Genomic DNA, 115,343 nt, shown 5'->3' on the forward strand with positions numbered 1-115,343 from the left:
TGGCAGACCGACTATACACCAGAGCATTGTATTCGAGCAGGATGGAGATATCCTCGTCAGGCACGACAATCAGGTTGAAATCGTAGTTGGTTTGCTCGGCAAGTGCCACATTGGCAATAGAGAAGCCATTTTGTGCTCTTGTCTCACCAGAACCGCCCACCTGCTTCATCTGTTGCCCGATCGGGTAGTTTTCAAAGACCATAATGTGATGAATCAGGTCTTGTTTTTGTTCAGTCAGTGCCTGAATGTCATACAACGGGAACGTGTCATAGACACCAGAAGCCAAAGCCTGCTCCTGTGTGCGCTGCAATACTTCAGCAAATGTAGCATCCGGTGCACTACAAATGCGTACCGGAATCGTGTTGATAAACAATCCGATCATGTTCTCCACGCCTGGAATGTCTGCCGGACGACCGGATACTACACCACCAAACACAACATCCTGATGATTATTGTATTGCTGTAAAATAACGCCCCACACGCTTTGCAGCAATGTGTTAATCGTGACATGTTGTTGCTTGGCCATTTGGTTCAATGCCGCGGTCCGTTCTTTACCCAACATAAATGGCAGCTTTTCCGAAACATAGCCGGAATGGGACCCCGCACCGCTTTCGTCTGGTTCTTCATCCCGTGCAACTACAGAAGCTTGCGCGTTCTCACCAGGCAACAAGGTTTGCTGCTCAAAGTCCGCCAAATAGTCGCTCCAATAACGGGTTGCTTCCTGTGTATCCTGATCTTCCAACCATTCGATATAGTCACTATACGGCTTGACAGGTGCGAGCTCTGGCTGCTTGTGCTCCAGCAGGGCAACATAGGCACCAAACACTTCGTCCGTCACCAGCGACAGGCACCAGCCGTCCATCACCATATGATGGAAGCTCCATACAAAACGGTAGGAGCTATCACCCGTGCGGAAGACGGTTACGCGCATGAGCGCATCCTTGCCTAAATCAAAGTTTCGGACTTTGTCCTGGGCCACAAATTCAGCTACAGCGTGCTCACGCCCTCGGACATCCTCATAACGGAAGCTCGGATTTTTATGACGATAGACAATCTGCAATGGCTGACCATGCCAGCCGCTGTAGAAATTCGTCCGTAATATCGCATGTCGGCTAACTAGCAGCTTCAAGCTTTCCTCGAATAGGGAAGACTCAAAGTGGCCCTCCAGATCAAAGGTCGCCTGTTCAAAATACACGCCTGTTTCTGCATTCATCAGACTATGGAACAGCATTCCCTTTTGCATGGGCGTTAACGGATACACATTTTCCAGTTCCCCAACCGTCTTGGTCTGCTCCTTAATCGTATCTAATTGCTCCAGGGTCAGACCTTTTAGCAATACATCACTTGGAGTCAATTCGGTCCGCTCCTGTGTGACACAATGCTCGATCATTTCAAGCAGATTGGATTTTAACAGATTAGCCAGCATGTGGACTGTGTCCTTACGGAAGGCTTTGCCGTTATACCGAATGTCCAGTTCCAGGACGCCGTTCGTTACGATTCCGCTCACATCCAGAGCATATTTCATCTTCGTCCGGTCACTAACGACCGATCCAATCGAGTAAGGAGACCTACGCATATCGCTGTTTTGCAAGTCCTGATCAAACTGACCGAGGTAATTGAAGCTCACTTGTGGCTCGGCAAAAGCTTGATGACCAACCGTTTGGCCGGATTCACTCAAATATCTCCAGATTCCGTAGCCCATTCCTTTATTCGGAATATGACGCAGGCTTTCTTTGACCTGTTTAATTTGTTTTGACAAGGCGTGATCACGACCGATGTCCAGCAATACCGGATATTGACTCGTAAACCAGCCTACCGTACGAGAAATGTCCGTATCCGGCAAAATGTCCTCACGTCCGTGTCCCTCCAGATTGATCAGGCTGCGTTCATGGCCGGTCCATGTGTACAGCATCATGCCCAAAGCAGTCAGAAGCAGATCGTTCACTTCCGTGTTATATGCACGGTGCGCTTGCTTCAACAGCCGTTCGGTCTCTTCTTCCGTAAGCTGGACGACCACTGTATCCGTGTCAGCCAAGGTAAAGGGCTCAGCCTGCGCTTGATCCTCAGGCAAACGTACTTGGTCAGCCCAAGCGGCTGTGTTCCATTGCTCCCAATAGGCGTGTTCACTTTCCATGGCTGGGCTATTCGCATAGGAGGAAAGTTGCCCAGCCCAGGAACGGAAGGAATCCGTTTTGTCCGGCAGCTGAAGCACTTCCTGATGAACGGCCTGTTCATAGGCAGTAGCCAAATCCTCAAACAAAATACGCCAGGATACCCCGTCCACCACCAAATGGTGAATTGCCATCAGGAGATGATCCCCATCGGCACAGTGGAACAAACCAGCCTTTAACAGTGGTCCTTCTTGCAGTTGGATACTACTTTGAATTTCACTAGATTTCGCCTCAATTGCCGCGCTGAGCATGGCTTCATCCGTCAAGTCCCTAAAGTCCAGCACGTCCAGGTGATACAGCTCGCCTTCCTGTATTCCGCGGTTCCATGCTTTATAGCCTTGCTCGGTCTTGCTGAACACCATCCGCAGAGCATCATGATGCTCTGTTAATTTGCCAAGCGCCTGACGCAAAGCAGCTTCGTCAAACCCCTGCTCCCGGTGCAGCATAACGGCCTGATTAAAGTGATGCGCATCCACTTGCTCCTGTGCAAAGAACCCGTGCTGGATCGGAAGCAACGCCGTTTCTCCGCTCACTTCTCCCTGATCTACCATACGACTTGCCTCGTGCATATGCGGTGCCAGGGTTGCAACGATGGGATAGCGGAACAAATCCTTCATGTCCAGCTTGTAGCCTGCCTGGAACGCACGGGACACGATTTGAATCGCCTTGATCGAATCGCCACCCAGGTCAAAGAAATTGTCCAACATTCCGACGGTTGGCACGCCCAGGACGGATTGCCAGACCGCTACGAGTGCCCGTTCCGGTGCAGTGCGCGGCTCTACATAATCCGCTCCGCTTTGCAGGCTGCCTTCCGGTGCCGGCAGGGACTTGCGGTCGATTTTACCGTTTGGTGTCAGCGGCATCTGCTCCAACTGAATGAAATACGACGGCATCATATAGCTTGGCAGCTCCCGCCCCAGCTCATGTCTCAGTTCACCGGCTCCAAGTTCTTGACTCGCGACGTAGTACGCCACTAGCTGTGTTTGGCCCGTTTCGTCCCCACGGGCCATGATGACCGCTTCTTGTACCGACTCCACCTGCAACAACTGCGATTCGATCTCGCCCAGTTCGATCCGGTAGCCCCGAATTTTCACCTGATGGTCCATCCGCCCCAAATATTCAATGTTGCCGTCCGGCGTCCATCTCGCCAAATCGCCTGTATGGTACATCCGCTCATGGCCTGCCTTGCCGCCAGCAAACGGATTATTTACAAATTTCTCGGCCGTCAGTTCTTCACGTTTCCAATACCCACGGGCTAATCCTTCCCCTGCAATACATAACTCGCCCGGCACACCGACTGGCTGCAACTCTCCACTCGCATTCATGATATAGATTTGGGTATTCGCGATAGGACGTCCGATATTAATGTCTTGAGCATGGGTCAGTTCCTGTACGGCCGACCACACCGTCGTTTCTGTAGGTCCGTACATGTTATAAATGCGGGGACCGTTTATTTCTTGCAGTGCTGTGAGCAGCTTGGACGGAAGGGCTTCACCCCCGACCATAATGACCTTCACGTTTCGCAGCGCGCGGGAACCTGCTTCATGACCCAGCAGCATTTGCAACCGGGATGGGGTCATTTGCAACATCTCAATAGAATGTTGAGTAATCAACTCACCCAGCGCCTGCGGATTCACCTGATGCTGGCGGTCACCAAGCACAACAGACATTCCACCCAGCAGGGGCAGGATGGTTTCCAAGACGAAAATATCGAATGAAATGGTCGTGAGTGACAAAATGGTTTGGCTCGCTTCAAAGTCAATGGCTTCGCGCATCCCGGTAATAAAATTGAGTACTGAGCGATGCTGGAGCATAACTCCTTTCGGATTCCCAGTCGAACCCGAGGTATAGATGACGTAAGCCAAATGCTCTGAGCGGGCAATCGTCTCCAGGTTGCTGCTTTCTCCCTGATACAATGCGGCATCCTCAAGAAACAGGGTATTGGCATGGCAATGGTGCTCTTCTGCCAGCTCACGACGGGTCAGAAGCACTGCGGCCTCGCTGTCTTCCAGCATGTATTCAATACGAGAGGACGGAAATTCCGGATCGATTGGCACATAAGCACCACCTGCTTTTAGAACGGCCAGCAGACCTACGATCATTTCCACGGAGCGCTGCACCATCAGACCCACCCGTTTGTCAGGTCCTACTCCCTGGGCTTGAAGCATTCGGGCCAATGAATTTGCCCGTTCATTCAGCTCCCGATAAGTCAGACTCTGATCTCCAAACACCAATGCCACCTGATCTGGCGTACACTCCACCTGATCCTCGAACAGCTGATGGATCGTCTGTTTGGACGGAAATGCACAAGCAGTGTCATTAAATGCCGCTGTAATCTGTTGCTTTTCCGCTGCTGTGACCAATTCCAACTCTTCAACCCGAACATTTGGGTTGAGCGAAATTTGCTCCAAGAGACGGGTAAAATGTCCATACAGACGCTCAATGCCTTTCCGATCAAAGCAGAGCGTATTATACATAAACCGAATCTTAATACCTTCTCCCGGCATAACAGCTACGTTCAGATCGTAGTTGGTTTGCTCTGTAGCCACCACATTCGAAATCGTGAATGGTTCCTGTCCTTTACCTCCCAGCTGCTCTACCTGTTGCTCCACCGGATAATTTTCAAATATCATAATATGATTGATTAAATCCTGCTTCTGCTCGGTGAGTGCTTGAATTTCATACAGCGGGAAGGCATCATAGGCATTGGAAGCCAGTGCTTGCTGCTGTGTTCGTTTCATCAGCTCGTTAAAGGCTTCGCCCTCTTCTGACTGCACGCGCACTGGAATCGTATTAATGAATAGCCCGATCATGTGCTCCACACCTGGAATATCCCCTGGACGACCAGACACAACGCTGCCGAACACGACATCCGAACTGTTATTATATTTTTGCAACAAAACGCCCCATACTGTCTGAATCAGCGTATTGACCGTCACCTGATTTTGCTTCGCCACTCGTTCGATCTGAGCCACCAGCTCTGGCTGGAAGTCACATTCCATATCTTCAGCGACATATTCCCCGGCTTGTATGGATTTAGGCTGTGTTTTTTGCTGTGGAAGCGTAATTTGCTGCTCATAATCAGCCAGATACCTGTTCCAGTATTGCAGGGACGCCTCACGATCCTGACGCTCCAACCATTCAATAAAACGACTGAACGGCGTAACAGGCTCCAGTACCGGCTCCTCACCCGCACGAATTGCCAGATAGCTGCCGAATACCTCCTGTGTCATAAAAGACAAGCACCAGCCATCCATCAAAATGTGATGGAAGCTCCAAACAAAGTGGTACGTTTCAACCCCCGTTTGCAAAATGGAGACACGAATGAGTGCATCCTCTGCGAGATTGAATCCTTTGGCTTTATCTGCAAGGGTAAAAGCTTCAACACGAGCTTTACGTTCTTCTTTTTCTAGTCCGCGCAGGTCTTCATAATACAATTGTCCGCTACGGTTGCGGAAGACGACCTGTACAGGCTCATCCTTCCATGAACTGATAAAGTTCGTCCGCAATGCCTCATGACGTTGTACGAGCAGGTCAAAGCTTTTGCCGAAAGCAACCACATCAAAGCGACCGTTCAACTCAAAGGTGGCCTGCTCAAAATAAGCTGCCGAATTCTCATCCATTAGACTGTAGAAAAGCATGCCCTTTTGCATCGGTGTCAAGGCATACACATTTTCCAGCTCGCCCAGATCTCGCGTATCTTCCACCAATTGCTCCAGCTCGTCTAGCGTTACATGGTTTAACAGGACATCACTTGGGGTCAACACCGTTCTCTCTTGGGCGACACAATGATGAATCACCTCACGCAAGCCGGATGCTAGCAGCTCTCCAAGCCGTGCAATCGTTTCATGACGGAATTGTGTGGTGCCGTAGCGAATAGTGAAAACCAGCTCACCGTCCTCGATTACTCCGTTAATATCCAATGCAAAATCCATAGACGCGTTCGTGCTAACAGGCACCCCGATAGAATAGGAGGAAGGCTCCAGATCGTTGCCTTTATAATCCTGATCGAATTGACCCAGATAGTTAAAACTGATCTCAGGCTGCGCCTTTAACTGCACGTTTGCTTTCTCCAGAACATTTGTATCCGACAGGTATCGTAAAATACCATAGCCGATGCCTTTCTGCGGAATATGACGCAGCCCTTCCTTGACCCGTTTGATCAGACGAGCGGTATTTCCTCCCTGTCCCAGACTTCCATCCAGAACAACCGGGAACTGGCTCGTAAACCAGCCGACTGTCCGCGTAATATCTACATCCGGTACAATGGCTTCCCGTCCATGGCCTTCCAGGTTGACCAGCACTCGTTCGGAACCAGACCAGTCATAGACGGCTTTTCCGAGCGCAGCCAGCAACAGATCATTCATTTCCGTGTTGTATGCGCGATGAGCTTGTTTGAGCAGCTGCTCGGTTTCCTGCTTCGTCCAGCGGACCGTCACAACCTCGCTGTCTCCGAGCAGTGCATTGTCATTCGCAAAATCCTTCGGCAAAGGCTTCGCTAGGCTGGCTTCTGCTTGTTCGATATGCTGCCAGTATGCGAGCTCCCGCCCTATCGTCGCACGATTCGCGTAGGCTGACAGCTGTTTAGCCCATTCCTGGAACGAATCTGTTTTATGCGGCAGTCGAATAGCTTTACCCGTTTTACCTGCAACGGCCTGCTCATAACCCGATGCCAAATCCTCCAGTAAAATACGCCACGATACACCGTCCACGACCAAATGATGAATGACGATTAGCAAATGATCGCCCTCAGCACAATGGAACAGACCGAGCTTCACAAGTGGACCCTCGCTCAAGTGAATGCTTGCTTGAATTTCACTCGCCTTGGCTTCTATAGCGGTGGATTCGTCTTCAACTCTGCTAAAATCTACGATGTCCAGCGTATATAGCTCGCCTTCCACCACACTGCGGTTCCAAGCGGCATAGCCTTGCTCCGTCTCACGGAATACAGTGCGCAATGCGTCATGATGCTGGACAATACGTTCCATCGTACGGCGCAGCGCGTCGACATCAAAGCGCCCAGCTCGATACAGCATCATCGCCTGGTTGCTGTGGTGCAGATCAACCGGCTGCTGCTCGAAGAACCACCGTTGAATGGGTGTCAGATCTACCTTACCTACTGCCTCTTCCTGGCTGGCAATCTTGCCATCTGTACGAAGCAAAGGACTGAGTGACGCTACCGTCGGATTGCTAAACAAATCCTTCATGTCCAGTCGATACCCTGCTTGCAGCAATCGGGATGATACTTGCAATGCTTTGATCGAATCGCCGCCCAGTTCAAAGAAGTTATCCTGCGTGCCTACCGTTTCGGCACCCAGCACCCCGGCCCATACTGAAGCTAAAACCTGTTCCACCGTGGTACGCGGTGCCACATAGGCTGCGCCGGTATGGATGCTTCCTTCCGGTTCCGGCAAGGCCTTGCGGTCGATTTTTCCATTGTTAGTCAGCGGGATCGTCTCCAGTCGCATCAAGCGTGCAGGTACCATATGTGCTGGCAGCCCTGCTTCCAGCTCGGTCTGTACCTCCTCGATCCGCAGCTCGGATTCTCCTGTGATGTACCCGCACAAGTACTTGTGTCCACGCTCATCCGTCCGGTCGATGACTACCGCTTGACGCACACCCGGCACCCGCTGGATTGCCGTTTCAATCTCGCCCAGCTCGATCCGGTAGCCCCGGATTTTCACTTGATAGTCCATCCGGCCGATAAAGTCCACATTGCCGTCTGGCATCCACCGCGCGAGGTCACCTGTGCGATACAATCGTTCACCGGCTACATACGGGTTCGCTACGAACTTCTCGGCCGTCAGGTCCGCACGGTTCAGGTAGCCTCGTGCTACCCCGGCTCCGCCAATGCACAGCTCGCCCAGCACGCCGATCGGCACCGGATTCAGCTGACTGTCCACAATGTAGAAGCGTGCGTTCAGCCACGCCTGACCAATCGGCACACTGCCGCTGCTTGGCAACTTCGACAGTTCTTCGTCGTAGAAACTAGAGTCGATTGCCGCTTCCGTGACGCCATAACTGTTCATAATACGAATATCCGCGCCAAATCGTTCTTGCAGGACCCGGTAATCCGTCACGCTACAGCTATCTGAGCTGGTAATCAGCAATTCCAGACTGCTCATGTCCAGCCCGTGTTCATGCACATGCTGCATAAACGGTACAATCAAGGCCGGGGTTGATTCGAACACCGTAATCTGATAATCGTGAATCCAGCCGTATAGACGGCTTGGGTCAATGCGATCATCTTTCGGACAAATGACCATCGTGCCACCGTTATAGAGCGTCCGCGCAATATCGCCGACGAACACGTCGAAGGAGAAGCTTGCCAGTTGTAGCAGCCGTACCGGGAACTGGTTCAGACGGTAATCCCGACGATAGGCCGCAGCCGTATTCACCAAGCTGCGATGCTCAATCATGACCCCTTTTGGACGTCCCGTTGTACCGGACGTGTAGATCACATACGCCAGATCCTGCGGTTCGTTGATGTGCTCCACATCCGTGGCATCCCCGGTGTACAGCGACTCATCGTCCAGCGCCAGTACGGTGTGCAGACGCAAGTGCGCTGCGGATTCGGATGCTACTTCGCTATCAGACTCCGAATCTGATTTCAAGCTTAATCCCTCATTAAGGCTGTCTCTTTCCATCGTCTCAGCGCCAGCTGCTGTCTCCAACTCGCCCTCAGACTGCCCTCCGGCCAAGGCCTGTCGGCTTTCCTCCAGCCATGTTTGGGCACGCTCCTGCAAACCTGTTTGAGTCAGTAGCACCGTAGCGCCGCTGTCCTCCAGCATAAAGCGGATACGGTCAGACGGATAATCCGCATCTAAAGGTACATATGCACCTCCGGCTTTCCATACCGCCAATACGCCGACCAGCATGTCCACCGAGCGCTCGCTCAAAATACCAACAATGGATTCGCGCCCAATGCCTTCATTCCGCAATCGGCGGGCAAGCTGGTTCGCACGCTCGTTCAGCTCACGGTATGTAAGCTGCCGCTCCTCATATACAACTGCCACGTGATCCGGCACAAGCTGCGCTTGTTCTTCCACATAGGCGTGGAACACCCCTTCTGATTGCTTTTCATCACTCCATGCAGATACGCCCACTGATCCAAAACCGTCGATGATTTTTGCTTTTTCCGAAGCAGTCACCAACTCAAGCTCATCTACCAGCTCATCTGGTCTGTTAATCGCTTCTTCAATAATATGCAGCAAATGCTCGCGGATTTGCTCTACAGCTGTGCGTTCCAATACTCGCGCGTTGTACTCCAAATGGACATGAATTTCATCACCTGGCACAACCGTAATGTTGAAATCATAGTTCGTTTGCTCCGATACGGAAGCATTTGCAATCGTAAAACCATTCTCACCACGGCTACCCATTTGCTCCATACGCTGTTCCACTGGGTAGTTTTCAAACACCATAATATGGTTCACCAGGTCCTGCTTTTGCTCTGTCAGGGCCTGAATTTCATACAACGGATAGGTTTCATAAGCACGGGAAGCCAGTGCCTGCTCCTGTATCTGCTTCATTAACGCAGCAAACGTGATATCTTTCTCACTGTGAATCCGTACAGGAACCGTATTAATGAACAAACCAATCATTTTGTCTATGCCCGGAATATCCGCTGATCTGCCGGATACGACACTGCCAAATACAACATCCCGACTGTTGTTATACCGTTGCAGCACAACGCCCCATGCTGCTTGCAGAAGGGTGTTGACCGTCACTTGCTTTTGCTTAACCAGCTTGTTTATCCGTTCCGTCACTTCGCGGCCCAGTGTAAACGAAAGCTTGTCCGCTTCATATTCTTTCGCGTGACCGTCCAGCTGTTTTGCCTGCGGCAATACCGTCTGCTGCTCGAAACCAGCAAAGTAATCACTCCAGAACCGTTCAGCCTCCGCGTTGTCCTGTCGCTCCAGCCATTCAATATATTCGCTGTATGGCGTTATCGGGACAAGCTCCGGCTTGCGATCTTCGAGGATGGCAAAGTACGTATTAAATGCTTCCCCCACAACCAGGAACAAGCACCATCCGTCCATCAAAATATGGTGGAAGCTCCATACAAAACGGTACGACTCCTCGCCTGTACGCAAAACAGACACCCGCATCAGCTCGCCTGAGCTGAAATTAAAACCTTCGACTTTGTCACGCTCAGCAAAATCAGCAATGTATGCGTCCTGCTCTCCTTGTCCCATTGAACGCACATCTTCAAAACGGAACCCGGCATGTTTGTGGCGGTACACCACCTGTAAAGGCTGCTCATTCCAGCCGCTATAAAAATTCGTTCTGAATATTTGATGTCGATCCACCAGTTGATTTAAACTTTCGGCAAAAGCCTCCACTTGAAAGCTGCCTTGCAGATCAAATGTCGCCTGCTCAAAGTACGCCCCGGATTTCGGCTCCATTAAGCCGTGGAACAGGATGCCTTTTTGCATGGGTGTTAGCGAATAAATGTTTTCCAGTTCTCCCGCAGCAGCCGTCTGTTCTACAATATGATCCAGCTCTACAGCCGTCAGTCCTTGGAAGGACAAATCGCTTGGCGTCAGCTCTGGCAACTCTTTTTCCACACAGTGAGCCAATACCTCACGCAAGCTCTCCTGAAGCAGATCAGCCAGCTTTTTGATTGACTTTTTCATGAACATTTTGTTGCTGTAGCTGATCGTCAACTCCAGTGCACCGTCCGTGATCATGCCGTTGATATCCAGAGCATACCGCTTGGTTAACGTGTCACTAATGGAAGCTCCGATGGAATAAGGAGACATGCGAAAGGCATTATTCTTTAAATCCTGATCGAATTGTCCGAGATAGTTAAAGCTGATTTCCGGCTCGCTGATAAAAGGTGCTTCCCCTTCCCTGTCAGCAAGATATCTCAAAATCCCATATCCAATCCCTTTATGCGGTAAACGGCGCAGTCCTTCTTTGACGTTTTTGACACGCCGTCCCACATTCTGTTCCTCGCCCATATCGAGTACAACCGGGAATTGGCTGGTAAACCAACCGATCGTCCGCGTAATATCCACATCCGGCAAAATGGCTTCCCGTCCGTGCCCCTCCAGATTTACAAGCACCTGACGGATGCCTGCCCACTCCTGAATTGCAGTGCCCAAAGCTGTCAGCAACAGGTCGTTTGCTTCCGTATTGTAGGCACGATGAGCTTGTTTCAAGAATTGTTCCGTTTCTTCTACCGTCCACGCTACTGTCAGTGTCCGATCATCGCGAAGCTGTGGCTTAGCCTGAGATTTACGAGTGTAATCTTTAGGCAAGGATGCCTGACTCTTCCCTGCTTGTTCAATCTGCTCCCAATACGCACGCTCATTCTCCAACGCTCCACTGTTCGCATAAGCGGATAGCTGATCTGCCCACAGACGGAAGGAATCCGTTTTGTTGGGTAAACGGACAGACTCGCCCTGTAAAGCCTGCTCATAACCGGATGCCAAATCCTCTAGCAAAATACGCCAAGACACGCCGTCGACCACAAAATGGTGGATCGCTACCAACAAATGGTCTCCATCGGTGCAACGGAACAGACCCAGCTTCACCAAAGGGCCTTCATCTAGACGGATACTGCTTTGAATTTCGCTGGCTTTGTTCTCCAGCAAATGAGCAAAGTCAGACTCATTTGTAAAATCAACTACTTCGAGGCTGTACAATTCTCCTTCTTGCACGCCACGGTTCCATGCTTCATACCCACCGTCCGCATTTTGGCGGAATACGATGCGCAAAGCATCATGGTGCTCGACAATGCGTTGCAGTGCCTGACGAAGCGCCGTTTCATCCAATCGATCCTCACGATGCAGCATCAGAGCCTGGTTATAGTGTTCAGGATTGGATGGCTGCTGTTCAATGAACCAGTGTTGAATCGGTGTCAATGCCACGTTTCCACTGACTTCTCCTTGATCGGAAACACGGCTCACCCGCTGCACTCGTCCATTCAGCTCTGCAATCGTCGGATACTGGAATAACTCCCTCATTTCCAGCTTGTAACCATTTTGCAGCAGTCTTGAAGACACCTGGATGGCCTTAATCGAGTCGCCCCCCAGATGGAAAAAGTTATCCAGCACACCAATATGCTCAATACCAAGTACAGATTGCCACACGGACACTAGCGTACGTTCTACCTCATTACGTGCCGCTACGTAATCCTCACCGGAATCCACGCTTCCTTCTGGTTGCGGCAATGCCCGACGATCCACTTTGCCATTTGGTGTCAACGGCAATTGCTCCAGCTGCACAAAATATGACGGTACCATGTAACCCGGCAATTCTTGGCTCATGGCGCTTCGCAGCTCACTAGCCGCGATATCCGCAAGGGTGACTACATATGCACAGAGCTGCTTTTGCCCCTGCTCATCCTCACGTGCAATGACGACGGCTTCTTGCACCGCCTCCAGCTTCAGCAGCTGTGCTTCCACCTCGCCCAACTCAATCCGGTAGCCACGGATTTTCACCTGTGCGTCAATCCGTCCTTTGTATTCCAACGTCCCGTCCTCATTCCAGCGCACCAAATCGCCTGTGCGGTAGCAGCGCTCTCCGCTGCGGAACGGGCTGTCTACAAACTTTTCAGCCGTTAAATCCGGACGGTTCCGGTAGCCACGTGCCACCCCGTCGCCGCCGACGATCAACTCCCCCCATGCCCCAACAGGCTGAAGCTGCATGGAACGGTCTACGACATACGCTGTGGAGTTGTGAATCGGACGCCCAATCGGCACCGCTTCCAATTGCACCCTGGCAATCGCATGAGTTGTAGAAAAAGTTGTATTTTCTGTCGGCCCATAGCCGTTAATGATCCGCAGGGACGGATGAGCCTCCAGCACCCGGTTAATGTGCGGTACGGACAGCACATCACCACCGACCAGCAGTTCTTGTACCCCCTCAAACAGCTCCAAGTCCTGCTGAGATAACTGGTTAAAGAGCGGCGCAGTCAGCCACATTGTCGTGATACCATGGTTGCGCACGGCTTCCTTGAGCTTTGGAGCGTCCAAAATGACATCCTGACTTACCAGCACGAGCTGTCCACCATTCAATAGCGCACCCCAAATTTCGAAGGTAGACGCGTCAAAGACAACGGCGCCAGTTTGCAAAATGCGTGTATCAGCATCTAATTGCGCATAGTTTGTACTTTTCACCAAACGCACGACATTGCGATGTTCTACCATAACCCCTTTGGGCTGTCCGGTCGTGCCCGAAGTGTACATCAAATAAGCTAGTCGGTTTCCAAATTTACGTTCTTGTTCTCCAGCAGTGCTGTCTATGACAGACGAGGATGATTCATTTAAAATCTCATTTTTCAGATTAGTATAATCGGCATAATCCGCATGATAAGCCTCGTTTTGCTCCCAATGTACGGTATTCAAGCCTTGGTCATTCTCTGCCCCGTACACCTTAGCATCGCTCAGATCCAGTACGATTCCGGTGTATTCCTCCAGTTGCTGTTCTGTATGCTGCACCAGCAGCAACTTCGCCCCCGAATCTTCCAGCAGGTAACGTACACGTTCAGCCGGATAATCTGGGTCAATCGGCACATATGCGCCGCCCGCTTTGAGAATCGCCAACATGCCGACAATCATATCCGTGGAACGCTCAGCAACGATACCTACAGTTTGCTCGGCGGTAACACCGTGTCCGCGCAACGTGTGAGCCAGTCGATTTGCTTTTATATTCAGTTCGCCATAAGTTAAACGGGCATTTCCGAACACAACTGCTGTCTGATTCGGTGTACGTTCAGCCTGTTCCTCAAACAACTCATGAATGCCTGCTTCGTGTGGATATTCCACCGCAGTAGCATTGAATACGTCGACGATTTGCGCCCGTTCTTCCTCACTGATCAGCGACAATTCCTGTATCCGCTTGTGTGGGCCCTGCACCATATGCTCCGCTACACTCAAAAATTGTCGAATAATTCGAGCAATTTCCTGTTCACTAAACAGCTCGGTACGATAATCCAGATACAGCACGAGTCTATCGTCATCCAGCATTTCAACCATGTGAATATCGAAGTCGTTCACCGTATCTCCGCAGAAATCGTTATCTACCTGTTGAATGGCTTCATCAAACCGGGAGAAACTCAATGTACGGTACTGAATAGAAGCACCAAACAGACGCTGAATGTCCAGACTGCTTTGCTGTTCACGCAAATCCTGAATAATTTTGTTGTATGGGTAACGCTGATGCCGCAAAATGGACGCCTGCTCCTTCCCTACACCCTGCAGGAAGGTCAGCAGTTCGGATTCTGGTTCGACCAACAGACGCGTAGCCACGGTGCTGACGAACATACCGATAGTATCCTTTTCCTTCTTAGACGTACGATTGGCATAGAGTGTCCCCACGGTTAAGTCCTGCTCTCCCGTCACTTTATGCAAATAAATATACAGAGCTGCCAGGAAGAACGTAAAAATACTAATTTTATGTTCCTCGCAAAAAGCCGTAACACCACGATACAACTCATGTTCCAGTATAAAGCTCTCCCGGCGTGCAGCTGTGCTCAGTGTTAGTGGGTTATATGATTTCAAACCTGTAGTCTCTGGCAAATCGGCAAACTTTTCTGTCCAGTACGTTTTGTCCTTTTGATAACGGTCTGATTGCTCATAGCTTTGCTCTACCTGGATAAAATCCAGATAGGGATTGCCTTTGGTCGGTGCATCTTGACCTGTACCATGCACAATATCCATATAATGTCCGGTGATTTCATTAATGGCCTGATTCATGGACACACCGTCTGAAATAATATGATGCATTTTAAAATTAAACCATGTTTCTTCTGCTCCGAGCTGCAAGATAACAAATCGGTACAACTGCGAATCCAACAATGAGAATGGCTGTGGATTATAGCGCTTTAACCATTCCTTTGCTTCTTCCGGGGTAACTTGGAGCGTTTCTATACTTTCCGCCGTAAACGGCTCTACATATTGATATGGAATCCCATCCTGAGCAGTGATCTTGATACGGAAAGAATCATTTTGGGCAATCACCCGGTTCATTGCTTGTTGCAAGGCATCTATGCGAACAGTTCCCCTGATTTTTACTGTTGCAATAATTGTTGATGTGTTCCGATTAGGATACAGAAGCTCCGTATACCAAATCCGTTGCTGTGGCTGGCTTAGCGAAAACAATTGAACATCTTGCTGTGTCATCCGTCTCTCTCCTCGCAAAATAGATGTTGGTAAAAAGGAAATTCGCATATTTATGCGGTTTGTTCCTCGGGATGCTTTCGAAATTGAAGCTCATACAGCTCTGCATAATGACCGCCCTCGGCAAGGAGCTGATCATGGGTACCCTGCTCTTTCAGTTCGCCATCGGCAAGGACGCAGATCATATCAGCCCGTTCAATGGTAGACAATCGATGGGCAATAACTAATGTCGTACGATCCTTCATCAACTCATTTAAGCCCTGCTGGACTTCATATTCCGATTCTGCATCTAAAGCCGAGGTCGCTTCATCCAATAGCAAAATTGGTGCATTTTTGAGCAAAGCACGGGCAATTGCGATCCGCTGTCTTTGACCGCCGGACAAATTGGCTCCGCGTTCACCGACAATCGTGTCGTACCCCTCTGGCAGTTCGGCTATGAAGCCGCTGGCATAGGCTGTTTTGGCTGCAGCCTCTACTTCCTCATCCGTAGCAACCGGTGAGCCAAAGCGGATATTATCCGCTACTGTACCGTGGAACAGCGTAGCCTCCTGTGGTACATAGGCCATCAAATCCCTGACCTCATCCAACGGAAACTCTTCTGCCAAGCGACCACGAACCCGCAGCACACCTTCGTCCGGTGGGTAAAATCCCAGCAACAGCTTCATGACTGTGCTTTTGCCACCACCACTCGGGCCGACAAGCGCGGTTACCTGCCCTTCCGGCACGACCAAGTTTAACCTTTGCAGCGTTGGATGGTCAGGCTGATAGCCAAATGTGATGTCGTGCAGCTCCAGCGCAGCCGGAGTCTGTTCAATGGCGTGGTCTGAATGCAAAGTCTCAACATCGCCATAGAATTCCCCAGATTCACGGACTGATAAAGCTGCCGTCTCGGGATCGATAAGCCTAGTCAGCGGTCCCTTCTTTTTAGCCGCGGGGAACTGCTCCTCTTCCTTCGACTCATCCAGAATTTCGCGAATACGCGCCAAGCCTGCCAAGGAGTTTTGTAACAGTGTTACAGCCGCCCCTAGCTCCAAAAACACCGTTGAAATACCAGTTTGCAGCTGCACAATCTGTCCCAATACTCCCAGTTCCATTTGCTTCTGCGATACCAGAATCAATCCGGCGACAAGCACACCGCCCAGCGTGATGAACTCTATGACAAAATTGCACATATCCTGCAAGCCCATATGCCGTCCCTGCCGAATGCTGATGCGGTTTATGTCCTCGCTTGCATCGTTACAAAGTCCACCTACCTTTGTCCTCAACCCAAACAACTTCACCGTCTGCAAACCTGAAAGCAAATCACTCAATCGTTCCGTGAACCTGCTCATCCGTCCCTGTAACTCTTCACTCGTCTTTCGCATTTTCTTCGCGAAATGAGCATTTATCCAGGCTGAAGCCAGCCCAAGTAAAACCGCCATAATCCCAAATCGCCAATCCAGAACCATCAAAATGACCAACGAGCCCAAGAAAAGCGAAATTTCTAGTATAATCGAGCGGATATGAACGGTGTAAGCCTGCTCCAGCGCCTGTACATCGTTCGTCATACGGGATACAAGATCACCCGAATGGTGTTTTTCGGCTTTTTCGTACGATAGCTTGACAATGTGGCCAAATAGTTTCATTCGTACATCGGCAATCGCCAGCTTTACACACCGTTTATACATATAGCTGCACAGGGGGGAAATAAGACTTAATGCCAAAAATGTACCACTGACCAAATAGACCGCTCGGTATAGCTCCTGTACATCGCCATTAACCGCGAAATTCAGCAAATAATGCACCACGAAAGAAAGTAAAATCGTGATGCTGGCATTGGTCAGACTATTGCCAACCAGCCCGGTAAAATACCATTTTCGGTGCGGCTTCATCAGGGACGTCAACTGCTTAAATTCATAAAACCCCTGCTTGAAGGTCACGACGCTCACTCCTTTCCTCAGGCAACGAATTACCGTTTTCCGCCGTATGCTGTTCTTCTTCAAAATTTTTCAAATACAGCTTTCGGTACACACCATCACGACCTAGTAATTCCTCATGAGAACCCGATTCCACAATGCTCCCCTGATCGAGTACAATAATACGGTTCGCCTGACGTACGGTTGACAGTCGATGAGCAATGACCAGTACCGTCCGGTTTTGCATTACCGCATTCATCGTATTCTGCACCTGAGCCTCCGACTGACTATCGAGTGCTGAAGTCGGCTCGTCCAATAGAAGCAGCGGAGCATTTTTCAGTAATGCTCTTGCTATAGAAATACGCTGTTTTTGACCGCCAGACAATCCGCCTCCCCGCTCGCTCAACAGGGTTTCATAGCCCTCGGGAAGTTGAACAATAAAATCATGCGCATGTGCCGCTTTCGCCGCCTCGACAATTTCTTCCCGAGTCGCCTCCAGACGTCCATATCCGATATTTTCTGCAATAGTGGCCGGAAAAAGCGACGACTCCTGAGATACCATCGAAATATGACTGCGCAGGCTTGTTAAATTCCAATCTGTCAAACTCTTTCCAAATAGTTGAATGGTTCCGGCATGCTCTCCAGGTTCATTAAATCCGCAAAGTAGCTTGAAAATCGTGCTTTTACCGCCACCGCTGGCACCGACAATCGCCACCATATCCCCTTGCCCTGCCTGGAAGCTGATATCCTTCAGCACTGTGTTCCCTTCATCGTAGCCAAAGGTCAAATGCTCAAAGCTGACTACAGCAACACCATCAACGTCATCATCGCTTTCTGCTCTGCCTTCACTCATTCGGTTGGCTTCCCCATCTGCATCGTCTTCCAAATGAGGCGCCCTATTCTCTCGCCTCTGATCTACCAAGATCATTTCGCCGTCCTGACGTTCATTCTGCCAATCCAGCACCTCAAATAAATGCTTTGCGGCTCCGCCCGCTTCCTTCATTTGCGAAATGATTGTCGGCAGCATGGCAATCGGCTGCAATATGAACGAAATCAGGTATAAAAAAAGTACAATGCCTCCAGCATTCAGCTCTCCTTGTTGTATCAGGTATCCTCCGTATACAATGACCAAAATAATCGGTGTTGCCAGCATCATCACACCTACCGGAGTAATGGCCGCATAGCGCTTTTCTAGCCTTAAGCCTCGCTTAACGACCTCCTCCATAATCGCCATATACTTCTTCAACAGCACAGCTTGCATATTGAATGCCTTGACGATAGGAATTCCTCCGATTGCATCTTGCCCCACAGCGTTCAAATGAGCAATTTTCTCCTGAAGATCCGCGGAATATTTTTCAATCGGCTTACTCATTAGTGATGTTATGATCATTCCTATTGGCATGAGCGCAAGACTTGCTAATATCAGTTTCCAGCTTGTCAGTAAAAGCAATATGAGTGATGCCGTAAACACAAGCGGTAAATAAAACAGATTGGAAAACTGCTGGATAAAAAAGTTCTGTAATACTGCCGTATTATTGGTTAGACGGGATACCAAATCTCCGGTAAATTTCCTTTCCACGCTGGAAACCGGTAAATCGCAAAACTTATGTACGAGATCGCCTCTCAAGTCGCGCAGAGCACTAACACTAAATCGCGCTGAAGCGTACCTCATCACAAACTTACAGGGCATTCCAATTAGCGTCATACCAACAACCAGATAGATCATGTTCTGGGTAGAGGAGAATGTCCCCTGTGCCATTTGCTCAATGGCCTTACCCAAAATAATGTCAATAGCTGCCAAACACAAGGAGGCGATCACCGTTATGAAAACCCATAGATTATACGGCCTTACATAACGTGCGAGTCTCCGAAAAGCAGAATTTGATCGAAACAAGGGCATCCCTCTTTTCGCTGCCTACACTTTTCAGTGCGAACTTTTTATATTGGCTGTGGACGTCGTTGAGATAAACTCTGGGTTTGGATGCATAAGTATCCGTACAGAATAAAATGCGATTTTGAACTATGCTGGAATTTGCATCTTGGTTGTGGTTTGGTTGTCGATTGTTGCTGAGATGGTAATAACGAAGTGTATCGTGATGTGTGGGACATTCAACTCTGTCTGAATCGTGGTTGTAGGGTGCTTGTGTTGCAAGCTGTATGAGCTGCCGCCGCGTGGGCCATCGGCGAGGATGCGGAAAGAATGTTCTCGACTGCGCTCATAACCTCTTGTTCTTGTTCATGGATGAAAAAGTGATTACCTTCAAACATCCGAACATCCATAGGTGATGTCGTATGCTGTTGCCAGGCATGGAGTGAATCTGTGCTAACCTCAAAATCCTTCATTCCGCCTAAAACGGTCATCGGACATACCAGTGGATTTCCCGGCTGATAAACATAAGTTTCACATACCTTAAAATCTGCACGCAGACGAGGCATAATAATTTGCATCAATTCTGCATTTTGCAGCACCGCTTCAGGTGTTCCCTGCATTAAACGAAGCTCTTCGGTGAAAGAATCGTCTGCTAAATCATGGAGTCGTTTTTTGGAGTATGGAAGATGTGGTGCGGATTTACCAGATATGATGATGTGCACAGGTAGCTTTCCAGTTTTGCTGTACAATTGCCGTGCTGTTTCAAATGCAATCAGTGCCCCCATACTGTGCCCAAAAAAAGCGAACGGCTTATGCATGTATGGAGCCATTGCGGGAACCAACGATTGAACGATGTCTTGAAGAGTATCCATTGGAGCTTCTGTTGAACGGCTTTCACGTCCTGGAAGTTGTATAGGCAACACGGTAATGTCAGGTGCAAACCTAGACTTCCAAGAGTTAAATATGTAAGCACCACCACCGGCGTAGGGGAAGCAAAATAGTTGGAGCTTCGCAGTCGGTTGGACCTCGGTTTTCGCAAACCAAGATTGTGATCGAGTCGTCATATGAATTCCTCCATCCTCTATGCAGTTCATAATTTTACAGTAAATCCTTATATCTCTTTTTTTCTTCCAACACTTTCTAACTGTTTTTAAATATACAAACTTTAAAACCGCTTGGCATGGGACAAAAGGGCTAAATTGATAGAGCTCATAAAAATAAAACAAAATCCATATTCTGTTATTTGTTTCCAAACTTCAAAAGCAACAATTTCACTTTTTGTATTAGTTATCTGTCAATTATGATCTGTTAATTTAGTTTAAAACGAATTTTTAGGTTTTCACGAATGTTGTAAAACTAGACTCATTATGATTTACATTGAAGCTCCAACCCCTTATCCTACAACAATTTTATCTTTACATGCCATTAACATAAATGTAACAAATTCAACCTGATATCATCCGACAAATTCCGCCTTTTTCCGCAGCTCTCTTTAATTCCCTAAATAATGGATCGAATTTGTATCAAGCTCACATAAGCCAAAATTAATAATTCTTTAATTTTGTAATAAATTTTGTTATTTCATAGTCCTAAAGGACCATGTTTTACATATTTTTTTCTGACTCTTCGTCTAAAAAAATCAGTTCGGATTGAGTTTTTCTCTTCCAAAGCTATGAATTTTCTTTTCAAACTCTACTAGAAACGTTTCTATCTCGCTTCAAAAGTGCCTGTTCTCTAGAAATTTATAGCCTTACTTTTAATCTTTGACCCCCCAAAAAACAGTAACGGCAAGCAGCAAGTCTCCCTGTTGTTGGAGACTTGCTGCTTTATAAATTCATTATGTTTGACTTCACTATCGGTCGATATGCGGAGTGTTGTAAGCTTTATTGTAGTTATGTTCCAATCTTATTATTTTAGTGGAATGGAGTATAGGTATGGGTTTCTTGTATATTTTCCAAAACGCAAAAGCCTTATGGTATACAAAAAGAGCACAGCCCGTTAAGGCTGTGCTCTTTTATCGTGCTTGGCAACGTCCTACTCTCCCAGGACCCTGCGGTCCAAGTACCATCGGCGCTGGAGGGCTTAACGGTCGTGTTCGGGATGGGTACGTGTGGAACCCCTCCGCTATCGCCACCAAACATGAATTTGCTGTGCAAATTCTACCGTACGGTTATTCGGTTCATCACTCATCGTGTGAATGAATAGCCATGCGCTTGTCGTATGTCACTTGTACATACCTTCAAGGTTACACCCTGAAAACTGGATCCGAAACTCATTGCGTTTTATTCTTAGGATAAGCCCTCGACCGATTAGTATTGGTCAGCTTCATGCATTACTGCACTTCCACCCCCAACCTATCTACCTCGTCGTCTTCAAGGGGTCTTACATACTGGGAAATCTCATCTTGAGGGGGGCTTCACGCTTAGATGCTTTCAGCGCTTATCCCTTCCGTACATAGCTACCCAGCGGTGCTCCTGGCGGAACAACTGGTACACCAGCGGTACGTCCATCCCGGTCCTCTCGTACTAAGGACAGCTCCTCTCAAATTTCCTACGCCCACGACAGATAGGGACCGAACTGTCTCACGACGTTCTGAACCCAGCTCGCGTACCGCTTTAATGGGCGAACAGCCCAACCCTTGGGACCTACTTCAGCCCCAGGATGCGATGAGCCGACATCGAGGTGCCAAACCTCCCCGTCGATGTGGACTCTTGGGGGAGATAAGCCTGTTATCCCCAGGGTAGCTTTTATCCGTTGAGCGATGGCCCTTCCATGCGGTACCACCGGATCACTAAGCCCGACTTTCGTCCCTGCTCGACTTGTAGGTCTCGCAGTCAAGCTCCCTTCTGCCTTTGCACTCTTCGAATGATTTCCAACCATTCTGAGGGAACCTTGGGGCGCCTCCGTTACTCTTTAGGAGGCGACCGCCCCAGTCAAACTGCCCACCTGACACTGTCCTCGCACCGGATTACGGTACCAAGTTAGAACCTAGATACGATCAGGGTGGTATCCCAAGGATGCCTCCTCTCAAGCTGGCGCTCAAGATTCAACGGCTCCCACCTATCCTGTACAGATCGTACCCAAATTCAATATCAAGCTGCAGTAAAGCTCCATGGGGTCTTTCCGTCTTGTCGCGGGTAACCTGCATCTTCACAGGTATTAAAATTTCACCGGATCTCTCGTTGAGACAGCGCCCAAGTCGTTACGCCATTCGTGCGGGTCAGAATTTACCTGACAAGGAATTTCGCTACCTTAGGACCGTTATAGTTACGGCCGCCGTTTACTGGGGCTTCGGTTCATAGCTTCGCCCGAAGGGCTTACCACTCCCCTTAACCTTCCAGCACCGGGCAGGCGTCAGCCCGTATACTTCGCCTTGCGGCTTCGCACAGACCTGTGTTTTTGCTAAACAGTCGCTTGGGCCTTTTCACTGCGGCCCCCTCGGGCTATTCACCCTACCGAGGCACCCCTTCTCCCGAAGTTACGGGGTCATTTTGCCGAGTTCCTTAACGAGAGTTCTTCCGCGCGCCTTAGAATTCTCTTCTCGCCTACCTGTGTCGGTTTGCGGTACGGGCACCTTCTCCTGGCTAGAGGCTTTTCTTGGCAGTCTGAGATCATGACCTTCGCTACTACAATTTTCGCTCCCCATCACAGCCCAGCCTTACGATGTGCGGATTTGCCTACACACCAGCCTCACTGCTTAGACGGACATCCATCAGTCCGCGTCACTACCCTACTGCGTCACCCCATCGCTCATAACGGATTACGGTGGTACAGGAATTTCGACCTGTTGTCCTTCGACTACGCCTATCGGCCTCGCCTTAGGTCCCGACTTACCCTGAGCGGACGAACCTTCCTCAGGAACCCTTAGGCTTTCGGCGGATCTGATTCTCACAGATCTTTTCGTTACTCATACCGGCATTCTCACTTGAATGCAGTCCAGCGCTCCTTACGGTACACCTTCAACCCGCATTCAACGCTCCCCTACCCCTGATGCAAGCATCAAGCCATAGCTTCGGTGGTGTGTTTAGCCCCGTTACATTTTCGGCGCAGAGTCACTCGACCAGTGAGCTATTACGCACTCTTTCAATGGTGGCTGCTTCTAAGCCAACATCCTGGTTGTCTGTGCAACTCCACATCCTTTCCCACTTAACACACACTTGGGGACCTTAGCTGATGGTCTGGGCTGTTTCCCTTTCGACAATGGATCTTAGCACTCACTGTCTGACTCCCGGAACTAAATCTATGGCATTCGGAGTTTGACTGAGCTTGGTAACCCTTGCGGGCCCCGCACCCAATCAGTGCTCTACCTCCACGATTCTTTTTTCCGAGGCTAGCCCTAAAGCTATTTCGGGGAGAACCAGCTATCTCCGGGTTCGATTGGAATTTCTCCGCTACCCCCACCTCATCCCCGCATTTTTCAACATGCGTGGGTTCGGGCCTCCAGTGCGTGTTACCGCACCTTCACCCTGGACAGGGGTAGATCACCCGGTTTCGGGTCTACGTCCACGTACTCAAGTCGCCCTATTCAGACTCGCTTTCGCTGCGGCTTCAGCTCTTCACCTTAACCTTGCACGGGAACGTAACTCGCCGGTTCATTCTACAAAAGGCACGCCATCACCCATAGATCGGGCTCTGACTTCTTGTAAGCACACGGTTTCAGGATCTATTTCACTCCCCTTCCGGGGTGCTTTTCACCTTTCCCTCACGGTACTGCTTCACTATCGGTCGCCAGGGAGTATTTAGCCTTGGCAGATGGTCCTGCCGGATTCATACGGGGTTTCACGTGCCCCGCACTACTCGGGATCCGTCTCGGAGAGAACAAGTTTTGAACTACAGGGCTTTTACCATCTCTGGCGGGCCTTTCCAGACCTCTTCATCTAACCGGTTCCTTTGTAACTCCATGTGAGACGTCCCACAACCCCAAGGAGCAAGCTCCTTGGTTTGGGCTAATCCGCGTTCGCTCGCCGCTACTGACGGAATCACTATTGTTTTCTCTTCCTCAGGGTACTTAGATGTTTCAGTTCCCCTGGTCTGCCTCTACTCTGCCTATGTATTCAGCAGAAAGTGACTGTCGATGAAGACAGCCGGGTTTCCCCATTCGGACATCCCCGGATCAAAGCTTGCTTACAGCTCCCCGAGGCCTTATCGTTGTTCGCCACGTCCTTCGTCGGCTCCTGGCGCCTAGGCATCCTCCGTGTGCTCTTTGTAGCTTAACCTAGTATTTACATCGTAAATACGATTTGCTTTGAATTTCGGTTCAACACTTACGTGTGAATGAAATTCAAGGCAGCTACCTTTATTTCACTTGTTTACACAAGATCAGCTTAAAGGAATATTCTAAAACGCAATTTCGTTTCGGTATCCAGTTTTCAAGGTGCAATATTCTCTCCGGCTTTAACCCCGGAAAAACATCATATCAAATTCCTCAATACTTGAATACAAGTATATTTTGGAAATCCTAAGTGAGAGTTTGAGCTCTCAAAACTGAGCAACGAGTGAGTAAGTTAAGGATATTCATTTCATTCACACGAACGTGATGAACCGAATTGAATATCCGGTCGCAGGTACATGTACCTGCTTATTTGAATGTTTCCGTTGCAGGAAACGATTCTCCATAGAAAGGAGGTGATCCAGCCGCACCTTCCGATACGGCTACCTTGTTACGACTTCACCCCAATCATCTACCCCACCTTCGGCGGCTGGCTCCCTTGCGGGTTACCCCACCGACTTCGGGTGTTGTAAACTCTCGTGGTGTGACGGGCGGTGTGTACAAGACCCGGGAACGTATTCACCGCGGCATGCTGATCCGCGATTACTAGCAATTCCGACTTCATGTAGGCGAGTTGCAGCCTACAATCCGAACTGAGACCGGCTTTTCTAGGATTGGCTCCACCTCGCGATTTCGCTTCCCGTTGTACCGGCCATTGTAGTACGTGTGTAGCCCAGGTCATAAGGGGCATGATGATTTGACGTCATCCCCACCTTCCTCCGGTTTGTCACCGGCAGTCTGCTTAGAGTGCCCAGCTTGACCTGCTGGCAACTAAGCATAAGGGTTGCGCTCGTTGCGGGACTTAACCCAACATCTCACGACACGAGCTGACGACAACCATGCACCACCTGTCTCCTCTGTCCCGAAGGAAAGGTCTATCTCTAGACCGGTCAGAGGGATGTCAAGACCTGGTAAGGTTCTTCGCGTTGCTTCGAATTAAACCACATACTCCACTGCTTGTGCGGGTCCCCGTCAATTCCTTTGAGTTTCAGTCTTGCGACCGTACTCCCCAGGCGGAATGCTTAATGTGTTAACTTCGGCACCAAGGGTATCGAAACCCCTAACACCTAGCATTCATCGTTTACGGCGTGGACTACCAGGGTATCTAATCCTGTTTGCTCCCCACGCTTTCGCGCCTCAGCGTCAGTTACAGCCCAGAGAGTCGCCTTCGCCACTGGTGTTCCTCCACATATCTACGCATTTCACCGCTACACGTGGAATTCCACTCTCCTCTTCTGCACTCAAGCTCCCCAGTTTCCAGTGCGACCCGAAGTTGAGCCTCGGGATTAAACACCAGACTTAAAGAGCCGCCTGCGCGCGCTTTACGCCCAATAATTCCGGACAACGCTTGCCCCCTACGTATTACCGCGGCTGCTGGCACGTAGTTAGCCGGGGCTTTCTTCTCAGGTACCGTCACTCTTGTAGCAGTTACTCTACAAGACGTTCTTCCCTGGCAACAGAGCTTTACGATCCGAAAACCTTCATCACTCACGCGGCGTTGCTCCGTCAGGCTTTCGCCCATTGCGGAAGATTCCCTACTGCTGCCTCCCGTAGGAGTCTGGGCCGTGTCTCAGTCCCAGTGTGGCCGATCACCCTCTCAGGTCGGCTACGCATCGTCGCCTTGGTAGGCCTTTACCCCACCAACTAGCTAATGCGCCGCAGGCCCATCCACAAGTAACAGATTGCTCCGTCTTTCCTCCTTCTCCCATGCAGGAAAAGGATGTATCGGGTATTAGCTACCGTTTCCGGTAGTTATCCCTGTCTTGTGGGCAGGTTGCCTACGTGTTACTCACCCGTCCGCCGCTAGGTTAATTAGAAGCAAGCTTCTAATTAACCCCGCTCGACTTGCATGTATTAGGCACGCCGCCAGCGTTCGTCCTGAGCCAGGATCAAACTCTCCATTAAAGACCAACCGAAGTTGGTTTATAGAAAGAGCGAAAAGCTCATTTTGAAACTGACGAGATAAAAATATCTCTTGTTCGCTTCCATTTCATACAGCCTGACGGCATGTACCAAAATTTCAGCGTTGGATTTTGTAAACAAAATCCGTACTCACTCGTTGTTCAGTTTTCAAAGATCAAATTTTCATGCGGCTTTTTGAGCCAGAACAATAATATAACATTTTCATCTAATTTAATCAACCTGTAAATAATTCCAGGTGAGTTATCCAAACCTTATTAATTAACAATCACTTTCGGGCTGGAATAATAATATATCAATTTAAACCGATCAAGTCTACCTGTAAAAATTCCCAGCTTGTTCGAACTTATTAAAAATCTTTGATCTCGTTCTATCGGCTGGACTAGTAATCTAACATGTATACCAAATTAAATCAACTTGGAATTAATTCCTTTTGATAGACAACTATAGATAATACATCAAAGTGATTCATACTCCCATGGGTGGAAATATTACTTAAATCTGTTTTATTCTAATTTTACATAAGGATTGGCTTTGTCAATTAGTTCTTGGCTGATTTCGAAGGTTGATCCTTCTTGTATTTCATTTGATGTTGATGCTAGTAATACTATTTATATTCTTTTTGGATGTATTTTTCTCAGAAGAAGTTGATAATTATGAAGAAATTTATTATGAATTTAATCCTTACATTTTTCACTGGCCTCTTCGCTATTTATTTACTTACTCGAAAGGTAGAAATAAATAGTTTAAGAGTTTGCTTTATAAGCACAGGAGTAGTAGCACTAGGTTATCTGACTGTGTGTTTAATAAAAAAAGTACGTAAATGAAAACCACATTTCTATACGGACGCGTATTCCATGGAATTGATAACTTCATCTGTTCCATGAAAGTTAGATTGACCCCGTAATATGAAAAAAACAGCGGTATCCTTGGATGAATCCTAGATACCGCTGTTTTTTTTGAACTATGTTCCTTGTTTGTTAAACGATAAACTTAATCTCCGCATTGTGTTTACAGCATACGAAACTTCTGCTTTGAATTCACCTCTGGACGATGCAAGGTGAAGAAGAACCTTTCGCTACTGTGGGAACAGATTTAGGAAGCCATGACTTCAATGTTCAAGAGGATGCCGCTACCGCAAGCGTACCGGAAGAATCTGCTGTATGATGAATACTCCGCACGAAGCGAATCGTTTTTGTTTCTGAGTGCATTACAACTGAATGAGTTTCCGCCCTGTGACCGGGAAGAGAACGAACCCCCTGCAACCACTCTCCAGGTGTCACACCTGTAGCCACAAACATCACGCCTTGGCGTCCGACCATATCATCCATGGAAAGCAACGCACCGGGATCAGTAATGCCCATACGCTTGCAACGCTCAATCTCTTCTTCACCATGAGGCAGCAGGCGACCCTGGATTTCTCCGCCCATGCATTTCAGCGCTGCAGCGGCCAATACACCCTCAGGAGCGCCACCAGAACCGATATGCAAATCTACACCGCTATCCAGGCATGTTTCAATCGCGCCCATCACATCCCCATGGCCAAGCAGTTTGATTCGAACGCCGCTTTCCCGCAGAAGCTTGATGATCCCGGCGTGCCGTGTACGATCAAGAATGGACACAGTAAGATCAGACAAGGATTTACCGAGTACTCGTGCAGCTTTTGACAATGTAGTTGGAATTGGGTCCTCAAGTGACAGCTTTCCAGCCAATGCCGGGCCAACGGCCATTTTTTGCATGTACATATCCGGAGCGTGGAGTAGACTACCACGAGGTGCAGCAGCAACGACCGACAGAGCGTTATTCAAACCATTTGCTACCGTTTCGGTTCCCTCTAGTGGATCGACAGCGATATCCATAGCCGGTCCTCTGCGATTGCCTACTCTTTCCCCGATATACAGCATGGGAGCCTCATCCATTTCGCCTTCGCCAATGACGACCGTGCCGTCCATGGATACCGCATTAAAATGAGTGCGGATGGCTACCGTAGCCGCCTCGTCTGCGCTATTCTTATCTCCACGCCCTGTCCATTGTGCTGATTGCAGTGCCGCTGCCTCTGTTACCCGAACGAATTCCAATGCCATTTGACTCTCCATACCTATCCCTCCACCTCTCCTAAAAATTAATTGTTACCCTTAAGCAAATGAATTATTTAGGGCAGCTTTGCTGCAATCTTTCTATTTATCTATTAAACTCCTGTATCCTACGATTTTAATTTTTAGTTATATGAGCAGCTACTAGGCTCTATAACATTCTGATAATTAAACCTGCCGTCTCTTCAATCGCCTTATCTGTAACATCAATAACCGGACAATTCAGCTCTTTAAACAAAGACTGCGCATACGCTATTTCCTCTTCTACCCTCATCGCTGTAGCATACTGCACATTATTAGGAAGCCCCATAACCTTTAGTCGCTCACTGCGTATTTTCAACAGTAACTCTGGCTCGATCGTTAATCCGAATACTCGACCACGCTGAACATCCTTCAACTGAACAGGCGGTGTCAGCTCCGGTACAATCGGTATGTTGACCGTTTTATAACCTTTATGCGCGAGAAACATGGATAAAGGGGTTTTGGAAATACGGGATACTCCAAGCAATACAATATCCGCTTTGAGAATGGCGCTCACATCTTTGCCATCATCATATTGAACCGCAAAATCTAAGGCCTCTACACGGCGAAAATAGTTATCGTCCAGTCGGTGCAGCAGACCAGGCTTCTCTTTGGGATCGTTATGGAACGTATCGGCAAACGCCTGCATCATCGGTCCCATAATGTCGACAGCCCGCACATTCAGCCGGACAGCCTCCTCTTTCATCGCTTCTCTCAATTCTGGCTGTACCAGCGTATAAGCTACGAAGCCTTTACGCTCGGCAACTTCCTCCATCACCCGACTCAGTTCGTCTTCATCCCTTACGTTCATAAATCTTTTGATCTCTGTGTCCGGTAACTCAAATTGGCGCATGGTCGCCTGTACGACAGCTTCTGCCGTCTCGCCAATCGAGTCTGAACAGATCGCTATAAAATGACTGCTCACCTGAACCATTCGATTCCTCCCATTAATCCTCTGCTACCATATCGAGCAACATTTTAATAATATTCGTTTTTGTAATGCGTCCCACGACTTTCCAGTGCTCCCCTGGCTTGTCGGAGTCGGAAGGGACGACAACAGGCAGGCTGTCGATTTGACGGGCAATAATTTTGCGCGCTGCCTCTAATACCGTATCCTCTGGGGAAACGGTGACAACATTCGCCTGTCGGGTCATCACAAGGCTGACAGGAATGGTTGCTGCATTGGGATTCCCTAACGTTACCTTAAGCAAATCCTTGCGGGAAGCTACCCCTGCCAAATCTCCGTCTTCATCGGTGACGATCAAATTGCTCACATTTTCCAAAAAGAGAGCTACCACAGCTTCCTGAATCGTTGTTGTTTCTCGTACGATGACTGGAACCCCATGAAGATCGCCGACCTTCATTTGCAACAGCCGGAATTTTTCCTCCCGGTTCGGCGTGCCCCGCTTTCCAACAAAATATCCGACCTTAGGCTTTGCATCTATGTAATTCAGAATGCCCAATTTGGATAGGTCGGTCCGAATGGTCGCCTTGCTGAGATTAAGCATTTCCGCAATCTGATCCCCGGTAATCGGGGCATGCTTTTGTACGATGTTTAAAATTTCTACTTGTCTTGCCGTAAGGTCGATGATGAACGTCCCTCCTTTTTTCTTCCGATCTAATATTGAATATAATACGTCATATATATCAATAAATCAACCTTAAAAAGCATATAAAACATCACATATATAAAATTAAGGCGGTTATTCATGTCTTTTTATCATTTAAAACACTTATTTAACACAAAAAACGGGTACTTTGCACCCTGCTCTTTCGAGTAAGGCGAAGTACCCGCTCCCTTATTCGTATCTTAAAGCATCAATTGGACGCAGCTTCGACGCCTTTCGCGCCGGATATACTCCGAACAACACTCCAACCCCCATACAGCATAGAAAAGAGTAAAGCACGGGCTCTATCGAATACACAATCGGCATTTGGACGAATTTCTCGAGCAGCTTTGCACCTCCGAGACCCACCATTACACCAACCAGCCCACCCATCAGACTGAGAAAAACAGCCTCAGCCACAAACTGCAGCATAATATCACTGCGTTGCGCACCAATCGCTTTGCGAATCCCGATCTCCCTCGTACGTTCCGTGACGGACACTAGCATAATATTCATAATGCCGACACCTCCGACACCAAGCGCAATTGCAGCTACACCGACCAGCAACATATTCATAATTCGATCAACCCCGGACACTGTTTTTAAGATTTCCGTCTGGGTCATGATCTGAAAGTCATCGCCCTCTGATGGCTTTAGCTCATGTCTGGCACGTAGTACCTGCCGAATTTCAGCACTTGCCTGATTAATCTTCTCCTCTGTTGTTGCAGAGGCGTTCACCTGCTGAATACTCATATTGCCTAGCCGTTCCATCCCCGTTGTAATCGGTACATATACCTGCTGACCACTGTTACTCATATTGGAATTGGAATTTGCCAGCACACCAACCACCTTAAAAGGAAGCTGTTTAATCATGATCGTCTCACCGACCGCTCTGGAGGCATCCGGACCAAAAATATTACGGGCCGCATCACTCCCAAGCACGGCCACATTCATTTGTTTATCTACTTCATAGTGGGTAAACGACCTGCCTTGAGCTAGTGACAGCTTTCTCACATGAACGAATGCCAGCGAAGTCCCCTCAATTTGCGCGCTGACCTTATTGCGACTCCACGTAATATCTGCATTGGTCATGGCACTTGGTGCTACCTCTGCTACTGCTTTTTGCTGCTCTAGCGCATCGATATCTTCCAGAGATATTCCTTTCGTCTGACTGAACGACATGGAGCTGGAGCCATCATATGGAGCATAAGGATAGATCATCAGCAGATTATTTCCCATACTGTTGATCTGAGATGTAATCGTAGCCGTTGATCCTTTACCGATGGCTACAATCATAATCACAGCGGCCACTCCGATAATAATGCCCACCATGGTCAGCAAAGATCGCAGCATATTGGTTCGCAAACTGTTGAGCGATACACGGATAATTTCCTTGAACTTCATGCCTTCACTTCCTCTGCCGCCATTCTTCGTTTCCCAACAGGCTGATCCTCTTCAATCCGCCCATCCCGAAAATGAATCAGACGCTTGGCGTATTCCGCAACCTCCTGATCATGAGTAACCAATACAACCGTTTTCCCCTGATCATTCAGACGCTGAAAAATCCCCATTATTTCAACACTTGTTTTGGAGTCCAATGCGCCTGTCGGTTCATCCGCCAAGAGAATGACCGGATTGTTCACAAGTGCGCGCGCAATTGACACCCGCTGCTGCTGACCGCCTGACAATTCGTTTGGCCTATTGTTCATCCGATCGCCTAGACCTACGCTAGTGAGAGCCTCCATTGCCCGCAAACGACGCTCCTTGGCAGGAATACCCGCATAGATCATAGGCAGTTCCACATTCTCCAAAGCCGTTGCTCGCGGGAGCAAATGGAACTTTTGAAATACAAATCCGATTTTCTGATTACGTATAATAGCCAGTTCATCCTCGCGGGCATCTAATATCGAATAGCCATCCAAATAAAATTGTCCCGATGTAGGTAAATCCAGACAGCCGATGACATTCATCATCGTGGACTTGCCTGATCCAGACGGTCCCATGATCGCAACAAAATCACCGTCAGCAATATCAAGTTGTACCTCACGCAGGGCATGAATTTCCTGATCTCCGACCTGATACACTTTTTTCAAATCCTCAATCTGAATGACGTATCTCATACCCGTTTAAAAGCCTCCCTGCATGCCGCCCATAGCGGAAGGGTCCGGCGGAGGTTCAGGAGCAGGCACAATAAGCGTGTCACCCTCCTTTACACCTGACTTGAGCTCGACTCGATCTGGCGTGTAAAATCCGAGTTCTACGGGCTTGAATGTGCGCGCCCCTGGATTCGCAGCGTTATTAGCGGCAACATACACGCCATCCTGTCCCCCTTCCGATCTCAGCGCAGTAGCAGGTACGAACAGTACATTTTTGTGTACTCCCAAAATAACGGCCACATTCATAATCATGCCCGTTTTGAGCTTGCCTTTCGGGTCATGAACAGACAATTCCATCAGATATGTCGTCATCCCTTCATCCGTAGAGGCTTCCGGTGAGACGAATTGCACCTTCCCTGGAAATGATTCACCAGGATATGCATTGGTAGTCAACACGGCTGAAAGCCCCTTCTTTACCTTGACAATGTCGGTCTGACTTACCTTCACAACTACCTTAAGATCGTTGGAATCCGAGTTATTCATGACAATGAATGGAGCCGTCGGACTAGTCCCTACATCCCCGTTCACCTTCAAGATTACCCCGTCCCAAGGTGCTGTGACCTGAAGTTTGTTCAATTCATTTTTCTTCTGCTCCAGTTCCGTCGCCTGTCTTCGAACCTCTATCCGTGAGGCTTGAATATTGGATGCATCAGCCGGAACCTGAATTTTGCGAAGCTCTGCCATTGCCGTACGATATCCGATTTCAGCTTCTGAAATGGTGCGACGTTTTTGCGACATAATTTTGCGGAACTGCAGATCCAGACCATCATAGTCCGTCTGTGCTTTATCAAGTGCTTGCTCTGCCTGCTCCAATTCACTGTTGGACACCGCACCGGCATCATGTAAAAACTTTTGGTCCTCATATGCCTTTCGCGCCTGTTCCAACTGCTTTTGGGAAGTTTTCTTCTGACTTTCGGCTTCTTCCAGCTCAAATGATTCTTGCGCTGTATCGATAGCCATTTTGGCCCGAAGTACATTTGTTTTCTGAATTTCAATGTCCTCTGCCTTCGGACCTTTCTCCAATTCAGCCAGCTTGGATTTGGATATTTCCAAAGTATCAGACGCAGTCTGAATTTGCATTTTAATTTCCGAACTGTCCAGAAGAGCCAGCACCTGTCCTTTTTTCACCTTGTCCCCAGCTTTCACATTTACCACTGCCAGCTTGTTATCACCTGCACTCGTGAAGTTTAACTTCACTTCCTTGGACGCTTGCACGGTACCGGACGTGTCCAGCTTCTCACTCACATCGCCGCGCTCTACTTTAAGCGTCTCATCCTGAACCAAAAGTGCCGCCTGCTCCTTGGGCAGATTCAGATATACTGCCGCTCCGCCTCCACCTACAACTAGTAGAACAATTGCAGTCCATATCCACTTTTTTCTCCGTTTTTTCCGTAACTTGATTAAAGCATCATTTAAAACCGTTTCTGCCAACGCCTTTTCCTCCCTATGTGCTCCATGGCTTGTTCAACGTATACTCATTTTGATCCAACTCGATCGCCAGCTCTTCCATTTGCCGTTCAATCTGGTTCACTTTCAACTGATTATTTTTCAATTCCATCTCGATAATTAGACCTCTGGCCCACTTTTTGCGTGATAACTCCAAGGCCTCTTTTGCCGTACGCAAGCTTTCTTCCAATTGTACGTATTTTTTTTGGTTTTCCTTAACCGTGGCATACAAATTGCGGAGTGATTCGGCAAAATCCTTTTGACCTTTGTCGAGCTCCTCTTTAGCCGTATCGACATCCATTTTAGCTAGATCGTAAGCACCTGCACCGTTATTAAAATCGAAGTATCTCACATTAAGTTCCGAAGTTTTGATGCTATCCTCGAGCTTCCATAAGTTCGGATTCATGTCTGTCAGCTGTTGTATATGTATTTCGATATCCAGCTTCTTCGGTTCCTTGTACACGGGCCGGTCAACCAATTCATAGGCTGTTCCATTAGGCTGTCCCATGAGGAAGTTCAGAGCATCCCTGGATTTTTGAAATGCAATTTTCCCCTGCTCTACTGTTTGCTGAGCCTGGCTTCTGGCCTGTGTACTCTCGTTTTTTGCATACTCAGACAGCTTGCCGCGCGCAAATTTGGCAAGTGCAATCTTTTCCTCTGCTTGGGCAATTTCAAGCGCTTCTAGATCATTTTTCACTTGATTCTCTGCCACGAACACACTTTGATAGCTTTTCATCACATTAAAATAAATCTGGTCTTTGGCAAACTGCGCCTGCTTTTTGCTGGCTAGATAAGATAGCGTCGAAGAGTTATAACTTCTCCAAGAGGTATTATCATCAACATATTCACCGTCTATAAAATCAACAAATGCATTTCCCAGATCCTTTTCTGCATTTTTCAGTTCCATTCTGCGACGCTCTACGTCCCGTTCGGCGGTACGCGTATTGTAACTGTTCGTCTGTGCCCATTCCACGGCCTGTTTGAGTGTTAATGTAGGTAAAGCCTGACCCGTTACGGATGGTGTCTTCGATGTAGCCGCATTAGATGGACTAACCGATGTACTTGATGCTACATTCCCTGATAAACTCTCAGCCTGTACAGTAGAGGCCAAGCCTGATGATAAGGACAATACAAGCAGCACGACAGCCGCTTTTTGCTTCATAGATGAATCTCTCCCCTTTCGGTTCATTCCCCGAATATTTCCCTTTTTTTTCGACATAAACTTCCACGAACTCTCTGCATTCTAATTGTACTTTCAGGTTTATGTTGGTACAAGGTGTCAAAACAATACATTTTTGTAACCTTTACTTCCTGATTACTCGCTTTATACTACTTTTCATCCAATGAGATATTGATTCAACCTATTTTTACCTGAACTTTACCTAATTTTCAGCTAATTTTAAGGAAACCAACAGCATCTATTAAGGTTTGGAACATATACTAGAGAAAGAATAACAGCCGCTCACTGGGAGGGTTAATAGATGATAAAAGAATCTCGCATGACAACCACTAACGAACCGTCTGATTTGTGGATGACCCGCTTTTTACGTGAATCAGAACAAAAAAAGAAACAACTAATCCGGGAAGCCCGGAAAAATAATGATATACCGCTGATGAACAGCATTTCTTTTCACCTTGCCCAACGGGATCAGCAGCATCTTATCGGCTAAAATGACAAGTGAATCTTATGCTATAAATAACAGATTACCTCTAGTTATCTGCTTCGTATGCTAGATGAAAAAAATCCGGGACAAATCGATAATTGATTTGTCCCGGATTTTTGTGATCATCAAATCTAATATAAAACCGCATAGCTTGTTCCGTTCCTATTCTTCCATCTCCGCCTGCGGATCATAGAGATATTGATCGAGTGGAATACGCCCGCTTTCATTAAAACGTATGCCTTCCTCCTCCAAATACAGACGCTGCAGGGATGCGGACTCATCCTCCTGCAAAGCAATCTCCCCCAAACGGTTGACTACTCTATGCCAAGGAAGTCGGTGTTTTTGGCTCAATGTATGCAAAATTCGCACCACCTGCCTGGCACCTCTTGGGCTTCCGGCCTCTGCCGCAATTTGACCGTAAGTCATTACTTTTCCCTCAGGGATCAACAGTATAATTTGAAGCACACGGGCAGTGAAAGGCTGCATGTTCTAATTCCTCCGTATTACTATTGCTTTTTCAATAATTATAGCACCCTGAACAAAGGCTAAAAACCCCTGCGCCTACCGATGTAAGAAGCAGGGAAAAACCCAGCGTTTAAATTTAGAATCCGCTCAGACCCTGCCTTTTTAAATCCTGTGCTACTAATCGGGCCAGTTCCCTTGCACCTTCATAGTTTGGATGGAGTGTATCGCCGTTCATATACAAGGCCAGTGTAGCGTCTTTACCAATAGAAGTGAAATAAGCTGAGCTAAGAACATTCAGGTCGACTAAAGGTGTTTGTTCCTCTTGAGCCAGTGCCAAAATAGCGCTTCTATACCATCTATTTTCTGCGGTGTGTACATTGTTAGCATTAAAGTCAGTGGCTCGTCCTTGCGGAGTTGACAGGATTACCGTCGCCCCTTTAGCCTTAACCTGCCGAATCATATCCCTCATCCAGTCCTTAAACTCGGCTTCGCTTTCGTTATGCTTTGGATTGGTGTCATTGATGCCCAATTGGAGAATAAAATAATCCCCCGGCTTAATATATTGGACGATGGCCTCCAACTGACCGTCCTGGTGGAAGCCTCTAGCAATTTGGCCTCCAGACGCCATATTGCGAATTTGAAAAGTATTCGTGTTCACAAACTCTGGCAGCAGTTGGCCCCATCCCGCCTGCACGCTGCTATCTAGCGGATAATAGTTACAAACCGTAGAATCTCCACCGATATAAATCGTTCGATTCGTAACCGGATTGCTAGATAATTGCCTGATTTCCAATGCACTGAGTGTGAAGACTGCGCCCTCTTTGCCTTCAGTAACTAGCAGATTTAGCTGCCCATCTGTCACTGGAATTTGAAAGCGATCCTTGGCCCCATTCCCTGTCATATTAATGACCTGATACACCCCTTCAGCCGCAATACTCGAACGAGAGGTATCTCCTAAAGTAACCGACACCTCATACAAACCAGGAGGAAGATCAACGTCAAAAGTATTCTCGCTTTTCGTACCTGTAGCCAGGAACCGTACCGCATCACTTGCCACTCCAGTCCCCGAAGCGCTGACATTACGCATATTCTCAGGGGTACGAAAGCCATATCCACGTGCTGAGTCATAGGACAGCGAAGCACTCACACCGGTATAACCCGTTTCGACCGTACCTCCGCCAAAATCAAACTTGTACTCGCCAGCGGATGCATGTGCCGGCGTAGCTATGCCCATACCTGGTGCACCACATAAAAAAGCCGCTAAAAGCATACCAGTCAATCCTTTTTTCCATTTCATTCTTCATTCCTCCTTCAGATTTTTAATTGTACGAAGCAAAGAATATTTTATTTTTGTAAGCGCATACATAAAATTCTATCAATTGTTGCAGGGTTATGCCTATGTGATTATTATGCAAAAGAAAAGTAGTTTATTCGTTAAGCTAAAACTTGTACTTGTACACAAAAAAGCCTCGCAGTTACAACTGCGAAGCTTTATGAAGCAATATTTCTTCAAATCAAAATCACTACATTAATCCGCAACCAAAATTCCGTCAAAGCTCTCTGGACCTACACGTATTGTACCCAGCAGGTTAGCAGAAACAAAAGCAGTGTACACCAGTTGTGGCGTAATCGGCGGATTGAAATCATCTGCTGAGAACGCAATAACCTGTGGAGCTAATAAACTCAAACTAAAAGTGGATGTAGCCGAATAAACAACAGGGTCAGTTACCACAGTACCTCTTACAATAGTGATAGTAATTCCTACTAAAGCAAGCGGAAGTTGAAGCGATATGGTTCCTTTAAGCAGAACCCGTGGCGTACCTGTAGCTCCCTGTGTGTTTAATCCGATCTGCCCAAACAATTGAGGTGTATTCAAAACCGTGATCGGAATGGCAATAGAGTTGGCTGTCGAAGCATTTTGGGATGTTCTTCCATCAATAAATGTCCCCATGGTTTCCCCTCCTCTCTCTACCAGATACTCATAGACTATGAAAAAGTTTGTTTTGTGCTTGGACTGAATAACTTGTAAAACACACAACTTCTGATGAATAGGCTAATGTGCAGCCCTTTCTCTGGCCCTGTGAATACACTAAACCAACACTGGGAAAGGAGGGATGTCATGTCTAATAAGTTTAGAGCCATCTTAAGAGGGGCTAATGAAGTGCCTCCTGTTAGAACAAATGCGACAGGAACAGCCGAATTTCGTTACCGTCAAGCGAGCCAACAATTAAGCTTTGAACTGACTGTACGCAATATCTCGCGGGTAACCGAAGCGCATATTCATCTGGGACGAAGAGGTGAAAATGGTCCTGTTGTTGCTACACTGTTTGGTCCTTCAAAGTTTGGCATAACCGTTAGAAGAGGCGTCGTTAGCGGCGTGCTCCGTGCATGTGATCTTACCGGTCCACTCAGAGGCAGAACCATTTATGATTTGGTGTGCCAAATCAGAGAGGGCAATGCCTACGTCAATGTCCACACGATCCGTCATCCGAACGGTGCCATTCGTGGACAAATTAGACGCGCACCTATCAAACGCTGCAAATAACGAATGATCATGAGTATAAAAAAAGAACTTCCATGCCACTTATTTTGAGGCTATGGAAGTTCTTTTTAATTCAGGATTTTGCAAAATTCGACTCCAGTCGCTCCGAAGTGCAATATATAGACGAACTAAACCATTTCGATCTATATCTTGTTCATTGAAAGTCGCTTATGGGATTTTCGAAAAATCCTCAATTCTTAACAAAAGTTAAGAAGTTCATAAGCGTTTCTTAAGCCGTTCCCTTTAGGGTTGTTAAGAACTTTATCTTTTAATAGAAAGGGTTCAACAAGATACAGTTCACTCCTGAAAGGAAATGAAGCTTATGAAGCCTAAGACCAAACAAAAAATTCCCGAATTGCAGTTGGTCAGAGCCATGGCGATTTTAGCCGTCTTGATGGTACATGCCACTTCTTATGCGACGGTTCAGCTTACAAATTCCAGTCTTTATGTTGTATACAATGCGCTCAATGTGTTGATGAAGTATGGAACCCCCGTATTTATCGCGCTTAGCAGCATGGTGCTGTTCTACAACTACAAGGATCGTCCGATGGGACGACAGCTCTTAAGCCGCTTTTATAAGCAGAGATTGCTGTACATCCTCTTACCTTATGTCATGTTCTCTCTGTTTTATTTCTTCCTGTCCCTTACGGCTGGTAGCTCCGAACCATGGAATATAGCTACACTTGCGAAGAGCTTTGCTCTGAAATTGGTCACAGGCAAAGCTTATACTCATTTATATTATATTTTTATCATGATGCAATTCTATCTTGCATTTCCATTCGTACTGTGGCTGTTCCAGCGTTGTCGGCAACTTCCACAATGGTCTATTGTCCTTGGGCTGTTGGTACAGTGGTCATTTGTTATTGGAAATAAATTTCTATTTCAGGTTCAAAATAAGGGCAGTTGGGCACTGTCTTATATAGCCTGCTACATGCTGGGTGCTGCTCTCGGTTACTACTACCCACAGCTGAGAACGTGGTTTCTGATGCGTAAGGGGGAACGAAGTGTTGCCGGAGTGCTGACATGGATCGCAATTTGGGCTTTATGGCTAATTTCAGCCACCATGCATGTCTATATGTGGTACGAAAATAGAATGTACGGAATCTCGTACAATTCGCTAGTTTTTGAACTTATGTATAATATGTACAGCTTGTCTAGCACGCTGGTAATACTACAGATTTCCTTTTTAATGTACAGACGACAACATTCCTTTATCACTCGCAAACTGGAACGTCTGGGCACACTGTCCTTTGGTGTGTATCTGATTCATCCGTTCTTCCTGCTCCTGTATCGGCAGTTTTCACCACATATCGGTTCTCCGCAGCTTATTCATGTGTGGTATGCCGGAGGTTTTTGCTTTGCACTTCTTTGCTCTTGGCTCGTCGTGTCGATCATCTCCCGTTTCCTGCCATTTGCTTGGATCTTTTTCGGTCAACTACCAGGAATAGAAAAAAGACAATTCAAGCAAGAAAACCGTATTTCTTCAACTGAAACAGCACTATCCAAAGGCTGACGACCCCAAGCAAGCGAACTGAGATGAGTGTCCATAGCCTCCATTTTTAAAAAGGTATATAATACGCCCATATTGTATACTGCTGGAAAGAACAGAAAGGGTGCACAACCATGCATAACGGAACCATTTTATTAGTAGACGATGAACCTGAAATTATTAAGCTGATGCAAATTTATTTGGAAAATGAAGGATACCGACTGCTTATGGCACGAGACGGACTGGAAGCGCTGGAGCAAGTCAGTCGGGAATCGATAGATGTGATGGTGCTTGATGTGATGATGCCCAATATGGACGGGGTTGAAGCTTGCATGAAGATCAGGGAAACCGAGCATTTTCCGATTATTATGTTGTCTGCGAAAGGACAAGATATGGACAAAATCACAGGACTCAGCGTTGGGGCCGATGATTATGTCACTAAGCCGTTCAGCCCCTTGGAGCTGGTGGCACGCATCAAATCCCAGCTGCGCAGAGTACGGAAATACATCCACTCCTCCCCTGCATTGGAGCATGAAATGATACTGGATGAACTCTCCATTAATTCTGCTACGCATGAGGTCACTCTCGCCGGAGAATCCATTAAGCTGACCCCGCGTGAATTTGCCATTGTCGAGCTGTTGGCACGTAATCGTGGTCAAGTGCTGAGCATGGAGCAGATCTATGAAAAAGTGTGGAAGGAGCAATATCTGGAATCCAACAACACGCTGATGGTTCATGTGCGTAAAATTCGTGAGAAAATTGAGGCTGATCCGAGAAAACCCAAATACCTGAAAACGGTGTGGGGCATCGGCTACAAAATGGAAAAATTCGATTAATGGAGGATTCACGTCTTGAAGGCAAAACGATATGACACATTGGGTTGGAAGCTGGCAGCCCTTAGCCTTGCCGCTTTCGCTCTAACCGGACTGATTTTGATGCTGTTTTATTATGGAGCATCTTTGCTACTATGGCTGAACCCTTCCCGTTCATTTTTTGGCACCCGTCTGGTTCGCTGGATCGTAAATCACATTGGGTCCCCACTGATCATGCTGGTGGGCGGGCTACCTACATATATCTATTTCTTTTTCCTTTTTACCAAAAATACGATTGGCTACCTTCGCGAAGTTACGACGGGGATGCAGGAGTTTGCTGATGGAGATCTGTCCTATACGATCCCTGTTTCTTCAGCGGACGAGCTGGGTACCTTGGCGAAAAATATGAACACCATGGCGGACAAGCTCCGTCTCTCACTGGAAGAAGAACGGGCTTCCGCCAAAGCCAAAAACGACCTGATCACTGGCGTATCTCATGATCTTCGTACCCCGCTAACATCCGTGATCGGTTTTTTGGAATATATTGAAACCGACCGTTATCGGGATGAAATTGAGCTGCGCTATTATGTGAACATTGCTTATGAAAAGTCATTGACGCTTAAAAAGCTGATCGACGAGCTGTTTGAATACACGCGTGTGAGCGGTGGCAGTCTACCACTGGAGCTGGAGCCTGTAGATCTCGGCAAATTGCTCACTCAGCTTGCTGAGGAATTTGTACCCTCGCTGGAACAGGCGGACATGTCCTACCGTGTCCGAATCGTCGAGCCTGTTCGGATTCTAGCCGATACCGACGAGCTTGTACGCCTGTATGAAAATTTGTTTTCCAACGCTATTCGATACGGAAAAGACGGCAAACGCCTCGATATCACCATAGGACGCGAAGACGACGAGGCGGTGGTAATCTGCACCAACTACGGCACCCCAATTCCTGCGGAAGATGTCCCGCACTTGTTTGAACGGTTTTACCGGGTGGACAAATCACGTTCCAAGGAAACTGGAGGCACCGGACTGGGCCTTGCGATTACAAAAAGTATTACCGAGCTGCATGATGGCCGCATTTCGGTTAGGAGCAATCGCAGACAAACAGATTTTGAAACCCGTTTTCCCCTCTGCTCCTACACATAAACAAACGAACCAGCCAAAGATTGTATCTCTGGCCGGTTCGTTTCTGACTTTTATTTAATACAGAACTATTTTCCTTTATTTTGTTCAAACAATACTTCACCATTGGATTCAATAATCTTTTGGTACCAGTAGAAGCTGTTCTTTTTTCTTCTTTCCAGCGTACCCGTACCATCGTTGTTTTTGTCTACATAGATAAAGCCGTACCTTTTTTTCATTTCTCCTGTTCCCGCACTGACAATGTCGATTGGACCCCACCAGGTATAGCCGAGCACTTCGCAGCCATCCTCAATAGCTTCATGCAGCTGGATCAGATGCTTGTTCAGATAGTCTACCCGCTCGGGATCATGAATTGAACCGTCTTCCAAAATTTCATCATGACTGCCGTAGCCGTTCTCTACAACAAACAGAGGTTTCTGATATCGGTCGTACATCTCATTACAAACATAGCGGAAGCCCTTTGGGTCAATTGGCCATCCCCACGGCGTTTTTTCCAAATAGGGATTGTCGAGTCCCATAATTCCCCCTGTGTTGCCCAAGATGGGCATACCTGCTTTATGTGTCGTACTTCGATAATAGCTAAATCCTAAATAATCAGCTGTATGCTCTCGCAGTAATTGTTCATCTCCGGGCTCCATTTGGACCATAATGTTATGCTCTTTCCAGATCCGTTTGGCATAGCTTGGATAATAGCCTCTAAGGATCACATCCGAATAAAATAAAGATCTTCTTCTCAGCTCATAGGCTTCAAACACATCGTCCGGATTACAGGTATTCGGATAGATCGGACTCAGGGATAACATAGCGCCCATCATTGCTCCTGGGATAATTTCATGACACAGTTTAGTAGCCAGGGCGCTGGCAACGAAAACATGGTGACTAGCCTGATAAATGGTCGGCAGCTTGTGCTCATCGTCTTGAACAACAATGCCTCCTGCCGCCAAAGGGATGGTATGAAAATGGTTGATTTCGTTGAAGTTCATCCAATATTTCACTTTGTTTTTATAACGTTTGAAGACAACTTCCGCATACTTTACGTAGAATCCAATCAGCTCGCGGCTTTTCCAGCCTTCGTATTTGCGAATCAGATTCAGAGGCAGCTCAAAGTGAGAAATGGTGATGACCGGCTCAATTCCATACTTCAGTAGCTCATCAAACAGATCATCGTAAAATTGCAGCCCTTTTTCATTTGGCTCGGCATCATCCCCATTCGGAAAGATTCGGGACCATGCAATGGAAGTCCGAAAGCATTTCATGCCCATTTCGGCGAACAGGGCGATATCTTCTTTATAACGATGGTAAAAATCAATCGCTTCATGGCTGGCGTAGTACTTGTTTTCATCAATCGTATCATCAAACGTCCCGCCTACTATTCCTCCCCGAAATGCATCGCTGATTGCTGGCCCTTTACCATCCTCGTTCCATGCCCCTTCAGCTTGATTCGCTGCTATAGCACCACCCCATAGAAAATTTTCAGGAAAACTTTTGGCTATTTGTGCTGTCATAACTCATTTCCTCCTTTATTTAATGTACAGTGAGCAAAATACTTTGCAAATCTACGGATTTTTGCTGTGTCTGGGTAACCTTTTGGTAATCAGTGCTGTTGGTAACAATAATTGGAGTGGTCAGGTCATAACCGGCTGCCTGGATTTTCGGAATATCAAATTCAAGCAGCAAATCGCCTCGTTCAATCCGTTGCCCTTGTTCTACATGCTTCGTGAAATAGTTGCCTTTCAGCTTAACCGTATCTAGTCCCACATGAATTAACAGATCCAGATGGTTATCTGAGGTGATGGCTATCGCATGGCCGGTTCGAAATACGAGCGAGACAACCCCTGAAACCGGTGAATATACCTTTCCTTCACTCGGTAGAATGGCTATTCCTTGACCCATCGCTTCTGTAGAGAACGCAGGATCAGGCACCTCATGAAGCGGAACAATTTGGCCATGGATAGGCGCATAGACATTCTCGGTGACTTCAGTATGTCCAGGTTCAGTTTGTAAGGCAGGCTCGGATTTTTCTGCTTCCGTCTTTCCTGTCTCCGCATCCGTTGCCCCTTTTCCTTCATTAAAGCCCAGAATATAAGTCAATACGGTAGTAACCACAAATGAAATGATGATACTAATCAAATAAAAAGCAATTGTATTCGTAAAGAATGCCGGAATAGTTGTTATTGCCGGGAACACATAAGCAAGCACGGTCGTCTGGAAATGTCCGGCAATGGCCCCTCCGATCATTCCACCGATGACGGCGGCAATCATTGGTCTTTTCAGCTTCACGGACAGTCCGTAAACGATAGGTTCTGTAATACCAGCGAACAATGAAGGGAAAATAGATGACAGTGCGTAAGCTTTCAGCTTTTTATCTTTGGCTTTCAGAAAGACCCCAAGAGCGACACCGGATTGGGCGAAGGTCGCAGAAGCCATCATAGGTCGGATCGTATCAAACCCTTTGAGGGAAAGATTGTTGATCATCGCAGGTGCAATCCCCCAGTGTAAACCAAACATCACCAGGAAGGTCCAGCCGCCTCCCAAAATGGCCCCAGTCAAGAGACCGCTTTGCGTACTCAAAAATTCAATACCATCCGCAATACCTTTACCGGTGTACACTCCCAGTGGACCGATCACAATGGCAGTAAGCGGAACCATAATTAATAAGGAAACAAGCGGGACCATAAATAATTCAATGCTTTTCGGAACCACCCGCTTCAGAAACCGTTCCAGATATGAATACAGCCAAATGGCTAAAATTGCTGGAATAATGGATGTCGTATAACTCATCAGGACAACGGGAATGTGGATAAAGGAAGCAATATCCCCCGTGTTTTCCATCAGCTTGGTGAAGTTAGGCTCCAGCAGAGCGGCCATAATAGCAGCAGATACGATAGGCTGGGTCTTGAATGTTCTCGAAGCTGAAAACGCTAACATCAGTGGCAGGAAGAAAAATACGCCGTTGCCTGCGGCAGCAAGGATAGCATAGGTACTGGAGGCACTGTCCAACCACTCTAACTGTGTAAGAATAACCAGGATAGCTTTCAGCATCCCTGCACCAGCCAAAGCAGGTACAATCGGCTGGAAGATAGAGCTCATGACGGTAAAAGCACGACTGATGAAATTACCTTCCTTTGCATTATCCTCTTTTTTGTCGTTACCGCTTTTTACCTGAAGGTTATAGTTCTTCGCAATCGTATCATAAACCTCGTTGACATGATTGCCGATCACCACCTGGTACTGCCCTCCGCTTTCTATCACGGAAATGACACTGTCTGAATTTTCCAAAACCTGTTTATTGGCTTTTTGCTTGTCCTTAAGTGTAAATCTCAGACGGGTCATACAATGGTACAGATCACGTATATTTTCTTCTCCGCCTACATTAGTTACAATGAATTTCGCTAATTCATCATGTTTGCTCATAATGCCTGCCTCCAATGCTCTCTGGTTGATATAAAAAAACCTGAGTAATCACCGATACCAAAATGCAATTTAGTATCGAAATCACTCAGGTAATGCCCACAAATGGTAACACCCTGTTAGTTTTCAGTTCTGTTGACCAATCTGGAAATGTGAATCATAAGATACATCATTTCATCATTGGTTAATTTCTGCTCAAACTGCTTATTCACATACACCCCTATTTTTTGTACACATCTGTGCTCTTCTGGAAATTTGGTTTTCAGGTCTTCGAACAAATTCATGTACTGCGGGTCTGCCGATTCGTGGGCAAAAAGCCGCTGGGCAAAAAATTTAAGATGGGTTACAAAACGGTTGTAATTCCATGAATCTTCATCAATCTCGACATTGAAGTGGTATTTTACAATATCCATAATATCCTTGATGACTTTTGACGTTTTTAGCGTCAGATCAAGCTTCTGGTTATCCAGGCGGGCGTTGACGAAATGCAGGGCAATAAACCCGGCTTCATTCTCATCGAACGTGATGTTGATCCTGTTACGAATCATCTCCAGCGCGTGTTTTCCGATCGCGAATTCTTCGCGATAAAACCGCTTGATCTCCCATAGAAACCGGTTTTCAATCGGTGTTCCCCGTTCATGCCTTTGGATGGCGAATGAAATGTGGTCGATCAGAGCTAGGTAAATATAGTCACTAATGTCTCCAGCCAATCTCGGTCTGGCATACTCCACGATTTCATCCGCGATTTCAATACATTCCATCTTCACATCTTTCAGCAAATCCGCCAGCTTCGCGGATAAATCCTGAGTTTTGACTACAAACAGCTTCGTGATTTTTCGCTCATCGATGGTATCCCCCGGTTTCAGGTTGAATGCGATTCCATTTCCTGTCGCAATGACCTCTTGGGCGTCCTCTTCCTCTGCTAAAACGACATTGTTGTTAAGCGCTTTCTTCAAAATCATGCGACCACCTGCTTTTATTTACTGGAAGGCCATTTTTTAAAGAGACTCTGTTAAAAAATGTGCATACACTAAAAAACCTGAACAGAATACCGCTTCATAGACGTTATCGCCCATTTACCGGAACTCCATTCAGGTTATGCCTAAAATAGTAACACCCTGAAAATTATGAGATTCATTTTTGTAATCGTTTTCTTGGCTTCATTATAATAGAGTTTCTTTTTTTCTGTCAACCCTTTATTAAAAAAAGCCTTCCATCCGCTTACTGCGGCTTCGGAGTCCCTGAACGATTCACAATCCAGATGCCCGCCAGTACTAAGAAAATGCCAAGCAAGGTAGCCGCTTTGAATGCCTCGTGAAGAAAGATCCAGCCGGACACAACACCGATGATAGGAACCAGCAACAGCGTAACAGAAGCTTTACTTGCTTCCATTCTAGTGAGAATATGAGTCCACAGCAGGAATGCAAGAGCAGACGCCACAATACCGGAAAATAAGATATAAAAGATCGACGCAGTGCTAAAGTTTGGCTCCCATCGCTCAAACAACAGGGAATACAATAACAATCCGAGCGCACCGAACGCCATCTGCCAGGTCGTGAACTGGGTTTTATCGCATTGCTGGAGCCTGAGCTTGATAATCAGGTTCGAAAGTGCCCAAGCAATCGCTGAACTCACCCCAAGCAACATGGCCCACAAATTGCCGCCCAAATGAATGTCCATAGCAAATAATAGCCCCATGACCCCTGTAGCAATTCCAATCGTTTTGCGTGTGTTCAGCCGCTCACCAGGAATCATAAAATGAGCCATTATGGATAAAAACAGCGGCATGCTGTACGTAAGCACGGAGGTTAAGCCCGCATTAATGTAGTTTAGGGATATCTGAATCGCAATATTAAAATAGGTAGTCTGGAGAATCCCGCAGAGTATATACCATTTTATCGTGTGCCTGTCAGGGTTCGGAACCCGTTTCCACATGAGAATTCCGAACAGAAGTAGCGTCCCTGTGAGAAACCGGAGAGCCGCAAATTGAACAGGTTCAAAGGCTCCATTGCCCAATTTCATGATGACAAAATTAAAGCCCCAGATCAGGCATAAGAGCAGGCTCAAGCCTTTCATGCATCATACGCCTCCGTTTAGAGCACTTCTCCGCCCGATTCAATCACTTTTTTATACCAGTCAAAGCTTTTTTTCTTGTAGCGGTTCAGTGTTCCGTTGCCCAGATCATCCTGGTCGACGTAGACGAAGCCGTATCTCTTGGATGCCTGTGAGGTCGAAGCACTGATCATGTCGATGGGACCCCAGGCGGTGTAGCCGAACAGGTCCACTCCATCCTCAATGGCTTCCCTCATTTGCTCGATATGTTTTTTCAGATAGTCGATACGGTAATCATCGTTAATGGTCCCGTCAGGATTCATTTGATCTGTCGCACCCACGCCGTTTTCTGAAATGAACAGTGGCTTTTGATAGCGGTCATACAGGTTATTGAGCGCATAACGTAATCCTTTAGGATCAATCTGCCATCCCCACTCGGACTGCTCGAGGTAAGGATTTTTCACGCCACCAATCAGATTTCCGCTTGCTTTGGCATGCTGATCGGCAGTGGCACTGGCATTGTTGGACATATAGTAGCTCAGGGACACGAAGTCTACGAGGTTATCTCGCAAGATTTCATCGTCGCCAGGTTCTTTATGCAGAACAACACCCTTTTCTTTGAACATACGTGCGGTATAGGACGGATAATACCCTCTAGCTTGTACATCACTGAAAAAGAAGGACACTCGTTCTTCCTTTTGGCATTCAAGCACATCATCCGGATTGCAGGTATTCGGATAAAGCAACAGATAGCTGATCATACACCCAATCTGGGAGTTTGGTATAATCTCATGACAGGCTTTGACTGCCAGCGCGCTGGCTATAAACTGATGATGGGCAGATTGATACTTGTCCTGCTCCAGATTCGGGTGATTCTCTTCAATGATCCCCGCGCTGACAAACGGATGGTGTTTGACACAGTTCATTTCGTTAAACGTAATCCAGTACTTTACTTTATCCTTGTAACGGGTAAATACAGTCTCGGCAAAACGGACGAAAAATTCAATCAGTTTCCGGTTTTTCCAGCCACCATATTCGGTGACAAGATACAAAGGCATATCGTAATGTGTCAGCGAGATGACAGGTTCAATTCCTTTGGCCAGCAGGGCATCAAAAACCTTGTCATAGAATTGCAGTCCTTTCTCATTGGGTTCTGTCTCGTCGCCATTCGGGAAAATACGTGTCCAAGAAATGGAAGTGCGGAAGCATTTAAAACCCATTTCGGCCAGCAGATTAATATCTTCTTCATAGCGGTGATAGAAATCATTTCCCCGACGTTTTGGATAATTTTTGGTGCTGTTTGGGTCCAATGCTTCATTAACCTGCGCATGGGTCATCATATGCCACTGATCCAGCCAATGCTTTTTGTCGAGTGCTGGATCAAAGGTAAATACATCAGAAATCGAGAGTCCTCTTCCATCTACGTTGTAAGCCCCTTCAATCTGCATGGCAGCGGCTGCCCCGCCCCATAGAAAGTTCTTGGGAAAACCTTTTGCCTGTTCCATGTTGCATTCCTCCAAGTAGGTTATAATTTGTGAAGAAGTATGCGGAACCCATGTCCTTCAAATGCATCCCGGATTGCTGCATACGATTTATGCTTTCATGCTACAATCTGGGATGCATTCCAGGTCAAGAACTAAATTTTTGGAGTTGAATGTCATGCATAATATAAAAAGAATTGCTGAAATTGCGGGGGTATCGACAAGTACCGTGTCCCGGGTGCTTAATCATCATCCATATGTCAGTGAAGCAACGCGGACCAGGGTGATGGAAGTCATTCGGGAACTGGATTATATTCCGAATATTAATGCGGTGCAATTGAAAGTAGGCCGTACCAAGGTTATTGGGATCATGACCCCAACGATTAACAATTATTACATGCAAATCATCAAGGGAGTATCCAATGCGGGTAAAGAGCAAGATTATCAGGTTTTGATCTACCAGACGGAGGAAAATCAGGATTTGGAAAGCGCGGCGTTAGAGCTTTTGAGGCAGAAAAAAGTGGACGGGATCGTCATTTTACGGCGTATGCTGGATTGGTCCGCTGTGAGGCATTACACCAAGTATGGGCCGATTGTGACCTGCGAGCCATTAAAAAATAAAGAGATTTCATCCATTTATCTCGATCATTATGAAGGATTTCGGATTGGATTAGAGCATTTGGCCGAGCTGGGACTTGAAAAAATCGCCTGCACCGTAGGCAGAAAAAACAGCGTAAACAGCCAAAGAAGACTCCAGGCCTATTATGACCTGCTCGCAGCAAGGAAGCTGCCAGTGAATGAGGAATGGTTGCTCAGTGGTATACATACGGTGCAGGACGGAATGCGAGCGTTCGCCAAGCTGGAGTCGTTAAAGGAACGTCCCCATGCCATCATGACAACCAATGATTTGGTGGCATGCGGTATTATCTCAGCCGCTCGTAGTATAGGTTGGAAGGTTCCAGGAGATTTGGCAGTGGTCGGCTTTGAAGCTGACGAAAGTCAGGTAGCCGACGCCATGGGACTGACCAATATTACGAACCCGTTGCAGCGAATCGGACAGGAAATGTTCCGTACATTATATCAGCAATTGAACGGGCAGCCTTTGGAGCCAGTCTCCCTTGCTTTTGAATTGAAGGTCCGCCAGTCTACCTGCTAATCCATCTACAACTAACCAATCAACAGTGTATAGACGATACCCGGCCCGTGTACACCGATCGTCAGATCATTTTCAATATCCGACGAGCGGCTCGGTCCAGTAATAAAATGAATGCCTGCGGGCAATTGCTCACGCCCGGCTTCGTCAAAGCGGTTTAGAATTTCGCCCAGTCGTGTTCGCAAGCGCTCTACTGGCAGAAGAATGATCAGTGCAATTGGCAAAAGGCTGACTGCACGGCCTTTCTCCGGCGAGGATAGCACCGCTACCGAACCGGTGTAAGCAGCCGCTTCGTCGGCGATGACGATGCCGATATCCGCCTCGGCGGCGCAGGCCTTCCAATCCTCGACTGGATCGGTGTTCCACACCGATAAACGGACTTCCGGCAGCGCCGATTCCAGCTGGAGCGCATCCAGGTCCGGCTCATTCTGCCGGACGATATAGGCCGCTCCCAGCTCTCGCGCTTTGTGCGCGATCCAGTCTGCGGTCTGCTCCAAATCCGGCAGACGCACGACATGCCCGCCAACACTTGTAAAGTTGGCGGTGAATTCCTCGATGCGTTGCTCCGCGCTCCATTCGAATTCGTGCCAAAATGCAGGTGCGCCGCGAAACGGCTGAACTGGCGGCTCCGTTTGTCGTGGACGCTTGAGCCGCGTCGCGATGCCGTCCATAAAGCGTACCTGCTTGGCACGGGATTCTGCTTCCATTTGATGAAGCCACGTTTCATGGGCCGCTTTTGCTTGCGCAGAAGGATTACTCTGTTCACTCATGCTGCGTCCCTCCTTTACTTCTATCTGCCAAAATCTTCTCCATTCGACTGAGAACATCCGGCTGCATCACGTTGCGTTCCTGCTCCAGCTTATGCTCCAGCGTGTTCCATTGCTGACGGAAGGATTTTTTCGCCAAAGAGGGAGCCACACGGTACGTATTCCATCCCTTTAGGGGGCCCAGCTTAAGGGTAATTTCGCCCTTACGGACGACTGCTTTCTGGGCGATCTGCCCTAGCCGAATCGCCGCTGCGAATCGCTTCGAGCTGGAAACCACGGTCGCAAAACCTTTCATTCCTGCCGTTTCCAGCTTATCTCCTTGTCCCGCCTCTACCTTACGTCTACGCAAATATACCAGCATATCATGCAGCGGTATTTTGACCGGACAGGCTTCATAACACGCACCACACAGACTGGACGCACTTGCAATATCGTTCCACTCTTGGATGTTGCCATGAAGGGCAGGCGTAAGCACTGCACCGATAGGGCCACTATATGTCCCGCCATACGCATGCCCGCCAATGTGTCGGTACACCGGACAGGCATTCAGGCAAGCCCCACAGCGAATGCAATTCAACAACTCTTGAAACTCGGGATTGCCTAGCTGTAGTGAACGTCCGTTATCTACGATGATGATGTGCATTTCGTCAGGCCCATCGGCATCTTGGCTGCGCCGAGGGCCTGAAATACCAGACATGTACATGGTCAGCTTCTGTCCAGTAGCAGATCGTGGCAGTAAGGTAGCCATCACCTCCAAATCCGTCCAGGATGGAATAATCCGTTCCATGCCCATCAGCGTAATTTGCGTTTTGGGCAAAGTGGATACCATTCGTGCGTTACCTTCATTTTCAAACAGGACCATGGAGCCTGTCTCGGCGATGGCAAAATTACACCCGGTCATGCCAATATCCGCTTCTAGAAACTTCTCACGCAGCTTTTTGCGGACAAAGCCCGCCAAAATCGTCGTATCCGCGGACAGTTTCTCCCCTGCTTCTTTGGATAACAGCTCGGCAATCTGATAGCGGTTTTTGTGAATCGCCGGAATGACGATATGAGACGGGGGCTCTCCTGCCAGTTGAATAATATATTCACCAAGGTCACTTTCAATCGTCTCGATATCCGCACCCTCCAGCGCCTGATTCAAATGCAGTTCCTCCGACACCATCGACTTGGATTTGACGACGGAGCGGGCTTGGCTATGCGCAGCAATATCCAGTGTAATACGCACGGCATCGGCTGCTGTATCGGCAAAATGAATATGCACCCCGTTGGCACGGGCATTTTCTACAAATAGATTTAAGTAATAGTCCAGATGGGCAATGGTATGCAGACGAATTTGACGGCCACGTTCACGCCATTCCTCCCAATTTCCGTGCTGCTCTGAAGCCACCCGCTTGCCGTTGCGCAGCCGCTCCGTAGTGAAACGAACTGCATTCCGCAGAAAATCATCATTTAGGGCCAGCTCTGCGCGTTTTTTGACCTTTTGGTTCATGGAATGTGAGTGTACGGCGGTCATGCGTGCTTCACCCCTTCGTACAGCAGCTCAGCCAGATGCATCACCCGAACTGGCTCCTCCCGATACCGAAGATTTCCAGCAATGTTCATCAAGCAGGCCATATCTAGTCCGACCAGTACCTCGGCTTCGGTCTCCCTGATGTGGTCCACTTTTTCAGTCACCATCGCTCCCGAAATATCCGGCATTTTCACCGCGAAAGTCCCGCCAAAGCCACAGCAGTCCTCAGCAAAGGGAAGTGGTACTAATTGCAGCCCCTTTACACTGCCAAGCAGCTTCATCGGTTCCTCCTTCACGCCGAGCAAACGTGTGCCATGGCAAGACGGATGGTAGGTTACCGTATGCGGAAAAGACGCGCCCACATCGGTCACGCCAAGCACCTGCACCATAAATTGCGTAAACTCATACGTCTTTTGCTCCAACCTCCGTGCCGAATCGAGCCATTCGGGTTCATCCTTAAACAACTCCGGGTAATGATGAAGCATATAGGTGCAGGATCCGGAAGGAGATACGACAAAATCGCTGTCGTTAAACGCTTTCAAAATTGTTTTAGCCGCAATCCTCGTTTCATCCCAATAGCCGCTGTTATAGGATGGTTGTCCGCAGCAAGTCTGTATCTTCGGAAAATCCAGCTGAACACCATATCTGGCAAGCAAGCGTGCCATCGCTTCCCCCACCTTGGGATAAATCGCATCACTCAGGCAGGTAATAAATAAAGATACCTTCATACGGAACACCCCTTCCGTCCATGGAATAGCTATTACTTTATACATAAACTGAGCTGAAAAGTTACCTTTGGTGCCACTACGCAGTCGGATGGTGCTTCCCATCGCTGTTGCCCCCAGATTTTTTGAATAAATACTCAATGGTAAAAATCCGGGGACAAAGGCGACCGCTCACGCTTGTACAGCACCATTCCGCCTACTCCGTTTTATGTGAATTTTTCGAGTTCAGCTTATATGAAAAGTAAACGCTTTCTAATCATCTTGAATACTGTACCTTTTCCTGTTGAGCTGTCATAGTTTGTCTAACGTCACTATGTTTGAACCGATACCTACTCACTATCAAAAAATCCACTTATCGAGGATACTAGCGGAGCGGTTCATTTGAATCTGGAGAAGCGTCAGCGCTCGCCTTTGCAGTGGGATTCTCACCTATACGTGTTTTACATCATCAAAGAATCTCACTGCAACAGCGATCGTAAGATCAAATGAAACGCGGAGCGACCTCTACCTCGGAAACTCCCCGCTTTACACAACCGTAACTGGAATAGCCAGCTCCGACAACTGACTGCGAATCGGGTCTGACAACCGTGAATCCGTAATAATCTCGGATACCTGCGACAGGTTCACGACATGCGTAAACGCCTGTTGCCCAAATTTGCTCGCATCCGCCAGTAAAATCACACGGTCTGCAATGCTGACCATTTTCTGCTTCAAACGAGCTTGCAGTTCATTCGATTCACTAATACCGCGATCCAGATGAACCCCCTGGCTGGAGAAAAACAATTTATCCACATAATAGGTTTCTAGTGAACGCTCTGCGAGCGGGCCTACAAATGACAGCGAGCGTTGAAGCAACTGCCCCCCCGTCGAAATAACCTCGATTTTTTCCTTACCCGCCAACTCTGTAGCTACCCGAATCGAATTTGTTAATATTGTCAAAGGAATATCCGGTAAACTTGACGCCATATACCAGGCGGTTGTGCTGGCATCCAGCAAAATACGATCATTCAGCTGAATCTGCTTAACCGCTTCCTCGGCAATCCTGCGCTTTTCCTCTGCGTTCATAATTTCCCGTACCGCATAGGGCGTTTCAGGCTGCTCGTTTTTGACACTGACCGCTCCCCCATGCGAACGGCGCAGTCGTCCCGCCTGCTCCAGGCGGTCCAGATCACGGCGGATCGTTTCCTCCGTTACTTTGCACAACTCACTCAATTCGGACACCCGTATGCTTCCTTTTTCATTAACGAGCTGCACAATCATCTCATATCTTTCTGCGACCAGCATGGCAATCTCACTCCACATCTTTAATGTACAAAAAGTCCCGCCACCCGCCGGAATTGCCCGTAGGCATCCTCCCACGCTTCTGACTCGGCAGGTTCATATTCCTCCACGGAAATAGAATCCGCGATGACCCGGCGTGCTTCCCATATATCGGCGAACTTTCCCTGTGTCATCCATTGTACCGCAAGATTGCCGATTGCGCTCGCTTCTGCAGGTCCCGCCCACACTGGTTTTTGAATCGAATTGGCCGTCCATTGGCACAGCAAGCGATTTTGAATCCCTCCTCCGACCATATGCAAACCATTATACCGTTGTCCTGACACCTGCTCCGTAAGCTCCAAAATGTAACGGTACTTTAACGCCAGACTCTCCAAAATACAGCGCGTTATTTCTCCCGGCGTCTCGGGCAATGGCTGCCCGGTGTTACGGCAATATTGGCGAATACGTGTTTTCATATCTCCGGCGTGCAGAAACAGTTCATCGTCCGGGTCAATCAAAGAAGTGAATGCTGGAGCCTGTTCTGCCATATGAACCAGTTCGGGAAAGGAATAGGAGTGTCCCTGCCGCTCCCACTCTCTGCGCGCCTCCTGTAAAATCCACAAGCCCATAATGTTTTTAAGCAGTCTGTAAGTTCGACCGACCCCACCTTCGTTCGTAAAATTAAAACGAAGCGTATCGTCATTGATTACAGGCTGTGCCGTTTCCGTTCCCATCAGGGACCATGTTCCGCAGCTCAAGTACGCAAACGAGCGCTCCAGCGCAGGCACGGCAGCCACAGCAGATCCCGTATCGTGCTCTGCTACTGCAATCACAGGAATCGCTCCAATGCCCAGATCGGTCATGACCGACGAGCGGATCGTTCCTGCAACATCTCCTGGCTCCAGTACCTCTCCAAACCAAGAGCGGGGAATGTTGATTCCAGACAAAAGCTCATCATCCCATTTTTGCTGCAACGGATTATATAATTGCGTGCTAGTCGCATTCGAAAACTCATTGTACATTTCACCTGTCAGAAAATACCGCAACAGATCAGGAATCATTAAGAAATGCTCTGCCTGCTCCAGCAACGGTGAACTCGCATTTCGCATAGCAGCCAGCTGATAAATCGTGTTAAACGTCAAAAACTGAATGCCTGTACGCTGAAAAATGGAGTCTTTTCCCAGCCGTTCCTGTACTTCTTCCATCACCCCGTGGGTGTGCCAATCCCGATAATGATAAGGGTTCCCCAGCAATTCTCCGGTTTTCCCAATCAATCCAAAATCGACCGCCCAGGAGTCAATCGCAAGACTGGACGGATCCACTCCCATATGCTTGGCTTTGAGCAATCCTTGCTGAACCTCGTGATACAGACGCAACAGATCCCAGTGCAGACGTTCCCCAACCTTGACCGGATCATTCGAAAAGCGATGGATTTCCTCCACCACTATACGTGAATCTGTCAATTCTCCGAGTAGAACCCTGCCGCTGCTTGCCCCCAAATCATAAGCGAGGATGCTCACCAGCTTGCACCACCCTTGCCTCTTTGCAAAATCTGCGTGCCATACTCAGACGCTAAATAGGCTTTCATCGGGTCTGCTGGTAGCCCTTGCTCTTCACGGATTGCTCTGAGCAATGGCGCTACATCGAACTCAAACGCTTGGCGCACGGCATCCTCCGCACCCAGCACATCCTGGCGGCTCGCCGCTTCCTCCACCTCTGCATGATTAATCAAGAGTGCCTTCGCATATTGAGTCTGCACATTCAGCACCGAGCGAATCATGGCCGGGATTTTAGGTTCAATATTGTGCGACTGGTCGATCAAATAAGCAATTTTATCGACGGTATGGCGAATATCCGCATCTACATCCTGAGCCGCATTTAAAATCTGATAAAAAATCAAAAATAACTCATACGGATTGGCTGAACCTACAATCAAATCATCATCCGCATATTTATAGCTATTAAAATGAAAACCACCTAATCGTTTTTCATCAATTAGAAATGCGACAATATGCTCCACGTTGGCTCCCGGCAGATGATGCCCTGTATCCACCAGCACCTGTGCCTGCGGTCCCAGCTTGGTTGCGAAATTGTACGCCATACCCCAGTCGGCAATATCCGTATGGTAAAAGGCTGGCTCGAACGCCTTATATTCAATCAGCATGCGCATGTCAGGTGTGAGCGCCTTATACATTTCACTGAGCGCTTCCAGCATCCAATTTTTCCGTTTGCGAATGTCCCCCTGGCCGGGATAATTCGTTCCGTCTGCGAACCATAAGCTAAAATCGTTAGAGCCCGTTTCCTTCGCAATATCCACGCATTCCAGCAAATGGTTGATGGCCTTGCGGCGGATGGCCGGGTTTACATTGGTGACACTGCCGAGCATGTAGTCCTCATCTTGAAACAGATTGGGATTCACGGCCCCAATCTGTAGTCCCAAGCTTTCGGCATGACTGCGAAGCTTGCCGTAATTGTCTACTGTATCCCACGGAATGTGAATCGCAACGGATGGACATAGGCCTGTCACGGCATGAACCTGCGCGGCATCCTCCAACTTTTCGAACGGATCACGCGGCACGCCTGTTTTCTGAAAGACTTTAAACCGTGTACCTGAGTCGCCATATCCCCAGGATGGTGTTTCTATGCTAAGCGCTTTCAGCTTTGCCTTTACTTGCTCCAGGTCAATGCCTCGTTGTTGCTGTTGCTCCTCGAATAAGGCATACGCTTTGTCACTCATCGTGGTTCCTCCTTGGAAAATGAAGTGAGTTACGGGAGGCCGCTTCGCGTGCGGATTGTTCTTCCGATCGCTGTTGCAACGGGATTTTTCATTTTATAACACATGATAAGGTTAAAATCCCGTTGCAAAGGCGAACACTTCGTTTCTTCAGAACAATTCCGCCCGCTCCGCTGCTGACCATCCATAAAGTCACTTCTATTTTAAAGTGTTAGTGTGTATATAAAAGGATGCAAACACGTAAATAAGCATTGTTACTTATTTACGTGTTTTTCAAAGCGTTTTACAACCGTTCGGAACTATGGGCTTGTGGCTTAGATTAGTGAAATAGATTAGTACATTAAATTAGTTCGTTATAATCCTAAGTGTTGAGCCGTTGAAATGAGTCTATCGCATACATAGGTTCATTTTAATTCGGCTAGCGCGTAAATGCTGCGGGGACACCACCGTCGATGGTCAGCATACAACCTGTCGTTTTCTCAGCCTTGGATGAGGCGAAAAAGGCAATGCCCTCGGCAATATCCTGCGGGTAAATGTTGACCAGCAGCGTCGTACGTTTGCGGTAATGTTCCTCCAGCTGGTCGGGCTCGATCCCGTAGGCGGCAGCGCGCTCGTTGCGCCAATTGGAGTTCCAGATTGCCGAGCCTTGCAGAATGGCATCCGGCAAAATGGTGTTCACACGGATACCATATTCACCGCCTTCTGCGGCAATACAACGGGCTAAATGCGCTTCCAGCGCCTTGACCGAGCTGTAGGCTGTTACATTTTTTCCTGCGTAGACCGAGTTTTTGGAGCCGACGAACACCATGCTGCCGCCAAGTGTCTGCTCCTTCATGAGCTTGAACGCTTCTCGTGCAACCAGAAAATAACCCGTTCCCAGCACATTCACATTTAAATTCCATTCCTTTAACGATGTTTCATCGAACGGACTGGATGTAGCAAGCCCTGCATTGTTGACGATGATATCTACACCGCCATAGGTCAATGCCGTTTCTGCATAGGCAGCCTGAATTTGCTCCTCCTGCGTCACATCCATTTTTACGGCGATGGCACGGTTTTCTCCGTAGCTGCTATTTATCTCTGCGGCTACCTTTTGCGCGCCTTCCAGATTCAGATCTGCTAGTACGACATGTGCGCCTTCATCCACCAAACGACGTGCGGTTGCACTGCCAATTCCGCCTGCACCGCCTGTAATGAACGCGATTTTACGGGAAAATTCAGCTTCTGCTGGCGCGAGTGACAGCTTATAAAGCTCCAGCGGCCAATATTCCACGTTATATGACTCGTTCTCACTGAGCGAAACAAACTCTCCTAACGTCGTTGCCCCTCGCATAACAGCGATAGCCCGATGGTATAGAGCACCGCTCACCTGCGCATTGCTCCAGCTTTTACCTGTGTTGATCATACCGACACCCGGAATCAAAATTACACGTGGCGCAGCCTCAAACATAACATCTCCTTCAAGCCGATTGCGCTCGAAGTAAACTTGATACTGCTCCTTATAGGCTGCTATACCCTCGGCAAGCTTAACTTTCAAGCCCTCTACATCCTCCACATCCGGTGTCCAATCTACATAGAGCGGCTTCATCTTGGTATGGACCAGATGATCCGGGCACGCAGCCCCGACCTGGGATAAAGCAGCAGAATCCCGGCCGTTCACAAACTCCAACACATCCTCCGCGTCATCAAAGGTTAAAATCATCTTTTTCTCATCACTGACCGCTCCCCGAACCGACAGCATAACTCGAGATGCAATGCTACGGCGCTCTTCATAAGTAAGCGCTTTATATTTTGTGCCTCCAAATGCCTGCTTTTCCTCTTGACGAGCTTTAATATAGCTTTCTGCTTCTTGAATGATTTCGATTGTTTTCGCATAAGCCGCTTCGGATGTCTCTCCCCACGTAACCAGACCATGCTTTTCCATCAATACCAATTCAGCTTGTGGATGATCGAGTACACCTTCGGCAATCATCTTCGATAGCTTAAATCCAGGACGGATATAAGGCACCCATACAAAACGGTCACCGAAAATTTCCTTAGCGATTTCCTTGCCGTTGTGCGCACAGCACAAGCTAATAATCGCGTCCGGGTGTGTATGATCCACATGTCTAAAAGGCAGAAAAGCATGCAATAGCGTCTCAATTGAAGCCCGTGGATGCTTGGCATCTATCATACAGTTCGCCAAATATGCCACCATATCCTCGTCAGACATATCTTCCCTTTCAAATAAAGGACGAATATCCTCCATACGAAGACCAGTGAAGTTATGCGCTTTCATTGTTGCGAGATCGGAACCGCTGCCCTTGACGTACATCACTTCTACTTCACGCCCGCGAAAATCTGGTATCGTCGTTTTGGCCGAAGTGTTACCGCCTCCCCAGTTGCACACACTCCTATCTGTGCCAATCAGGTTAGAACGGTATACGAGCTGTTCCAGCGTGCTTTTCTGCTCAGATGCGTGTGAAGAAATCCACAGACTTTGTACCATAGGAAAAAGACCTCCAAGTTTATTTTTAGTTTTGAAAGGCTTTATTACAGTGGTTATTCTTTGTTTATGGAGACTATAACACTTTTGTTTTAATTTGAAAATAAGTAATACAAAAATAATCAAAAATAAATTTTAATTTTTACCCATCTATAAAACGGATATATTCATTGTAAAACGATCATTTCCACGCAGAAAATAAAGGCCGTGTCAGAATCGGTTATAAGAACCTTTCTGGCACAGCCTCATTTGTTTAACTTATCTAATTACCCAACTATACGCATCACTTTGGCTAGCAGCTCGTACGAGCGCAGACGCGCCTGATGGTCATATACCTGAGAGGTTGTAATCAGCTCATTGGCTCTCGTCTGGTCGATTATCCAATCCATCTTTTGCTTGACGGTGTCAGGGCTGCCGATGGCTGAATACCCCAGCATATTACCACGAACCGCCTCCTTTTCCTGCTCACTCCAGAGTTTCTCCATGTCATCAACTGGTGGCTTCAGTCCTCCGCTGTGCCCGCGCAGCACATTTAGAAACTGTTGTTCTTGTGATGTAAAGAGCCATTTTGCTTCCTCATCAGAATCTGCAACAAGCACATTAACACCGACCATCACATATGGCTTATCTAGTGCTTTGGATGGCCGAAAATTGCGATGATACAACTCTAAAGCCTGTAACAAATGAGCAGGGGCAAAGTGGCTGGCGAACGCGAATGGCAACCCAAGCTGACCTGCCAGCTGTGCGCTGAATCCGCTTGATCCCAGTAACCAGATGGGAATGTCCAGCCCCTCTCCAGGAATCGCTCTTACTCCCGGAACAGCTCCGTTTAGCGCTGGATTCAGGTAAGAACGCAGCTCATTCAATTGCTCGGGAAAATCTTCCCCAGTACTGTGAAGCCCTCGCCGCAGTGCCCTCATCGCGGGTTGATCCGTGCCTGGAGCCCGACCAAGTCCCAGATCAATTCGTCCCGGATAGAGCGACTCTAACGTTCCAAACTGCTCCGCAATCATGAGTGGAGCATGGTTAGCCAGCATAATGCCGCCTGAACCGACCCGAATCTTGTTTGTTTGTGCAGCTACATGCCCGATGATCACGGACGTAGCCGCACTGGCTACCGCCTGCATGTTATGATGCTCCGTTAGCCAGTACCGATGGTACCCCCATTGTTCAGCATGCTGGGCAAGATCCACCGTGTCGCGGAAGGAATCGGCAGGAGTGCCGCCTTCAATGACAGGTGCAAGATCTAATATAGATAGTGCAACGTTACGCGTAGTCATTATATATAACCCCCCCCCCGTCAAATTATTATTTTACATATTTCCCTCAACGTCTTAATTCTTTGACCCATCAATTGATACGTCAATTATGATAATGTGTCCCGTTATAAATTGCAAATGATTTAAATTTTTAATTTTTATCAAAAAACAGTTTACTTTTATGATAAGCTCATCTATTATGCAATATATGTGGATAATGTTTATCCATGTTAGCCTGGTTATAAATATTGAGGTGATTACTAGTGCATATGAAAACAGGTGTCGAACAATCTGTCTACGCTCTTCTTCTACTCACGATGCTGCCGGACAAAGCGGTTTTACCTGGTGAGGCCATTAGCCAGCAGTTAGGTGCTTCGCCTACTTATTTTCATAAACTGTTACGTAAATTGGTTAGCTCCGATTTGATTACTTCTGTACCTGGTGTCAAGGGCGGGTTCAAATTAAAGAAAAAACCTGAGGATATACGGGTATTTGATATTTATCTGGCGATCGAGGGACAACAGACTCTCTATTCTTCCAGCGGTATATACAACGATATGCTTGAATTAAAGAAAGACGATCAGTGTTGTTTACTGGCAAATTTGATGGAAGAAGCGGAAGCCTCCTGGAAGGCCGTTCTGAAAAGAGAAACCATCGCGTCACTATCCGCTGACTTTTTTAAAGAAGGATATGATGACAAAATTACTTCTTTGGAGAACTGGATTCAGGAAAAAATGGTCTTGTAAAGAACTCTAATTAACAGAAAGGAATATGAACATGAACGATTATTTAGTAAAAGCTCTTGCCTACAACAATCAGGTGCGGGCTTATGCCGTGAGAACAACGGAAACGGTAAGTGAAGCCCAACGGCGTCATTATACCTGGCCCACAGCATCGGCTGCATTGGGACGTTCTATGACGGTCGGCGTCATGCTGGGAGCCATGCTTAAAGATGAGGATAAACTGACGATCAGAATCAACGGTGGCGGACCTATCGGCACCATTCTTGTCGATACCAACTCCAAAGGTGAAGTTAGAGGTTATGTAAAAAATCCACAAACCCATTTTGAGCTTAATCAGATAGGGAAATTGGATGTAGCCAGAGCTGTAGGAACAGATGGAGCGCTAATTATATCCAAAGATATCGGCTTAAAACACCCGTTTGTTGGACAGGTCCCTCTCATATCGGGTGAACTGGGCGAGGACTTCACATCTTATCTCGTCCAATCCGAACAAATTCCTTCTTCTGTAGGAGCGGGAGTCATTGTTAACCCAGATAACTCTATACAGGCGGCTGGAGGTTTTATTATTCAGCTGATGCCAGATACACCAGAAGAGGTTATCAGTTTTATCGAGAGACGTATTGAGAGCATTCCAAGCATCTCCGCAATGGTCATGGAAGGTCTTACACCAGAGCAGATTCTGGGTCAGATTTTAGGAGAAAGCAACATGAACATACTGGAAACCATGCCTGTACAATTTCATTGTCCCTGCTCAGAAGAGCGCGTTACCAATGCCATTATCAGCTTAGGGAATAAGGAAATAGAAGATATGATCCATACCGATGGACAGGCTGAAGCTCATTGCCACTTTTGTAACGCACATTACCATCTTACCAATGAAGATCTCGAAGGCATGCTGGAAACAAACATCATTTAAATATGGGCTGTTCCCAAAAAGTAGGTTTAGCTACTGGGGAACAGCTTTTTTTCTTTCCCAATGCTTCCGATGGTTTCTTAATCCTAAACACGGTAGACTTGTTCATGATGTAAGTGATAATGTTATATTATTCCAATCACTTGAGATGAGGTGCGCTATGCTCGAAAAAGATACGCATGAAATTCTGGCTTATTATGATGGCGGTGCAGAAATAGGAAGGTTAGAGCGAGGCATCGGAAAAATAGAACTGGAAAGATCAAAAGAAATCATTTCACGTTATCTCAGGGAGTCTACTCATGTTATTTACGATATTGGCGGCGGTGTAGGGGTCTACTCTTCGTGGCTGGCGGAGCTGGGATACGAAGTTCATCTATTTGATCTATCTTCCCAAGCCATTGAATTCGCTCGTCGGCAGCAACTGAATAAACCCATCATCAGCAAGTTGGAAACCGCGGATGCCAGAAATCTTGATCGTAAAGATGAAAGCGCGGACATCGTGCTATTAATGGGACCTTTATATCATTTAACGGAACAGAAGGAACGAGTAAAAGCACTGCAAGAAGCGGCGCGTGTCTTAAAAAAAGGTGGAACGCTGATTACTTCAGCTATTTCCAGGTTTGGCTCGCTACTGTGGGGACTATCGGTGTACGGTGAGTGCAATACCATTGTGGAGGAAGATGCGTTCATGGATATGGTCAGACAGGAGCTAACAGATGGTCAGCATGTGCGCCCTGCTGCTTATCCCTCTTTTCTCACACGCTCCTACTTCCATACACCGGATGCCTTGCGCACAGACTGGCAGGCGGCTGGATTACCGGAACCTCGTGTATTGGGCGTGGAAGGTCCCGTCTGGATTGCACCCGGATTTGAAGAGAAGTGGGCGGTTCCTTCCCAGCGCAGCCGTTTGCTAGATATATCACGGCAGGTCGAAGAGCAGGAATCCGTAATCGGTATGAGCCCACATATGCTCGCAGTTGGTACCAAGTCTTGAAGCTCAGCACCTCTACAATTACGGAGAGATATAGCCTATGAGAAGACGTATCTGGATACTGGGCTGTGAGCGACTGTTTCATTTTCGCAGATGGCAAAAGGACTCTCTACTCCAACGTTTTCTTGGGGGGCGCTGTCCACACCACTCGCTTCTGTACAAGGAACTGGATCGGCTGGGAAAAACGAATCCTAATGTACGAAGGGAACTCCGGCAAGTGAACCTCGAAGTGATCCGGCCTTGTCTGTCCTCCAAGTTCATTCTCGATTTGGATTCGACCGTGGAGACGGTCTACGGCAATCAGGACTAAGCGGCGAAAGGTGAGAATGCCTATAAGCCGGGGCGCAAAAGCTACATTACAAGGAATTTGGACAGTACAATTTTCGATCTGGAAACGGGCTTTGCAGCAAATCTTTAATTGTTTTATCCGAAAACTCTCGTCCAAATACCCATGCCGCGATAAAGGTGTACCCGATAAGTCCCAGCGGGGCAAGACTATCAAGCAATTCGGTTAAATACATTTTCCAATTGATGCCGCCGGCGTCACTGGATAAAATAATTCCGACTCCCATCATGATTGGCCCAAATGCAAAAATAAGAAATACCAACCAAAACACATCGGCGCAGATAATCTTGCGAATCTCACAATGTAAGACAGAAAAAATATTCATTATATATTCCCCCTTGTCATACCAATTGTGCGGAGAAAATATCCTTCCAAATCCTCCGTAATCACTCGAAGCAATGTTGGCGGTTGATTGGATTTAACCAGCAGTTCGGCCAGTCGTTCAGGACTATCCGCTGCGTGGTCATCGGTTAGTTTAATATAGCCGTCTATTGTCTCCTCAAATTCATATCCATGCTCTTCAAGCACCTCCTTTAAGGCATGTTTGTCGCGGCCATTCACCACTAAGTTTTTCTGTAACGATTTCTCCAGCTTATCCATTGCGACTTCTTTAACAAGATGGCCATTGTGAATAATCCCAATGCGTGTGGAAACTTTCGAGAGTTCTTCTAACAGATGGCTGGATATGAAAACAGTTACGCCGAAATTTTTCGCTAGGCTATATAACATATTCCACATCTCCGCCACGCCTGCGGGATCGAGGCCATTTATCGGCTCATCTAATATTAGAATTTCCGGATTGTGAATCATTGCTTTCGCAAGTCGCAGGCGCTGTTTGTTTCCTAAAGAAAGATTCTTTGCCTTCTTCTGTTTGTGCAGCTCAAGCCCCAACTTATAGATAACCCGATTTACGGAATCTTTGTCAGGCACCCTTTGCATGCGTCGTGCTATGTCAAGATTTTCAACTACAGTTAAATCGGGATAAAAAGTAGCCTCCTCCAAATATCCAACCTTGTCCCATAATTTATAGTTTCCGGCATCGACCTTTTCACCTAACATATAGAGCTTGCCGGAGGTTGGCATGAGCATCACCAAGAGCATCTTTATGGTCGTTGTCTTTCCAGCGCCATTCAGTCCCAAAAATCAAATATCTCTCCTCGGCTCACCTCCAGCGAAAGATTGTTCAATGCGATATAGTCGCCAAATTTTTTGTGCACTCCCTCAATTTGTATGGCGGGCATTCTTCCATTTTTTTCCTTGATAAAATACTCATAGCCTTCAACTCCTCCATAAACAGAGAGCTTATTCAGGATTCTAAGTACGACACTCCTGAACAAGCTCAATCAGAAATTTTTCAATAAATCTACTTTATGATGTCCTGGCAATCGCTTAAGCGAGGCGAGGCTGGCCCAAGCCCAATTGAGCAGAGCCAATTCAGCGCTACCTCATGCAGCACGTTGATGTTGTCTACCTGACAGTGTTCTAATCCGCCAAGTCGTCTATCCTCTATCGGGTAGAACGTCTTGTTTTTCGAACCCGCTTGCTCGTAATTCTTCAAGGCTTGTGTCAGCGGATTTGGCTGAACCAATATCTCTTCCGCTCCGTGCATTACAAGAAGCGGACATTCTATCTGGTGGAGCACGCCCTCAAGATCATAGGCAAAACGCGGATTCCCCGCAAAATCCTCCAAGCTTTTTGCCCCCAGAATTCTCATGCCGTGTGCGGCCAGACTCGGCGGCATCCATTTAAGCATGGCATCCCAGTCGAAGGCGTGCGTACCGCCGTCGGAGATGACGGCAGCAATCCTGTGATCGAACGAAGCGAATCGCAGCGAGTCGTAAGCCGCAAAACTCTCCCCGTGCACGATAATCTTATCGGGATCGACTTCAGGCCGCGTTAGAAGAAAGTCGATTGCTCGGGAATGGAAAGCCTCACTGTCCGCTCGTCTTCCTTTTCCCTTTTCGTACAGCGAGAGGCCGGTGCCAGGCTGGTCATAGACCAGAAAGTTATATCCACACGAAATAAAAGCGGGACCTAGCCAGAAATAGTTTTCAATTGACCACTCGTCGCCACCGTTGAGAGCAAAAAGGGTCGGCTTCGGACCTTTTATCCAGGAAGGGGAGAAGAAGTAACCATCCAACTTGACATCTTCGTAATCGACTTGGATCTTCTCCGGTTGGACATCGAAGTACTTTCCGGCAGCTTCGAAGAGTTCATTTACTTTCTTAAATACACGGATTTTCTCGGTGTCATCATCCATCACCGCATATTCCGCAATTCTGTAGTAATTGCAGGCACGAATGTAGCAGTTTCGTGCTGTATACCAGTTTCCAGCCGTTTCGGCCTCCTTGCCGTGTCTTTCCAATGCCTGAGCCGTTATGAGCCATTCCCTGTGCCACGTGTCCTTGTCATCGGGGTCGATTTTTTTGCAGGCCTCGTAGATCTCGGTGACGTCCGTAGCACCGAGGCTTGCCATACCCAAAGCTTTGGTGACTTGGTATGACATCATGTAGTTATTGGGCCAACGGCTGAACTCAATTGACATTGCAACATCCTCCTTTTCCAGTTCTAGTGATTGTAGTTTTTTTACTACAAGTAATTTTTACAACACAAAAATAAAGCTTCTTTAAAAGAAAAATAAATGTTTATAAAGAGAATATAAAAAACTATAAACCGCTGAAAAAACAAAAAAGGCTGCTGCCTGGGTGTTCACACCTGGCAGCAGCCTTTAACTCCTGTAGTAAAAGAAAATGTGCAAAAATAAAATCAGTGTTGTGCGGCCAAGGGAAGGCTGAATCTTATCCCCAAACCGCCATATTCGGAAGGGTAGGCGCAAATTTCGCCCCTATGATGTTCAATAATGGATTTACAGCTTGCAAGACCCAGACCCAGCCCGCCCTTTTGGATTTGCCGAGTTTTATCCACAGTGAAAAATTTGAGGAACAGAGAAGATATATCCTTATCCGGCACTCCAATTCCATTATCCTCGATTTGAAAAAAGGCATACTGTCCTAGCGGGTATCCGGTCATATACACTTTCAGTTTATTTTTCCCTCCATATCTTACAGCATTGCTAAAGAGGTTGCCGAAAACCCGACGTATCATCGGTTCATTGACCATCAGCAATATATTTTCCGTGAATGAATGGCGGCAAGTAAGCTCGTTGTCAAGTCCCGCCAACTCATACTCATATTCAAGGGCAATGTTTTCAAATAATTTTGATGCTTTTACAGGTTTAGCTACCATAGATTCCAACTCCAGTTTTTCTTTGGTGAAGCTGGAGAAATCATTGATGAGTTCGACCATATATCCTGACTTCTTTTGAATCAAATCATAATATTCCTGCTTTTCAGTTTCTGGTAAATCCTTGTGTGTAGCCAGCAGTTCAGTAAAACCATTAATAGATGTCAAGGGTGTTTTCAAGTCGTGGGCAATTGCCGCGATCATATCAATCTGTTCTTTGTGCGCGAGTTGAAGCCGATGCTCCATCTTATTGAAGTGCTTATAAAGTTCTCCAATCTCATCATTACTTCTCAAAGCTAGCGGAGGCAGTGGATGTACAATATTTACTTCTTCAAGCCTGGTATTCAGAAGCTGAATGGGTTTCTCTATGCAAAAATGAATATAGATAATCAGAATAATAAATATGAAACAGGCAATTGCAAATATGGGCAGGAGCAATGCTATATATCGCGAGTCCAGCAATGAACTGCGTATAGGGGAATATACTGCAAAGACAAGCTTCAAATACATTCCAATCGAAAACATGAATATTATAAACATCAGCAGGAACAAAAGAGGAAGCTTTATTTTCAGTTTCATACTATTGCTCTCTTTCCGTGTATTTATATCCTATGCCCCATATTGTTTTAATAAAGTCATACTCAGGACCAAGTTTCTTACGGATATTTTTTATATGAACTGTTACGGTATTTATTTCTCCGTATTCGTCTCCCCAGACGTTTTCATATATCTGCTCACGAGTCAATACATGATTGGGGTGGCGCATGAGGATAGACAGAATCTGAAATTCCTTCGTTGATAAGTCGAGCTTCCTGCTATTCAGAAATGCTTCAAACGTCTTAACGTTCAAAATGAGCGGAGCATCCGCCTTTTCGTTACTTGGACTAAGTTCATCCCACTCTTTAAAAAGCCTATCCACTTTTCTGAAGTGAGCCTTTATCCTGGAGACAAGCTCCTGAATACTGAAAGGTTTGGTCATGTAATCGTCTGCTCCTATTTCGAGCCCGACGATTTTATCAATGTCCTTATCACGCGCACTTAAAAACAGAATTGGGACATTATAAGAAATTCGGATACTTCTGCAGACATCAAGTCCATCCATATCAGGCATCACTATATCAAGAACGATGAAATCAATGTTATTTTCTTCCAATGCAGATAAGGCTTCTTTCCCGGAACATGCCGAAATTATTGCAAATTGCTCGTACCTTAAACTCTTTGTGATGAGTTTTACGATTTCTTCATCGTCGTCTACAACTAATATCGTTTTTGGCATCTTTATACCTCCCAACCTCTTTAAATGGACTGCATTTATAACACAAGAGCCGCATGGACTCGAATTGACAAAAAAAGTTGCGCTCAAAGCGCCTCTCCAGTTCTGGATATTTCTCCTTTGGATGCCAGTTGAGGTAATAGGATTTCTTGAAGCAACATGTTGATTTTTTTTAAAAAGGCTTTATTATCCGGACTTCCTATAAAAATAAGATTCCGCGAGTTCCATTCCTTGAATCATGTGATGAGCACACATCTGTCTGATTTGCCTCCCATAAGCCTGTCTGTACTTGATGCCTCGATTCATTATGGATAAAACATACAATTCGGTCAAGTGTACTTCTGGTAATGAAGAAGGCCTCGGCAGCACAATTGAATGGCTTCTGTGTATAGGCTATTGTAAGGATAGGAGACTTTTCCCAGATAAAAGAACTTACAGGAGGTTGTTTTCCTTGATGATCCTTGAGCTAGTGGCCATTATTTCTATTGCTCCCTTGTCCACGTTTTTCTCCTTTAGATACCGTTTGTGGAGACAACTAATATGAGAAGTGAACATGAAATGCTTCATACCATTCTCCATTTTGCTCAAGAGGACGAACGGGTACGTGCCGTAATTCTGAATGGTTCACGCGCCAATCCACATGCTCCACGGGACATTTTTCAGGATTATGATATCGTCTTTCTCGTATCCTCCATGGACAGCTTTATTCAGGAACGTCGCTGGATCAACCATTTTGGTGAATTGATCATTATGCAGACGCCCGATGAGCATATGGAACCTACTCCGATGCCCCGTGATCGCTTTGCTTTTCTCATGTTATTTACGGACGGCAATCGCATAGATCTTACACTCTACCCTGCGAATAACATCGCCAATTGGACCCGAGACAGCTTAAGTGTACTGCTGCTGGATAAAGACAGACTTGTGGAGCCTTTCCCACCGCCAAGTCTTCAAGATTATAAGACGATACCTCCAACTGCCCAAGTCTATGCGAATTCCTGCAACGAGTTCTGGTGGGTCAGTACTTATGTGGCTAAGGGATTATGGCGACAGGAGCTGCCCTATGCCAAATTTATGCTGGATCGGCCTGTGAGAGATACGCTTCACTTGATGCTGGAATGGCATATTGGTATACGAACAGACTTCGCGGCAGATCCGGGTAAACAGGGAAAATATTTCGAGAACCACCTTGAGCCTGGACTTTGGACGCTCTACATCCAAACATTTGCGGATGCAGATTATGAACATATGTGGCAGTCTCTTTTTATCATGGGTAATTTATTTAGAGAAGTGGCCCTCGAGGTGGCGAACCATTATGGTTACAAATATCCGACTCTGGACGATCAACGTGTTACAAACTATCTCTATCACGTAAAAGCTCTCCCAGCAGATGCTAAGGACATTTATTGATAAAAAACCAGTCTGCACTTGATTTATATGTGCTAGGCTGGTTTTATTTTTATACACTAACGTTATTCTGTCCTATGTGCTGCTTTAGATATTGCGCTGTTCGTTCCGGTTGCGAGATCGGAAAATGATGAGCTGCCGGAATATTCAGCGTATGCAGGGCATGAAATGGCTCGGGCAACTTATAGATCTGATCCTTCACACCCCATAGAATCGAAACCTCCTCTTTATACATTCTTTCGGATATCTCAGGGACCGACCGGAAGCTATCGGACTTCGTTAGCATGGCTAGGGCTTGCGCAGTCGTCTTTCTTACGCGTGGAGAACGCATTTCTTCAAGAACATACGTGATGTATGCTGGCGGGATATCGTCGATACTTTCAAAACAAGTCTGCGCAAGCAATTGCTTGCGTAAGCCTGACTCGCTGAGTCTGCCTAGCATACTCTCCGTAATTCGTGCGCTCCGATATCTGCGCGGAGCAGTATGCAATACAGGCTGCAATAGGTGTAAGCTACTGATACGCTCAGGTACGCGTTCCCATACCTTAGCAGCTAGTAGTCCGCCGAACGAATGACCTACGAGACAGATCGGCGTTTCCAAAGCCTGAATAGCCTGCACTAACGATTCAATGTGGCCTTCTAGTACATCCTCCTTATGATGGTATGGGGAACGGCCAAAACCGGGAAGATCCACCAAGCAAACAGAGGATTCCGGAAATTGATTTGCCAGCGGTATCAAACAATCTGCCCCGCTGAAAGTACCGTGAACTAATACGATCGTTGGATTTCCATTCTTCACCCTTCGCTCCAGTGTAGCTAATGGCCCACGTCTGTTGCGGACATATCCATCTGTATCTATGGTGGAATGAGCAATCCTGAAATCAAGATCAGTAATGACAAATGGGAACACGCTTTTGTTCATCGCCTGTGACAACCCGTATTTACGTTGAATCTCTCGTGCTGCGTCCAGTGGGTAGTCCACATCCACGATAAAATCAAGTGATTCCTTCGGAATACCTAACTTTTGGCCCAGAGGAGTACCCAGTATACTGGTTAGCCAAGCTGGCGAAATCGAACCGAGCGGTTTACGTACACGAAGCTCCTTCGCCATATTCGTTCCCAGCTCTATCATCGTTGGACTCTGCTGCCTGTCATCCATCAAGTAGTATGTTTCACTAGCAGGATGTGATTCCTTCGTAAGAACACTGATCAATTCGGCTGCATGATCTACATGGACCAAGGGAAGCCAATGAGATTTTCCGCCGGGGACAAGTCCCATAAGCTTGCGCGCTGTAGAACCTACGAGAATGCCTAGCCCACCAGTTTGGGGCGTATCCCCAGACTCTGAGTCACCCATGACAACGCTCAAATGGACAACCGAAAGCGGAAATCCTTCCTTGTGTGCTCCTTGACGGATACGCAAATCAGCCAAAAATTTCATCCGTTCATATGGAGGTGCCTGTTCCAAATGAGCGATGACCGGCTCGGGAGTAAGCCAGTTATGATCATTAAAAGGGCTTTTGTACCCAACCAAATGAATAAAATGTCGTAATCCTTTGCTCGCATGAATATGTGTAGCCAACGTTATCATTTCTTCTGCCGCTTGTAGAAAAGCTGCTCTCGCATCCTCCTCTCCCAGCAGAATATCCATCGGACCTCCTGCGTGAATTATCACATCTGCTGTCTCCACGAGTTGCCTGTCAGCAGGATTTAATCCTAGAGCAGGTATACTCAAATTGCCAATAACCGGTGTTAATTTCCCGGTATGCCACGCTGTCTCCAAATCCATTTGCCTGCATATTTGTTCCCACTTCTGCTGCGAACGAACCAGGACGGTAATAGTGTGTTCCTCCTTGGAAAGTTGTCGTAACGTATGCATGCCGATAAACCCTGTGCCGCCCGTGATAAAGATATGTGCCATATAGGAAACCTGCCTTTTTTAATTTTTAGTACTTCCTAGTACTAATAAAGATTAAAAAAATCACTTTAGCAGAAGTGCTAAAGTAAATTTTAAATTTTCGAGTATGCTCGGGTCCTGGCTTGCATGCTGCAGAAAGAGCGCACCTTCAATGGCCGAGATGATGAATTGGGCTGTCGACCTCGCAGGAAGTTCAGCCTGAATCTCTAATCTTTCCCTTCCCTCGTTCAGCAATATTTCTACGATAGTGATTTGGCTTTGGAAGAACTGGCTTATTTTATTCCGAAACAAGGCGCTATCTTGAGGCATTTGCGTATAAAGAGTAATAAAGGGACAGCCTCCCAAACAATCTGTCTCTTGCTCTGTCAGCAATTGAAGAAGGATTTCAAAACGTTCCTGAACAGACTGATCCTTACGCGAAACAACTTCATAAATCATCTCATTATACGTTTGAATCAGTTGATCCAGAATGGCCGAAAGTAGCTCTTCTTTACTTTTAAAATAATAGTAAATGTTCGTTTTGGACACATTGCTCACAGCCACAATTTCATCCATACTTGTTGCATGATATCCTTGGGTAAGAAACAATGAGGTGGCGATGCGCAGAACAACATCCCGATTCGTGATTTTATTTTTTTTCATCATATTTAGCACTATACGGTACTAAAAAAGACTTGTCAACCTTCGCTGGAACATGTCTGCTCCAAAATATTATTTTTCGGTCAGAACCCGGTCACCTCTGCTCGCAGGCTGAGAAATAACCAAAAATTCAACATCCTGATTCGTTTCATTAAACATTTGATGAGGCACCATAGGAGGAACCTCACACCCTTCCTGAGATCCTAATTGGATTCGTTCACCATCCACTTCAAGTACCGCTGTACCTGATAAAATAAAGAAAAATTGGCACGCATGATGATGATAATGTCTGACCTCATGTGTATTTCCGGGCATCCGCTCATGAATAATGCTCAAATCATTATTTTTCACCAAGCGCCAACCATCACATTGATCTCCCCATATATAATGTTCAGCATTATTTTTACTTATTTTCATATTGAACTCCTCCTTTTGCAATTACAGTTTTATTTTAAATATGGATTCATAGAGCTACAATCTTAATTTTAAAAAACGGCGGGACAAATGTAAAAAGCACTCCGACTTAGTCAGACTGTTTTTAAATATCCGCCTCGATAATTTCCTCCAACTTTATCCAGCTAAAATCCTCTTCCCCACGGGATAGCTTCACTTCTCGCCGACTTGTGTTAATTACTGTGACCAGTCCACGCAGCTCCTCATCATCAAATGGATTGAACACTTTTAGCGTAATAGGCTTACGTTCGTTATAGGATAGGATAATGGCCTGTTCAATCTGCTGCATTTCCTGATCGTCCAGTGCTGGCTTGCCGCGCCTTCCTTGCTCCTTCATCAGTCTTAAATATGCCTCTCGATGCTCAGGCAAAATCATGCGCGAGCTTTCCCATATACCATTTCCTTCAAGCTTTTTCCCCATCGTAAGCCCCTCCTATGCTGTTCTGGTTACCGGATGCCATGCCAATACATGATCTAATCGAAAAACACGTGGCTGGCCTGTCTGTAAACAGGTGGCTCGTATCAAGCCATTCTGCACACGATGCACCTCGATACGCCGATGAGACAGTTTGCCCTTCCGATCCAAATACACGATTTCCACGATCTGCCCCACATATTTTTCCAACATGATCCTTCACTCCTTATCAGAACGTTTGTTTGTATTATATGCGAACATGCGTTTGATTATCAATGTAAAAAAATCCCCTGAGGGATTTGACTCTCTCAAGGGAATTCGTAACAATGTAATCTGAACTTAAAAATTTAACTTCTACGAAAATTTATTATTTAGTTCATTCCCTTACAGCAAAGTAATTTTCTTCATTATCTGCAAAATTAAACACTCTTCCGAAAGGCATAGTTACAATTTCTCCAACTTTGACATTTTTATTTGATAAGTCGTCATATAATTGATCAAGATTTTCCGAAAAAAACATTAAAGAAGGTGTACCGAGATTTAATTCAGGTGACATTTTAGCAACGAATTCCTTATTGTGGAGAATGATGCTTGTTTCTGCACCCTTTCCAGGAGCAATTTCAATCCATCTCATTCCTTGACCATTATTTTCTTCAGAAATTACTTTAAATCCTACTTTTTTTGTCCAAAAATCCAGTGCCTCATCCTGGTTATTTACATACAACATAATTTGACCGACTTTACTAATCATTGATTTTTCAACTCCTTTGTATAAGTAATTACCAAAGCTCGATGCCCCTAGTCCTGTTTCCTCACTTTAAAATTCATAGGTGGATAGCTTAATATCTTCTTTATTCAAATCTTTCAGCGGATAGACAGGCCCATTCCAATAAGTCAGAATATCAAGCGGCTCATTAGTACCATGTTCTTTTAAAGAAAGAGATAATTCAAGTAATAAATGTGGAAGTTGATAAGAGCTTGTTAAAAACTGATATTCCTCTGGACTTTCACAGTCTTCTGCTCGATAGAACACAAAATATCCCTCGGTATGATCCCCAATGAGTACAATATAGCGAGCAAGAAACATAATTTCGCCATTGGCAAAAGGAATGGAATGTGTCGAAGCAGAGATCAAATCGGTCTCTAATCCCTCAATACGAAGAGTGAGTTCATTGTTAAGAGCATCCATTCTTTCCCTTTGTTCGCTGACGAGGTGTTCATAATTTACAGGGACAAGCCCTCCATTCTTGATCGTAGTGATCAGTTCGTCTATAAATACTTTTTGAGACAACACTCGATTGCTCATCCTATTCATCTCCATATTCGTGAAAATAAGCATGGAATTCTCGCTTTAACATGTTCAATATTTATGTATTAAAAATCTTGATTCATTAACTCCCCAACATTTTTGTGACTGCATTCACGACCCTTTCCATCTCAAATGGTTTAACAATAAAGTCTTTTGCGCCTGCCTGAAATGCTTTTATAATCGCTTCCTGCTGCCCCAAAGCAGAACACATCAAAATGTTGGCTTGGGGATCAAGCTCTACAATCTTTTTAACAGCCTCAAGTCCGTCCATCTTAGGCATATTAATATCCATGGTGATTAAATCGGGACGAAAGTGTGCGTATTTCAAAACGGCATCATACCCATTTTCTGCTTCCGCAATAACAGCGTGACCTAAATCCAAAAGAATATCCTTAAGCACAGAACGCATAAATAAAGAGTCATCCACTACTATAACTGTTGCCAAATTAACCTCTCCAATCCGTTGTCAAATGATATGCACGCCCAAACTTCAATATCGGTGAATAAACTAGTAATATTAATAGAAAGAATCTGTAAAAATAAAAACGCTACCAATGAATTATAAAAGGAATTTGAAACTAGCTACTACAGGATTAGTTTTCAAAAAAACGTTTCACAATGACGTAAATCATTTCTGAAAAGCAAATTACAAAGGACTATATATCTACTGTAACTAGAGCACTAGCCAAAAAAGTACAATCTTCTTAGATAGTTATAAAAAAACTGACGCCGGTATCATTCCGACGTCAGTTTTTAAACTTATTCGTTTAAGAATTCCTTATTCATTCAGAGCTTTTTTCAAAGCCTCCAGATTGTTTTTCATTACACCAAGGTAATCCAGGTTCTTCTGTTTGTCTTCATCCGTCAATCCTTCGAGCGGATTCAGTACATCGGTTTTTGAACCGATTTCAGTAGCTACGGTTTCAGCGACCTTCGGATCAACAAGAGTTTCGAAGAAAATCGTTTTTACATTATTTTCTTTAGCGAATTTGATAATACCCGCCAGCTTGTCCGGTGTAGGCTCTTGCTCCGGAGATAATCCGGCAATGGGTACTTGGGTCAGACCATATTGCCTAGCCAAATAACCAAAAGCAGCATGCTGTGTAATAAAGTCTTTACGTTTTATATCTTTCAGACCTGTTTTGAACTCGTTATCCAGATCCTTCAGCTTGGCAATATAAGCATCAGCGTTTTTCTCATAATCAGCTTTGTTTGCCGGATCGGCTGCCGCAAGCCCTGCTTCAATGGACTCTACTTCTTTTTGGGCTAAGACTGGATTAAGCCATACATGAGGGTCCAGCACATGATCGTGATCATGGCCTTCCTCTGCGTGTGCTTCTTCTCCTTCTTCCTCCTCAGCAGTCCCTTCCATCAGGTTCAACCCTTTGCTTGCTTCCACTACTACACGCTTATCGTTGGACGCGCTGCTCAAAGCCTGTTCTGCCCAGCCTTCGACGATACCGTTATAAACAAATACGTCAGCATCCTTAACCTGTGCCATATCTTTGGCGCTCGGTTCCCAGTCATGCGGCTCAGCACCAGCAGGAATCAACGCGGTTACGTTAGCATGGTCTCCAGCAACTTGCTTCGTGAATTCATACATTGGATAAAAAGTGGTGACTACATTCAGCTTCTTACCACTGTCTGCTGTTTGTGCCGCATTCGGCTCGGTTTGGGAAGCATTTGTAGCTGCATTATCCGATTTGGCTCCGCAGCCAGACAAAATAAGTGCTAGTCCCGCAGACAATACAAATGATTTTTTGAACCATGTATTCATATTCATTACTCCTTTATGTGTTAGTTTTTAGTCACTCTCACTGTAATTACACTCACTGGCCTGTCGCATTCTTCCGTCGGGAAGCCTGTTGCTTGCCCAGCTTACGGACCAGCTTTTGAATACCAGCTCCTACGATCAGGAATAATAACAGCACCATGGCAATTGTCCCCCCTGGGGGTGTACTGAGTTCATACGATGCCGTTAAACCCATAAATACGCCGATCAATGCAGTGACCATAGATATCCAGATGGCTGCCGCGAAGCTCGGTGCAATTCGAATCGCCAGCGCCGCAGGGAGCACGATGAGTGAGGAGACAAGCAGCACACCGACAATCGGCATTGCAGCAGCTACAATCATCCCTGTTAAAATACTAAATGCAAATGAGATGGACTTGACAGGAAGTCCATTAGTCTTCGCCGTTTCTTCATCAAAGGTAATCTGATACAATGGACGCCGGAATACAAAAAAGAAAATACCTCCGATCACAGCCACTACAATCATCAACATCAGCTCTGTCTGATTGACCGCTACTACCGAACCGAACAAATAAGCGGAAAACCCTTTGTTGATGCTCTGATTCAGATTCATTAAAATAACGGCCGTCGAGAGGCCACCTACCATAATAATAGCCACAGATATCTCACTATATGTTTTATAAGACCTGCGGACGTATTCAACGATAATCGCGCCGATTACGGCAACAATAAATCCGGTTATCGTCGGGTTAATGCCTAAATAGGCACCCGCTGCCACCCCTGCCAGCGATACATGCGATAGCATGTCCGCCATGAGAGCCTGACGCCGTAGCATCAGGTATACTCCAAGCACCGAGGCCAGCAGTGCAATTACCCCACCGGCACAAAATGCCCGCTGCATGAAGTCGTAGTGCAGCATTTCCATCCGCCATCTTCCTTCCTCTCAAGCTCAATAATTCGATCCAGATAATGTTGCACTTCCGATAGTCCATGGGTCACCATGACCACAGTTCTTCCATATTCCTTAACCTGCTGATTCATCAGATCGTAAAAATGATGGCGGCTTTCCTGATCCATTCCGGTCGTAGGCTCATCCAAAATGAGCAAATCCGATTCCTGAGCGAGTGCTCTTGCCACACAAATACGCTGCTTCTGTCCACCCGACAATTCTCCGATTTTACGGTGACGCAAATCCCACATGCCTACTTGACGCAGCGCCTGCTCAGTCAGATCATGATCCTCAGACCGCATACGGCGTAACCAAGAGCCATGAGTATATCTTCCTGAACGGACAAATTCCAAAATCGTACTTGGAAATCCGCCATTGAAGGCAGCAATTTGCTGGGATACAAATCCGACAACAAGCTTTTTGCCTTCACCTGTACGGTTAGACATGAACACCTTGCCCTTCCAAGGCTGAAGCAAGCCGAGCAACAGTTTGAGCATGGTTGATTTGGAAGCACCATTCGGTCCGGTAATGGCTACAAATTCTCCTGAAAAAATTTCAACATTGGCATCCACCAAGTTAGGAACGTCTCCGTAGCCAAATGTGACCTGTTCCAATGAGGCCAATAACATGACGCAAATCTCCTTTTCCTTTAAAAAGCCTGGAGCCATCTGAGCGATCATCATTTGCGCAGATTCTCCAGGTCGTTTATGATCATTAAACCATCTACCGTAATTATTACGATTTAGTAATAAAAAAATAAGCGTTTGATAAACGTAACCTTTACGCATTAGCAAGTTTAACAGTTTAGGCAAGGTTCGTCAATGTTTTGGCAACTCTTTTGTTTGTTTACTTCACCTTGTTCGGGTACAAGCCTGCAGCCAAGGTTTTCAATGCGATCGGAGCGCGCACGCCTTCAGCCGCTGCGGATAATGGCAGTACTATAAACCGTTTGTTTTTGATCGCTTCCACACCAGCCAGCGCAGGCTTGCTCAGGAGCAGCTTCTCTTTATCCGCCAGTGAAGTATCTCCATAGTCGAGAATGACAATGACGTCAGGATTACGGTTCACAACCTCTTCCCAGCTTACCTCGGTAAAACTTTTGTCGATATCATCAAAAATATTTTTCGCCTTCACACTTTCAATCAAAGACGTTAGGTAATTGTTGGCAGCCGTAAAGGGCTTGTCTTCTCCGCTGTCATAGACAAACACCTTGGGTGCCTGTTCAACAACACCAATTTGAGTCTGAATGGACTGTACTTGTTCACGAATGTCATTTACCAGCTTTTCTGCACGCTCCTCAACCCTGAAAATACGCCCAATATTTAGTATATCCTGATACACATCTTCTAACGTGGGACCCGGTTTATTGGAGGACTCCTGTACATAGGTCAGCACCCCTTGTTTGGCTAGCTCCTCACGGGAACCCAGATTTTTATCATTAAAGGCACTCTTCCAGCCCGCATAGGCAAAATCCGGTGCAGCGGCCATAAACACCTCTTTTGATGGATATTGTCCGGCCAGTACCAGGATTTTGTCATATTGAGCCTTATATTTTGGCAAAATCTGATCATCCAAATACGCAGTTCCTACCATAGAGGATTCCAGTCCAAGAGCCAGCATAACCTCAGTTGCATGCTGGTTCAATGTAACTGCGCGTTTGGGCGCCTCGGGAAATACCATTTTAACGCCCATGTTCTCAAGCTCTACCGACGTCTTATTGGTTGCCGATTGCAATGCGGCAGGTTGCTGCCCGTTTGCCAATGGATCGCTTGTTTGAGCTGTGTTTCCTGCTGCGCAGGCTGATAACAACAGCATCATCGCCAAAGCGAGCATAACCAGCGGTAACGCGGGCTTGCTATATTTTTTCATATGTACCGTCTCCTCTTTTATTTGTAGTATATCTTTCCTCATCGTATCACCTTTTCTGTTGACGTTATGGATAGCCTCCTCTCCTGAGAGAATCCGGTAAAAAGGTAATATTCGGCTTCCCGGTTTTTGGATGAATGCAGATTTCTGTCTCCACACCGAATACACTCCACAGCAGGTCTGGCTGAAGCACATCCTCCGTTATGCCAGAGGCTACCACTTTGCCTTTTTTTAATACATACATTCGATCACAATAAAATGCCGCCAAATTCAAATCATGTAGTGCAGCTAGCGTAGTTATCCGAAGTGTTTTGACCAAATCCAAAATTTGCAGCTGATACCTGATATCCAGATGATTCGTCGGCTCATCCAAAACAAGAAATTTCGCCTGCCCGGCCAAAGCTCTGGCGATCAATACCCGTTGCTTTTCGCCGCCGGACAAGGTGGCAAAGCCCTGATCCGCCTGAGCATCCATGCCTACCCGCTCCAGCGCCTGCTCGACCAGTTCATGATCAACGACAGTATCTGCTTCCAGCAGTTTCTTATGCGGATGGCGCCCCATCAGCACGATGTCCCGTACTGAAAAATCAAACGTTTGCGGCGCATCCTGACTCACCACTGCCATTTGTCGGGCCGTCTCTTTATACTTCATCCGCAGCATATTCTGGCCATCCAACGTAACCAAACCACTGTCAGGCTTTAGTACACGATACATATTTTTGAGCAACGTCGATTTCCCGCTGCCATTCGGACCGATCAATCCGACCAGCTCCCCTGCTTTTACCTGGAGACAGATGCCGTCGATCAGCCGTTTGTCGTGAATACTGAAGGTCACGCATTCGACTTCTATATTCATTTTTCGCCTCCAAACGAGTAGGAACTACGACGCAGCAGCCACACAAAAAAGGGTCCTCCGCACACAGCTGTTACAATACCAATCGGCAGCTCCTGTGGAGCCAGCACGAGCCGGGCACATACATCAGCCCACACGACAAAAATAGCTCCCGCCAACAGACTGACGGGTAGTACACGCCGATGATCTGATCCCACTATCAGCCTAACGATGTGCGGAATCATAAGCCCGACAAAGCCAATCGATCCACTAACTGATACGACGGCCCCGGTTAAAAAAGACGCCACAACAACCAGTAATACGCGGAACGCCTGTACGTTCACACCAAGCGTTACTGCGGCCTCTTCACCCGTTAGCAAAGCATTCAGCGAACGGTATCGGGTCAGGAGCACAGCCGTTCCAACGGCTACAATGAGGCTTGGAATGAAAAGCGTGTCCCATTGAGCACCTGCCAGACTTCCCATCATCCAATACATCGCGTCACGAATGCCTTTTTCATTCGGGGCCATTGTAACAATAAAGCTAGTCACAGCCGACAGCATCATGGACACCGCCACCCCTGCCAGCAATAAGCGGGTCGTCGATACGCTCCCAGCCACACGAGCTAACGCGAACACCATAAGCATTGCAGCTAACGAGCCTATAAAAGCAGATAAAGGCAGCGCAAGTCGTCCTAAAAAACCAAAAGCTCCGAACACAATTACCAGCGTGGCTGTCACCGAAGCCCCAGACGAGACTCCTAAAATATAGGGGTCCGCTAACGAATTACGAATTAATGCCTGTATAGTCGCCCCTGTAACAGCAAGTCCTGCTCCTACGACAACCCCTAGCAGCACGCGTGGAAAGCGGATTTCCCAAACGATATATTGCTCAGGCTTGGTCCATGTCACGGGTATCCACTGGTCCAGCCAGGGAAGATGGGACAGTGCAATTCGCCATATCGTCCCCGGTGCGACAGCTACAGGACCGAGCATGACCGCGAGTGTGACCGAAAGCAACAGCCCAGCAGTCAGCAGCAGAATTGTTGTAAATCCCCAAGTAGGCTTGCCCGCCAGGTGTGCGCGAGAATTATGTTGTGATGGATTGGGTCTTGATGGATTAAGGTTGCTCGTTCTCGAAGTCATGAACTACTCAATGGCTTTTCGGCCGCTTCCAGCTTTCTCAATTGTTCCTCGATCTCGGAAGCAGAGAAATTCTCACCCATGACAACCGCTACATCGTTCACTGGCTTTTGCGGGCGGATCGGAATGATTTCCAGCTCCCGATAGGCAAATTGAAACATCATCTGGCCCTCTGATTCCAGAAACCGCACAATTCCTTTGGCCCGGTAAATTTCAACTGGCAAACTGCGGAACAACTGTTCAAACTCGGATCGTGGCACAGGTTGTCCAAAGAAATGCGTGTGAACAACTACATGGTCGTAGGAATGATAATGCTCCCCATGTTCGTGGTCATGGGCGTGATCATGGTGATCATGAGACTGATGGTCTGAATGGTTATCATGATCATACGTGTGCAGATGATTTTCCGAATGAGGATGTTTACTCTCAATATCAACTGCGGATTCCTTATGCCTCGAAACGTCCATGCGCTCCTCTCCTTGAGTGGAGAAAAAAATACCCGCGTCCACGTCACTTCGTTGCGTGCTCACAGTCAGAGCATATGGATTTAACTCTTTTACGAGGGCCTGTACCTTCTCCAACTCGCCCGCAGTCAATAAATCGGTCTTGTTAATAATCAGTTTGGAAGCGCACCGAAGCTGATCCTGCATCAAACGAAGCGACTTACTTCTCTCGTTCCCCAAGGCAAAATCCAGAAATTGACGGGCGTCTATGACCGTGATAACGGATTGTAAAATCATAGAAGAATAAATGGAGGCGTCTGTCACTGCATCTACAATCTCCATCGGGTTAGCCACTCCGGTACATTCTACAATAATCACGTCCGGCTTATATTCCTCAGCAAGATTCATGAGCTCGACGCCCAAATCCCCGCGAATGGTACAGCATATACAACCGCTGAGCATTTCCTTCATGGGTGCTTGGCCATTCACCAAACTGCCGTCCAGATTAACATCACCCAACTCATTCATCAAAATGGCTGGCTTGAAGCCCTTCTCCTTGTAGTAAGCCAGCGCATGCTGAAGAAGAGTGGTTTTACCGCTACCCAAAAAACCGGATAAAACAACAATCGGTATCATATAACCCCTCCTTGTCTTTGCAACATTTAATATGGATCGTACCGTAAAAATTTCCTTCTTGCAATCCTTTATCAGAAATTAATCGTAATAATTACTAATAATAAACATAAATATATACGACCACTCTTTGAATTGTCAATATAGGAGGTGATACAAGCATAATCCAGCGAGCATGATTGTCCCCTTACAGACATAGGCTGTAGATAAGAACCCTTATTCCCAAGGAGACGTGGAATGAAAAACAGTACGCTGTTGAAGATGCTGCCTTTTATGATTCCGTTTGCCTTTCTCATCCCTGTGCTTGTCACGCTATCTCCCCAGTGGCTTCGTTTGTTAGATATGGGGCAGCTGCAACCGTTAAAAACGGTATTTATGGGTATTTTTCTGGAAGCTGTTCCGTTTCTCCTTATCGGTGTGCTCGTCTCATCCCTTTTGCAGTGGCTTGTACCGGAGACATGGATTCGCAAAATAGCGCCTGCGCATCCTGTACCGGGTGTCCTACTGGCCTCCTTACTAGGTATGCTGTTTCCCATCTGTGAATGCGGCATGATCCCTGTCGTTCGCCAATTAATGCTCAAGGGAATGCCTGCCTATATGGGTATCACTTTTATTTTAAGCGGACCCATTATCAATCCTGTGGTACTGGCTGCGACGATGATGGCTTTCCCTTCCCATCCAGAGGTCACTGCCGTTCGAATGGGTTTGGCTTTTGCCGTCTCCGCGATCATCGGGCTGATCGTGTATGCCTTTGTGCGAGTGCATCCGCTCAAACGGTCGTTGCTCTCTTTTAACCAGCAAAAGCAGAACAATCAGACTCATCGGCATACTCGCACATGGCGGGGCTTTTTTGTACATGCTGGTGACGAGTTTTTGGACATGAGTAAATATCTCATTATCGGCGCATTATTAACAGCCTGCATTCAAACCTTCATCCCACGTGATGAAATGCTTTCGTTAAGCAACGGAACGGTCGAATCGTACGCCTTTATGATGGGTTTTGCCTACATACTGTCGTTGTGTTCCACCTCGGATGCCTTTGTAGCCACTGCTTTTTCACATACCTTTACACTGGGTCCGCTGGCAGCCTTTCTTGTACTCGGTCCGATGCTAGACTTCAAAGGCACGCTCATGCTGCTAAGCACCTTCCGCACCAAATTTGTCGCCATCCTGGGCTTGCTTATTGTTTCACTCGTCCTAGTGGGTTCTATAGCTGCTGAATGGTTATTGGGGAGGTGAATACAAACGTGAATTCAACCTTTAGCATCCGCTGGCAATACGGCATGCGCTCCTTGCTCCTGATCGGATTGGCTGTGTACATTATCTTATTAAACCGTACGAATGCACTTCATTACTACTTAGCTCCCCATATGCAAAAGCTGCTCCTACTCTGTCCTGTACCACTCTTGTTCATCGCATTGGCGATGGCATGGCACGGAATCGTTGGGGAGCGGGACGGTGAGGACGTATGCGATTGTGAGCATCCGTTGCCGCAAAGCTGGTTCAAAAAAACACTCGTATATGGAATGCTGCTCATCCCGCTCCTGTTCGGTTCTCTGCTGCCCAATCAGGCACTTGGTAGTGATATGGCCGTCAAAAAAGGTATGTCCTTCACGTACCCCAACCCGGATATCCGACGAAAAACAGATACACAGACCACGAAAGCATCCACCACCTCCCTTTTATCAACTGCATCTTCTGACCCAACTTCGTACCCTCCAGAGGGAAAATGGAGTCAGGAAACGCTGGATAAGCTGTTCGTTCCGCCTGATAAGTACAATGTAGAATTCGCCGAACTGGCAAAACGCCTGTATCAGCAACCTATCATACAGATCAAGCCGGAGATTTTTTCCGAAACTATTGGAGCCATTGAATTATATAAACAAGCTTTTGAAGGAAAAAAAGTACAGGTGACCGGCTTTGTCTATAAAGACGACAACCTGCCAGGTAAAGGCCTATTTGCAGTAGGTAGATTCCTCGTCATGTGTTGTACTGCCGATGCCATGCCCTTCGGGATCATCGTTCAATCCCAGAAAGCCCCGTCCTTTGACAAGGATACCTGGGTGACCATTGAAGGAACACTGCATGCCACACAAAAGGGCAACGCTCCCGTACTTGAAATTCGATCCGAAAAAATAACCGCTGTCGAGCAGCCAGAATCCCCTTATGTCTATACCCAAGCAGACTCAGTAGCTACCTTTGATCGCTTGAACACAGTACACTAAACCCACCAAGGAGGAAAAATGATGAACAAAGTTCCTGTTATTTTAATCAGTGGTTTTCTTGGAAGCGGCAAAACAACACTGCTTTTGCGCCTGTTAGCCCATACCCGCCAAATTCCCCTTCGTGCTGCTGTTTTAATGAACGAAATGGGTGAATATGATGTAGACAGCGCTATAATTTCAGAGGAAATGCCTGACGTAACAGTAGAAGGATTGCTAGAAGGCTGCATTTGTTGCAGCAAAAGAAATGAACTGGCAGGGGCTCTGCATACCCTGCTCAGCCAGGAGCCAGATCTGATCTTCATGGAAACCACCGGGGTAGCCAACCCCGAGCAAGTACTGGAGGAGCTTCGCTCCCCCCTACTGGCAGATCGGCTTTATCTGGTTCACAGCATCAGTGTTGTGGATGCTGAGCTGTTCCATGAATACAATAGCCGCTTTACGGCTGATAAAGAACTGGTTCGCACCCTGCACGGACAGCTGCGCACCGCAGACTTCATTGTGGTGAACAAGACGGATGCAGCAAGCAGCCGTGAAGTGACGAAGGTCGTCAAGAGCATCCGCAAACTCAACGATACGGCCAAGCTGCAAACTACTGAATATAGCCGGGTTGACCTTGAACCACTACTAGAGCCTGTTCTGGCCTCCGCATCCGTTGCCGCGAAACCTGCACAGACACCTCAACCAGCACCTGCACAGGTCCAGCTCACTGATGCAGATGCACCGTTCGTCCCCATTCCCGTCAAAAGTATCGGACGACCCAGTAGTGTCTCCAGAAGTACGGCTTTCAAAGTTATTTCGGCACACAGTCATGACCACGATCCTAAGCAGCCTCATTCGTTCTCCCGTCTGGAGAGCTTAACGCTGCATCAATATTCTCCTCAGCCACTCGAAAAACAACGATTAGAAAACTTTCTAACCGGGTTAGGTTCCTCGCTGCTTCGAGCGAAAGGTTATTGCGTACTTCCTCAGGAAGGTACAATGCTTTTGCAATTTTCAGGAAATCACTTGGAGTGGCAGCCTACTGCACTTCCCGTGAGTCAGGGATATGTCACACTAATTGGGGAGCAGCTCGACAAAGCATCCATTACCGACCAATGGGAACAGTGCTTCATTTCGCTATAAATGACAGGTCTAGATTAAGACAAAAAAACCTCCTGCAGATGCAGGAGGTTTTTTAAAAAGCGATATTCACGGATTATTAGCATAATCCATAAACATAACGCTCGACTGTTCTTACTTAAGGTTATATTTTTTGTTAAAGCGATCCACACGGCCACCGATATCCACGTTTCTTTGTTTACCAGTGAAGAACGGGTGGGAAGCGGAGCTAGTATCTACACGGATAACTGGGTATGTGTTGCCATCTTCCCATTCCATCGTTTCTTGCGAATATTTAGTGGAAGCACTCAGGAAAGTAAATCCACAGCTAGGGTCCAAAAAGATAACTTTGTTCAATGTTGGATGAATATCTTTTTTCATTAGTTTCACCTAATCTTTCATATAGTTTTAGTTTCAAACTCAAACGTACTGGCGCAATACTCCATCAGTTGGCAAAAGGAACGGTTATGTCCCAGAAAAAAAGACGACAGATCATAACGGTTGCGCTCAAGCTCGTAAACGACAAGCAAACGATGCCGCATATATCGCATCGCCCATTGCACGAACGCTCCGGATCTTTCGTCAGCCTTCATCGTTATATAAGCATATAGTGAATGGTCCTCCGGCTCGTCCCAAATGCTGACACCAGCACAGGAGAACTCGGTAGCCACGTGCTTTCGATTCAAAAGGCAAAGCGTGCCATGTAGCTCGGCATCTATCATACAGCCTTGAAAAAAAGCCGTTTTCTTAGGTGCAAGCTTTAACTTTGGACGCTCTGTCCACTGGACTAATTCAAGTTTTCGCCGGTTCCATAACGCAGGCTTTTGCAAACTTAACACGATTTCTTCATCGTTAACTGGAGAGATCATGCCACAGCTCCTTTCATGAAGCCCTATATTCATTAGAATTACAGGCTCCGTTCAGGATGCAGGATCATTCAGGTTGCTATATAGCAAGCCTCAAATTATCTAGTTTCACGATGGATCGTGTACTTTTTCAGACGCGGAGAGTATTTTTTCATTTCAAGACGCTCCGGATGATTTCTTTTGTTCTTGGTTGTTGTATAGTTGCGATCACCGGATTCGGTGCATGCCAAGGTAACAATTACGCGCATTTCTCTTCCTCCTTAATTGGAATACATGGTATACAATTACAATAGTAATTTTTACGATTAGTTCTATTCTATAATTCATGCTCCGCTTTGTCAACCTTAGAGTCACGGTTTGTCGCTTCTTCTACCGTGTTCCAGCGATTACGGTACTGTGCAAGCTTCGGATGAAGTTCCTGGGGTTCGCTTGAAAGCAGCAATCTGACATTTCTAATCCATTCTCCAAACGATGCATAGGAAGCGCACAAATTTGCAGTTTCAGGACTCATGTACAAAAAAAGTGGGGTCGTATACTTTTCCGCCAAAAAACGGATGGCTGCTTCAATCGGCGTATACTTTTTACGCTTACCTTCCCAACTCTCAATCATAACAGCACTCAAAGCCTGCTCCCGCTGCCACTCTCCCAGCTCGTCCACCCGCTTGTAATACGAACGTACCGGCTGCTTCCACATTCTTCTGACGGTTTCTTCATGTAGCGGATACAGCACCAGCTTTGTAAAAGATAATGCAGCCCCCGTTTCGGCAAAAAGCTCCAGCTCTCTGACTGTAATCTGCTCAAACGTATCATAGTAGACCATGGTCCCTTTATGCGTCTCGCTCGGAGGCTCATAACCATAGGGCACATATTGAAGGTTTCTTGTCATGCCGGACACTCCGTCCTTCCATAGATGAACTTTTCCTTCTATATTATACCCTTGTTTTGGCATGAGTTTACATCAAATGTTTATCCTTGTTCAACAGCAGGCGTATTACGGCGTGAACCCCTTCGGAATTGCAACGCATAAAGTCCCATCGTCACAAGCGCAATCAGTGCAAGCACCGTAAATATATTGCTAAAATTGAACACCTGCACATTAGTTACGACAGGATTCAAATGAAAGGACGACGAACTATCCAGCGTTTTGCCCAAAATACTTGTCGTGATCGCGCCGGCAATGAAATTCAGCAGAGATAGCAGCCCCATTCCAACACCAATCTGGTCTTTCGACAAGGTACGAGAAATCGTGTTGGACATGGCAATTTGCATGAAGGTCTGACCTACGTTTCCGAAAATAAGCAAAAATAAAATCAGATACGGAGATGCACCCACAAACGTAGACAAGCTGATAAAACAGATAAACAAAAGCGATACAGCTGTATAGACGAGAAACGAATTTCCTTTACTATCCGCCAAACGTCCCCCTCTTTTACCTAATAGAGCCGACGCAATAGCAGCCGGAAACATAACCAGTCCAATTATTGCCGGCGTAAGCTGATTGAGACTGTTCAGAAACTGCGGTGCCAAGTACGGCAATCCAAAGCTAATCCCCGTCCCTAAAAAAGCGATAAGCAGCCCGTATGAATATTGCTTGTTACGGAACAACTTCGGCTGGATGAATGGATCATGCGCAGTGTTAATACGCCATATAAACAGTGCAAATAACACCATACCGACCAGAAAAAACATCATATTGGTTTGCGAAATCGAAAGTAATAAGAAGGCTACTGTTCCACCCAGCAATAATCCACCAAGAAAATCGAACTTCTGATCCTCTCCACGCTGATCGTCCAAATATTTACGAAAGTACGGCAATGCGATCAGTGGCAGCATGGAAATGACGAACAAAAAACGCCAGCTTGCAAAACCAGTGATCAAACCGGAAATAATCGGAGCCAGTGCAGTACCTAACGCCAAGCCGATTGCTGTGACGCCCAAAGCACGTCCTCTTTTTTCAGCCGAGAAATAACGGACTGGGACGATCATAGCAGTTGCCGGAATAACAGCAGCCCCTGCAGCCTGAAGCAAACGAGCTACGATGAGCATCCAAAATTGATTGGCCAACAGTCCAATAAGCGAACCCAGTGCAAAAAAGATAATCCCAAACGTCAGCAAATCCTTAAGACGATATTTATCTGCCAATTTGCCGTAGGTCACCGAGCCAACCGCATACACGATCATATAGCCAGTCAGCAGCCAACTTACATCGGAAGCACTAATATGAAACTCCTCCCGAATCACAGGCATAACGACATTAAACATAAAAGCGTTCATCACTGAAAAAACAAGTGTGAAAGCTAACACACGCATAAGCTTATCCGCATTGGGATAAGTTTGTTCATTTATCATTTGGTTTTCTCCCTCTCCTGTCAACCTCTTATCTAAGATCGTATTTCACTGCTTTTGAATATCCCTATCCGGGCAAACTCTCTATATATCCGCTCAAACGCGGGTGTTCGCATAACGGTAATCGTGGAGAATTTTTTTAAGCAGGCCGCGCAGCGTCTCCGATTCTCCGACAGATAACGTTTCACCTACCGAGCTTTTAATTGCCTCAATGGTACGTTCAGCTATCTTGTGAATCTCCAAACCTTCCTCAGTCAAATAGATTTGCTTCATTCGTGCATCTTCCGGGTGACTTTTGCGTACTGCCCAGTTTTTCTTAACGATCCCGTTAACCAGGCTGGTAACGCTTGATTTATCAATAAGCAATAGCTTTTCCAAATCCGTATTGGTGACTCCAGGCGACATCGCCAGTATATAGAGCGTCTGCGATTGTGGGGAGGTGAGCCCCAAAGGGCGCAGTGCTGTTTCAATTTCGCGCCGGACGGTAGTGAAAATCCATTTAATTAAATACATCGTGCTCTCTTCCTCCCAAGGAAGACAAACGGGATACACCTCACTTCCCATCTTACTATGAACCTCCATATCTATCCAATTTTAATAGTTTGAATTCCAACTAATTTTAATCAGCTGCCTACTTGGTGTCAATACTTTCGTAAAATGATGTTTTACTAGATAAGGTGAACTTCAAATTACGAATTTATCCTTTATGGAAATATAGGCATAATAAAAGACGAGTCCTTGAAGGAAACCCGTCTTTTACTTCATTCATCATTCATTCTGTTTTATAGTTGCTTAGTCAGCAGTTTTCACTTGAACTAGCGGATATTCTTCTCCATCAACGGTAACCGTACTAGCATCATTCAGCTCCAGCCGTTGCCATATGGTCAACAGCGTACGATAAGGATACTTTTTCAGATCATACTCCGATGGTGCGTCAGTGTCTGTGTTGGTTCCATTGCCACTACCCTCAGTAGAAATCTCTGCAGTCGAGCCTCCGTCAGTATTGTCTGTCACTGCTCCAGACTGATCGCCGCTTTTTCCGCTGGATGTACCACCACGAGCTGTGGAACCACTGTCCGTGGATTGTCCATCTGCTGTCGTGCTTTTTGTAGTGGGCTTCCCAATGTTTACGTCACTGGATGGATCATTGTTCGCTTTAATGGCTGCTTCCTTGTCGTTCTGTTCAGCAAGCGTAAAATTTTCGTATAAGTGCTCCTGTTGATCCGCCCCGACAATGACGAGCTTCTTCGGCTTAAATTCTGCCCGCTCTGTCGATGTCTGAAACGCAAATAACAGCTTGACCATTTTCGTAGTGGACTTGGTATTAGGCACATGTGTCACTATCGCCGTAGGCTCCTCTTTTACGGGCACTGTAGGCTCTACAGGCTGTTGTACAGGCTTCGGAGCAGCAACAGGCGCAGGCGTGTCACCAGATCCGATCACCCCGGTTGCTTTAAGGCCACCTAGCGTACCTGCAATGACAATCAGCACAATCCCGGAAATAACCCCACCTTTACGGAAACGACGAAGTGTTTTGACCAACGGCGTGTCCGTCTCCCGCTTTGCTGCCAAATAGAAATTTTTAAAAGCAGGCTTTGCAGGTTCAAAATATTGACGCCACAGCGTTTTTTTGTGCAATCCCTCTCGTCCTTCCTTTTGGAAGAATAGAAGTAGCGCACGTCGATACGCAGGTTCGAAACCGCCACGTGGAGTAGCAAACTCGGGGTGTTCCTCTGACCATCGGATAAAACGGTACATCGTATCGTTATCCTTCGCCCATTTGCGGATCGAACTGACTAGGCGAGCGAAGTCTAATATTCCTTCTCCCGGCCCGTCAGAACGATAGAAAGCAGGCAACAGACGGGCAAAATAGCCTTCCGCAAGCTGCTGGGGCAGCCAGCCATAAGCCCAATCCTGTACCTTTTCTACTTCGCCAGGCTCCAGGCCCTCCAGCACCGACGGTTTCGGTTCCTCCGTATTAAACCAATCGTAAGCCGCAATCAATCGCACTGCTTGTCCCTTGAGAGGAGCAGGCAGCTTTCCAACCCACTGCACCAAATCGGGCCGTGTGAAAAATGGAATCTGTACGACCTGGTCGGGTGATATTTCTTTTAGCTCTACTTCGGTAAGTAAATACCGATTCGACGCTTCCTGCAAGCGCTCTGTCAATCCAGATTGCTCCAGGGGGGACAGTTTGCCTACGGCAGAGCTGCTGTCCCATTGACGCAAGCGTTGGTGAATGGCAGCCACAGCCTCTACTGGTTTTCTTTCGGCACGCAGTCTGCCCATCAGCGCAGATTCTGCCAAAAGCTGAAAATCGGCATTCGCCGACACTTCGATATACCGACTGCCCCATTCGTGCACAACAGCCAGCAGTCCCTTGGCATCCGGTGTTCTTTTCATCTGACTGTCCATGTAGGGAATGAACAGCATTTTTGTAAGTGCTGGATTACCCAACACTTTCGTAAAATATGCCTTGCCTAATGATGGATTCTCTTCAATCGTATGATAAATATACGTGACTGCTTCCGTATTTCTGGCAGTATAAGCATTGTTTAGCGAACGGATTAAATATTCCACCAACCGATTTTCGCTGCTGCGTGCATGAACTTTATAATAGTCCTTGAAACTATCGACTAGACCTACATCTGGAATATATCCATCCTTCACCCGATCAAATTCATGATCAAAAAACGACAGAAACAGATCATTCAGCCTCATTTTACGTGGCAGCGCATCGGGTGGCGATAAATAATCAGTCAAGCTTCGTAATACAGCGATTCGTTGTTCGTTGTATAATGCCCGCTCTCCCTGCTCAATTCTGTACAACGTAATGAGCTCATGATAGCTGGATGGCGTCAAATCACGCCCGGCCTCCATGCCTGTCAGCATTTGCTCAGCAAATTTGAAGAAATCGTCCGGCGTCTCACCATTCAGCAACGTACGGACAATCCAGTCAAAATACGGCTGTCTCACCTGCTCTGCATCCACATTAAGTATTCGACTATGGTTAGACAGGTCAAATACAAAGTCCTTTTCCACATTCCGATCACCGGGACGCAAACTAAAAGGCTCAACGAACATCAAGTGAATGCCTTTTCTGCTGTTCGGTTCCTGTGCATATGTAAGAAATCCGAGTCTGTTACGAAATGCATAAGGCAGTGCCGCATACAGCACACCCAGTAGCTGCTTGGCTGAAGATCCGACCGCTTCTACAGGAACATTCAGCGCTACATATACCTTTTTGCGACCTGCTGCGGACATCATGACTGCGTATAAAAGCTGTTTGAACACTTCTTCGCTCAGCTGCAATTGAGCCAGCACTGTAGACGGGTCAACAGCCGGAAATACACTTCCACCCGGTAGACGCTCCAATTCCGGCAAATCCGTTCCCTGCTCAATATCATAGGTATCAACAAAGGATGTGTTCAGCCACTGCTTATAGTCAGACGGAGATTCACCATGTCCGGCTGGAATCACATAGTTGTGCGTGAAAAAGGCGCTCCGCAGCCCAGTAAAATCCGCAGCCTTATAAATACTGCGGCCAAGCACTACATCCCCGGACTCCGTCCGTACCAGATGTATAGCTTCCGGATAAACGCTTTCCTGTTTCTCGCCACGCGCTGTCAAAGCAGCAGGCGCATCATATACACATAAGGGATGGAGCACCTTTTTAATAAAAGAAGCATCCAATCCTTTGGAATTAGCCACTGTATCGAAGCCTTCCGTAGAACGGAAAATACCACGCCGTTCCCGTGTGTACATCTGCTGTTGTATTAAATGAGAGGTAGAATAACTCACTGTGATTCTCTCCCCTCAATGTACTTCAACTTGTAAAGCAGCCAAATGAATGGCTCATCCACACGGATCGGACTAACCAACCCTTGTAGTTTTTGCTCAACTGGATTGCTACCCAGCGCGGAAACCGCGAAATAGGCCGTATCCGTAAAATATACATCCATCGTGCCCTTGAACGGCTTATCCACCTTTTCGATGAGGCGTCGAACTTCGCCATCAATGTTCGCGAACTCATCCAAATCCATATATTTGCGATGCTCCATCGGATTAAAAATATTGCTGTTCGTCTTGATGTATGTGCCTTCTTCATCTGCCAATGCAGTAAGCATATCACTTTTGGTCAGGACAACAGCGGTCGGAATATCCGTTTTCCCTTTTTCCTGATAAGCGATAAAATCACCGAACATCGTAAGTACGACATCACGCGGTTCATCATATTGCGAGACCCATTCACCCGGTTTATCGCCAAGGTTAATCTTAATGCGCTCCCGAATTGAGCGGATTTGCAGTGGATCTACCATAAAGAGAATACCTGCAGAATTCTTAATATGCTGTCCATGCAGTCCCAGATAGTCCTGATCTACCATTCCCTCACCGGCGACATCAAAAAATACCAGCGTCAGTGGCGGCTTTTCCTCATCCTTAAATACAAACTGGAAGATAAAAGGCTCCTGCATCTTTTCTTTTTGTGTCGATGTAAGCAGTTCGCCTCGTTCAAATAGGGGTTCCTCATACATGGTGCGGAACTTTCGGCTGATCTCTGCATTGAGCGGCATGCAAGCCGCGTCAAAATGATCGGCCGTAACATGCTGCAACGTGTGAATCAGGGAGGTCATATAAACAGATTTCCCTGCCTGCGAAGCTCCAATAATCGAAATGATATTGCTAGGCACCTTACCCGCGGTCACGGGCAGCTCGTTATGACAGTGCGGGCACAGTCGGTGACGCGTTAGCTCGCCATAACGGTCCGTCAGTCCTGTCAGTACATGATCAGAATACAATCGATGTTCCTCAGGGACATCATGGGGATGCAAAATCGCCTCCATATCATGCACACTGTCCAAGCCAAAACGCTCCCGATATTTGTTCAACAGCTCATCTTCACCCAAAGCGTAGTCCTCGTCATCTTCACGGTGATGAGAAGCACGGAATACCACTTCCTCCGGGGAGAATTTACTAAAGCAATAAGGGCACACAATATCATAAAATAACGGCTTTGGCGCTGCCTGTGGCTTTCTTCTGAATAAATTGCTAAGAAAACTCATCGGTCGCGGCCTCCTTTCATTCAGGGACTAATTCATATACCGTGCCATATTTCTGGCCGTCCGTAAAAAACAGCCGCACATATTCATCTCCCCCCACTTCAACAGCGGGTAAAACATTCCGTCCCGCGGCAAAAGGTGCCGTGAACGGATACAAGGTTCCATCGTCCCGGTCTGCCGGATAGCCTCCGCGCTTCTTCACGTAGCAAAGTGCCTCCTGCGGGACAGGAACTTCGGCTGTCACCTGAATCTGGACGGTTTTGCGGCTGCGAAACCAGCTTTTTTTATGGTGAACTGCATATCTGATTTTAGCCCTCCCCGTGCTCAACTCCAGTTGATTGGCTCCGTCTTGCTGACGGATCACGTAAGTGTCTCCATCCTCCCGAACAGCCGGATACACGGTATACCGCACGCGTCCAATGCCTTCAATTCGGTCACGATAGTTGCCAGCAGCCTTATACTCCTCGCGTGTAAAAAGTTTTAGGCTTGAAAAAGGCTGTAAAACTTCACCCTCATTTTGCCCATTCACACCTGCATCGGCCGATTGTTTCGCAATATATACCACGGCTGCGCCCTCAGGCCACTGCCAGCGTAACACAACCCGGTTGTCATCAATTTTGTGGCTCAGCTCCGAAATAATAGGATCACCGGGCTGTGCTTCCCTATACTGCATAAGTTCCAGCCTCCCGTTCTAAAATCCACTGCTGCGTCGATTGCGCGTCGGGGCTTCCGGTGCCCCTCTCCGGCGTCCTGACGGCGCACCCTGACTTCCTCCACCGGAAGATCGGCGAGTATTTTCCGCAATCGGCAGAACAAGCGAAAAGACAGCAATAAGGGCTGCCAGTACGAGCGCTGCCACCAAACGAATCATCAAGTCGCCTATAGGCGAGCCAGATAGTCCCTTTTCCAAAATAAAACCAGCGAGCAAGCCCGCCGGGACTCCTCCAATCGCAAAATTCCGAGCGAGAAAACGGTTGTCGAACATCAGCCCAAGAGCCAATCCCAATAGAGCTCCGATAATGACTAGAGCTGTTACGCGATAAATGGCAAAATACAGACTGTCGGCATACTCACCTGTCCGCTCCGTAACCAGTGTGCGATCACCGATTTTGTTATATATTTTACCAAACGCCTGAGTAAGTCCTTGGGCATTGGCTACATTAGAATAAGTACCGCCTGTCAGGTCAGCAATATTTTGCAATAAGGCTATACCATCCGACTCTGCCAGTTTCAGCCCGATTGTATTGATCGGAATCTGACGGGCGATATAAGGAGCCAATGCTGTCTGGGTATCCAGATCGCTAAAGCCATCAGAGAGCATAATAACGAGAGAACCTTTTTCTGCATTACCTTGGGTTTCAATCTCCTTGATCGTCTCGTCCAAAGCAAGCCCGATCTCTGTACCGCCTGACATTATAGTCTGCATACTATCAATTTTGGAATAAACTACTTGCTTCTCTGCATCTGTGCCAATGGGAGTAAATGGCTGAACCAACTGCGCAGCAGATTCAAATGAAACAATGGCTACCCGCTTGTCTCCATCCATTTGGCCAATCAGACTCTTGGCAGCCGTTAGGCGCTCATTTTCGGGATCTGTTTGCTGCATACTCCCGGAATTATCAATCACAAGCACGAGGTCCTGTACGCTCTTGCGCCCTTCAGGGTTAACCTGATAGCCCAACTCCAATAGCAGACCTGCCACGAACAACATCACTAGTGTAGCAGGCACCAGTAACTTCCAGGATAACCCGGAGTAGCGCTGCCTCCATGAATGCCCATTTAACTGTGGCGAAATTAGTTCGCCAATCAGACAACCTAGGCCAATGCACAGTGCCATGATGCCAAAATACAGCCCAATCACGACGATATGCGGCCAGTGCCCTATCAATTTGTGAAGAATAAGCTCTCCCAAGATGAAGCCTACTACAGCGCCCAACAAGCCGAACAGTAATAGGAGAACGTTAAATTTACGTTGCTTCATAAGAATCGTTGCTTCCTTCCATCATTAAAGTAGGATTAATATGTGGCTACCGCAATTCCGGCAACCGATCCACGTCGATTCCGTGAAACACGAAACCATTCGCAGTATATGTCTCATAATACGTTTTGCCGTTGCGGTAAACCATCAGATCCTCCAGATGGAAGCCACCCATCAAATGCAGCTTTTCCACCCCGCTGCTGCGACGCTCATGTACAAAACCCAGCTTGTAAATACGCGAAGTAATGTCCACATCCATCGCATAAGGAAGAAATTCGCCTTCATAGTCACCAAAGAAGTACTTTTCTTCATACCGATGCTCATGAGTATAGTCGAGCAAACGTACGTTAATTCCGCCATGTTCCTCTAACGTTTGATACAGTTTTTTAAACAGCTCATCCTTCGGAACGACCAGTCGATTTTCATATGCAGCAGCTACATTCGCACGCCGCAATAATTCTTCTTCGAAGGTCTGATTAAACGGCTGTGAACTGAGAATCAAGGTGCGACAGGTCTGCGTAAGTCGATCCACCAATGCGGACAGGCCCCCGTCCAGCAATCCGGATACAGGCCCCATATGCCGGGTATCAAAGAATATAGATTTCCCCCGCTTGCTTTCCAGCTCACGCATGACATCCTCCGTCACACGCTCGTAATACTCGAATAGGTTTTGACCTGTGTAACTGTCGGCCTGCCGAATACTGTCCGTTGCAGCTTGATGTAATTCACGCTCCAGGCTGGAAAGCTGTACTGTAATATGCTTCGCTTGTGCATGCCATTTTTCTATTGCCAGTTCATAGCGGCGAAGTAACTCCAAATCCGCTTGAATCCGGAGCATGTGCAGCTTGTGCCCGTAAACCGTCTCGGTCAGGTAACGGATCAAGCTGCGAACATTATGCTTATCCATGAGGGGCAGTCGTTGAAAAGGCTGGTCCTCCACCCGCCCGCTATACAGGGTGTCCAGTTCAGCAGCACTAATCTGCAAGTCATTGGACGTATCCCGAATCAGTCCCCGAATGGCCGTAAGCACATTTCCTGTTTTATTTTCATCCGTCCAGTCTGTCAACTCGAATAAGCCGATTTCAGGATATTCCTTGGCAGCTGCACCCACAGCCATCTGCAAACCTGATTCCGCCTGAAAGTCTCCCAACCGTTTGTGTACAATCCGTTCACAGTTATCGCAGAAAAAGGCTTCGCAGCCCTGACCGAACAAGGCTTCCTCCGCCTCACGTAATGTCATTCGCTTCAAGGAGCCGTAGCTGGCTCCGCTGGTCATCAGTGCGCTCATGTCCGTGATCGCCTCATTACCAGGAACTAAATCATTTCGCGTGCGACCGCGCTCAGCAGCATCTAAACCAAAATAATTCAGCTTATCGCGTATGTCCCACTCCTGCTCTGTTCTCGTACGCTCTAGCAGCTTTACATAAAAGTGATACAGCACCGTGAGTGCGATTGACTGGTTAGGGCGGTTGACTCGGGAAAATCCAGCCGACACATAACCCTGCCGCCCGGATTCCGTCATGATGTTGTTTTTAAACGATGTATTGTTGTATCCCCCATCCTGTGACCGATAGGAATCTCCTGCCTGATAGCGGTTTTTAAGAAGCTGAATGTGGCAAATGATGTCACAGCTTTCTCGCAGGCTATTCGGCACCGTTACGCCGCGTTCGTTCTTGTCGGACAGCACATAGACGAGATCGAACAACGGTGATGGAGCATGGGATACTGGAATGGTCAATTTGTCCTCGGTCATATGAAGCGGTGCCGTAAACGTATACTCTGGACTCTGGATATAGTCCAGCTCCCGCATGAAAGCCACGGACGTTGCACTACTGTAGCCGAATTGGACAGCCTGATCGCTTTCATTCACCAACACATACAGATCCATTTGTACCGATTTAAAAGACTGCGCAAAAATATACTCCGCCAACAGCGTAATTTCAGGGATTAATACGTTCATGGGGTCATCCGCTGTCGTCAAAATCGACAAATGGACACGCTCGAACGAAGAATACAACCGACCGTAATCTGCCAGATGTCCACTAGCCCGGCGCAACGCGGTGTTAAGCTCAATTAGCTGCGATTCATGTGTATAAAAAGCCTGGTGCAAGTCACGGCGTATCGTTTGGTGGCCACTTTCCTCCGGTACCGCTATCGTATGAACAATAGCATCCACCGAACGATCTACAGCCGCATGTTCTTCCTGCGAGCGGATCTGAATATACGTTACTCCCGTGCTGTTATCCCACTTGGTCCGGTTGATATCTGCAATGGTGTTCATCACTGGGTTCATGCGATCACCGATAAAAAGAAACACGGACGGGAAATGGATGCTACTGCGTCCATCCCCGCTTCCGATTAATTGGTCCTCTGCGGCTGCATAGTCAGCCGCATAACGTAACAGCTGCTCTCTCATACTTTACTTCAACTTTCTGCGGATGTCGTTTAATTTTCCAGCCATTTGAGCATAGAATGCATAAAGTTCCGCTCCGTTAGCCAGCTCCACCTTTTCATATTCCAATTGATTGCGGGCCTCAGTGTAAGTTGCAGCCAGTTCATCCAGCTTCGCCAGCAATAGTGTAATATCCTCAGATGAAGTCAATACAGCATCACGGCGATCCGCCTTGCGCATTAGAGCAGCAAATTTCTTTTCTTCCAAACCACGGAAGTTTGTAAACACTTCAAACTCCACATAATTACGGCTCTTCATGACATTGGCAAATGGCTCCCAAGCCTCTTCCTCTTCGTCGCGATCATAGACGTACAAAGCACCTTTTTTCGTAATCGTGTCCGTATAGAGTGCCTGAATGAACTGATCCAGCCATTTTTCTTCATCCTGATATTTGCCCAGCAAAGCTTCCAATTCAGCAGCTTTCGCTTCAATTTGTGTATATTTCGCCAGTTCTTCACGAACCACCTGTGTTAATTCTGGTGAACGGATCAGGTTTTCCTTCGCCATCTCTTCATTGATGCTGCCAAAGATGTCCTTGCTTCCGGCCTGCTCCAGCCCTTCAGCCAGCAGACGTTTCAACTCAGACCATGCTCTTTTTACCTCACCCAAATTCGGCTTGGATTCCTGCAAGCGCATATCGTAGCCTGCCAGCATCGCATTCAGATCTAGCGCATGTGAACGGATTACAGTGAAGCGGCTGCTCGTATTCTGATCGACATCCTTTTCCCGAATCACGCCAAGTGACTTGGCACGGTCAAAATCATTACGAATGCGGGCATTGTAAGCTTGCACACGCGAATTGACGTAAGTTTCGCCCCATGACTTTTCAGGAATCGGCGACGGCAGATTAGTCCAATTGTTCTGACCTGTTTGCACCAGATGACGGCCAATACCTTCGCGGTCAAGAATCGTTTTTTCATAGCTTTCTTCATACACTTTGAGCGGCGTATATACAAACAGAGGAACACCATTACGCGTATTGAGCCAGAAAATCCGGTTACGAACTTCACTCTCTTTAATAGTAAAGTGTGATTTGCCAATTGCATTATTTTGATAATTGCGAACGCCTTTCAGGATATTAGGCGACTGTACAGGTACTGAAACGAATCCCCATGACGGGAAGTACAAGTTGCCAGAGCTATTGCTCAGATGGAACACAGGTACAGCTTCCTCATCCAGTTTGCTCGCAATGTAGCGCTCCACAAATTTTTCAATGGCTTCATCTTGCCCGTATTTCATGACGAGGAAATCCTCCATGGAACGGGTAATGAGATCACCGAACTTATCAGTCAAGAAATTGGAGATTGAGCTAATGATGTCCATATCCTGATCCTTCACCCATTGATCTGAATTTTCCAGCAATTCTTGGGCAAAATCACGAATCAAATCATCACCGTTGCGGTTATCCAGCAGCTTGGTCACAACTTCAGAAATATCCGGTACACTTACCAGATTCCAATAGTACGTTTTGTTACCTTTGTGATCGGACTGTTCCTCGCCGTTAATCAGCAGATCGCCATTCTTCTCGAAAATTGCGCTCAATGCGTTCAAAATTTCAGTAAATACATTATAAATCCGGCTATTTTCCTTGTTCAACAAGTCATACAGGTCTTCATAAAATTCAATGAGCTGCTCTGTACGTTCCACATCAGCCCGCAGCCAATATTCATTAATTTTCGCTTCAATGTACGCATTTTTCTTTTTATCCTTGGACACAAACGCGCTCTTGGCATCGCCCAGCTTTTCGTTCGCCTGCTCACGCGCCCATTCAATGTCCGTTGGAATACGGTGCAGTGATTCCCGCAACGTTTCAACATATGAAAGCAGCATTTTCAGCAAGCTAAATCCTTTTTCAGTATAAATCATGCGGGATACATAAAACGGCCCTTGCTCAGGATGCAGAAACATCCGGCGAATTTGATCCGTAAACTGTCCTGTAATTTCACCAGGAAGCTGCTTCTTCGCTTTGATATACTCTTCGCGGGCACGCGTCAGGAACGTTTGCTCCAGCTCGGTGTCCATATTGACAACTTGCATTTTAACGACATTGCTATAACTTAACCGTTCACTGTTTTCAAAGCCCGGAAGCGGCTCAGGTACACGGGATTCAAAGTTTTTGATCATGCTATCCAGATCCACGCCCAGCTTGCGGGCAAACTTCTCTACATCCTCTTGATTTGGCGATTGCTCGAACATTTTGGACATTTTGCCAAACATTCGATAGGCCAAATATGTCGTCATTTCCTCCATAGGCAGTACCGCCGAGGAAGCCCCGATAATATTGTAATCGTAGTTTGCCGGATACGCCTTATTCATTTGTGCGATGTTGGTACGGATATTGCTAATATAGTCATGAATGGCAAACTCTTCGCCCGACTGTTTTTCCTCACTCGCCATAAAGTTGGTGATGTTCTCGGCGGTGACATTCATGCAGTAATCATAAGCGTTTTCCAACAGCTTGCCTTCCGTATTCGTGGCCGAAATGAGATGACACAGATTAAACGGCGGAAGCGGCGAGTTCACGGTCAAAATATTTCCGTACTGTTGCTTAAAGCGTTCACCACGGCTGTCTACATTCATCCAATAGTCCAGCTCTTTCAGTGCAGCATAGCCGTTCTTTTTAATATATTCACGTGTATGCTCGCTCAGGCTTTTGTTCGCTAAATTAATATCCGGTGTAAACAGATAACCTAATGTATTTACACGGTCTACACCTGCAGAGCCATAATCACGCTCAATAATTCCTCGGACGATATATGAGATATCGAGGAAAGTACCGCTTCCTGTACCGCCGGACAAACCGGACAGCAGGAACACCATAAGCTTCTTGTTGGTGCCTTCAGACAAGGTTTTGATTTTTTTGTCAATGCTTTGTACGACCTGATTGATTTTGGTGAACAACAGCAATCGTCCTGCCTGACGTACCCCTGCCGCCCCATTCATACCATCGGTAATGCTCAGCTCTGGGGACAGCCAATCGGTAATGTACGGCTCAAGAATGCTGCGGTTTTGCAGCAATCCGCCGATTTCCGCATTGGATAGCAATACAAACTCATTGATGGGGTCCAAACCAATCCCCTTGTATTTTTTGTTGCGGTCTTGTTCATTCGTTTCAAAAGCGAGAAATTCCACATTGTCCGGTTTATCGCTCTTTTTCTTGGAGATCGGATCTGCTGGAAGCTTGAATCTGCGGTTAATTTGATATTTCAAGCGGAGAAGGGCATCAATTCCCGTGCCTCCGAGTCCGATAATTAAAATAGGATTATCAATAGTATCAACTCTGATCTTATCGCTTACGATCCCCCCGCCGAGTGATACGTCTAATTGTTGGATATGCTCTCTAACTACTGGTTTCATAGATATGACCTCCTAAGGGTTCGTTTAGCTGTTTACTGAAATAAATTCCAGTAAAATGGTTTTGTCCACACTGGCTAACGGGATGGTCAGACGATCACCGTTTTTGAGTTCAAGACCGTTGCCTGTGTCTACAGCCCGTCCGGATTTCTCAATCGTAATCTCGGGGGTACTGCGCACAATGATACGATCCTGATTGGCTGGTGTGAACACGACCTTGTCGGTTCCAGCAAATTCCGGTGCCAGTTGCAGCAACTGGTGCAGATTAAATTTGCCCCGGAAGGTGTTCAGCTTCTTGTATTGTGGATACGTTTTTTCGCCAGTGTTCTCATCCCGGATTTCCAGTACGATTTGACCGACAAAACCACGGTTGGCCTTTTTGACAGCCTTCCAGATGAAATATGCGGCAACCAGCAGAATGAGCAGTCCCAGCCCTAAAAGAATGAGTGGCAGTAGCTTAGACTTTTCAGCAGGTGTTGTTGGCTGCGTCGTGCCCGTATTCGTACCGCTCGTCGCCCCTGCTTTAGCACTGATGGTTACAGGCTGTGTTTCACGGTAGAAGCTCTTCTCCTCTGCTCTAACGGTTAGTTCGTAGTCATGCTCATCTGGAATCGTATAGGAACCGGTAAAAGAATCCCCTGCATTGGTTAACGGCACCTCATTCGTTGTACCGGAATCCAGATCCTTGACCTTCAGAACAGCATTCATATTTGCATACAATTCCTGATCCTGAAGCTGCTGGCTATTGCTCGTCAGGTAGGAACGAATTTGAACTGCATCGCCTTTTTTGTATGATTTGGCGGACGGTGCGTCCATTTTCAGCTCCAAATCATAGTTAAACACCAGATTAATATCAATCTGATCCTGCTGGACTCCCTTGACTTGGAGCTTCCAGTCACCAGCCACAGGCTTGAGCAGTTTAATCAGCGAGTAGCTTTTGGACTTGGACAGCAGCACATCGCTTGAAGGAATCGGCTTGGTGTTGCCCGACGGGTCTATCAGTCTCGCATCCACCGGTTTCGAGGACATAATCGAAATGTTAGCCTCCAGCACACTATCGTTCGGTACGGTTACCGTTACGTCCTGATAGTCGCCGTTTGCCGTAATGGACTGCAAAGGCACCACTTTCAACTTCAAATTGCTGGCGAAAATTTCACTCAAGATGTTCGGCAAGTCATCCGCTGAGCTTGTAATAAAGGACTTGCCGCCCGTTTGCTGCGCTATGTCGGCGAGCTTGTTTTTATTCAGCTTCCCATCTGCATTCAAGCCGATGGTGTAGATCGGAACACCGCTATTTTTAGCCTCGGCTACAGCCTGTGCCATATCCTGATCGGATTGGCTTTCGGTTCTGCCTGTCGTCTTATTAAAATCGTTGTTACCGTCGGCCAGCATGACGATCATAGGCGCATGTCCAGCTGTTTTACCATCTTGCAAAATGCGGATCGCTTCCTTGACACCCACGGAGGTGTCAGTATACGCCCCCCGGTTCAGTCCGTCAATAAACGTCTTCAGTTCCTGCTTATCCGCTTCGGATGTAATATTAAGCAAGGCTTTCTCGCGCTGTACGACATCCGTATACGCTACAATCCCGACCTTGTCATTTTGCGTCGACAGCATATCAATGAACATTTTCATGGCTTCATTGCCAATTTTCCCAGGATCACTGGTGTTCATTGAATTACTTACATCGACGACCAGCACCGCATCCACCTTAGAAGCAGAGGGTGAAGCGGCATCCGCCATCTGTGGCTGCCATGCCAAAATCGAGGTCATGATCATTGTACATATGATTCCGATGACCAAAAACCATTTTCTGTCTCTACTAAACATCGCTTGTACCCCTTTGCCGGTTAATTCTCATTCTAAATTACAGTTGTACTCCCCTACTATTAAATTATAATGAGTTTTACATGAGCGCCAGCTGAAAATACTGCCCGAATGGTCTGAACCCAACTAAAAAGCCTGTTATACCGCGAGATTTTACCAATATCCTGCAGTAATGATATAATTATACCCCAACATGGGCAATCGGGCACCAGCCTTCTCCTTTATACGACAAAAATGACAGTAGCGAAACCCGCCCATGTAAAATATTGAAGTAAAAATCCAAGCAGAAAGAGGAAGTACACTATGATCTCATACGGATGTCTGGCGATTATGTTTCTTTTTGTCGCCATCAAATCACTAATTTACTATATACATAAAAAACGCGCCCCGTCGATTACACAAATCGACACCGAGCTTCTGGCACTGCTGAACCGGAGAAGTGAGCGCAATGAATAGTTCCAAACAAGCTGTACAATTTCGCCCATTTACCCGCACAGAGCACGCCTTTCAAAAGCTAAGAGTCTGCAAGCGTTGTGGGCAATTTACCGCCCTTTGGGAAGAAAAGTGCACATCATGTGGTCGGGATACACTAGTTCCTGTAGAGCAATATGCCAGACTCAGAGCCAAACGTTATTTTCGTAAAGACCTTGCTGTCAGTATCATATTGCTGGCAACTACTGTCTTTTTCGGCCACTCGCCACAACAAATGCTTTTGTGCGGTATCGTCGGTGCGCTTCTTCTGCTGCCCTTGGTGCTTCTACAGCAGGGTATTTATCCTTATGAACAGCGTAGGCAGCTTATACGTCTGTTCAGAGGTCGTATAGGGCAGATCCAGGAAGGACTAAACGTTAATCATAAAAACGCGGTTGCCCTGCGGCAGCTCAGTGAGCGTGTCTCCTATGAAATGCTGCGTGAGATGGCTGTACTCATTCACAATGATCGGATAAGGCTCCAGCAGGTCGCCCTGCTGCAATCTTTTGTTCTCCGCAAAGACATGGAATTAACGCTCGATCCTCTCCTGATCAAGAGCTTCGAGCCGCTTATGGTCAGATATATCGGAGAGATTGCCAGGCTCAATCGTGAGCTGATCAAGGACCGGACATTCCGATACGTAGTCTTTTATGAGCGCCGTATTCTGGAATTGGCAGGGGGCGAAGATATTCTCGTCCGCGTAGCCAGTGCAGCAGTCCGTAAAAAGCGCTACGTAGTCACCCATTCTGCTTTCATTTCTAGATATGTACGCAAACTGCCAAAGGAACGAGTCCAGCGTTTATATCATATCATTCAAGAGAATCCGTTAGAACCCTTTGGAGATTTGGCCGATGAAGTAAAGATCATGTACCTGATGGAGCAATACAAAAGCTAAGCTGTCACAATGCCCTTCTTTATATGACGTCATCCCGATCACAAATCACTGCAATGAACCAGCAAAAAACCGTCAGGATCGCCAACGTGCCTCCAGACGGTTTTTTTAATTATGGATTATTATAACATTGTTATCTTTTTCATTGGCCTTGCAGTTTTTGTTGCGCATGTCTAAGGGAAGTAAAGTTAAAAGCGCGCACTCCCTTGCTATCACTCACAATAATCTCTTTATTCAAATACGGGTGTAGACCATTAAAGTATCCGGGCATAATCAGTCTGCGCATAAATAGATTTTTACCCAGCATACGGGGTGAATTGGTCGCTACAACAAGCATTTGCTGGGTTGCAGACCATGGGCTAGGTTGAATATATAACAGACAATACTCGCCTGCCGTAAACTCGTCGCCCAATGTATACCCTTCCTCCGTACATGTAATTTGCAGATCGGCTTGGTGCTTCTGAAGCAGCTCATGTCTGGACAAGCCCGAAGTGACACAAATCACGTTACTATCAGCCAGTGCTTCCTCCGTAATATCATTGGAAGACACCACCGGATAATGAACACCGATATACGGATTCCAAGTTGCTGTTCGTGGGCTAGCCAAGGCGTTCGCCGTCCGTCTCACCGCCTGCTCTTCCTCCGGTGTAGCATAGCTGGATGGAAGAACAATGTGAAGACGATCCATATAAACGTCAAGCACACCCATACCATGGCTCAAAACGTTTCTTCCCACGCTTTTCGAATCCACAATTTCCTTTTTGGCATCCGATTCTTTTGAAAAGCATTCACTGCTTTCTTCCTCCCGTTCGGCAATCAAACGGTATTCAGGTGAGGGACGTTTATGTGAGTGTGTTTTAACAAAGCGAAAGCGGCTGTATTCCCGCAAGTCCAACACGAAAATACGGGCTCCGATACGAACTTGGGCCAATTCCAAGGGCATGACCTCTTGAGAAAGATGAACGATAAATTCTTCGGCGTGAACTGCCTCGATATCCAACTCACCTGTGGCACTCATTTCACCGTACAACTCGGCATATTCCTCATTTTCATCCATTCGCGTCAGTTCCAGCCAGTAAGCCCGGTTATGTCTGCCCCGTTCCGTCCGATAGGCAATACGCTGAGGTACGACATCTCTTTTCCATTGCATAAGCCAACCCAGTACGCCGTCCAGAAGTCTCAGCTCATGCGTATCCCAGTGATTAGACTTCCGCTCTACGACCCCTTTAAAATGATCAGATGGAAGCTCTGTTACAGGGGCTGTGTATGCTTGTGCAAATAAGTAATCCTGATCTCCACATACATTCAATATTGGCATATTCAACAGATTTATCAGATGCTTGGGATGTGGCGCTCCAGAGATAACCGCAATAGCCGCAAACCGAGAAGGATAAGCCTGTGCCATCGCCCAGGCAGCATATGCTCCGTTCGAATAACCCGTCAGATAGATCCGCTCTTCGTCCACTCGGTATGCTTGCAGTATGACATCCAACGCTTCCAAAAAAGCAGCTTCTCCAATATAACTGCCCAACGTTACACCACGGCATGAAAAAGTAACGAATATAGCTTCCTCTTCCCAGCCTTGCCCAAAACCTCGATTCTGAAAATCCGGCAAACCCAGCTCATATCGCTTGCCTGGCATCAGAACGATCAGAGGATACTGTCGGTCAGTCGAATAGCTTATGGGAAGCTGAATTGTATAGCGTTGCAAACTATTGTCTAAACGGGAGACAAAAAATCCTTCCCCAATTCCGTCATTAGACAAAAAGATGTGTTCTTCTTGAAGTAAGGATGGGGAGTGTGACTGTTCGTTATGTCCACACGTGAAGATTTGTTTTAATAGCTTGATATATTCTCGTACAACCCGGTAATCCCAGATTTCAAAAGGATCTTCCGGCAAATCCGTTAACCTTTTTAATTCCTCAAGCAGGCCCTCTATTTGTATTTTCTGCGCAGAATGAAGAATATCTATAGCGCGGGCTTGAATGTACCGGTCATACTCTTCCTGCAAGCCCTCCACGACGACTGACAAAGGCCGCACAAGTGCCGAATACACAAAATGATGCTCCACAGCCTCATGATCCCGATATGTAACGGTGAAGTGCAGCATTCCCGTATTCCTGGCCTTTTCCTCGTCCCAGTCATAGCTTTGCTCCTGCTCCCAATGTGCTGGAAAGCGATCCAGCTTCATGCCTTCATCATTCGTTACCTCGACCCATAACGTTTGATCTAAGGGAAGATCTATCCGATCCTTACGCAGTAAATAAAATAAGATCGGGCTGTCTTCACCCTCCCTGCCAGCACTTTTCTCAACCTCTAACCAAGCCATATGAAAACGTATATTACGCTCTACAAACTCACGATGCAGTTCTGTCACATCTGGTTCGTCGCATACCTGATTTCCACTGATACGAATAGAGCGAGCCTCCTCGGGAATAAACGCAGCAATGATAACTATCGTGTGATCGCCTTCCTCCAGATACAAGCGAAAAGGACCGGATTCCGCATATACCAGCATGCCATCTATCCAAATTTGTCCCGTTCCTTCAAAGGGTCTGAAAATCACTTCCTGTGCAGCCATACAACGAAGATTTGAAACCAGCAAAAGCCTTTCTTGTTCGGCCAAAGGCGGAAAAACACCTAGATTCAGTTCGGCAGTCCGAGGGTCCAGCTCGGTCAATAATCGGCACGCTGCCTTTCCTCCGGCTGAAAGCTCTACTCCCTCTTCATCACAAGCCTTTTCCAAATTCCAATCCTCATGAGCAAAATAACTTGACCATTCCCTACCCACACCGCAATTTTTCGGGAGCATGACCGGACCGACTGCATAAGCAGACCTCAGACGTACCGGATGATCCGACAGCACAGTTGTTGCTTTTTCCAGATGTGTGAACCTCATAACATTCCCCCTCCAGGTTTTTGTTTCCTCAGAGACGTAGTCGCGGTTATATTCCGTTTAACATTCAATTTAACTATATAAAACTATTCGTTATTACCTCTACGTACTCCTCTGTTATTCTCAAAAAAGTAGCTATGATAAAACAAAAAAACGAAGAAAGCAGAGTGCTTCACTTCGTTATTAAAAATTTCTATATCTAAAAACCTATTTAATGCTGCCATGATTGTTGCTAACAATACTAGGGTATAGTATGTTTAGGGTGAAGTTACTATTTTAAAAATGTGCATAACTCGCTTGAATTTGCTTTTCCAACTTAATGCATTCTAACTTTAGCTCCCAAATCTGTTCGCTCCACGAGTTTCGATCCGCCGCGTTATTACTATTTCGTAAGAGATCAAACAACCTCAGCAATTCATCGTTTATCTGATCAAAATGTCGCCACAGTGTATTAATCTCAGAATCTTTAGTCTCTTTGCCATTCTCCAGCAATTGATGCCGCAGGGCTTCTTTGAGCTCCTGTTGCCACTCTATATCGTTCAATTGTTTCGCATAATTAAGAAGATCCAGATAGTCATCTACCTGCAGGTAACTACGTGTTTTTATCTGTTTCATAGGGTCTCTCTCCTTAGGACTCAATCTATTACCAAGTATTATACTAGGTTATTAAGGAAAAGCAATACTTTATTCTAGAATACACAAAAAAGAGGCAGCCTCAGCTACCTCTCTTGAATATTACGATTATTTTCTTACAATGCTGCCTGCAAATCCTCGATCAAATCTTCCAGATCTTCAATCCCAACCGAAATCCGCACCAAACCTTCGGTAATACCTAGCTCTGCACGACGTTCTACTGGAATAGAGGCGTGCGTCATACGTGCCGGAACACTAATCAGACTTTCAACCGCTCCCAAGCTTTCAGCCAGTGTAAAATATTTCACCTTTTTCAGAAGTGCAACCGCGTTAGCGTCGCTACCTACATCAAAGGAAATGATGCCGCCAAAGCCTTCGGCCTGGATTTTGGACAGTTCATGCTGTGCATGGCTTTCCAGTCCAGGATAGTACACTTTGCTAACCTTCGGGTGTTTTTCCAAAAAGGCTGCAATTTCTTTCGCATTTTGCTCAATCGCTTCCATACGCAGACCCAATGTTTTAATACCGCGGATCAATAACCAAGAATCCTGCGGGCCGAGAATAGCACCAATGGCGTTTTGCAGAAAATGAAGTTGTTCTCCCAGCTCGTCGCTGTTCACAACAGCCAGACCGGCTACAACATCGCTATGCCCGCCCAAATACTTGGTAGCAGAGTGAATGACGATATCAGCCCCAAGTGTAATTGGCGTCTGCCAATAAGGGGTAGCAAATGTGTTGTCGACGATCAATAAAAGATCATGTTTTTTTACAAGCTCCGAAACAGCGCGGATATCCGTAACCTTCAAAAGCGGGTTCGTTGGCGTTTCGACATACAATGCCTTCGTATTCGGACGAATTGCTTTGGAGATGGCTTCCAGGTCAGTCGTATCCACAAATGTGGACTCAATTCCGATACGGCTGAGGACTTTGCTTACAATACGGTAGGTGCCTCCGTATACATCATCGGTCAGCAAAATATGATCCCCTGCATTAAACAGTGAAAATACCGCATGAATTGCTGCCATACCCGAACCGAAAGCAAAACCACGCTTTCCTTCCTCCAGATCCTTGATCAGCTCTTCCAGAGCAAACCGGGTCGGATTGCCTGTACGCGAATATTCGTATCCCTTATGGACGCCAATTTCCTCTTGCTCATAAGTGCTTACCTGATAAATAGGAACGTTAACCGCGCCTGTATGGGGATCGGTAGGAAGCCCGCCGTGAATCAGTTTTGTTTTGCGTTTCATTTTATATCCCGCCTTCATATATTTTTTTGCTCAGATAACGTTCGCTGCTATCCGGGAAAATGGTAACAATATGTGCGCCATCCGGTGCATTTTCGGCTTCCAGTAAAGCGGCATGTAAAGCAGACCCTGAAGAACTGCCAACGAGAAGACCTTCACGTGCAGCCAGTTCCTTGACACGGTCAAAAGCATCGACATCGCTAATGGTGTGAATGGCATTAAAATATCCTTTATCCACAAATTCAGGGATTAATTCCATGCCAATTCCTTCCGTTTTATGTGGACCTGACTCGCCGCCATTCAAAATGGACCCTTCCGGCTCCACGATGACCGTTTTAAGGGCTGCATTTTGTTCCTTAAGATAACGCGAGGTTCCCATAAACGTTCCCCCCGAGCCTGCACCTGCCACAAATACGTCCACTTTGCCGTCCAGATCGTTCCATATTTCAGGTCCCATTGTCGTATAATATGCCTCGGGATTATCCGGATTACTGAATTGCCGTGGCAAGTATGCATCTTTTATTTCAGCAGCCAATTCTTTTGTTTTTTCGATAGCTCCTTTCATCCCCTCACTTGTCGGGGTATGAACGATGCGTGCTCCTAATGCCTTCATCAGGTCCTGCTTCTCTTGGCTGAACTTCTCAGGCACAGCAAAAATAACCGAGATATTATAATGAAGCGCCGCCATCGCAAGACCAATACCTGCGTTGCCTGCTGTTGCTTCAATTAATGTCCCACCTGGCTTCAGCTGACCTGTTTTTAATGCTTTTTCAATTAGAGCCTTACCTACCCGATCCTTTACGCTGCCGCCGGGGTTCATAAACTCCAGCTTCGCAAACAGGCGAATTCCTCTCGGTAGAGAATAGCTGTTCAGCTCCACTAATGGCGTACGTCCGATGAGTTCAAGGGTATTTTGATATACATTCATAATTTCAAGCTCCTTTTAATGGCGAATCCAAAATAAACCAATGGTCAAAAATTAACGCCTATTGTCGGAGAAGTTCGCTATCATCTCCGAGAAAACACAGTAATACGGTAAGTATTGATGCAATAAGATTTTATGTGTATTTGAAGCTTTTGTCAAATGGACCAGTCACAATACCCTCACACCCTGCCTGCTTGCTCGATATGATAGAGAAGATGTTACAAAATATCCCCGTGCAACATAAGGAGGAGTTCATATATGGGAAAGCAATTTCTGAAGATAGCTGCCGTATATTTTGCCCTCAGTGTGCTGCTTAGTGTAATTATTGGCTTGTCGGGTGATTACAGCCTGTCCAATGTTCAGTTTCATATCCATTTGTTGGGTTGGATTGCACTTGGAATTATAGGTCTGATCTATGTGAACTTTCCTGCACTTTCAGTTACTATTCTGGCACATATCCATTTTTGGATGCATAATATCGGTCTGCCTGTGTTGATATTGGCGATTATAGGTGAAAATCACGAGGTTCCAGAGGCTGGAGTTTGGATCGCCATAGGGTGGGTGTTACTCGCGGGGGGGACTATGCTGTTTATGGTGAATGTGTGGGATAGACTGCGCTAGAGCAAATAAGTTCTCTTCATTTGACCATAAAAAAAGGAGCCTGATCAGTCAGGACTCCTTGATATCTTCATTATATGTTAGCTATACACCAACTGTGCTAGCTAAGTGTTCTATACTGTTACTTCACTGTTTCATCCTGTACATGTTCTTTACAGAAGTTCTCAACAGCTTGCAGCTCATCATCTTCAAGTTCAAGATCAATGTAACGATTCGTTACTTTTTCAATTAATTCATACTTTAGCAGTCCCGTCTTTTCTTCGTCTACTAAATAAAGACAACGGATATACAGTCCGTTTTCAGTGTATAGCTCGTCGTCCTCCTCTACCTCTACATCAATGATAAATTCATAACGCTGTCCAGTCAAAATACCAAAAGCATCTTTAATCTGATCTACTGTGTACGTTGTAAAATTCAACATGTTTTTATTCCCTCCGGGTTTCCTTCAATTACGGTGCATTCTACGCCCGCAGGCAGTAGTTGTTCAACTTGTGTGCGTACTTCTTGACGACTCAAATCCTGGCCCATGATGGATATCCAGCCTCGATCATTACGCGAGCGAATTAAACGCCCTATGCCTTGTCTGAGTCTAAGTGCCATGTGAGGCATATCTATCTGAATAAACGGATCTGCTGCATCCTTGCGCAGAGCCGTAAAAACCGGATCATTCGGAGGAAATGGTAGTGACCAGATAATGACGTGCGACAGAGAAGGTCCAGGAATATCCAATCCTTCCCATAATGTAACAGCGCACAACACACTTTCCTCATCATTCTGAAAAGCTGAGATCAGATGGCTGATTTCAGCCGAACCTTCGTACAGAAAACGATAGGCTGATGCCTCCGGGTAAGCAACGAGATCCTTCTTGAATGCAGCCAATTCCTCCTGTGAAGGAAACAGGATAAGCGCTCTTCCCTGCGATTTCTCCAGCAGTGCCAGCGCTCTCTGGATTGGATCATGCCCCGCTTGCAACGGGTACAGTGCAGCTTGCATCTGATCGCTGTAGTCATAAGGTGAAGCAACAGAAAACGTTAGTGGATTTTCAATACCGAGACTCTGCGCCATATAGTCAAAAGAGCTCTCTACGGAAAGTGTAGCTGAAGAGAATACGATTGGTATATGCTGCGCAAATACTCGTTCTTTGAGAATCTCTTTTACCATCTTCGGCATAACCACAAGCGTTAATCCATCCTGATCCTCCATCACCCACGAAATGAGAAGTTCAGGACGCTTAAACAAAGCCAATGCGGTTTGAATCATTTCCAAATGTTCTTCCACAATTTTGACTTGATACTCATCCAAAGAGAATAGCCCGCTTTCAAATACAAGCTCTTCCTCAATCGTTCCGATCAGTTCACCAAAGCGGTTTACCTCTCGAATTAGTGACTCATTCAGGATGAACTCCTTGCGATTAGAACCCTGTACAGGCTGACTGTTCTTATCAAGCGCAGCGAACAAAGCCTCACTTTGGGAGATCGCATCTTCGATCGTCATTGCCAAAGATTCTCGCACTTCCCCCTCGAGAAGTCGGGTAATAATAGACTCAAACTGAGCGTGCTTAAGCTTGTAGGTAAGTGCATTTTGTGCCGCTGTCTCCAGCAGATGCCCTTCGTCAAAGACGACAGAGCTGTGCTCCGGCAGCAACGGCAGCTGACCCTCGCGCTTTCTCGCTTCGTAGGTCCATACATGCTCCATATAAAAGTCATGAGAGCAAATGACCAGATCTGCCGCCTTGCGGTAATGATCACGAGACAACGTCTGACCGCAACGATGGCGCTGATGGCAAACGAGACAGTCTTGAAATACATCCCATCCGAGTCTGCTCCACTGTCCATCTGTTAGCTCGGGATACTCCTTCCGATTTCCGTAAGGAGTGAAGGACTGTAACGTATCTGGAAAATGAACAAAATCCGGCAGTTCCTGATAAATATCCCGGAAAACATCTGCGTCCTCATCCAGTCCCCCTCGCACCTCATCCAGCTTATTCAGGCAAATATACTGATCCGGCGACTTCCCCAATCTGGCATCAATCGTCAGACTCAAATGCCGTACCAGCTTGGCGATATCCCCTTCCGGCTTTACCAATTGTTCAATTAACGATTCATCCGCACAGGCGATAATCGCCGGTTTTCTCATGTATCGGGCATATGCAATAGCGTACAGCAGGTATACCAGCGTTTTACCAGTGCCCACACCTGCTTCTGCAAAAATGGTCTTTTTTTCCTTATAGGCACGCTCTAGCTGGAATGCCATATAAATTTGTTCATCCCGAACCTCAAAGCCGACTTCAGGCAAAACTTCATAAAATACATCCGCAATCCAGTCACTTGCCTGCTCAATAAACGGCTTGGACGGATCAAAGGCAAAAGGGTAAGTAGTCAATCGGGCTGTGCCTCCAATTCGTTCATAATGTGCATCCTTTCATTATAACGCAAAACAAGCTAAAAAGAACATGAAAACTGTAAGAACAGCTTACATTTTTTATTTCTCCATGAAATTCTATAAATAAAGGACATCAGGGTTCGTTTGTGTGAGTACGCTACGAGGAGGATTTGGCGAAGGATTTGGTGGAGAAAGCTTGATAAGAGATAGGTTAAGCAAGGGAAGTATTCATAGCATAATGAGAAAACAAAGAAACCAGCTAATGCTTTCAGGCACTGGCCGGTTCCATGTTTACTTTTGCTTCATCAGATCTGGAATTTGTTCAAGAAGCCGTTCTCTCGTGATGGCATCATCAAAATTCCATGAGCTGTCGAGCGTGTATACCCGTTTGTTTTGAACGGCGGGAATGGTCTTCCATATTTCACTGTTCATCAGATTATTAGTAACTGCAACTGTTTCTTTACTCTGATCCGACAGAATAAATAGTTCATCCCCGATAAATGCAGGAAGCACCTCGTTAGAAATGGCAGCAAAACGCTCTTTTTTATCAATCAGGTCTGTTTGTACCTTGGGAGCCGGTTTAAAGCCAAGCACATCATACAAGGACACCGATGCACCCTGATGTCCCATAACATACAGGTTTTTACCCATAACTAACAGCACTGTCGCTGTCTCTCCTGGCTTAATGTCAACATCCAGCTTGGCCTTCATTTGTTTGGCCTTCTCGTCATATAAGGTTTTGAATTGGTCTGCCTCTTTAGTTTTTCCAAGAAGTTTACCTAGCTCCTGCATACGTTCAAAAGTTGCCTGTTCGGAATTGAGAGCCACGGTAGGTGCAATTTTAGCTAACGTATCAATCGCCTTTTCATCCCAATTGTCGTGAAGAATAAGGTCCGGTTTCAGCATCGTCACTTTTTCCAGATTCACCGGGTAGCCTACATCGGTAATATCCTTGGTAAGGTCCGCGTACACAATTTGTGACTGAATGACACTCAGACTCGCACCTGCTGGACGTACACCCAAGGCAAGCAAATCCCCCGGATCACTGCCTACATAAACGATCCGCTGTGGATTTACCGGAATCGTTACTTTACGTTTTTGAGAGTCTGTATATTCTCGGGTGGTCGACGTTGTTGATGCCTCTTCCTTTTGAACCGTGCTGTTTGCAGCCTGTCCTGCTGTAGGGGAAGTTTGGGCAACATTTCCTTGAGAGCTACAAGCTGATAGTACAACGGCTATAATGAGCAGTGCTCCCGCCAGTATAGGGAGTTTGGTCGATTTTTTTACATGTAGCATATGGATGTATCCTCCAAGTTATATAGTCTATAGAAAATGATAATCATTATCATTGACTTAATATTACATAATAGACCCATCTTCTGCAACGGAAATTTCCTTAATTCATGATATTAGAAGCTACTGGAGGGAAGGGCAATTGTTGCTCATGTCGTTGCAACTCTTTTTTATTCACAACAAAGGTGTTGGTACAAAGATCGTGGACTCCCTGTTTCTTCGCAGTAAAAGCGACCACAATATAAATAATATGAACAAACATAAAAGTAATAGCTTTAATCCAGTAACGCCCGGAAGCGTGCCAGAATTCAAGCCGCTTTCCTTCCTTGTTCACTACAATTAGAGAAAACATAAGCTTACCTGGTGTTGCTTTTACCTTCGATGATTCCCATAACACACAGTACAACCATGGCACTACGAGCCATAAGATCAGCGGCCACAACATAAGCAGTACTTGTATGAAACCCGTCTCCTTTATGCCCAGAAGATCTGGGATAATGTAAATTGCGCCCCCTACTAAAAGGACTATGGCAGTAAGGATGATCAGATCAATCACAAACGCTGCCGTTCTTATCCAAAATCCTCCGTATATTCTTTTTGTACAATCGCTTGATGCTGTCATGATATGTATAACTCCTTTTGCAAATGATATTTAAAATCCAGTTTATTCCTTTATCCAAGAAGATATCATACGGTTACCCACCTATATTGTCAATTTACGAGCAAATACTCTTAAACAAGTAAAAGGACCTATTTCCATGCATCAAAATGAAATTTTTCATAGGAGTTAAGAGCTTATGTACAATGATTTTTCTCTGATTGGGTACAAAATAGGCGCAGCCACAATCTCTTAACCCCCTATTAGTAGTACTTTGGCATCGAAATAAATCCAGCCTTTTCATGCATAAAAAAACAGCGTATATGTAAATGAAATTACACACACGCTGTCTTACAATTCATTCCGTAAATCTGACAAATTATA

General features: G+C 46.7%; 84 protein-coding genes, 3 rRNA genes and 1 pseudogene. 17 read left to right on the forward strand and 71 right to left on the reverse strand.

The window, feature by feature from the left end; translation table 11 throughout:
• The 14 genes from ACQW03_RS00005 to ACQW03_RS00070 all read right to left on the reverse strand — a co-directional run.
• The coding region (locus tag ACQW03_RS00005) for an amino acid adenylation domain-containing protein (protein WP_441947703.1) at positions 1-15,304 on the reverse strand (15,304 nt) is incomplete at its 3' end.
• Positions 15,305-15,354: 50 nt separating this feature from the next.
• The gene (locus ACQW03_RS00010; protein ID WP_441947705.1) at positions 15,355-17,220 is read right to left on the reverse strand and encodes an ABC transporter ATP-binding protein; all 1,866 of its coding nucleotides are present in this window, start codon (positions 17,218-17,220) and stop codon (positions 15,355-15,357) included.
• Entirely contained in the window at positions 17,195-19,090 is a 1,896-nt protein-coding gene (locus tag ACQW03_RS00015) for an ABC transporter ATP-binding protein (protein ID WP_220031288.1), read from the reverse strand. Before ACQW03_RS00015 ends, ACQW03_RS00010 begins: the two co-directional genes overlap by 26 nt.
• 215 nt (positions 19,091-19,305) lie before the next feature.
• The gene (locus ACQW03_RS00020; protein WP_441947708.1) at positions 19,306-20,130 is read right to left on the reverse strand and encodes a thioesterase II family protein; all 825 of its coding nucleotides are present in this window, start codon (positions 20,128-20,130) and stop codon (positions 19,306-19,308) included.
• Between the two features lie 957 nt (positions 20,131-21,087).
• Positions 21,088-21,204 (reverse strand): 5S ribosomal RNA (gene rrf, locus ACQW03_RS00025).
• A gap of 151 nt (positions 21,205-21,355) precedes the next feature.
• Positions 21,356-24,282: ribosomal RNA gene (locus ACQW03_RS00030) — 23S ribosomal RNA — on the reverse strand.
• A 402-nt stretch (positions 24,283-24,684) separates the two neighbouring features.
• Positions 24,685-26,240: ribosomal RNA gene (locus ACQW03_RS00035) — 16S ribosomal RNA — on the reverse strand.
• Together the 16S, 23S and 5S rRNA genes form the textbook arrangement of a ribosomal RNA operon.
• 1,133 nt (positions 26,241-27,373) lie before the next feature.
• Complete coding sequence (gene glpX / locus ACQW03_RS00040) at positions 27,374-28,351, reverse strand: class II fructose-bisphosphatase (RefSeq protein WP_220031287.1); 978 nt, start codon at positions 28,349-28,351, stop codon at positions 27,374-27,376.
• A 148-nt stretch (positions 28,352-28,499) separates the two neighbouring features.
• The gene (locus ACQW03_RS00045) at positions 28,500-29,303 is read right to left on the reverse strand and encodes a pyruvate, water dikinase regulatory protein (RefSeq protein ID WP_025723337.1); all 804 of its coding nucleotides are present in this window, start codon (positions 29,301-29,303) and stop codon (positions 28,500-28,502) included.
• A gap of 13 nt (positions 29,304-29,316) precedes the next feature.
• Positions 29,317-29,931 carry a helix-turn-helix transcriptional regulator gene (locus ACQW03_RS00050; RefSeq protein WP_223822107.1) on the reverse strand — a complete coding sequence of 205 codons (615 nt, stop codon included), beginning with the start codon at positions 29,929-29,931 and terminating at the stop codon, positions 29,317-29,319.
• A 237-nt stretch (positions 29,932-30,168) separates the two neighbouring features.
• Complete coding sequence (locus ACQW03_RS00055; protein ID WP_076294097.1) at positions 30,169-31,380, reverse strand: ABC transporter permease; 1,212 nt, start codon at positions 31,378-31,380, stop codon at positions 30,169-30,171.
• Positions 31,377-32,096, reverse strand: a complete 720-nt coding sequence (locus ACQW03_RS00060; protein ID WP_023988440.1) for an ABC transporter ATP-binding protein — start codon at positions 32,094-32,096, stop codon at positions 31,377-31,379. Before ACQW03_RS00060 ends, ACQW03_RS00055 begins: the two co-directional genes overlap by 4 nt.
• A 6-nt stretch (positions 32,097-32,102) precedes the next feature.
• Positions 32,103-33,563: an efflux RND transporter periplasmic adaptor subunit gene (locus ACQW03_RS00065; RefSeq protein WP_441947711.1), complete on the reverse strand. Its 1,461-nt coding sequence runs from the start codon at positions 33,561-33,563 to the stop codon at positions 32,103-32,105.
• Between the two features lie 13 nt (positions 33,564-33,576).
• Entirely contained in the window at positions 33,577-34,740 is a 1,164-nt protein-coding gene (locus ACQW03_RS00070; protein WP_441947713.1) for a TolC family protein, read from the reverse strand.
• A gap of 319 nt (positions 34,741-35,059) precedes the next feature.
• Here ACQW03_RS00070 and ACQW03_RS00075 point away from each other — a divergent pair, with 319 nt between their 5' ends.
• Positions 35,060-35,248: a hypothetical protein gene (locus ACQW03_RS00075; protein WP_013370989.1), complete on the forward strand. Its 189-nt coding sequence runs from the start codon at positions 35,060-35,062 to the stop codon at positions 35,246-35,248.
• Between the two features lie 156 nt (positions 35,249-35,404).
• Here the strand turns inward: ACQW03_RS00075 and ACQW03_RS00080 are convergent, their stop codons facing one another.
• The 3 genes from ACQW03_RS00080 to ACQW03_RS00090 form a co-directional block, all read right to left on the reverse strand.
• Positions 35,405-35,728, reverse strand: a complete 324-nt coding sequence (locus ACQW03_RS00080; RefSeq protein WP_023988438.1) for an MGMT family protein — start codon at positions 35,726-35,728, stop codon at positions 35,405-35,407.
• 115 nt (positions 35,729-35,843) lie between these two features.
• Positions 35,844-37,004 (reverse strand): rhamnogalacturonan acetylesterase, encoded by a 1,161-nt coding sequence (locus tag ACQW03_RS00085; RefSeq protein ID WP_071640816.1) that lies wholly within the window; start codon positions 37,002-37,004, stop codon positions 35,844-35,846.
• A gap of 231 nt (positions 37,005-37,235) precedes the next feature.
• Complete coding sequence (locus tag ACQW03_RS00090; protein ID WP_028542329.1) at positions 37,236-37,658, reverse strand: hypothetical protein; 423 nt, start codon at positions 37,656-37,658, stop codon at positions 37,236-37,238.
• A 168-nt stretch (positions 37,659-37,826) separates the two neighbouring features.
• Between ACQW03_RS00090 and ACQW03_RS00095 the strand changes: the two genes are divergently transcribed.
• From ACQW03_RS00095 to ACQW03_RS00110, 4 genes are all read left to right on the forward strand, one after another.
• A complete protein-coding gene (locus ACQW03_RS00095) occupies positions 37,827-38,252 on the forward strand; it encodes a CHRD domain-containing protein (protein WP_071640815.1) in 426 nt (141 codons plus the stop codon).
• A 319-nt stretch (positions 38,253-38,571) separates the two neighbouring features.
• Positions 38,572-39,762 carry an acyltransferase gene (locus tag ACQW03_RS00100; protein ID WP_441947716.1) on the forward strand — a complete coding sequence of 397 codons (1,191 nt, stop codon included), beginning with the start codon at positions 38,572-38,574 and terminating at the stop codon, positions 39,760-39,762.
• Between the two features lie 110 nt (positions 39,763-39,872).
• Positions 39,873-40,574 carry a response regulator transcription factor gene (locus ACQW03_RS00105; protein ID WP_339202005.1) on the forward strand — a complete coding sequence of 234 codons (702 nt, stop codon included), beginning with the start codon at positions 39,873-39,875 and terminating at the stop codon, positions 40,572-40,574.
• 15 nt (positions 40,575-40,589) lie between these two features.
• Positions 40,590-41,696 carry a sensor histidine kinase gene (locus ACQW03_RS00110; RefSeq protein WP_441947719.1) on the forward strand — a complete coding sequence of 369 codons (1,107 nt, stop codon included), beginning with the start codon at positions 40,590-40,592 and terminating at the stop codon, positions 41,694-41,696.
• A gap of 65 nt (positions 41,697-41,761) precedes the next feature.
• On the opposite strand, the gene ACQW03_RS00115 is transcribed toward ACQW03_RS00110, so the two are convergent.
• From ACQW03_RS00115 to ACQW03_RS00135, 5 genes are all read right to left on the reverse strand, one after another.
• Complete coding sequence (locus ACQW03_RS00115; protein WP_034095026.1) at positions 41,762-43,198, reverse strand: glycoside hydrolase family 1 protein; 1,437 nt, start codon at positions 43,196-43,198, stop codon at positions 41,762-41,764.
• Between the two features lie 19 nt (positions 43,199-43,217).
• A complete protein-coding gene (locus tag ACQW03_RS00120) occupies positions 43,218-45,107 on the reverse strand; it encodes a beta-glucoside-specific PTS transporter subunit IIABC (protein ID WP_076294103.1) in 1,890 nt (629 codons plus the stop codon).
• Between the two features lie 116 nt (positions 45,108-45,223).
• Entirely contained in the window at positions 45,224-46,066 is an 843-nt protein-coding gene (gene licT, locus ACQW03_RS00125; protein ID WP_025724226.1) for a BglG family transcription antiterminator LicT, read from the reverse strand.
• A gap of 259 nt (positions 46,067-46,325) precedes the next feature.
• Positions 46,326-47,180: a DMT family transporter gene (locus ACQW03_RS00130; protein WP_441947722.1), complete on the reverse strand. Its 855-nt coding sequence runs from the start codon at positions 47,178-47,180 to the stop codon at positions 46,326-46,328.
• A gap of 17 nt (positions 47,181-47,197) precedes the next feature.
• Positions 47,198-48,661, reverse strand: coding sequence for a glycoside hydrolase family 1 protein (locus ACQW03_RS00135; protein WP_071640805.1), 1,464 nt, complete (start codon positions 48,659-48,661; stop codon positions 47,198-47,200).
• 154 nt (positions 48,662-48,815) lie between these two features.
• Here ACQW03_RS00135 and ACQW03_RS00140 point away from each other — a divergent pair, with 154 nt between their 5' ends.
• Positions 48,816-49,793 (forward strand): LacI family DNA-binding transcriptional regulator, encoded by a 978-nt coding sequence (locus ACQW03_RS00140; RefSeq protein ID WP_220031280.1) that lies wholly within the window; start codon positions 48,816-48,818, stop codon positions 49,791-49,793.
• A gap of 11 nt (positions 49,794-49,804) precedes the next feature.
• Here ACQW03_RS00140 and ACQW03_RS00145 read toward each other — a convergent pair whose 3' ends face one another.
• From ACQW03_RS00145 to ACQW03_RS00180, 8 genes are all read right to left on the reverse strand, one after another.
• Positions 49,805-50,560 carry a LutC/YkgG family protein gene (locus tag ACQW03_RS00145; RefSeq protein ID WP_441947725.1) on the reverse strand — a complete coding sequence of 252 codons (756 nt, stop codon included), beginning with the start codon at positions 50,558-50,560 and terminating at the stop codon, positions 49,805-49,807.
• On the reverse strand, positions 50,553-52,073 hold the full coding sequence (locus ACQW03_RS00150; RefSeq protein ID WP_441947727.1) for a LutB/LldF family L-lactate oxidation iron-sulfur protein: 1,521 nt from the start codon (positions 52,071-52,073) through the stop codon (positions 50,553-50,555). Before ACQW03_RS00150 ends, ACQW03_RS00145 begins: the two co-directional genes overlap by 8 nt.
• The gene (locus tag ACQW03_RS00155) at positions 52,070-52,798 is read right to left on the reverse strand and encodes a (Fe-S)-binding protein (protein ID WP_071644298.1); all 729 of its coding nucleotides are present in this window, start codon (positions 52,796-52,798) and stop codon (positions 52,070-52,072) included. Before ACQW03_RS00155 ends, ACQW03_RS00150 begins: the two co-directional genes overlap by 4 nt.
• Positions 52,799-53,320: 522 nt before the next feature.
• Positions 53,321-54,079: a DeoR/GlpR family DNA-binding transcription regulator gene (locus ACQW03_RS00160; RefSeq protein ID WP_441947729.1), complete on the reverse strand. Its 759-nt coding sequence runs from the start codon at positions 54,077-54,079 to the stop codon at positions 53,321-53,323.
• A 20-nt stretch (positions 54,080-54,099) separates the two neighbouring features.
• A complete protein-coding gene (gene rhaB / locus ACQW03_RS00165) occupies positions 54,100-55,575 on the reverse strand; it encodes a rhamnulokinase (RefSeq protein ID WP_441947731.1) in 1,476 nt (491 codons plus the stop codon).
• Entirely contained in the window at positions 55,572-56,792 is a 1,221-nt protein-coding gene (gene rhaI, locus ACQW03_RS00170; protein ID WP_076294108.1) for an L-rhamnose isomerase, read from the reverse strand. The genes rhaB and rhaI overlap by 4 nt, the downstream gene beginning before the upstream one ends.
• A 415-nt stretch (positions 56,793-57,207) precedes the next feature.
• A complete protein-coding gene (locus tag ACQW03_RS00175) occupies positions 57,208-59,277 on the reverse strand; it encodes a bifunctional aldolase/short-chain dehydrogenase (protein WP_441947733.1) in 2,070 nt (689 codons plus the stop codon).
• Between the two features lie 263 nt (positions 59,278-59,540).
• Positions 59,541-60,554: an LLM class flavin-dependent oxidoreductase gene (locus ACQW03_RS00180; RefSeq protein ID WP_441947735.1), complete on the reverse strand. Its 1,014-nt coding sequence runs from the start codon at positions 60,552-60,554 to the stop codon at positions 59,541-59,543.
• Between the two features lie 248 nt (positions 60,555-60,802).
• Here ACQW03_RS00180 and ACQW03_RS00185 point away from each other — a divergent pair, with 248 nt between their 5' ends.
• The 4 genes and pseudogenes from ACQW03_RS00185 to ACQW03_RS00200 form a co-directional block, all read left to right on the forward strand.
• Entirely contained in the window at positions 60,803-61,279 is a 477-nt protein-coding gene (locus ACQW03_RS00185) for an RrF2 family transcriptional regulator (RefSeq protein ID WP_081366818.1), read from the forward strand.
• A gap of 31 nt (positions 61,280-61,310) precedes the next feature.
• Entirely contained in the window at positions 61,311-62,192 is an 882-nt protein-coding gene (gene hslO, locus ACQW03_RS00190) for an Hsp33 family molecular chaperone HslO (RefSeq protein ID WP_441947737.1), read from the forward strand.
• A 157-nt stretch (positions 62,193-62,349) separates the two neighbouring features.
• Positions 62,350-63,183 (forward strand): class I SAM-dependent methyltransferase, encoded by an 834-nt coding sequence (locus ACQW03_RS00195; protein WP_441947739.1) that lies wholly within the window; start codon positions 62,350-62,352, stop codon positions 63,181-63,183.
• 52 nt (positions 63,184-63,235) lie between these two features.
• Positions 63,236-63,487 (forward strand): annotated as a pseudogene (locus ACQW03_RS00200) (IS1380 family transposase); the annotation flags it as partial.
• Between the two features lie 49 nt (positions 63,488-63,536).
• On the opposite strand, the gene ACQW03_RS00205 reads toward ACQW03_RS00200, so the two are convergent.
• From ACQW03_RS00205 to ACQW03_RS00225, 5 genes are all read right to left on the reverse strand, one after another.
• Entirely contained in the window at positions 63,537-63,851 is a 315-nt protein-coding gene (locus ACQW03_RS00205; RefSeq protein ID WP_441947741.1) for an ABC transporter permease, read from the reverse strand.
• The gene (locus ACQW03_RS00210) at positions 63,851-64,666 is read right to left on the reverse strand and encodes an ABC transporter ATP-binding protein (protein WP_441947743.1); all 816 of its coding nucleotides are present in this window, start codon (positions 64,664-64,666) and stop codon (positions 63,851-63,853) included. The genes ACQW03_RS00205 and ACQW03_RS00210 overlap by 1 nt, the downstream gene beginning before the upstream one ends.
• 223 nt (positions 64,667-64,889) lie before the next feature.
• Positions 64,890-66,071, reverse strand: coding sequence for an alpha/beta hydrolase family protein (locus ACQW03_RS00215; RefSeq protein ID WP_071640781.1), 1,182 nt, complete (start codon positions 66,069-66,071; stop codon positions 64,890-64,892).
• Between the two features lie 221 nt (positions 66,072-66,292).
• Entirely contained in the window at positions 66,293-67,348 is a 1,056-nt protein-coding gene (locus ACQW03_RS00220) for a HAMP domain-containing sensor histidine kinase (protein ID WP_441947745.1), read from the reverse strand.
• A 1-nt stretch (position 67,349) separates the two neighbouring features.
• Entirely contained in the window at positions 67,350-68,045 is a 696-nt protein-coding gene (locus tag ACQW03_RS00225) for a response regulator transcription factor (protein ID WP_441947747.1), read from the reverse strand.
• A gap of 537 nt (positions 68,046-68,582) precedes the next feature.
• On the opposite strand from ACQW03_RS00225, the gene ACQW03_RS00230 reads away from it, so the two are divergent.
• Positions 68,583-69,452, forward strand: coding sequence for an aminoglycoside 6-adenylyltransferase (locus ACQW03_RS00230; RefSeq protein ID WP_076294115.1), 870 nt, complete (start codon positions 68,583-68,585; stop codon positions 69,450-69,452).
• A gap of 49 nt (positions 69,453-69,501) precedes the next feature.
• On the opposite strand, the gene ACQW03_RS00235 is transcribed toward ACQW03_RS00230, so the two are convergent.
• From ACQW03_RS00235 to ACQW03_RS00305, 15 genes are all read right to left on the reverse strand, one after another.
• The gene (locus ACQW03_RS00235) at positions 69,502-71,370 is read right to left on the reverse strand and encodes an alpha/beta fold hydrolase (protein WP_441947750.1); all 1,869 of its coding nucleotides are present in this window, start codon (positions 71,368-71,370) and stop codon (positions 69,502-69,504) included.
• Between the two features lie 60 nt (positions 71,371-71,430).
• Positions 71,431-72,012 (reverse strand): TetR/AcrR family transcriptional regulator, encoded by a 582-nt coding sequence (locus tag ACQW03_RS00240; protein WP_441947752.1) that lies wholly within the window; start codon positions 72,010-72,012, stop codon positions 71,431-71,433.
• A gap of 66 nt (positions 72,013-72,078) precedes the next feature.
• Positions 72,079-72,423 (reverse strand): cupin domain-containing protein, encoded by a 345-nt coding sequence (locus ACQW03_RS00245; protein WP_441947754.1) that lies wholly within the window; start codon positions 72,421-72,423, stop codon positions 72,079-72,081.
• Between the two features lie 121 nt (positions 72,424-72,544).
• Positions 72,545-72,880: a YolD-like family protein gene (locus ACQW03_RS00250; RefSeq protein ID WP_071640769.1), complete on the reverse strand. Its 336-nt coding sequence runs from the start codon at positions 72,878-72,880 to the stop codon at positions 72,545-72,547.
• A 12-nt stretch (positions 72,881-72,892) separates the two neighbouring features.
• On the reverse strand, positions 72,893-73,087 hold the full coding sequence (locus tag ACQW03_RS00255) for a hypothetical protein (protein ID WP_013310131.1): 195 nt from the start codon (positions 73,085-73,087) through the stop codon (positions 72,893-72,895).
• 163 nt (positions 73,088-73,250) lie between these two features.
• Positions 73,251-73,625, reverse strand: coding sequence for a VOC family protein (locus ACQW03_RS00260; RefSeq protein WP_071640768.1), 375 nt, complete (start codon positions 73,623-73,625; stop codon positions 73,251-73,253).
• 66 nt (positions 73,626-73,691) lie between these two features.
• A complete protein-coding gene (locus ACQW03_RS00265; protein ID WP_076294117.1) occupies positions 73,692-74,180 on the reverse strand; it encodes a hypothetical protein in 489 nt (162 codons plus the stop codon).
• Between the two features lie 85 nt (positions 74,181-74,265).
• Positions 74,266-74,628 carry a response regulator gene (locus ACQW03_RS00270; RefSeq protein WP_023988407.1) on the reverse strand — a complete coding sequence of 121 codons (363 nt, stop codon included), beginning with the start codon at positions 74,626-74,628 and terminating at the stop codon, positions 74,266-74,268.
• A gap of 333 nt (positions 74,629-74,961) precedes the next feature.
• Positions 74,962-75,960, reverse strand: coding sequence for a metal ABC transporter substrate-binding protein (locus ACQW03_RS00275; RefSeq protein ID WP_071640765.1), 999 nt, complete (start codon positions 75,958-75,960; stop codon positions 74,962-74,964).
• A gap of 52 nt (positions 75,961-76,012) precedes the next feature.
• The gene (locus ACQW03_RS00280) at positions 76,013-76,861 is read right to left on the reverse strand and encodes a metal ABC transporter permease (RefSeq protein WP_023988405.1); all 849 of its coding nucleotides are present in this window, start codon (positions 76,859-76,861) and stop codon (positions 76,013-76,015) included.
• Positions 76,807-77,514, reverse strand: a complete 708-nt coding sequence (locus ACQW03_RS00285; protein WP_025724201.1) for a metal ABC transporter ATP-binding protein — start codon at positions 77,512-77,514, stop codon at positions 76,807-76,809. Before ACQW03_RS00285 ends, ACQW03_RS00280 begins: the two co-directional genes overlap by 55 nt.
• 217 nt (positions 77,515-77,731) lie before the next feature.
• Positions 77,732-78,754, reverse strand: a complete 1,023-nt coding sequence (locus ACQW03_RS00290; protein ID WP_220031270.1) for an ABC transporter substrate-binding protein — start codon at positions 78,752-78,754, stop codon at positions 77,732-77,734.
• Between the two features lie 64 nt (positions 78,755-78,818).
• Entirely contained in the window at positions 78,819-79,607 is a 789-nt protein-coding gene (locus ACQW03_RS00295; protein ID WP_441947759.1) for an ABC transporter ATP-binding protein, read from the reverse strand.
• Complete coding sequence (locus ACQW03_RS00300; protein ID WP_441947761.1) at positions 79,604-80,728, reverse strand: FecCD family ABC transporter permease; 1,125 nt, start codon at positions 80,726-80,728, stop codon at positions 79,604-79,606. The genes ACQW03_RS00295 and ACQW03_RS00300 overlap by 4 nt, the downstream gene beginning before the upstream one ends.
• Entirely contained in the window at positions 80,725-81,804 is a 1,080-nt protein-coding gene (locus ACQW03_RS00305) for a CobW family GTP-binding protein (RefSeq protein ID WP_441947763.1), read from the reverse strand. Before ACQW03_RS00305 ends, ACQW03_RS00300 begins: the two co-directional genes overlap by 4 nt.
• A gap of 234 nt (positions 81,805-82,038) precedes the next feature.
• Here ACQW03_RS00305 and ACQW03_RS00310 point away from each other — a divergent pair, with 234 nt between their 5' ends.
• From ACQW03_RS00310 to ACQW03_RS00320, 3 genes are read left to right on the forward strand one after another with little or no spacing between them, the layout of a single operon-like run.
• Positions 82,039-83,040 carry a permease gene (locus ACQW03_RS00310; protein WP_071640758.1) on the forward strand — a complete coding sequence of 334 codons (1,002 nt, stop codon included), beginning with the start codon at positions 82,039-82,041 and terminating at the stop codon, positions 83,038-83,040.
• Between the two features lie 8 nt (positions 83,041-83,048).
• Positions 83,049-84,026, forward strand: coding sequence for a TIGR03943 family putative permease subunit (locus tag ACQW03_RS00315; protein ID WP_220031267.1), 978 nt, complete (start codon positions 83,049-83,051; stop codon positions 84,024-84,026).
• A gap of 18 nt (positions 84,027-84,044) precedes the next feature.
• On the forward strand, positions 84,045-85,148 hold the full coding sequence (locus tag ACQW03_RS00320) for a CobW family GTP-binding protein (RefSeq protein ID WP_441947765.1): 1,104 nt from the start codon (positions 84,045-84,047) through the stop codon (positions 85,146-85,148).
• A gap of 111 nt (positions 85,149-85,259) precedes the next feature.
• Here the strand turns inward: ACQW03_RS00320 and ACQW03_RS00325 are convergent, their stop codons facing one another.
• The 13 genes from ACQW03_RS00325 to ACQW03_RS00385 form a co-directional block, all read right to left on the reverse strand.
• Positions 85,260-85,505, reverse strand: a complete 246-nt coding sequence (locus ACQW03_RS00325; protein WP_013310118.1) for a type B 50S ribosomal protein L31 — start codon at positions 85,503-85,505, stop codon at positions 85,260-85,262.
• A 17-nt stretch (positions 85,506-85,522) separates the two neighbouring features.
• On the reverse strand, positions 85,523-85,993 hold the full coding sequence (locus ACQW03_RS00330) for a hypothetical protein (protein ID WP_023988396.1): 471 nt from the start codon (positions 85,991-85,993) through the stop codon (positions 85,523-85,525).
• Between the two features lie 95 nt (positions 85,994-86,088).
• Positions 86,089-86,238, reverse strand: coding sequence for a 50S ribosomal protein L33 (rpmG, locus tag ACQW03_RS00335; protein ID WP_007430271.1), 150 nt, complete (start codon positions 86,236-86,238; stop codon positions 86,089-86,091).
• A gap of 68 nt (positions 86,239-86,306) precedes the next feature.
• Positions 86,307-86,876, reverse strand: coding sequence for a hypothetical protein (locus ACQW03_RS00340; RefSeq protein WP_104495509.1), 570 nt, complete (start codon positions 86,874-86,876; stop codon positions 86,307-86,309).
• Between the two features lie 80 nt (positions 86,877-86,956).
• A complete protein-coding gene (locus ACQW03_RS00345) occupies positions 86,957-88,339 on the reverse strand; it encodes an MFS transporter (RefSeq protein WP_441947768.1) in 1,383 nt (460 codons plus the stop codon).
• A 93-nt stretch (positions 88,340-88,432) separates the two neighbouring features.
• Positions 88,433-88,900 (reverse strand): MarR family winged helix-turn-helix transcriptional regulator, encoded by a 468-nt coding sequence (locus ACQW03_RS00350; RefSeq protein ID WP_013310113.1) that lies wholly within the window; start codon positions 88,898-88,900, stop codon positions 88,433-88,435.
• A 228-nt stretch (positions 88,901-89,128) separates the two neighbouring features.
• Positions 89,129-92,137: a GAP1-N2 domain-containing protein gene (locus ACQW03_RS00355; protein ID WP_220031264.1), complete on the reverse strand. Its 3,009-nt coding sequence runs from the start codon at positions 92,135-92,137 to the stop codon at positions 89,129-89,131.
• Positions 92,134-93,399, reverse strand: a complete 1,266-nt coding sequence (locus tag ACQW03_RS00360; protein WP_441947771.1) for a TRAFAC clade GTPase domain-containing protein — start codon at positions 93,397-93,399, stop codon at positions 92,134-92,136. The genes ACQW03_RS00355 and ACQW03_RS00360 overlap by 4 nt, the downstream gene beginning before the upstream one ends.
• 16 nt (positions 93,400-93,415) lie before the next feature.
• Entirely contained in the window at positions 93,416-94,069 is a 654-nt protein-coding gene (locus ACQW03_RS00365) for a beta-mannanase (RefSeq protein ID WP_071640745.1), read from the reverse strand.
• An 18-nt stretch (positions 94,070-94,087) separates the two neighbouring features.
• The gene (locus ACQW03_RS00370; RefSeq protein ID WP_441947773.1) at positions 94,088-95,377 is read right to left on the reverse strand and encodes a vWA domain-containing protein; all 1,290 of its coding nucleotides are present in this window, start codon (positions 95,375-95,377) and stop codon (positions 94,088-94,090) included.
• A gap of 46 nt (positions 95,378-95,423) precedes the next feature.
• The gene (locus ACQW03_RS00375) at positions 95,424-97,790 is read right to left on the reverse strand and encodes a transcription initiation factor TFIID (RefSeq protein ID WP_441947775.1); all 2,367 of its coding nucleotides are present in this window, start codon (positions 97,788-97,790) and stop codon (positions 95,424-95,426) included.
• A gap of 3 nt (positions 97,791-97,793) precedes the next feature.
• Complete coding sequence (locus ACQW03_RS00380; protein WP_220031262.1) at positions 97,794-101,183, reverse strand: tubulin-like doman-containing protein; 3,390 nt, start codon at positions 101,181-101,183, stop codon at positions 97,794-97,796.
• Positions 101,184-101,207: 24 nt separating this feature from the next.
• Positions 101,208-103,010: a vWA domain-containing protein gene (locus ACQW03_RS00385; RefSeq protein ID WP_076294129.1), complete on the reverse strand. Its 1,803-nt coding sequence runs from the start codon at positions 103,008-103,010 to the stop codon at positions 101,208-101,210.
• 300 nt (positions 103,011-103,310) lie between these two features.
• Here ACQW03_RS00385 and ACQW03_RS00390 point away from each other — a divergent pair, with 300 nt between their 5' ends.
• Together ACQW03_RS00390 and ACQW03_RS00395 are read left to right on the forward strand one after the other, a co-directional pair.
• Positions 103,311-103,463 (forward strand): hypothetical protein, encoded by a 153-nt coding sequence (locus tag ACQW03_RS00390; RefSeq protein ID WP_023988385.1) that lies wholly within the window; start codon positions 103,311-103,313, stop codon positions 103,461-103,463.
• On the forward strand, positions 103,456-104,373 hold the full coding sequence (locus ACQW03_RS00395) for a hypothetical protein (protein WP_220031261.1): 918 nt from the start codon (positions 103,456-103,458) through the stop codon (positions 104,371-104,373). The genes ACQW03_RS00390 and ACQW03_RS00395 overlap by 8 nt, the downstream gene beginning before the upstream one ends.
• Positions 104,374-104,512: 139 nt before the next feature.
• Here the strand turns inward: ACQW03_RS00395 and ACQW03_RS00400 are convergent, their stop codons facing one another.
• The 4 genes from ACQW03_RS00400 to ACQW03_RS00415 all read right to left on the reverse strand — a co-directional run bounded on the left by ACQW03_RS00400 (position 104,513) and on the right by ACQW03_RS00415 (position 110,071).
• On the reverse strand, positions 104,513-107,269 hold the full coding sequence (locus tag ACQW03_RS00400) for a PHB depolymerase family esterase (RefSeq protein ID WP_220031260.1): 2,757 nt from the start codon (positions 107,267-107,269) through the stop codon (positions 104,513-104,515).
• 273 nt (positions 107,270-107,542) lie between these two features.
• Positions 107,543-107,881 (reverse strand): hypothetical protein, encoded by a 339-nt coding sequence (locus ACQW03_RS00405; protein ID WP_220031259.1) that lies wholly within the window; start codon positions 107,879-107,881, stop codon positions 107,543-107,545.
• 134 nt (positions 107,882-108,015) lie between these two features.
• Entirely contained in the window at positions 108,016-109,146 is a 1,131-nt protein-coding gene (locus ACQW03_RS00410) for a bifunctional cystathionine gamma-lyase/homocysteine desulfhydrase (protein WP_025724184.1), read from the reverse strand.
• Position 109,147: 1 nt separating this feature from the next.
• Positions 109,148-110,071 carry a PLP-dependent cysteine synthase family protein gene (locus ACQW03_RS00415; protein ID WP_023988377.1) on the reverse strand — a complete coding sequence of 308 codons (924 nt, stop codon included), beginning with the start codon at positions 110,069-110,071 and terminating at the stop codon, positions 109,148-109,150.
• A 255-nt stretch (positions 110,072-110,326) separates the two neighbouring features.
• Between ACQW03_RS00415 and ACQW03_RS00420 the strand changes: the two genes are divergently transcribed.
• On the forward strand, positions 110,327-110,689 hold the full coding sequence (locus ACQW03_RS00420) for a hypothetical protein (protein ID WP_104495489.1): 363 nt from the start codon (positions 110,327-110,329) through the stop codon (positions 110,687-110,689).
• A 118-nt stretch (positions 110,690-110,807) separates the two neighbouring features.
• On the opposite strand, the gene ACQW03_RS00425 is transcribed toward ACQW03_RS00420, so the two are convergent.
• The 4 genes from ACQW03_RS00425 to ACQW03_RS00440 all read right to left on the reverse strand — a co-directional run bounded on the left by ACQW03_RS00425 (position 110,808) and on the right by ACQW03_RS00440 (position 114,983).
• Complete coding sequence (locus ACQW03_RS00425; protein WP_013310098.1) at positions 110,808-111,107, reverse strand: DUF6509 family protein; 300 nt, start codon at positions 111,105-111,107, stop codon at positions 110,808-110,810.
• Entirely contained in the window at positions 111,101-113,068 is a 1,968-nt protein-coding gene (locus ACQW03_RS00430) for an ATP-dependent DNA helicase (RefSeq protein WP_441947780.1), read from the reverse strand. Before ACQW03_RS00430 ends, ACQW03_RS00425 begins: the two co-directional genes overlap by 7 nt.
• Positions 113,069-113,359: 291 nt before the next feature.
• Positions 113,360-114,364: an ABC transporter substrate-binding protein gene (locus tag ACQW03_RS00435; protein ID WP_441947782.1), complete on the reverse strand. Its 1,005-nt coding sequence runs from the start codon at positions 114,362-114,364 to the stop codon at positions 113,360-113,362.
• A 100-nt stretch (positions 114,365-114,464) separates the two neighbouring features.
• Positions 114,465-114,983 carry an RDD family protein gene (locus ACQW03_RS00440; RefSeq protein WP_441947784.1) on the reverse strand — a complete coding sequence of 173 codons (519 nt, stop codon included), beginning with the start codon at positions 114,981-114,983 and terminating at the stop codon, positions 114,465-114,467.
• Positions 114,984-115,343: the final 360 nt, after the last annotated feature.

This window comes from Paenibacillus sp. DRB1-1 (genome assembly GCF_052119485.1).
In the GTDB taxonomy this organism is placed as follows: Bacteria; Bacillota; Bacilli; order Paenibacillales; family Paenibacillaceae; genus Paenibacillus; species Paenibacillus polymyxa_B.

Bases quoted from the DNA above. Each gene is read 5' to 3' on its own strand.
- ACQW03_RS00020 (WP_441947708.1), bottom strand. From the start codon at position 20,130: ATGACGACTCGATCACAATCTTGGTTTGCGAAAACCGAGGTCCAACCG.
- glpX (WP_220031287.1), bottom strand. From the start codon at position 28,351: ATGGAGAGTCAAATGGCATTGGAATTCGTTCGGGTAACAGAGGCAGCG.
- ACQW03_RS00045 (WP_025723337.1), bottom strand. From the start codon at position 29,303: ATGGTTCAGGTGAGCAGTCATTTTATAGCGATCTGTTCAGACTCGATT.
- ACQW03_RS00055 (WP_076294097.1), bottom strand. From the start codon at position 31,380: ATGAAGTTCAAGGAAATTATCCGTGTATCGCTCAACAGTTTGCGAACC.
- ACQW03_RS00060 (WP_023988440.1), bottom strand. From the start codon at position 32,096: ATGAGATACGTCATTCAGATTGAGGATTTGAAAAAAGTGTATCAGGTC.
- ACQW03_RS00070 (WP_441947713.1), bottom strand. From the start codon at position 34,740: ATGAAGCAAAAAGCGGCTGTCGTGCTGCTTGTATTGTCCTTATCATCA.
- ACQW03_RS00075 (WP_013370989.1), top strand. From the start codon at position 35,060: ATGATAAAAGAATCTCGCATGACAACCACTAACGAACCGTCTGATTTG.
- ACQW03_RS00080 (WP_023988438.1), bottom strand. From the start codon at position 35,728: ATGCAGCCTTTCACTGCCCGTGTGCTTCAAATTATACTGTTGATCCCT.
- ACQW03_RS00085 (WP_071640816.1), bottom strand. From the start codon at position 37,004: ATGAAATGGAAAAAAGGATTGACTGGTATGCTTTTAGCGGCTTTTTTA.
- ACQW03_RS00090 (WP_028542329.1), bottom strand. From the start codon at position 37,658: ATGGGGACATTTATTGATGGAAGAACATCCCAAAATGCTTCGACAGCC.
- ACQW03_RS00095 (WP_071640815.1), top strand. From the start codon at position 37,827: ATGTCTAATAAGTTTAGAGCCATCTTAAGAGGGGCTAATGAAGTGCCT.
- ACQW03_RS00100 (WP_441947716.1), top strand. From the start codon at position 38,572: ATGAAGCCTAAGACCAAACAAAAAATTCCCGAATTGCAGTTGGTCAGA.
- ACQW03_RS00105 (WP_339202005.1), top strand. From the start codon at position 39,873: ATGCATAACGGAACCATTTTATTAGTAGACGATGAACCTGAAATTATT.
- ACQW03_RS00115 (WP_034095026.1), bottom strand. From the start codon at position 43,198: ATGACAGCACAAATAGCCAAAAGTTTTCCTGAAAATTTTCTATGGGGT.
- ACQW03_RS00120 (WP_076294103.1), bottom strand. From the start codon at position 45,107: ATGAGCAAACATGATGAATTAGCGAAATTCATTGTAACTAATGTAGGC.
- licT (WP_025724226.1), bottom strand. From the start codon at position 46,066: ATGATTTTGAAGAAAGCGCTTAACAACAATGTCGTTTTAGCAGAGGAA.
- ACQW03_RS00130 (WP_441947722.1), bottom strand. From the start codon at position 47,180: ATGAAAGGCTTGAGCCTGCTCTTATGCCTGATCTGGGGCTTTAATTTT.
- ACQW03_RS00135 (WP_071640805.1), bottom strand. From the start codon at position 48,661: ATGGAACAGGCAAAAGGTTTTCCCAAGAACTTTCTATGGGGCGGGGCA.
- ACQW03_RS00140 (WP_220031280.1), top strand. From the start codon at position 48,816: ATGCATAATATAAAAAGAATTGCTGAAATTGCGGGGGTATCGACAAGT.
- ACQW03_RS00145 (WP_441947725.1), bottom strand. From the start codon at position 50,560: ATGAGTGAACAGAGTAATCCTTCTGCGCAAGCAAAAGCGGCCCATGAA.
- ACQW03_RS00150 (WP_441947727.1), bottom strand. From the start codon at position 52,073: ATGACCGCCGTACACTCACATTCCATGAACCAAAAGGTCAAAAAACGC.
- ACQW03_RS00155 (WP_071644298.1), bottom strand. From the start codon at position 52,798: ATGAAGGTATCTTTATTTATTACCTGCCTGAGTGATGCGATTTATCCC.
- ACQW03_RS00160 (WP_441947729.1), bottom strand. From the start codon at position 54,079: ATGCTGGTCGCAGAAAGATATGAGATGATTGTGCAGCTCGTTAATGAA.
- rhaI (WP_076294108.1), bottom strand. From the start codon at position 56,792: ATGAGTGACAAAGCGTATGCCTTATTCGAGGAGCAACAGCAACAACGA.
- ACQW03_RS00175 (WP_441947733.1), bottom strand. From the start codon at position 59,277: ATGGTACAAAGTCTGTGGATTTCTTCACACGCATCTGAGCAGAAAAGC.
- ACQW03_RS00180 (WP_441947735.1), bottom strand. From the start codon at position 60,554: ATGACTACGCGTAACGTTGCACTATCTATATTAGATCTTGCACCTGTC.
- ACQW03_RS00185 (WP_081366818.1), top strand. From the start codon at position 60,803: ATGAAAACAGGTGTCGAACAATCTGTCTACGCTCTTCTTCTACTCACG.
- hslO (WP_441947737.1), top strand. From the start codon at position 61,311: ATGAACGATTATTTAGTAAAAGCTCTTGCCTACAACAATCAGGTGCGG.
- ACQW03_RS00195 (WP_441947739.1), top strand. From the start codon at position 62,350: ATGCTCGAAAAAGATACGCATGAAATTCTGGCTTATTATGATGGCGGT.
- ACQW03_RS00205 (WP_441947741.1), bottom strand. From the start codon at position 63,851: ATGAATATTTTTTCTGTCTTACATTGTGAGATTCGCAAGATTATCTGC.
- ACQW03_RS00215 (WP_071640781.1), bottom strand. From the start codon at position 66,071: ATGTCAATTGAGTTCAGCCGTTGGCCCAATAACTACATGATGTCATAC.
- ACQW03_RS00220 (WP_441947745.1), bottom strand. From the start codon at position 67,348: ATGAAACTGAAAATAAAGCTTCCTCTTTTGTTCCTGCTGATGTTTATA.
- ACQW03_RS00225 (WP_441947747.1), bottom strand. From the start codon at position 68,045: ATGCCAAAAACGATATTAGTTGTAGACGACGATGAAGAAATCGTAAAA.
- ACQW03_RS00230 (WP_076294115.1), top strand. From the start codon at position 68,583: ATGAGAAGTGAACATGAAATGCTTCATACCATTCTCCATTTTGCTCAA.
- ACQW03_RS00235 (WP_441947750.1), bottom strand. From the start codon at position 71,370: ATGGCACATATCTTTATCACGGGCGGCACAGGGTTTATCGGCATGCAT.
- ACQW03_RS00240 (WP_441947752.1), bottom strand. From the start codon at position 72,012: ATGATGAAAAAAAATAAAATCACGAATCGGGATGTTGTTCTGCGCATC.
- ACQW03_RS00245 (WP_441947754.1), bottom strand. From the start codon at position 72,423: ATGAAAATAAGTAAAAATAATGCTGAACATTATATATGGGGAGATCAA.
- ACQW03_RS00250 (WP_071640769.1), bottom strand. From the start codon at position 72,880: ATGGGGAAAAAGCTTGAAGGAAATGGTATATGGGAAAGCTCGCGCATG.
- ACQW03_RS00255 (WP_013310131.1), bottom strand. From the start codon at position 73,087: ATGTTGGAAAAATATGTGGGGCAGATCGTGGAAATCGTGTATTTGGAT.
- ACQW03_RS00260 (WP_071640768.1), bottom strand. From the start codon at position 73,625: ATGATTAGTAAAGTCGGTCAAATTATGTTGTATGTAAATAACCAGGAT.
- ACQW03_RS00265 (WP_076294117.1), bottom strand. From the start codon at position 74,180: ATGAGCAATCGAGTGTTGTCTCAAAAAGTATTTATAGACGAACTGATC.
- ACQW03_RS00275 (WP_071640765.1), bottom strand. From the start codon at position 75,960: ATGAATACATGGTTCAAAAAATCATTTGTATTGTCTGCGGGACTAGCA.
- ACQW03_RS00280 (WP_023988405.1), bottom strand. From the start codon at position 76,861: ATGGAAATGCTGCACTACGACTTCATGCAGCGGGCATTTTGTGCCGGT.
- ACQW03_RS00285 (WP_025724201.1), bottom strand. From the start codon at position 77,514: ATGTTATTGGCCTCATTGGAACAGGTCACATTTGGCTACGGAGACGTT.
- ACQW03_RS00290 (WP_220031270.1), bottom strand. From the start codon at position 78,754: ATGAAAAAATATAGCAAGCCCGCGTTACCGCTGGTTATGCTCGCTTTG.
- ACQW03_RS00295 (WP_441947759.1), bottom strand. From the start codon at position 79,607: ATGAATATAGAAGTCGAATGCGTGACCTTCAGTATTCACGACAAACGG.
- ACQW03_RS00300 (WP_441947761.1), bottom strand. From the start codon at position 80,728: ATGACTTCGAGAACGAGCAACCTTAATCCATCAAGACCCAATCCATCA.
- ACQW03_RS00305 (WP_441947763.1), bottom strand. From the start codon at position 81,804: ATGATACCGATTGTTGTTTTATCCGGTTTTTTGGGTAGCGGTAAAACC.
- ACQW03_RS00310 (WP_071640758.1), top strand. From the start codon at position 82,039: ATGAAAAACAGTACGCTGTTGAAGATGCTGCCTTTTATGATTCCGTTT.
- ACQW03_RS00320 (WP_441947765.1), top strand. From the start codon at position 84,045: ATGATGAACAAAGTTCCTGTTATTTTAATCAGTGGTTTTCTTGGAAGC.
- ACQW03_RS00325 (WP_013310118.1), bottom strand. From the start codon at position 85,505: ATGAAAAAAGATATTCATCCAACATTGAACAAAGTTATCTTTTTGGAC.
- ACQW03_RS00330 (WP_023988396.1), bottom strand. From the start codon at position 85,993: ATGATCTCTCCAGTTAACGATGAAGAAATCGTGTTAAGTTTGCAAAAG.
- rpmG (WP_007430271.1), bottom strand. From the start codon at position 86,238: ATGCGCGTAATTGTTACCTTGGCATGCACCGAATCCGGTGATCGCAAC.
- ACQW03_RS00340 (WP_104495509.1), bottom strand. From the start codon at position 86,876: ATGACAAGAAACCTTCAATATGTGCCCTATGGTTATGAGCCTCCGAGC.
- ACQW03_RS00345 (WP_441947768.1), bottom strand. From the start codon at position 88,339: ATGATAAATGAACAAACTTATCCCAATGCGGATAAGCTTATGCGTGTG.
- ACQW03_RS00350 (WP_013310113.1), bottom strand. From the start codon at position 88,900: ATGGGAAGTGAGGTGTATCCCGTTTGTCTTCCTTGGGAGGAAGAGAGC.
- ACQW03_RS00360 (WP_441947771.1), bottom strand. From the start codon at position 93,399: ATGAGTTTTCTTAGCAATTTATTCAGAAGAAAGCCACAGGCAGCGCCA.
- ACQW03_RS00365 (WP_071640745.1), bottom strand. From the start codon at position 94,069: ATGCAGTATAGGGAAGCACAGCCCGGTGATCCTATTATTTCGGAGCTG.
- ACQW03_RS00370 (WP_441947773.1), bottom strand. From the start codon at position 95,377: ATGAAGCAACGTAAATTTAACGTTCTCCTATTACTGTTCGGCTTGTTG.
- ACQW03_RS00375 (WP_441947775.1), bottom strand. From the start codon at position 97,790: ATGAGAGAGCAGCTGTTACGTTATGCGGCTGACTATGCAGCCGCAGAG.
- ACQW03_RS00380 (WP_220031262.1), bottom strand. From the start codon at position 101,183: ATGAAACCAGTAGTTAGAGAGCATATCCAACAATTAGACGTATCACTC.
- ACQW03_RS00385 (WP_076294129.1), bottom strand. From the start codon at position 103,010: ATGTTTAGTAGAGACAGAAAATGGTTTTTGGTCATCGGAATCATATGT.
- ACQW03_RS00390 (WP_023988385.1), top strand. From the start codon at position 103,311: ATGATCTCATACGGATGTCTGGCGATTATGTTTCTTTTTGTCGCCATC.
- ACQW03_RS00395 (WP_220031261.1), top strand. From the start codon at position 103,456: ATGAATAGTTCCAAACAAGCTGTACAATTTCGCCCATTTACCCGCACA.
- ACQW03_RS00400 (WP_220031260.1), bottom strand. From the start codon at position 107,269: ATGAGGTTCACACATCTGGAAAAAGCAACAACTGTGCTGTCGGATCAT.
- ACQW03_RS00405 (WP_220031259.1), bottom strand. From the start codon at position 107,881: ATGAAACAGATAAAAACACGTAGTTACCTGCAGGTAGATGACTATCTG.
- ACQW03_RS00410 (WP_025724184.1), bottom strand. From the start codon at position 109,146: ATGAAACGCAAAACAAAACTGATTCACGGCGGGCTTCCTACCGATCCC.
- ACQW03_RS00415 (WP_023988377.1), bottom strand. From the start codon at position 110,071: ATGAATGTATATCAAAATACCCTTGAACTCATCGGACGTACGCCATTA.
- ACQW03_RS00420 (WP_104495489.1), top strand. From the start codon at position 110,327: ATGGGAAAGCAATTTCTGAAGATAGCTGCCGTATATTTTGCCCTCAGT.
- ACQW03_RS00425 (WP_013310098.1), bottom strand. From the start codon at position 111,107: ATGTTGAATTTTACAACGTACACAGTAGATCAGATTAAAGATGCTTTT.
- ACQW03_RS00435 (WP_441947782.1), bottom strand. From the start codon at position 114,364: ATGCTACATGTAAAAAAATCGACCAAACTCCCTATACTGGCGGGAGCA.
- ACQW03_RS00440 (WP_441947784.1), bottom strand. From the start codon at position 114,983: ATGACAGCATCAAGCGATTGTACAAAAAGAATATACGGAGGATTTTGG.